Genomic DNA, 115,343 nt, shown 5'->3' on the forward strand with positions numbered 1-115,343 from the left:
CCGCCGCCATGCATCGCGAGGGCGCTGAGCTTGCCTTCACTTATCAGAACGACAAACTCAAGGGTCGTGTCGAAGAGTTCGCGCAAGGCTGGGGTTCGAGCCCTGAGCTGTGCTTCCCGTGCGACGTGGCCAGCGATGAAGAAATCGCCAAGGTCTTCGAGCAACTGAGCCAGAAATGGGACGGCCTGGACTGCATCGTGCACTCCGTCGGCTTCGCACCGGGCGACCAACTGGACGGCGACTTCACCGAAGCCACCACCCGCGAAGGCTTCCGCATTGCCCACGACATCAGCGCCTACAGCTTCGTGGCCCTGGCCAAGGCCGGTCGCGAAATGATGAAAGGCCGCAACGGCAGCCTGCTGACCCTGTCGTACCTGGGCGCCGAGCGCACCATGCCGAACTACAACGTCATGGGCATGGCCAAGGCCTCCCTGGAAGCCGGCGTGCGTTACCTGGCCGGCTCCCTGGGCCCGGACGGCACCCGCGTCAACTGCGTCTCGGCCGGTCCGATCCGCACCCTCGCTGCCTCCGGCATCAAGAACTTCCGCAAGATGCTGGCCGCCAACGAAGCGCAAACCCCGCTGCGTCGCAACGTCACCATCGAAGAAGTCGGCAACGCCGGCGCCTTCCTGTGCTCCGACCTGGCGTCGGGCATCAGCGGTGAAATCATGTACGTGGACGGCGGCTTCAACACCACCGCCATGGGCAACATCGAAGAGTAATCTTCACCGCCCATGAAAACGCCGCGGCGCCTGCAAAGGCCCCGCGGCGTTTTTCATTGCGGCCCCAATGCAGCATGAACAAGTATCAAGGCTTTTCAGACAGAGCCTAGCGCCGATTCGCCTGTTTCTGGGTGTACATGGCAGCGTCCGCATCAGCCATCAGGCCCTCGATGCTGTGGTGGCGCTGCGGGTCGTATTCGATCTGGCCGACGCTGAAGCGAATGTCATAGCCCCGCCGCAACATCGCGTTGCGTTCATCGAGGATTTCCCTGAGGCGCGCCATGATCGCGGTAGTCTCGACATGGGACGAGCCGGTGAGCAAGGCCACGAACTCATCGCCGCCCAGGCGGCCGACCACATCACTTTCGCGAAACGCAATGCGCAGCACGTCGGCGAAGGTCTTCAACGCGGCGTCGCCCTCGGCGTGGCCGAATCGATCATTGATGGGTTTGAAGTCATTGAGGTCGAAAAACAGCAGCGTCGCCGGTCGGGACAAGCGCTCACACACGCCCAAGGCATGTTGGGCCAGGGTCATGAACCCGCGCCGATTGGACAGCAGCGTCAGTTCATCCATGCTCGCCATCTGCACGGCGATCATTTCCTGCTCGGCCATGCTCGCCAGGTCACGCAGCAGTTCACGCTCTTCTTCGTTGAGGGTGCGCGGGCGGGTGTCGATCAGGCACAACGTCCCCAGTTTGCTGCCATCTTCCAGCCCCAGCGGGTGCCCAGCGTAGAAACGGATACCCGGCAGGCCCGTGACCAGGGGATTGTCGCGAAACCGCTCGTCCAGCTCCGCATCACTGATTTCCATGATGTGGTCCTGCAGGATCGCATGGCCACAGAACGACACCGACCGCGGCGTTTCCGTGGCGTCCAGGCCGGCGTTGGACTTGAACCACTGCCGGTTGGCATCCACCAGCGACACCAGCGCAATGGGCACATCGAACAGTCGCCGGGCAAGCCGGGTCAGGCGATCGAAGCGCTCCTCGGGCGCTGTATCAAGCAGTTTGAGCGACTGTAGATTCTTCACACGAACAGCTTCGTTGTCAGGTTTGCCTGGCTCGAGCATCGGGAACTCCATTGACGGAACTCCTCGAAGTCTAGACCAGACCCACAGTGCTTCCACCGTTGATCCCGTGCGAGGTCGAATCGAGTGGGCATTTGCCTGCCAGCGCTTATACACTGCGACCCAGGTTCAACCAGAGCACATCGACCGATGAAGCACGCCACCCCTGACGCCGCCCCCCGCTTCTGGCGCGACGCGGCCCTGCCCTTCATCGAGGCCCGAGCCATCGCCGACGGGCGCAAGGTCTGCTATTCGCGCCACGCCCACGACCATTTCTCCATCGGCGCGATCACTGCCGGACGCAGCACTTACATTCACGAGCACTCGCACTTGCAGGTGGCAAGCGGCACGGTGGTGTTGATGAACCCCGGCGCCGTTCATGCCTGCAACCCGATCGACGACCAGCCTTGGTCATACCTCATGTTGTACGTGGACAGCCAATGGCTGCGGGACCTGCAACGGCGTATCGGCTTTGACCAGGGCCTGGAGTTCCAAGGCTTCGCCACCACCCACAGTCGCGACGTCGAGTTGTTTGCAGCGTTGCAGCGCCTGTATGGGCAACTGGTGGATGAACGGCTCGCCGCCCATCACAAGCACGCCGCCGCCGAAGCGTTCTTCACGGACCTGCAACAGCGCCTCAACCCGGCCGGTCGCCCGGACCGGGGCAGCCATCCGGGCTTGATGCGGGCGGCGCAATTCATTCATGACCACTGCACCGAAGCCCTGAAGCTGGAAGACATCTGCGCCGCCGCTCAGCTCTCGCCGTCCTACCTGAGCCGGGCGTTCAAGCGCCATTACGGGATGACGCCTCACGCGTTCCTGGTCAATCGACGGATCCAGTTCGCCCGCCGCCAGTTGCGCGAAGGCCGGCTGATCGCCGATGTGGCGCTGGACAGCGGGTTTGCCGACCAGGCGCATTTCCAACGGGCCTTCAAGCAACACCTGGCGGCCACGCCGGGCCAGTATCGCGGTTGATACTGCCCCACCACCTTGTTTGGACCAAAAACAGGTGGACCTCTGTGGCGAGGGAGCTTGCTCCCTCGCCACAACAGCATCCCGCCTCGAAAACACTTGTGCTCAAGGCAACAATAAATACACCGCACTGGCCACCAATAACACCGCCATCGCCCGGTTGAACAGGCGCAGGGTCGCCGGATTACCCAGCCAGGTGCGCAGAAAGCTCCCGGCATAGGCCCAACAGCCCACCGAGACGTAGCAGATTACCAGGTAGATCGCCGCGAACTGCCACACCAGCCGCGCCTCGCCGTCAGCCACGAACGCACCCATCCCCGCGACGCAGGCCAGCCAGGCCTTGGGGTTGAGCCATTGCATCAGCGCGCCGTATAACATTGAAGGCGCCCGACCCTCATCCGCCCCAGCCAGCTGCCCGTCGTCCATCGCCAGTTTCCAGGCCATGAACAATAGAAACCCGACGCCACCCAGTTGCACCACCCGGGTCAGTGCCGGCCAGCGTTGCAGCACTTCATGCAACCCCAGCCCCATCAACACCAGCAGCAGGACAAACCCCAGGGTCGCGCCGCCCACATGGCGCAAGGTGGCTCGAAAGCCATATCGGGCGCCGGAGCTGAGGGCCACGATATTCACCGGTCCCGGCGTGATGGAGGCCACCAAGGCAAACGCCGCCATGGATAGAATCAGAGTCATCGCATACCTTCTTCATGTCTGTGAGGTGGCGATCAGGGTAAAAGGCCCATGGCGGGGTGTATTGAAGAAAACTGCCTTGATCCGGCACAAAGAATTCACTGTCGATTTTGCGGTGGAGTCGTAGCGGGCACGGTTCTATGCTCAACCCCATGAACCTACATGACTCGCTGCTCCCGCCCCACGCCGAAATGGTCCGCGCCATGCTCGAACGAGACACCGCCTACGAGGGGGTGTTCTTCACGGCGGTCAAGACCACTGGCATTTTCTGTCGCCCCAGTTGCACGGCGCGCAAGCCGAAGCCGGAAAACGTGGAGTTCTTCGCCCACGCCGACGAAGCCCTGTCCGCTGGCTACCGCGCCTGCCTGCGCTGCAAGCCGCTGGACGCCGCGGCCATCGCGCCGGACTGGATCCAGGCCCTGCTCAAGGCCGTGGACGCCGAACCAGACCTGCGCTGGACCGACGCCCTGCTGCTGGAGCAAGGCATCGAGCCGCTGAAACTGCGGCGCTGGTTCAAGCAGCATTTCGGCATGACCTTCCACGCCTACCTGCGCACCCGCCGCCTGGGGATCGCCCTGGGCGGGATCAAGGCCGGGGCGTCCATCGACCACGCGGCGTTCGATTCCGGCTACGAATCCTTGAGCGGCTTTCGCGATGCCTTCGTGAAATCCTTCCACATCACCCCAGGACGCGCCGCCCTCAGCGAACCCTTGCTGTTCACGCGCCTGACCACGCCGTTGGGACCGATGCTGGCCATGGCCGAACGGCGCGGCCTGGTGCTGCTGGAGTTCCTCGACCGCCCTGCCCTGACCAAGGAACTGGAAGAGCTGCAGCAGCGCTACGGCTACACGCTCGCACCGGGGCACAACGCCCACTTGCAGCAGATCGAAGGCGAACTGGCGGACTACTTCGCCGGCAAGCTCACGGCGTTCACCGTCCCGTTGCACATGCCCGGCAGCGCCTTCGCCGCCCGGGTATGGGCCGAACTGCTCAAGATCCCTTATGGCGAAACCCGCAGCTATGGCAGCATCGCCGCGGTGTTGGGCAGCCCCGGTGCCAGCCGGGCCGTGGGCCTGGCCAACGGGCAGAACCGCTTGGCCATCGTCGTCCCTTGCCATCGGGTGATCGGTGCGGACGGCGCGTTGACCGGCTATGGTGGTGGACAGCCGCGCAAAGCCTTTCTATTGCGGCTGGAACACGCCGCAACGCAGGTTTCATTGCCCCTGGCGTTTTGATCGACTTCACAAGAGCTGCCGATGCCCGTTCCCTACCATGACGCCAGCGTCTTCCTGGCCCAGCTCGATGAAGACTGGCAACGACACGTCGAAGCGACCGGCCCCTGCCTGTTGCAGCCCAGGCCGACCCGCGACCCCTACGAAGCGCTGGTGCGGGCGATTGCCTATCAGCAACTGCATGCCAAGGCCGGCGATGCGATTCACGGCCGCTTGCTGGCGTTGTTCCCGGGCCAGGCCTTCCCGACGCCCGAGCAATTGCTGGCCACAGACGTCGCGCAGATGCGCGGTTGCGGCTTTTCCGCCAGCAAGATTGCCACCATTCACGGCATCGCCCAGGCGGCGCTGGACGGAATCGTGCCGGATTACCCCACCGCGCTGGCCATGGACAACGAAGCGCTGATCGAACGCCTGGTCACCCTGCGTGGCGTCGGACGCTGGACCGTCGAGATGCTGTTGATCTACAGCCTGGAGCGCCCCGATATCCTACCGGTCGATGACTTTGGGGTTCGAGAGGGCTACCGACGGCTGAAAAGACTGGAACAACAACCCAGTCGCCGGCAGATGCTGGACATCGGCCAGGCCTGGAGCCCTTATCGGACGGTGGCGGCGTGGTACCTGTGGCGAATGCCGAAATAATGTTGGCTGCACCGACGTCTTCGCGAGCAAGCCCGCTCCCACACTGACCGAGAGCGGGCAGAAGACCCGACACAGATCCCCTGTGGGAGCGGGCTTGCTCGCGAAGGCGGTCTCATGGCCAGCCTCAACTCAACTGCCATGACACAGATTGTCTAGGCTGTACTGAGTCATTTCCAATCCCACTGGAGGCTCCCCATGCAGCTAGAAGGATCCTGCCACTGCGGCGCGGTGTCGTTCACCCTCGACAGTGCTCACCCCTACCCTTACCAACGCTGTTACTGCTCAATCTGCCGCAAGACCCAGGGCGGTGGTGGTTTTGCGATCAACCTGGGTGGCGATGCGCGGACCTTGAAAGTGCGCGGACGCAAGCACATCTCGGTCTACCACGCGCGGCTCAAGGACGAAGGCGATAAACGCGCCCACCGCAGCAGTGCCGAACGACATTTCTGTTCCTTGTGCGGTTCGGGGCTATGGCTGTTCAGCCCCGAATGGCCGGAGCTGATTCACCCCTTTGCCTCGGCCATCGACACACCGCTGCCGGTACCGCCGGAGCACACCCATCTGATGCTGGGTTCCAGGGCGCCGTGGGTGGAAGTCGAGGCGCATCCGGATGACCAGTTGTTCGAGGTTTATCCCGAGGAGTCCATTGCTCGGTGGCATGAGCGCCTGGGGCTGGTCACTTAGAAATGCAGTGCTGCATAAGGCCCCTTCGCGAGCAAGCTCGCTCCCACAGGGATTTGTGAACTTCCCAAGTCCAATGTGGGAGCGAGCTTGCTCGCGATGGCGTCAAGGCAAACAGCCCTATGCCACAGGCACACCACTGTGGAAACGAAACTCCACATCCGGCGATTCGATCAGTTCCCGCTCGGCCTCGCGGACCTTGTCGATCACCTGGGCAATGTCCTTGGCGTCCCCGTACTGGTAGGCCAGTTTCAGATACCCCTGGAAATGCCGGGCCTCGCTTTTCAACAGGCCGAAATAGAACTTGCCCAGCTCTTCGTCCAGATGCGGCACCAACGCCTCGAAACGCTCGCAACTGCGCGCTTCGATGAAGGCGCCCACCACCAGGGTGTCCACCAGCTTGACCGGTTCATGGCTGCGCACCACCTTGCGCAACCCCGAGGCATAGCGCCCGGCCGAGAGTTGGCGCAAACCGATCTTGCGTTTTTTCATCAGGCGCATGACCTGCTCGTGATGCACCAACTCTTCCCGGGCCAGGCGCGACATCAGGTTGATCAGGTCGACGTGGGAATGGTACTTGGCGATCAGGCTCAGGGCGGTACTGGCGGCCTTGAACTCGCAGTTCTTGTGGTCGATCAGCAAGGTTTCCTGGTCGGCCAATGCCGCCTGGACCCAACCGTCGGGTGTACGGCAGCCAAGGAACTCGTGGATTTCGGGAAGGATCATGGGGCTCACGGACAAAGGTAATCGAGCGAAGGGCGCCGATTATACCGGCCCGCCTCAAGACCACCAGCCACGACTGTTGATATGCATCAAGTCGACGGTTGACCCACAGCAACTATAGTTGAGCAACGCCATGCCTTTTCATTGCAGGAGACGCCGATCATGCAAGCCATTCGCAGCATCCTGGTGGTCATCGAACCCGAACATGCGGAAAGCCTGGCGCTCAAGCGCGCCAAGTTGATCGCCGGCGTGACCCAGGCCCACCTGCATCTGTTGGTCTGCGACAAGCGGCATGACCATGCCGGCCTGCTGAGTGTGCTCAAAGCCGGGTTGGCGGCGGACGGCTACAGCGTGACGACCGAACAGGCCTGGAACGAAAGCCTTCATGAAACCATCATCGACGTGCAACAGGCCGAAGGTTGCGGCCTGGTGATCAAGCAGCACTTCCCCGACAGCCCGCTGAAAAAAGCCCTGCTCACCCCCGCCGACTGGAAGCTGTTGCGCCATTGCCCGACCCCGGTGCTGCTGGTGAAAACCGCCGGTTCATGGAAGGACAAGGTGATCCTGGCCGCCGTTGACGTGGGCAATGCCGACGGCGAGCACCGCCACCTGCACACCACCATCATTGACCACGGCTATGACATCGCCGGCCTGGCCAAGGGGCACCTGCACGTCATCAGTGCCCACCCTTCGCCAATGCTCTCGGCGGCCGACCCGACCTTCCAGCTCAAGGAAACCATCGAGGCCCGTTATCGCGAACAATGCCGGGCGTTCCAGGCAGAATTCGACATCGACGACCAGCACCTGCACGTCTCCGAAGGCCCGGCGGACGTATTGATCCCGTTCATGGCCCACAAGCTGCAGGCGGCGGTGACGGTGATCGGCACCGTGGCCCGCTCCGGGCTGTCCGGGGCCCTGATTGGCAACACCGCCGAAGCGGTGCTCGATACGCTGGAAAGCGACGTGCTGGTGCTCAAGCCGCAGGAGGTGGAGGACCATCTGGTGGAGCTGGCGGTCAAGGATTGAAGCGAACCGATCTTGTGGCGAGGGGATTTATCCCCGCTGGGCCGCGAAGCGGCCCCAAATCAGGCAACCGAGCATGTCAGGTCGATCGTATCGACCACACTAGGGCTGCTTCGCAGCCCAACGGGGATAAATCCCCTCGCCACAGGTGTTTCTGCAGTTCCCAGGCGGCACATCACTGTCTCAACCGCCAAACGCATCCTTGAGAAACCCTGGCGCAATGTAGCGCTGGTAATGGGCTTCGGACAAAAGGAAAAACTCTCGATCGATGGCGTCCCGCAGGTCCGGCAGCTCCCAATCGCGGAACTCCGGCAGCAATACCATGCCGTAGGCTTCCAGATTATTGATGACCCGCGCGCCGCGGGCGATCAACTGATAGGCCCAGCAATACTCCGACTGGTGCGGCACGAAGCGGATCTTTCGATCTTCGAGCTGCCGGCGCAGCAGGCCGGGGTCGAACACCTCCAGCTTGGCCACCATCACCTGCACCAGCAACTGCTCCAGGCGCATCCACACCGCGCGCTTCTCGTCCTCGTTGTAGCCGTTCCAGTGGATCACTTCATGGTGGAACCGCTTGCAGCCCCGGCACACCAGGTCACCGTAGACAGTGGAGCAAAGGCCGACACAAGGGGTCTTGATGAGCTGGTTGGGCATAAGGAAAAACACACGCAAAAGCAGGACAGGCCGGCATGTTAGCCCTTTGTCTAAGATTGATCACCCCTCAAACTTCCCGCTCGAACTTACCTTTAATTTTTTTTTGCCGTAGAATCAGCCAGCCTTTTAAGGCGCCAATGTCCGTTAGAAGCTGTTTTCAAAGCGTCACGAGCACAGTCGTTCCTTCAGAGCGGTGTTGGCGGAGGGTCTTTCCAGCGGGGAAAGCCCAACGCCAACCCTCATCAGCTCCCCGTTCTGCAGGCGTAAAACTTTGAAAGCAGCTTCTGTGAGGAACCCCGGAAACTCTGGCGTGGTGGCCCAAAAAGCCCCCGACGCGCATGAGTACCGCGGGTTTCTGGATGAGCGTCCCGGACACCCATTTGGGACCACTGATGAGGGTAATAACTGTGCTTGAAGCCTACCGCAAACATATCGAAGAGCGCGCCGCACTGGGTATCGTTCCCCAGCCGCTTAACGCCGAACAAACCGCAGGCCTGATCGAGCTGCTGAAAAATCCTCCGGCGGGCGAAGAAGCTTTCCTCGTTGACCTGATCACCAATCGCGTTCCGCCTGGAGTCGACGAAGCCGCCTACGTCAAGGCCGGTTTCCTCTCCGCACTGGCCAAGGGCCAGGCCCAATCCCCCCTGCTGGACAAGAAGCGTGCCGTCGAGCTGCTCGGCACCATGCAGGGCGGCTACAACATCGTGACCCTGGTCGAGCTGCTGGACGACGCCGAACTGGCGCCAGTGGCCGCCGAAGAACTCAAGCACACCCTGCTGATGTTCGACGCCTTCCACGACGTGGCTGAAAAAGCCAAGAACGGCAACGTTCACGCCAAGGCCGTGCTGCAATCCTGGGCCGAAGGCGAGTGGTTCAAGAAGCGCCCGGTGCTGGCCGACAAGATCAGCCTGCGCGTGTTCAAGGTTCCTGGCGAAACCAACACCGACGACCTGTCCCCTGCCCCGGACGCCTGGTCGCGCCCTGATATCCCGCTGCACGCCCTGGCCATGCTGAAAATGGCCCGTGACGGCATCGTTCCGGACGAGCAAGGCAAGACCGGCCCGATGAAGCAGATCGAAGAAATGCGCGGCCAGGGCTTCCCGATCGCCTACGTCGGCGACGTGGTCGGCACCGGTTCCTCGCGTAAATCCGCCACCAACTCGGTGCTGTGGTTCTTCGGCGACGACATCCCGTACGTACCGAACAAGCGTGCCGGTGGTTTCTGCTTCGGCAGCAAGATCGCCCCGATCTTCTACAACACCATGGAAGACGCCGGCGCCCTGCCGATCGAATTCGACGTGTCGAACATGAACATGGGCGACGTGATCGACCTGTACCCGCATGCCGGCAAGGTCTGCAAGCACGGTACCGACGAAGTCATCACCACGTTCGAAATGAAGACCCCGGTCCTGCTCGACGAAGTGCGTGCCGGCGGCCGTATCCCGCTGATCATCGGCCGTGGCCTGACCGAGAAGGCGCGCGCCGAGCTGGGCCTGCCACCGTTCGACCTGTTCAAGAAGCCTGAAGCACCTGCCGAAAGCACCAAGGGCTTCACCCTGGCGCAGAAGATGGTCGGCAAGGCTTGCGGCGTAGCCGGTGTGCGTCCTGGCACCTACTGCGAACCGAAGATGACCACCGTGGGCTCCCAGGACACCACCGGTCCGATGACCCGTGACGAGCTGAAAGACCTGGCCTGCCTGGGCTTCTCCGCTGACCTGGTGATGCAGTCCTTCTGCCACACCGCGGCGTATCCGAAGCCGATCGACGTGACCACCCACCACACCCTGCCTGACTTCATCATGACCCGCGGCGGCGTTTCCCTGCGTCCGGGCGACGGCATCATCCACTCGTGGCTGAACCGCATGCTGCTGCCAGACACCGTGGGCACCGGTGGTGACTCGCACACCCGCTTCCCGATGGGCATCTCGTTCCCGGCCGGTTCTGGCCTGGTGGCGTTTGCCGCAGCCACCGGCGTCATGCCGCTGGACATGCCGGAATCGATCCTGGTGCGCTTCAAAGGCAAGATGAAGCCTGGCATCACCCTGCGTGACCTGGTTCATGCCATTCCTTACTTCGCCATCCAGAAAGGCCTGCTGACAGTCGAGAAGAAAGGCAAGAAAAACGCCTTCTCCGGCCGCATCCTGGAAATCGAAGGCCTGGAAAACCTGACCCTGGAACAGGCTTTCGAGCTGTCCGACGCCTCGGCCGAACGTTCCGCCGCCGGTTGCACCATCAAGCTGTCGAAAGAGTCGATCACCGAGTACCTGCAGTCCAACATCACCCTGCTGCGCTGGATGATCGGCGAAGGCTACGGCGATGCCCGGACCCTGGAGCGTCGTGCACAAGCGATGGAAGCCTGGATCGCCAACCCAGAGCTGATGGAAGCCGATGCCGACGCCGAATACGCCGAAGTCATCGAAATCGACCTGGCCGACATCAGCGAGCCTGTGCTCTGCGCGCCGAACGACCCGGACGACGCCCGTCTGCTCTCCAGCGTTGCTGGCGAGAAGATCGACGAAGTGTTCATCGGTTCGTGCATGACCAACATCGGTCACTTCCGCGCCGCCGGCAAGCTGCTGGATCAGGTCAAGGGCCAGCTGCCAACCCGCCTGTGGTTGTCGCCGCCGACCAAGATGGACGCTCACCAGCTGACCGAAGAAGGCTACTACGGCATCTACGGCAAGGCCGGTGCACGGATGGAAATGCCAGGTTGCTCGCTGTGCATGGGTAACCAGGCACGCGTGGAGCCGAACTCCACCGTGGTGTCGACGTCGACCCGTAACTTCCCGAACCGTCTGGGCGACGGCGCGAACGTCTACCTGGCTTCGGCCGAGCTGGCGTCCGTGGCTTCGATCCTGGGTCGCCTGCCGACCGTCGAGGAGTACCTGGAATACGCCGGCAAGATCGACAGCATGGCAGCGGACGTGTACCGCTACCTGAGCTTCGACCAGATCGCCGAGTTCCGTGAAGCGGCTGCAAACGCCAACATCCCGGTCGTTCAAGCCTAAGGCTTAGACGCTCGACTGAAACGCCGCCCTTCTTGTGAGGGGCGGCGTTTTTTTATGCCTGTAGATTGGTGCCAGCCGAACCATCGCCTTCGCGGGCAAGCCCGCTCCCACAGGGATGGAGGTGAACCTGACTCCCATCAACACCACAGAACCACTGTGGGAGCGGGCTTGCCCGCGAAGGCGTCAGCTCAGCCAACATCTTCGTGCCTGATCCAACGCTTTCGCGAGCAAGCTCGCTCCCACAAGGTGAGGGTTGCAGGTCAGGCGGCGAGGGAGTAGACCAGCGCGGTGATCGCCACCAGGCCTACCAGCACCACAAAGACATTCGACGCCTGGCCACGATAACGGGCCATGGCCGGGACTTTGCGGATGGCGTACATCGGCATCAGGAACAGGATGGCCGCGATCACCGGGCCGCCCAGGGTCTCGATCATGCCCAGGATGCTCGGGTTGAGCGTGGCGACGATCCAGCACACCACCAGCATGAACGCGGCCGTGAGGCGGTCCAGGGTCTTGGGAGCGGGACGACGGCCGCTCTTGACGATCAGCCCCTTGAGGCCTTCGCTCGCACCGATGTAGTGCCCGAGGAACGACTTGGAGATGGCCACGAACGCAATCAACGGCGCCGCAAAGGCAATGGTCGGATTACTGAAGTGGTTGGCCAGGTACGACAGGATCGACAGGTTCTGCGCCTTGGCCTCGGCCAGTTGCGCCGGGGACAGGGTCAACACGCAACTGAACACGAAGAACAGCACCATCACCACCATCAACACATGGGCACGCGACAGGATCTGCGCGCTGCGCGCTTGGGCATTGGCGCCGTAACGGCGCTTCTGGTCCACCGCAAACGCCGAGATGATCGGCGAATGGTTGAACGAAAACACCATCACCGGGATCGCCAGCCACAAGGTGTGCAGCAGCGCGGAAGGCTCAGGCACCGTCGACGCGGTACTCAGGATGCCACCATTCCAGTGCGGGACCAGGAACACCGCCAGGAACAGCAGCGCCACGATGAACGGGTAGACCATCAGGCTCATCGCCTTGACGATCACCTGCTCGCCGCAACGCACCACCGCCAGCAGGCCGAGGATCAGCACCAGCGAGAGTACCGCCCGGGGAGGCGGCTGAATGTGCAGTTGATGCTCCAGGAAGCTGCCCACGGTATTGGTCAGCGCCACGCTGTAGATCAGCAGGATCGGGAAAATCGCGAAGAAGTACAGCAGCGTGATCAGCGCACCGGCCTTGATGCCGAAATGCTCTTCCACCACCTCGGTGATGTCGGCGCCATCACGACCGGACAGCACGAAGCGGGTCAACCCACGGTGGGCATAGAACGTCATGGGGAATGCCAGCAGGGCCAGGATCAGCAGCGGCCAGAAACCGCCGAGGCCCGCATTGATCGGTAAAAACAGCGTGCCCGCACCGATGGCGGTGCCAAACAGCCCGAGCATCCAGGTCGTGTCCTGGCGACTCCATTGATCGAGAGTGGCTGGGGCTATCGTTTCAAAGCGCTCTTCGACGCTATTGGCCTGATCATTCATCCGGTCGGATCTCCGCGTTCCGGTCACATGCACCCGGCCAAGACGAGTCGGAAAACCCCGACAGGCAGCGCCCTGGCCGAAACAGGGGCGCGATTGTCCGGGATTAGCGAGCAGAAGCAAAGGCTTAGCTGAGGAGTGGTTGCCCATCACAACAAAAATGCCGGGGCACGCGCTGGCCAGGCTATCGCCGCTTTACACCAGCTCCTACACTCAGGACAAAATGCAACCTGTGGGAGCGAGCCTGCTCGCTCCCACGCTGATTGAGCCCGCCCGATCGCGCCAAAGCCCAAAGGAGCACAGCATGCCCGTCACCGTCCTGGTACTGGTTGAAACCGTCAATGAATACCTGCCGATCCTCGAGCGCCAGGGCTATCACCTGGAACTGGCGCCGACGCCGGCCGAGCGCAAGGCCGCGATTTTCGAACATGGCGAACGGTTCAACGCGGTGCTGACCCGTGGTCCCCTGGGCTTGACGGCGGAGGAAATGGCCGCCCTGCCCAACCTGCAGATCATCTGCGTGATCGGCGCCGGCTACGAGCAGGTCGACCTGCAGGCAGCGCGCAGCCGCGGCATCGTGGTGACCAACGGCGCCGGGGTCAACGCCTCCTCGGTGGCCGACCATGCCATGGCACTGCTGCTGGCGTTGGTGCGCGACATCCCCCGGGCCGACGCCAGCGTGCGCCGGGGCGAGTGGTCCAAGGTCATGCGCCCGTCCCTGGCCGGCAAGCGACTGGGCGTGCTCGGGCTGGGCGCCGTGGGCATGGCGATTGCCAAACGGGCCGCCCTCGGCTTCGACATGAGCGTCAGCTACCACAATCGCCGGATGCGCAACGACGTGCCCTATACCTTCTGCGCCACGCCGACGGAACTGGCACGGGCTTCGGATTTCCTGGTCGTCGCCACGCCCGGCGGCCTGGATACGCGCCAGTTGATCAACAAGCAGGCCCTCGATGCCCTGGGCCCGAACGGTTTTCTGGTGAACATCGCCCGGGCCAGCGTGGTTGCCACCGCCGAACTGATCAGCGCGCTTGAACACCGGCGGATTGCCGGGGCGGCCCTGGATGTGTTCGATCACGAGCCCGAAGTGCCGGATGCGCTGAAAAGCCTGCCCAATGTGGTCCTGACTCCCCATGTGGCCGGCCTGTCACCGGAAGCGACCCGTGGCACGGTCGAGTTGGTCGGCCAGAACCTGGACGCATTCTTTTCAGGCAAACCGGTGTTGACCCCGGTCCCGCTGCCCGAGTCCTACAGCTGATCGTGGCAGGGGCGCTCGCGCCCTCGCCACAGGACAGGGCTTACAGCACCCCCAGCAACGTCCACAGCCGTCGGGATTCGGCGTCGGCGCTGATCAACTCGCCCAGCAGCTCGCTCAACGGTTTGTTGCCCCACTCCACGCCCCGCCGGATCAAATAGGGCACCGGGCTGTGGGGCTCGGTGCGGGCCAGGTAACCGGCAATGACCAGCAGTTGGCGATAGGCTTCTTCGCGGTTGGCCGGTTCCTGGAAGACCTGGGCCGGCGCCACCTGTGACGGCTCGGCCGACGTCGCAGCCGTCGGCGCAGCGGGTGCCGGCGCGACGCTGGGTTGTTGTGGGTGCATCGCAATGAACTCCTCTACCAAGGCCAGCCAGGCCTGCATCACATCCTGCAGGGGTTTGTAGCTCGGGGCCAGTTGGTCCAGGCAGGCATCGCTCCAGGCTTGGAGCCGTTGCAGGTGTTGCAGGCTCAACATCAGGCTGCCCTGGCGATGCAACCAGAACGACAACGGCGTGCCGCGAATCAGTTCGTCGAGTTTCTTTTGATCGGTCCGCGCCGTCTCGACCGCGACCTTGGCGCTCTTGCTGTCATTGCCCAGCACCAGCCGGCGTTGCAGGCGTTGCCAGTCATGCAGGCAGAAATTGGCGTAGGTCGGGTCATCTCCATTGAGCAACGGCACCCGGGTCAGCAGCACCTCACTGTAGCGTCGCACCAACCACTCCAACGGCATCACCCGCCAGGAGCAGTCGCCGTCCTCGGCCTGGGGGTGCAAGTGCTCCGGGTAGCGTTCGCACAGGCCCGCCACCAGCGCCAAGCTGCCCGGCAAGCCCTCCAGGCCCGACAGGTGCAGCCAGGCCTCCCCCAGCCAGGCGCTGATCATCAGGTCCTTGCTGCGCTCAAGCAGCAGCAGGGTGGCGAGCCGTTCCAGCTCCGGCCATTGGGCGCGCTTGATCGGCGACTCCCAGACACCAGCAGGCAGACTGGTGTCGTCCTCGCGACGCATCTCGCGCAATCGGTCGTACACCGGTTCGTAGCGCAAATCCTGGCCACAGGGCGCCTGGGCGTCGAGCGGTTCCAGCAGTTGCGTGACCAATTCGGGCAATGGGCTGATCGGCAAGCTCATGGGGTCTCCTCACGGGTGGCGATGGTCGACGTCGACGAGGTCGCCATGAACGGCGAACGGGGCGCCCGGGTCGGCAGCGGCGGCATCGACAGCGGCAGCTTCGAGCCCTGGCTCATCAACGACACGCGCACGAACATCAGGGTTTGCTGGGCGACGCGATCCTGGGCCAGGCCCTGAGGCTGCGGGGCCTGCGTCGGATTGCGGGCGATCACCGGCAACTGCAAGGTCAACGGGAAATCGGTGTAGTCGACGTTGGGTTGGCGCTGGGCCGACACCAGCGAACGCATCAGGCGCAGCAATGACCACGGCCCCTGGTACTGCCAACCCGCCTCCAGGTCGCGCACCACCAGGTTCGGCTGCAGGGGGTCGTTGGCCGGACGCTGGTAGCCGTTGCGCGCCCAGCGCAGCGTCAGACTGACGGGTTGCCCGACCATCCAGCGCAGATTCTGCTGGGCCTCGCCCGGGTAGTTGATCTGTTGGTTGCCGGCGCTCAAATCCCAGGCGATCACCTGGTCGGCGCCACGTTCCTGCTCGCGATCGGTGCGCCAGCGCACGTCCATCTCCACGCCGAGAAGGCCACTCTTGTCCCGCACGAATAGAGGCCCGAGCCAGGTACCGGCCTGTTTCAAGCCCTTGAGAAAATCTTCGGCGGCCAGGCGGTCCGGGGTCTGGCTCAGGGTCAGCCCCGCCTGGGCCAGAGGCAAGCGGGTGTCGATCAACTCCAGCAGCCGCTGCACCCGCGCCGGGTCAGCGTCGCTGGCGCGCACATCCTGGGAAAACGGAAAGCGCCCGGCCAGGTACTGATTGAAGTAGTCGGCCAGGTCATTCCAGGCGGTCGCCGCCTGGTTCTGCTGCAGGTACAGGCAGCGTTGCAGGGCACTCTGTTGCAGTGCGACCGCACGCTGGGCCACGTCGCCGCGCCCGCCGGACAGGTTGGAGGTCTGCAGGATCTGCGCGCAGGAGGCCGTGTCCATCTCGATGAAGTCGCGGCTCACCAACTGTTCGAACTGCGCCGCCGAACTTGCCGGGTTCTGGCTCTTGTACTTGAGCAACTCGTCATTGAGGGCCATGAACCGAGCCACCTGGTCATGTTCCAGGGCCGACAGGTTGTCCTGCTGGACGATCAGCCATTCCAGCGCCGGCATACGCTGCTCGGCGATCTGCAACATGGCGGCGAACTGCTGGTTGAGGTTCAGCTTCAGGTCCTGGGGATCGGTGGCGCCATACAGTTGCAGGCCAAAGTTCTTCGACCCGTTCCAGCGCTGGACATCCGCCCGCTGGCTGAACAGCGGCTGGGCTTCGATCTCCTGCTGAGCGCTCCTGATCTGCGCCAGGGCGCGGCGATTGAGCAAGCGCTGCAAGCGCGTCGCCAGATCGCTGCGGTGCACGTCCATGAAGGCTTTTTGCAAGGCCACTGCCTGGGTGGTTTGCACGTTGAAGGGCATGCCCGGCAACTGTTCGTCGCTCTCATCCAGGCTCAGCCACATCGCCCGGGCCGCGGCGCCTTCAGCCGCCTGGATCAGGGCCTCCCGGTAAACCGGCGGGATGCGCGACAGTTCCTCGTTGGTGTAACTCTTGTAGCTGGCGAAGTAATTCAGGGCCACGCTGAAGTCATCGCTGCCGCTGCCCTGCCCTGTTGGATCGGTGTCGCTGTCCGACGGGGCCTTCTGCAACGCCAACGCGACGAAATCACGTTTGAACAAGGCTTGGACCGCGCCGTTCAGCGCCGTGACGTGATCCTGCAACACCAACAGCCCACTGCCCTGTTGCACCAGCAAGTTGTCCCGGGAACCGGCCTGGACAATCCACTGGTCGCGAAAACTCTGCTGCAGCTTCGCCGCCTGGCTCTCCAGGTCCTGCTCGATGTCGGGACCAAGCAGCGTGCTGTGGCCGACCTTGTCCATCAGTTGTGTGTAACCGGGCACCAGGTCCTGACCCTTGCCGCGCCCCCAGGCCGCATTGGTCAGGCTCACCAGTGTTTGCAAATCGTCGATCAGCGCCATCAGGTCTTCGAGCTCGCTCAAGGAGTTGCCGCCACCGGCCTCCAGCCGTTGCAGGTGCAGCTTGAGGTAGCCGGCCTGGCGCACGAAGTTGTCCGCCAGGAAGTAATGATCGAGCCAGCGCTGCATCAGGCCGGTGAAATTGTCCGAGACCACCGGTCGCGCGGCGTTCAGGTCCAGCCCCTTCAAATCATCGTTGTGGGCGTCAAACAGCACCCGGTTGTAGAAGCGTGCGCGGCTCAAGGTGCCGGTGTTGAGGTTCAGCGACAACGCGTTGTCACTCAGTTGCACCAGTTCATCCAGGGGCGCCTTGGGGTTGTTCACCGCCTGGTTGAAGAGTTGGTTGTGCTGCTCCAGGCGTACCGCCCGCTCCACCAGGTCCTTGGCCTTCACGTAGCTCTGCCATTGCGCCGGGTCTTCACTTTGCACGTTGCCACGTCGCTCGGTGTTGCGGATCGCCTTGAGCTGCTCCAGGTCCGCCGCCAGCAGGTCGCGCAACGGCAGTATCCAATGGTGCCGGGCCGTCAGGCGCAAGCCCTCCTCCAATTGCGTGTCCACCGAGGAAAACCACGACGTCGGGAACACCACCGAGACGAAGCGCCAGCGCGGTGCCTTCTCCAGCATGCTCCAATAGTTCTGCACATTGTGTCGGGTCGGTTCCAGACGGGGCTTGTCCGGGTCGAGCACCCAATGGTTCTTGTGGGTGCTGAGGATCAGTTGCGAGAGCTCCTCGGCCTGTTCGATCGAGTCCTGCCAGACCCAGACCATGCCCCCCATCCAGGCCAACCCAACCACCAGCGCCACCGCACCGGCCAACCGATGCCAACGCTGGCGCAAGCGCAACAGTCGGGGCACCGGCTGCGCCAGGCCGCGCTCGGCCACCAGCCGCCGTGCCCACAACTGCCGGGCGAACACCGTCTGACGCAAGGCGCTGTCACTGGCGATCACGGCGTCGGCGCCAGTGGCCGACGCCTGGCTGGCGGTGAAATACACACCGCGAAAACGCGGCGCCTCGCCTTGGGCATTGCCTTGGAACACCGGCTCCAGAAGGATCTGCAAGGCTCGGCGCAAACCTTCGAAGCGCTCCGGCAGCCCATAGAGATCACTGCTCAATTGGCCCGACAGCGCCCCGATTTCGATGATCGATTGCGACAACGCGGCATTGACCTGATCCAGCGCCTGATCGCTCCATTGCGACTGCCACGCCGCCTCCGGCAGGTAGGGTGACGACCAGCCCAGCGTCGATTCCCGTGCCTCGGCGGGCAGTGCGCTGATCAATTCCTGGAAGCCGGGCAGTTCTTGCATCCCGGTAATCACCACGTACACCGGCAGACTCAGGCCGAAGCGTTGCAGCAGGTCGATGAAACTGCGCCGGACCTTAAGGCTAAAGTCGGCGGTGTGCTCGATGTCGCCGAGCCGGTCGAACGGCACGGTCCAGATCACCGCATCCAGTGGCCGCTTGCTGCGCAAGCGCAGGAGCAGTCCCAACAGGCGCCACCAATTGCCCCGCTGCCGGTTCATGCCTTCCTCGGGCAGGAACAACGCCTGGGGCACCACCAGCACCGCGCCCTCGGCATCCGACCACCAGCGGCCAAACCACGCCGCCTTGTCCGTCGGTTGCAGGCGCCATTGGGCGCACAGCTGGGCCCCGTCAGTGTCGTTGCCGAGCATCAGCAGCCAGGGCATCTGGTAGCGGTCCCGCACGCCTTGCTCTTGCTCCATGTGGCGCACGGCCCCATAGAAACTGCGGATCGCCGCCCCGCCCTGGGTGCGCAGCCACCAGAGCGCCGCCACCACCAACAGCACCAGAAGAATGGCGAGCACCACCAGCGCGACGATGCTCAAAGAGCTCATGAGTCCTGCTCCTGGACCACCGATTCGTTCAGTTGCAGCACCGGTTCGAGTGCCCCACGGATGTCGCGCCAGAACACCTGCCCCAACCCCGTCAGCAACACCACCATCGCCAGGATCGCCAGCCCCAGACGCAACCCGTCCGGCAGCGATTGCTGCGCCGGCAACCGCAGCGGCGGTGCCGCCGCCGACAGCGCCAGGCGTTCGCTGACATCGACAAAGTCCGGTTCGTGCTGCCAGGCGAAGGTGAACAGCGCCACCCGCCATTTTTCATGCAGGACCTGGCCAGGCTCGCCCCGCAGGCGGCCCTGGAAACCGAGGATCAAACATTGCAGGTAGACATTGGCCAGGTCGCGGGTGCCGGGCATCTGCTCATCCAGCAGTTTCTTGATCGCCGCGGGCAAGCGCTCGCCGGCCTGGCGACTGGAATACATTCGCGATTCGAGCGGATGCTGCTGCCAGGCCAGTTGCCCTGGCCACGGGGTGAACAGCAGGGTTTCGTCCACCAGGGCGACGAAGGCATAGACCACCGACTTGACCTGCTCGCTCGCGGCGTCGCCAACGGTGGCGAACGCCATTCGCCACAGGCGCTGGGCGCAGCGCCCGGAAAACTCCACCACGCGGCTGACCACGACGGCGGGGTCGCTTTCCTTGGGCAGGTCCTGCCATTCCTGGGACCACTTCAGCCAGGCCTGGCGAAAAGCGCTGCTCAGCGGCGCCTCGTGCAGACCCCGAACCGCCCCGCCACTTCCGTCTGGCATACGACTCCCCTTTTGCGATCAGGCACTTTCACCGGCTTGCGCCACGAACAACACCACTTGCCACGGGCTGCTGGCCTGGGCCGACGCCGGCGCCACGATGTGCAGCGGCAATTGCCCGTCGAACCATTGCCCGCTGGCGGCCACCACAAACAGACGGGTGTCGTCGCCGACGCTGTAGGCGACCTGCTCATTGCGGCTCATGGCCTGGTGGGGCAACCCGCTCATGCGCTGTCGACTCAGCAGCGGTACATGGGGCGCGGAGGCGATGATCGCGCCACGCAGCCATTCACCCGCCGCCTGCTCGCTGGCGCCGTTGGGCATGCGCAGGCCGATCACCAGGCGTTGGGTCGGTTGGTCGTCGGGTAACTGGATCGAGAAGACCTGGTCGTTACGTTCGAAGGCCAGGCTGCGATAACCGGCGCGGATCAACTCCAGGGTGGTTTCCAGCCAGTCGAGCAACGGCTCGTAGCCGCGTTGCAATTCGAGGAAATCCAGCGGCGCGAAAGCCGGCACGCCCGCCAGCGGATCGAGGGCCGACCACGCGCCAGCCAACCCCAGCAGCGCGCCGTAAAGCGATTGCGGCGTCGCCACCCGGGTGTTCAGCGCCCCTTCGACTTCCGGCAGCCGCGCCCACAGCGCCGTCAATTGTCGACGGATCTCCAGGGCGTCGTCCTGGTTGCCGGCGGCCTGGGCCTGGCGCAACCGGCCGGCGAGGAACATGCATTTTTCCCGCGCCCGGGCGCACAGCCCGACGATGCGCCGGCCCAACAGCGATTCCGGCAACAGGACCGGCGTCGGTGGCGTGTAGGGCACGCGCCAGAAGCCGCCGCCCTCCTTGCGAATGCGCAGCAGCGGCAGGCAGATCGAGTCGGCCCGGCTCAACTGCGTGCACAGCCTGGGGTTGGGTCGCCAGACCGTGATCGACTCGGGAAACTCGCCGCTGGTCAGGTCTGGCAATGCCTCGCCGACCACCGATTGCAGGCGCCCCTTGAGCGGCAGCAGTTGCCCGGCACGCCAGAGCGGACTGACGGCCAGGTACACGGTCACGGTGGCGTCGTCGGTCTTGTTGACCGCCTCGTTGATGTCCAGCTCCAGGGTCGGCCCGACCCCGGCCTGCAGGTTGACCGCCAACCCGTCCGGCAAGGTGCCTTGCAGTTGCAGCAGTCGCACCTGGCCGGCGCTCAGGGCCGAGGGGTCGACGTCCAGTTGACTGACGCCCCAGAACCAGGGGTTGCAGGCACCGGCGAAATGCGCGGCCAGGGCCTCGGCGCGCAGCCCTTGCAATTGAAAATGCTGGGGCAGCAATTGCATGCCCTCATGCCAGCACACCGCGTCAGGTAACAGACTCATACGACTCCCTTCGACATCTCAATGTCGCCGCCCCCAGGGCGGCCCGCGGTCACTCGGGCTGGCCGTCATTGACCAGTGTCATCTCACGACTTTCGAACTTCAGCCAGGCCGTGCGCTGGTCGTCCAGCCGAAGCCGGTGGGCTCCGGGAGTGTTATAGCTGGCGAAGACCAAAAGTCCAGCGGCACGCCGCCCCTCCAAGGGGAAGGGCTGATGGTCGATGAATTGCCCCGGCACCAGCTCCAGTCCCCAGACCGCCATGCGTTGACGATAATCGCGCTGGAACTGTTCGCGTTCGGCAAACCATTGGCGGGCGGTGATCCCCGACAACTGCTTGAGCAGGTCCGGGTCTTCGACGGCGATGAAATCCACCGCGATCGGCGTGTTGTCATTGGCCCCGGAAGCGACGTCCAGGGTCAGGCTGTCCAGGTCGACGCTGGGAGCAAAGAGCGAGCAACCGGTGAGCACCAGGCTCAAAAAAAATCCGGAAAAAAACACACGCAAAATGAATCTTCCTTTTCTCAGCGGTCAAAAATTGTTTTTGCTTGCATTTTTATAGACCTGTTCTAGCGTCTTGGATAGTTCGGCCAGCACGGTCGAATGCGCCAGGTTCGTCAAGGGAATGACAGGTTTTCTGCCCTTCATTTGCAACCTGTGGATCAGCAAGGGATTGCGATGAGCGGGCCTCCCGATGCATTGCGCCCCACATGCATCGGAGACGGCCACCATGGCAGAAAGTACCCAGCACAAGCTCGACCGAGTTCGCCCTCCCCGCGTCCAGATCACCTATGACGTGGAAATCGGCAACGCCATCGAGAAAAAGGAATTGCCACTGGTGGTCGGCATCCTGGCCGACCTCTCGGGCAAGCCATTGGACCCGTTGCCCAAGCTCAATGAGCGGCGATTCACGGAGATCGACCGGGACAATTTCAACGAGGTGCTCGCCTCCATCTCCCCACGTGCCACGCTCCAGGTGAACAACACCCTCAGTGGCGACGACAGCAAGCTCAACATCGAACTCAACTTCCGCCACATCGACGACTTCGACCCGGTCAAGGTCGTGGAGCAGGTCACCCCGCTGCGGCGCTTGTTCGAAGCCCGCCAACGCCTGCGCGACCTGCTGACCAAGCTCGATGGCAACGACGACCTGGACAAGCTGCTGCGCGACGTGATCGCCAACACCGAGGGCCTGCAGGAGATCAAGTCGGCGCGGCCCCAGGACGCCTCGCCGGAACTGCCCGCCGTAGCCGCCAACGATGACCCGGCCCCCGCCGAACCAAAGGCCTGATCGCGCTCATCATTCAAGGGAGATAAAGCCATGCCTGCTTCATCCAGCGCTCAAACCAGCGAGAGCACGACCCAGACCCTGTCCCTGCTGGACAAGATCATCGCCGAGGGCCGCATGGCCCACGACGACAGCCAGCAGGACTACGCCCGCGACATGCTGGCCGAATTCGCCACCCAGGTTCTCGACGAAGGCATGGCCATCGACAAGGACACCGTGGCGATGATCAACGACCGCATCAGCCAGATCGACGAATTGATCAGCGCCCAGCTCAACGAAGTGCTGCACCATCCCGAGCTGCAGAAACTCGAAGCCTCCTGGCGCGGCCTGCACCTGTTGGTGCAGAACACCGAAACCAGCACCCGGCTCAAGTTGCGCCTGCTCAACGTGACCCAGAAGGAGCTGCAGAACGACCTGGAGAAGGCCGTCGAATTCGACCAGAGCGCGCTGTTCAAGAAGATCTACGAAGAAGAATACGGCACCTTCGGCGGGCACCCGTTCAGCCTGCTGGTGGGCGACTACACCTTCGGCCGGCACCCGCAGGACATCGGCCTGCTGGAAAAACTCTCGAACGTGGCGGCAGCGGCGCATGCGCCGTTCATTGCCGCCGCCAGCCCCCGGTTGTTCGACATGACCAGTTTCACCGAACTGGCGGTTCCCCGTGACCTGTCGAAGATTTTCGAGAGCCAGGAACTGATCAAGTGGCGCTCGTTCCGCGAAAGCGAAGACTCGCGCTATGTGTCCCTGGTGCTGCCGCACTTCCTGTTGCGCCTGCCCTATGGGCCGGACACTCTGCCGGTGGAAGGCATCAACTACGTCGAGGACGTCAACGGCACCGACCACAGCAAGTACCTGTGGGGCAACGCCGCCTGGGCGCTGTCGCAACGCATCACCGAGGCCTTCGCCAAGTACGGCTGGTGCGCGGCGATCCGCGGCGCCGAGGGCGGTGGCGCGGTGGAAGGCCTGCCGGCCCATACCTTCCGCACCAGCTCCGGGGACCTTTCGCTCAAGTGCCCGACCGAAGTGGCGATCACCGACCGCCGCGAAAAAGAACTCAACGACCTCGGTTTCATTTCCCTGTGCCACAAGAAAAACAGCGACGTGGCGGTGTTCTTCGGCGGCCAGACCACCAACAAGGCCAAGCTCTACAACACCAATGAAGCCAACGCCAACGCGCGCATCTCGGCGATGCTGCCGTACGTGCTGGCGGCCTCGCGCTTCGCCCACTATCTGAAGGTGATCATGCGCGACAAGGTCGGCAGCTTCATGACCCGCGACAACGTGCAGACCTACCTCAACAACTGGATCGCCGACTACGTCCTGATCAACGACAACGCGCCGCAGGAGATCAAGGCGCAGTACCCGTTGCGCGAGGCGCGGGTGGACGTGACGGAAGTGGCCGGCAAGCCGGGCGCCTACAAGGCCACGGTGTTCCTGCGGCCGCACTTCCAGCTCGAGGAACTGACCGCGTCGATCCGCCTGGTGGCGACCCTGCCGCCACCGGTTGCGGCCTGACGACCGAAGCCTGCGGCGAGGGAGTTTTGTGGCGAGGGGATTTATCCCCGATGGGGCGCGAAGCGGCCCCGATTCCCGGCGACTCGGTGCTTGCGACAGATTGAGTCATCGGCACAAGGGGCTGCTGCGCAGCCCATCGGGGATAAATCCCCTCGCCACAAGGTTTGGCGTTCGTTCTTACGGTATTGGCACCACCTATTCGTTTTCTTCAGGAGTCCCACACCATGGATGCAATCATTCTCGACCTCGGCGGCGACATCAAGGGCGACAGCCTGCTGGAGGGCTTCACGGACAAGATCGAGGTCATGTCCTACAGCCACAACGTGGCCATGCAGGTCACCAATGACGTCAGCAACTCGGAGCGCACCTCCGGCCGGCCGCACATCGGTGAGTTCACCCTGACCAAGTTCATCGACAGCTCCACGCCCTCGCTCAACGAGTATTGCTGCGCCGGCAAGCCGATCCCACAGGCCGTCATCACCATCGGCCGCAACGCCGCCGAGGGCAGCGGCAAGATCATGCCGTTCATCGTCTACACCCTCACCAACGTCGTGCTGTCCAACGTCAGCGTCAGCGGCGGCACGGGCGGCAAGCCGGTGGAAACCCTGTCGCTGAACTTCACCAAGATCAAATGGGAGCTCACCGCCCAGAAAGACGACGGCACCAAGGAAGGTACGGCGGGCACGACCTGGGACCTGGCGGCCAACAAAATGACCAAGTAAGGAGGCTGCGCCATGGCCGGCTTCGGGTTTCGTCCGCCGCTGTTCGAACGCCTGGCCAGCCCGGCGGACGACACCGGTCGGGCGTTCGATCGCCAGGCGTTGCAGGACTCGGTCCACACCGAACTGTCGCGGCTGTTCAACACCCGGCGCGGGCCACGGGCACTGACCGAGCCACCGAGCATCCTCGACTACGGCATTGCCGACTGGACCGCGCTGCAACAGCAACGCAGCGATGATCGGCGCCAACTGACCCGGGAGATCCGCCAGGCGGTCAGCCACTTCGAACCTCGCCTGCGCCTGGGCGAGGTACAGGTCTGCCCGGTGCCCGGTCAGCCACAACAGTTGTGCATCCGGCTGCTGGGCGAACTGCGCGGCGACCCCCACGCCTGGCCGGTGGCCTTTGTGATCGAGCCCGCCGACGACGGCCTTGAGGTGCGCCATGAGCGACTCGATTGACCCGCAACTGCTGGACTATTATCAGCGCGAACTGACCTGGCTGCGTCACGCCGGGAGCCTGTTCGCCGAACGCTACCCCAAGGTCGCCCGGCGCCTGGAGTTGTCCCCTGGCGAATGCCCGGACCCCCACGTCGAGCGCCTGCTGGAGGGTTTCGCGTTATTGGCGGCGCGCCTGCAACGTCGGCTGGACGACGATTACGCCGAGTTCAGCGACGCCCTGCTCGAACAGCTCTACCCGTTGGCCATGCGCCCGTTGCCATCGTGTGCCATCGTCCAGTTCGAACCCGACCCGAGCAAGGGCAACCTCGACGAGGGCTACCCCCTGCCCCGCGACACGCCGTTGTTCGTCACCACTGACAAGGGCCAGAGCATTCACTTTCGCACCACCGCCGCCGTGCATCTGTGGCCGCTGGAAATCAGCGAGGCGCTGCTACTGGGCAGCGACGAGGCCCAAGGGCTGACCGGGGTGGTCCAGGCCCGTTCGGCCTTGCGCCTGAACCTGCGTTGCCTGGGTGAAAGCCAGTGGTCGACACTGGGGATCGAGCACCTGCGGGTGCACCTAGCCGCCTCGCCGATCATCAATGCCTGGCTCTATGACCTGTTGGGCGCCCACGCCATCAAGGTCCTCGCCGGGCCACCCGGCAGCGTGCCGGAGCCACTGGCCGGCCTGCCGCAAATAGTCGGTTTCGGCAGCGACCAGGCCTTGCTGCCGGACGAGGACGGCGTGCACCCGGGTATGCGTCTGCTGGCTGAGTACTTTGCCTTCCCCGACAAATTCGGTTTCTTCGACCTGCCACTGGCCGGCGCGAACAGCGACAACGCCTCCCTGTACCTCTACATCGTGTTCGACCGCGCTCCGGCCAGCCGCCTGCCGCTCCAGGCCAGCGACATCGCGCTGGGCTGCACCCCGGTGATCAACCTGTTCCCCAGAACTTCGGAACCGCTGCGCCCGGACGGCACTCGCAGTGAATACCGCCTGGTGGCCGACAGTCATCGGGAAAACAGCGTCGAGATCCACAGCATCCGTGGCATGCGCGCCAGTTCCAGCCAGGGCGTGCGCAAGGTGCCGGCCTACTACGGCAGCCAGCATGGCAACGACCCGTCGTGCTACTGGCATGCACGGCGGGTCAGCGGCATGAGCCCGAACCGGCTGGGCACCGACCTGATGGTCAGTCTGGTGGACACCCGGTTCGACCCACTGGCCGAGACCCGCGACTACAGCCTCACCGCCGAACTGCTCTGCACCAACCGACACCTGGCCCAGAGCCTGCCCGCCGGCACCCCGCTGGGCTTCGAGCGCCCGGGGCCGGTGGCCTGGGCCCGCCTGCGCAACCCACCCAGCCCCCAGAGCCTGCCGCGACTGGACGGCGAATCGCGCTGGCGACTGGTGTCGCAATTGACCCTCAACCATTTGTCCCTGGTGGAAGGCCCCCAGGCGCTCGATGCCCTGCGCGAGATCCTGGAATTGCATAACCTGCGCGACGAGGCCAGCGCCCGGCGCCAGATCGACGGCGTGTTGGGGCTGGGCTGCGAACGGGTCATCGCCCATGTTGGCGAGGACGCCTGGCGCGGTTGGCGCAACGGCCTGGAAGTGCGCCTGCAACTGGACCCGCAGCATTTCGTCGGCAGCAGCGCCGTGCTGTTCTCCGGGGTGCTGGCGCAGTTCTTTTCCCTCTACGCCACCGCCAACCGCTTCGTGCGCACGGTGCTGGTCCAGTCCGACAAGGAGGTGAAGACATGGCAACCCCAAGCCGGCAAGCCCCTGACGCTCTGAACCTGAGCCAACGCCTGCGACGCGACCCGCAACGCTTCGAATGGCTCCAGGCGTTGCAGGTGCTGGAGCGCGAGCATCCCCAGGCCGAAACCCTCGGCAGCGGCACCGCCCCGCACGCCGAGGCGCTGCGCTTGCGTGGGCCGCTGACGCCCGTGTTCGCCGCCAGCGAAGTCGAGCGCCTGGAGCAGGACACCGGCTCACCACCGACCCTGACCACACCGATCTTCGGCCTCGGCGGCCCGGACGGTCCGCTGCCCTACGCCTACCAGGAATGGCTGCAACAACGGGCACGGGCGCGGGACCACGCCCCAGCGGAATTTCTCGACCTGTTCCAGCATCGTCTGCTCAGCCTGCTGTACAAGGTGATGCGCAAGCACCGCATTGCCTTGGGCTTCACCGCCCCCGGGGCTTCGGCCGTACAGGCGCAGTTGCGGGCGCTGACCGGCCTGCTGCCCAAGGCCCTGCAAGAGCGCCAGGCCGCTCCCGATTGCGCCGTGCTCGCCTGCACCGCGCTGTACGCCGACGGCCGTCGTTCCCTGGCCGGCTTCGCGGCCATTGTCCGTGAGCAATTCGGCCTGCCCGTGGAACTGACCGGCTATGCCGGGGGCTGGCGGGAAATCCCGCCGGCCAGCCGCAGCCGCTTGCAGGTCGGGGGACGCAACCTGTGCCTGGGCCGCACGGCGGTGGCCGGGACCCGGGTCTGGGACGAGCATGCCGGCGTGCGCCTGACCCTGGGCCCACTGAGCACCGTCCAGGCCAACGGCCTGCTGCCTGACGGCGACGTCCATCCGCTGCTCGCCAGTCTCTATGCCTTGTATTTCGGCCCGGACCTGGACTGCACGCTGGTGCTGCTGGTCCGTGGCGCCGGGCCGTTGCAACTCGGCCACTCGACGGCGCCGCGCTTGAGCTGGAACGGCGGCCTGCAACGCCAGCCGAGCCTGGCCGTGCAACGCATCGAAACCCGCCTTCGTCAGCCGGAGATCGCCTGAAATGGAACTGGCCAGCCTGATCGGACGCCTCAACCCGGACAACCGCCGCGCCTTGGAACGGGCCGCGCAACGCTGCCTGCAACGCGGCCATCATTACGTCGAGATCGAACACCTGTTGCTGGAACTGCTGGACATCGAAGGGGGTGACTTCGCCTGCCTGCTGCCGCGCTTCGGCCTGGAACGCGACGCCGTGGCGACTGAAACCAATCGGGCCCTGGAGCTGTTCAAGTCCGGCAGCACTCGCACCCCTGCCCTGTCGGCGCAGACCATCGGCCTGCTGGAGGATGCCGTGGTGCAGGCCAGCGTACTGGGCCTGGACAGCATCCGTTCCGGGCTGTTGTTGCTGGCCCTGCTCGATCGCGACGAGCGCCGCGGCTTGCTGCTCAACAGTGCTTCATCGCTGCTGCGCATCCCCCGGGACGCCCTGCGCACCCACCTGCTGGAGTGGACCGAAAGCTCCCACGAACATACCGGCGGCGTACGCGCTGCCAAGCCTGGCGAGGCGCCGCAAAAGCAGGACCCGGTACTCGACCAGTACACCCAGGACCTGACCGCCGACGCCCGGGAAGGTCGCATCGACCCGATCGTCGGACGCGACGGCGAGATCCGCCAATGCATCGACATTCTGCTCAGGCGTCGGCAGAACAACCCGATCCTGGTGGGCGCCCCGGGCGTCGGCAAGACCGCCGTGGTGGAAGGCCTGGCCCTGCGCATCGCCGCCGCAGATGTGCCGCCGTCATTGCAAGAGGTGACGCTGCGGGTGCTCGACCTGGGCCTGTTGCAGGCCGGCGCGGGCGTCAAGGGTGAATTCGAGCAACGCCTCAAGGGTGTGATCGACGCGGTACGCAGCGCCGAAAAACCCATCATCCTGTTCATCGACGAAGCCCACACGTTGATCGGTGCCGGCGGTGCCGAAGGTGGCAGCGATGCCGCCAACCTGCTCAAGCCGGCCCTGGCCCGAGGCGAACTGCGCACCCTGGCCGCCACCACCTGGCTGGAGTACAAGAAATACTTCGAGAAAGACCCGGCCCTGACCCGCCGCTTCCAACTTGTGCAGGTCGAAGAACCAGACGAACTCACCGCCGTGGAAATGCTCCGTGGCGTCGCCACTAAATTGGAGCAGCACCACGGCGTGCAGGTGTTGGACGCGGCCATCCACGAAGCAGTGAAGCTGTCCCATCGCTACATTTCAGGACGCCAGTTGCCGGACAAGGCCATCAGCGTGCTCGACACCGCCTGCGCCCGGGTCGCCCTCGGCCAGCACGACGTACCGCCGCCGCTGGAAAGCCTGCGGCACCGTCAGAACAGCCTCAAGGATGAAGTCGAGCGCCTGCGACGCGAGCAAGCCACCGGCCTGGATCACCGCGAACGCATCACCCTGCTGGAAAGCGAATCGGCCAGCAACGTGCAGGCCATCCGCGAGCTGGAAACCCGCTGGGGCGAAGAACGCGAAGCAGTGCGCGAGCTGCTCGACACCCGGCGCGAACTGCTGGCCCTGAGCGAACGGGCCGATGCTGAAAAACCCGACACCGAGGTCGATAACCGCATCGATCACCTGGCCGCCGAATTGCTGCGCCTGGAAGCCGGCCTCGATGCCATTCGCCAGGACGATCCCCTGGTGCCCGAACAGGTGGACAGCAAGACCGTCGCCGCCGTGATCGCCGGCTGGACCGGCATCCCGGTGGGCAAGATGCTCGCCGACGAGGCCCACGCCGTGCGCACCCTGGGCCAGCGCATGGGGCAACGGGTGATGGGCCAGGGCCCGGCGCTCGACACCATCGCCCAACGCCTGCAAGCCTACCGCGCCGGCCTCACCGACCCGCAGAAACCGGTCGGGGTGTTCCTGCTGGTGGGCCCCACCGGCGTGGGCAAGACCGAAACCGCCTACGCCCTGGCCGATGCCTTGTACGGCGGCGAGCGCAACCTGATCAGCATCAACCTTTCGGAATACCAGGAAGCCCACACCGTCAGCCAGCTCAAAGGCGCCCCGCCCGGCTACGTCGGCTACGGCAGCGGTGGCGTGCTCACCGAAGCGGTGCGGCGCAAACCCTATTCGGTGGTGCTGCTGGACGAAATCGAGAAGGCTCACCCCGATGTGCTCGAAGCGTTCTACAACGTCTTCGACAAGGGGCTGATGGAGGACGGCACCGGCCTGGTGGTGGACTTCAAGAACACCGTGATGCTCGCCACCAGCAACGTCGGTGCCGAATTGCTGCTGGACACCCCGGCTGCGCAACTGGGCAGCGATGCCTTCAACGAAGCCTTGCGCAAGGTGTTGTTGCAAGCGTTTCGTCCGGCCTTCCTGGCGCGCATGACGGTGGTGGCGTACCGGCCGCTGGATGAGGCAACGCTGGAGGGGATCGTGTTGGCGAAGTTGGAAAAACTGCGTGCACGCTACAAGGCCGCGACGGGCAAGCCGTTCGAGTTCGACCCCGGGATCGTCAAGGCCGTGCTCGCCAAATGCAGCGCGGCCGGCGCGCGAGATATCGAAAATGTGCTGATGACGCAGGTGACGGGGAAGTTGGCGCAGTGGGCCCTGGAATAAACGCAACGCCGATGCAGCGCAGGGGGGTGGCCTTATGAGAATTGGCAGTTTCAACGTGGAAAAAAACGGCAAGTCCTCCACGCTGGAAAAGCAGACGCAGGTGGATATCTTTCTCCACAACTGCTGCTCCAGCAATTATTGGGACGCGGACCTCGTTTTCCTGTGTGAAATACATTCGGCGCAGATCGATAACTACCGTTCGAACCTGGCTGCCATTTACAAAAACTACAGCGTCTATTCCTTCACCGGCGGTCATTCGAATGCCTACATCGTCCTGGTCAAAAGCTTCGAGAGGTTGCAGGTGGTCAGCCAGGGCAGCCTCTTCACCTTGAACAGGGACCTGATTGCCGTCGAAGCCCACGGCGTGAAGGGCTACACCGGCTACGTATTTCTTGCCCATTTCAAGTCGGGACAGAACGGTGTGACCAAAAGCCAGCTTAAGTCCTGCACGGCCTTGGGCGGCAAGTGGGTGGCGACCGGCGATCTGAACCTGGATTACCAGAAGGTGGGAGAACTCGACACCGCCGGGCTGGCTTATGAGTGCTGGGGCGGCCAACAAACCCAAAGCAAGGGCGGCATCCTCGACTGGGTGCTGGCCTCCGTGGATGTCGCTGTCACGCCGGTCGACATCACGGGGCTCGCCCACGTGTTCGATATGTCCGGCCCCGATCACCGCCCCATCCTGTTCGATGTCAGAGGCTGAGCGCATGCCCCGCTCCACCGACAGCAACACCACCCTTTCCCTCACTGCCGCGACGCTGGCCGCGCTGTACCCGGACTCGCTGTCCGGCGAAGAGCGTCTCAACGCACTGGGTTCGCACGTCCTCAACGGCCTCAACGACGGCGCCCCATTGACCCTCACCACGGCCATCGGTAGCCACGTCACCACGACCCTGCACAAGGACGCGCTGCTGCGCCCGCTGGACCTGCTGGTGGCCGAAATCCGCCAGTTGCCCGCCGACGCCACCGCCGAGCGCTATCAACTGCTGCTCAGGCCCTGGCTCTGGTGGTTGGGGCTGGCCAGCAACAATCGGGTGTTCCAGAACCTCGCGACATCGGACATCGTCACGACGATTTTCAAGGCCCACGGCTTTACCGACTTCAAGCTCGAGCTCACCGGCAGCTACAGCCCCCGCGAGTATTGCGTGCAGTACGGCGAAACCGACCTGGCCTTTGTCTCGCGCCTGCTGGAAGAGGACGGGATCTTCTGGTTCTTCACCCACGCGCAAGGCACGCACACGCTGGTACTGGCCGACAACAACGACGCCTTCGCGCCGATCCCTAACGGACCGACGGTGAACTACCTCGGGCAGAAAATTGGCGACCGCGAACTGCATGGCGTCCGGACCGGGCACGTGTCCCTGCAAGCGGTGGCCGGGGTCTACCAGGCGACCGACTACGAATTCACCACCCCCACCACATCGCTCTACAGCCAGGCCGAAGCCGTGGCCGGGCCGAGTTCGATGTACGAGCATCCGGGCGGCTACACCGCCAAGGCCCAGGGCGACGCACTGACCAAGCAGCGAATCGACGGCCTGCGCAGCCAGGCGCAGCGGTTTGTCGGCGAAAGCGACTGCCGCTGGCTGGTGCCGGGGTACTGGTTCACCCTGGCCGGGCATGAAGACCCGGCGCTGAACATCGACTGGGTGGTGACCTCGGTCAGCCACGAGGCCAGCCACGACAGCTACTACAACCGGTTCGAGGCGATTCCCAAGGCCACGGCCTACCGACCGGCCCGCCTCACGCCAAAACCGCGCATGCACCCCCAGACCGCGGTGGTGGTGGGCAAGGCCGGCGAGGAAATCTGGACCGATGAATACGGGCGGATCAAGTTGCAGTTTCCCTGGGATCGCACCGAGAAGAACGATGAAACCTCCTCCTGCTGGGTACGCGTGGTCCTGCCCTGGAGCGGCAAGGGGTTCGGCATGCAGTTCGTACCCCGGATCGGCCAGGAGGTCATCGTCACGTTCATCGACGGCGACCCGGACCGTCCGCTGGTGACCGGCTGCGTCTATAACGGCGACAACGCCTTGCCCTATGCGCTGCCGGCGAACCAGACCCAATCCGGGATCAAGACCCAATCGTCCAAGGGCGGCGGCGGTTTCAACGAGTTGCGCTTCGAGGACAAGAAGGACGCCGAAGAAGTGTTCCTCCAGGCCCAGAAGGACCTCAACATCAACGTGCTCAACGACACCACCGCCACCGTCGGCCACGATGAAACCCTCACGGTGCAGAACGCCCGTACCCGCACGGTCAAGGACGGCGACGAGACCGTCACCCTGGAGAAAGGCAAGCGCAGCGTGACGATCCAGACCGGCAGCGACAGCCTCGACGTCAAGGACACCCGCAGCGTGACCGTGGGTTCGGACCAGACCCACAGCACCGGCGGCAACTACGCGCACAAGGTCACCGGCAACTACGACCTCACGGTGGACGGAAATCTGACGATCAAGGTCAGCGGCACCCTGACCCTGCAAAGCGGCGGCAGCTTCGCGATCAAGAGTGGCGCCGACCTGGCGGCCCAGGCCAGCACGTCCATCAGCCAGAAGGCCGGCACGGCTCTGAGCAACCAGGCCGGCACTTCACTGGAAAACAAGGCCGGCACCACCCTGACCAACGACGCCGGCATCAGCCTGGTGAACAAGGCCGCCGCCGAACAGACCGTGGACGGCGGTGGCATGCTGACCATCAAAGGTGGCCTGGTGAAGGTCAACTGAGGGGAGCGCATCGATGGCCTCGAAAACACTCGACGTGGAACGTGGCGACAGTCAACTGAACGGCCAGTTGATCGAGGGCCGGCTCGACGGCCCACTGCACATCGAAGAAGCCCGCCGCCCCCAGGCGAAACTCAACTACCACCGCGGTGAACTACAAGGCACCAGTACGTTGTATCACCCCAACGGCAAGGTTTCGGCGGTGCTGCCCTTCGTCAACGGCAAGCTGCAGGGGGTGGCGAGTTTTTATGCGGCCGAAGGCGGTTTGCAGCGCCAGGCCACCTACCGCGCCGGCTTGCTCCACGGCGAAGCCAATAACTACTTCCCCGACGGGCAACTGGCCGAGGCCGAGTTCTATCGCGACGGCGTACGCGACGGCCGTTACCGCCGCCTGCACGCCAACGGCAACCCCGCGGTCGAGGCCCGTTACCTCAATGGCCAACTGCTGGAACCGGCCCACGCCTACGCCGAAGACGGCCGCCCGCTGGACGCCGAAGGCAAACCGATCTCCCGGCTGCGCTGGTGGCTGCGGCGCTGGAACGACCCGGCGCAGGCCTGAACTCCTTACTTTTGTAGAGGGTGTACACCGCCTCTGCAGACACCACTGCCCTTGTGGGAGCCGGGCTTGCCCGCGAAGACGGCGGCACATTCAACATATTCATGACAGACACTCCGCTTTCGCGGGCAAGCCCGCTCCCACAAGGGATTTGGGGTGTACGCAGCTTTTGCTCGCACCTGCGCAGGAGACCACCAATAGCTGCACACCCAGCCAGTCAGGGAATCAACATCTGCACCTGCCCCGGCACGACAATCTTGATGACCCCGGCCCAGGAGCACATCAAGGTGCTGTTGGCATCGATGGCCGGCATGTTGCCCAGCAGCAGGGTCGGTGGGCCGCCCGGGATCCAGGGGGTGGCGGTGGCGGGGATGCAGGGCATGGGGGTGAGCACGCCCAGGGCGGCGGCCGTGGCGGCGGCGACGGTCGGGTTGGCCAGGCTCATGCACATGCCGAACGTGGTGACGTTCACCAACGGAATGTGATCCATGATGTTCGCTGCCGGCATCCCGCCAGTCAGCATTCGGTTGACCGGCAATACGTTGAGCACCGCTGGCGCGGCGCCGAAGCTGCATTGCAAGGTGGCGGTGCTGCAGACCTGCGGGCATCCCATCGCGGCGACTCCTTGAAGCGACCCCGAAACCATAGCTCACCTGGACGCATCAGGCCCGCTGATTATCCAGCAACACGCTAACCTATAAGACCCTGGCGTGCTTGTGACGCCTCCCGCGCGCCATTAGATTAGCCAATGATCGATGGCCTCCAAAATAAGCAGAAGGGATAAGCATGGCGTTTACTGATCAGTCCACCCGCGTGCGCGACGGTGAAGAACTCGATGCCAGTCTGATCGACCCGTACCTCAAGGCCCACATTCCGGGCCTCACCGGTTTGCCACGGATCAGCCAGTTCCCCGGTGGCGCGTCGAACCTGACCTACCTGCTGGAGTACCCCGAACAGGAGTTCGTCCTGCGGCGCCCGCCGTTCGGCCACAAGGCCAAGTCCGCCCACGACATGGGCCGCGAATTCCGCATCCTCAATCAGTTGCGCGAGGGGTTCCCGTACTGCCCGAAAGCCTACGTGCACTGCACCGACGAGTCGGTGATCGGTGCCGAGTTCTATGTGATGGAACGGGTCAAGGGCATCATCCTGCGCTCCGACCTACCGCCGGAACTGGGTTTCGACGCTGCCCGCACCGAAGCGCTGTGCAAGAGTTTCATCGACCGGCTGGTGGAACTGCACCGGGTCGACTACAACGCCTGCGGCCTGGCGGACCTGGGCAAGCCCCAAGGCTACGTGGCCCGGCAGATCCGTGGCTGGAGCGAGCGCTACGAAAAAGCCCTGACCCCCGACGCGCCGCAATGGCAGGCCGTCAAGGACTGGCTCAACGACAAGATGCCCGCCGACCACCCGACGTCCAGCATCGTGCACAACGACTACCGCTTCGACAACGTCATCCTGGACCCCGAGAACCCGATGCAGATCATCGGCGTGCTCGACTGGGAATTGACCACCCTGGGTGATCCGCTGATGGACCTGGGCAACAGCCTCGCCTACTGGATCGAGGCCGACGACCCGGCGCCGGTGCAACTGATGCGGCGCCAGCCCAGCCACGCGCCCGGCATGCTGACCCGCCGCGAGTTCGTCGACTACTACGCCGAACGCGCCGGCATTCGCATCGACAACTTCGATTTCTACTACACCTACGGCCTGTTCCGCCTGGCCGGTATCGTCCAACAGATCTACTACCGCTTCTACCACGGCCAGACCCAGGACAAACGCTTCGCGCAGTTCGTTCAGATGAACAAGCTGCTGGAGCAGATGAGCCTGCAGGTCATCCGCAAATCCACGCTCTGAGCGCACCTATAACAAGGGAAACCGCATGTCCAAGACTCAGTTGTTCGACCTCGACGGTAAAATCGCTTTCGTTTCCGGTGCCAGTCGCGGCATCGGCGAGGCCATCGCCAAGTTGCTGGCCCAGCAAGGCGCCCACGTGATCGTGTCCAGCCGCAAGCTCGACGGCTGCCAGCAGGTGGCCGACGCCATCGTCGCCGCGGGCGGCAAGGCCACCGCCATCGCTTGCCACATCGGTGAAATGGAACAGATCAGCCAGGTCTTCGCGGGCATCCGCGAGCAGTTCGGGCGCCTGGACATCCTGGTCAACAACGCCGCCACCAACCCGCAGTTCTGCAACGTCCTGGACACGGACCTGGGCGCCTTCCAGAAAACCGTGGACGTGAACATCCGCGGCTACTTCTTCATGTCGGTGGAAGCCGGCAAGTTGATGCGCGAGAACGGCGGCGGCAGCATCATCAACGTGGCGTCGATCAACGGCATCTCGCCGGGGATCTTCCAGGGCATCTATTCGGTGACCAAGGCGGCGGTGATCAACATGACCAAGGTCTTCGCCAAGGAATGCGCGCAGTTCGGCATCCGCTGCAACGCCCTGCTGCCGGGCCTGACCGACACCAAGTTCGCCTCGGCGCTGGTCAAGAACGACAGCATCCTCAAGACCGCCCTGGCCCAGATCCCGCTCAAGCGCGTGGCCGACCCGAGCGAAATGGCTGGCACGGTGTTGTACCTGGCCAGCGACGCGTCGAGCTACACCACGGGCGTGGCGCTGAATGTGGATGGCGGGTTTCTTTCCTGAGACCCGCATATCCCAGATGTGGGAGCGGGCTTGCCCGCGAAAGCGGTGTGTCAGTCGATGGAGATGCTGGATAGCCCGGGCCTCTTCGCGGGCAAGCCCGCTCCCACAGAGATTTTCCATTGCATCAATGAATATTTATTCCAATATTTGCAATTAGGGAATTTTTATTCCATAAAGAGCCCTCTGACAATAACAACTCAAAGGGCTCTTCTCATGCGCGAACTCGGCATCGGTCTGATTGGCACCGGCTTCATGGGCCGTGCCCATGCCTTGGCGTTCCACCAGGCCAAGGCGGTCTTTGACCTTCCCCACCCCCTGACATTGGCGGCCCTGGCCGACGCCGACCCGCAGCGCGCCCGGCAATGCGCACAGAGCTGGGGCTTCGAGACGGCCCACAGTGACTGGCAACGGTTGATCGAAGACCCCAAGGTCAATCTGGTCGCCATCACCACTCCCAACCATTTGCACTTCCCCATGGCCATGGCGGCGCTGGCGGCGGGCAAACCGGTGTATTGCGAGAAGCCCCTGGCCGTGTCCCTCGACCAGGCCGACCAGATGCGCCAGGCGGCCAAGGCGGCGGGCGTGGTCACCCGGGTCGGCTACAACTACCAGCACAACCCGATCATCCAGTTGGCGCGGGAGATCATCCAGCGCGGGGAACTGGGCTCGATCGTCAGTTTCCAGGGCGAGTTCAGCGAAGACTTCATGGCCAACCCGGCCTCGCCCTGGTCATGGCGCTGCGAAGCGGCCCACGCCGGCGGTGCCCTGGCGGACCTGGGCAGCCATTTGCTGGCGATGGCCCGGCATCTGCTGGGCGATGTCGAGGCGGTGTGTGCCGTCAGCCAGACCGTGCACACCCAGCGCCCCGCCAGCGCCGGCAATCGCGAACAGCGCACCATCGCGGTGGACGACCATGTGCACGCGCTGCTGCGCTTCGCCAATGGCGCCTGTGGCACGGTGAGCAGCAGTTGGCTCAAGCACGGCTACAAGAACCACCTGGCCTTCGAGATCAGCGGCACCCTCGGCACCTTGGCGTTCGATCAGGAACGGCTCAATGAACTGCGCCTGTGCCGCGCCGGCGAAACCGGGTTCCAGCGCCTGCTGGCCGGCCCGGACCTCCCCGGCTACGCCGCCTTCAGCCCGGCCGCCGGGCACCAGTTGGGCTACAACGAACTGAAAACGCTGGAGGTGCAGGAACTGCTCATGGCCCTGGCCGGCGAAGCGGGCCACGGCACGGACTTCGAAGAGGCCTGGGCGGTGGAACGCCTGGCGGCGGCGATTCGCCTGGCGGCGCGGGAGCAGCGTTGGGTGAACATCAGCGAGTTATAACCGCAACCGCTCACTTCAGTGAACGCCCTGTGGCGAGGGAGCTTGCTCCCGCTGGGTTGCGCAGCAACCCCAAAGAGACTGAATGCTGCATACGACCAACCTGACACACCCAGGTGAATGGTTTCAGGGCTACTTCGTAGCCCAGCGGGAGCAAGCTCCCTCGCCACAGGGGCTCGAATCAGTTTGAGCCCTGGCCTTGCAACTCGACCAACCGCCCCGCCAACACCTTCGCCTGACTCGCCACATCAGTCACGGCGGTACTTTCCCACCACATCCCCCGCAGCGGCGGGCCCATGGCGAACAGGCGGTCGGCGGGTTCGCCTCGGGCATTGATTACCGCGCCGTCGGCACGGGCGGCGATGCCCAGGGCCAGCGGGCCGGGCTGGATCAGGCCGCGGGCCAGCAGTTGCTGCGGTAATGGCCGGGCCACCCGGCGCCAGTCGTATTCGATGCCACTGGAGTTGATCAACGCAGCGCCCTGCACCACGGTCGTCCCGGCCTCGCCGCGCCGACGGAGGCGAATTGCGACGGTGCCCTCGGCCGACTCGACCAGCCCCTTGAACGACGCCGCCTGAATCCGCAACCGCCCTTCTTCGTGCAGACGCGCCACCAGTTCCGCACTCAACGGCGGCGAACGGTGGTGATGGCTCTCCCACCAGGGCCGGACATGTCGCACGAACTGCCGGCGCAGTACATCGCTGGCCTGGCTCCACAAGCGCCCGATATGCGCGCGTACCGTGTCCAGCGGCGCCTGCCAATCGATGCCTTGGGCCTGGGCCTGGCGGCACTGGTGACGCAACGCGCGCATCAGTTGGCGCGGCGAACGCAGGCTGTGGTCTTCGGCAAGAAAATCTGCCCACGCCGGCGGTTGGCGGCGCACATGCGGCAACAGCCCATGGCGGGAAAACACTTCGATGGGCCCACGGTGCCCGGCCTGTTCCAACGACACCACCGCATCGACCATGGTCAGCCCCGAGCCGATGATCAACACCGTGGCCTGGGGATCGAGCTGGCGCATCGCGGCCACGTCCCAGGGATCCAGGGCTGCGGCGTTCAAGCCGCTGGATTCGGTCTGCGGCGTTCGCGCCGCCGGGAACATGCCGGTGGCCAGCACGGCGAAACGCCCGCGCAGGACCTGGCCGTCATTCAGCGTCAGCAACACCGCACCCTCGACAAGCTGCAGATCCACCACCTCCCCGCGCACGTGCTCGGCCACGGAGCCGTGCTGAGCGCCGACCGCCCGGGCCTCGTCCAGGCGTTGTTGCACGTACAGGCCAAAGATTCCCCGCGGTGGAAACAACTCGCTGATCGGCACGTGCTGCTGGTCCGACTCGGGCCAGCCACCGGCCTCGATGAACGCGGTGAGCCATTGGGTCAGGTCATCGGCGTTGTCGGGATCGACGCTCATCCGCGCTGCGTTACCGTTCAGGGTATGCCCCAGTTCCACGGCGCTGTAGGCCTCGCCTCGGCCCAGCTCGCTGCGTGGCTCGACCACCAGGACCTCACGGCGGCCCGGCAGGCGCAGCAATTGCGCCGCCAGCAAGGCACCGCTCAGGCCGCCGCCGACAATGATCACATCGGCTTCACGGGCGATGTCCTTCGCCTGTTGCTCCGGCGCTGTCTGCATACCGCTCTCCCCCAGGCTTCAAATCACCACATTGCGTACAAATCGCACCGCCACCGGCCCCTCATTGCGATAGGCGTGGGGCTGGTTGCTGGCGAACATGAAAAACTCACCGGCGCCGATCTGCCGCGCTTCGTCGCCCAGCAGCAGCGTCAGGCAACCCTCGAACACATAGAGCTGCTCGCTCCAGCCGTCGGCGTCGGGTTCAGAAGGATAATGCTCTCCGGGCTCCAGGCGCCATTCCCAGAGTTCGACCTCGCGGCTGGCAGTGGCCTTGGCCAGCAACACCGCCTTGCTGCCGGGGAAAGTACCGGCCCAGGCCAGTTCATTGATGCGGCTGGGGTCACGGGCATCGGGGGCCTGGATCAGGTCGCTGAAAGCCACGTCGAGGGCTTCGGCGACGCGGTCCAGGGTGGTCAGGCTGACATTCTTCTCGCCGGCTTCGATCGCCACCAGCATTCGCCGGCTGACCCCGGACCGCTCCGCCAATGCACTCTGGCTGAGCTGCGCGGCATGCCGCAGGCGGCGGACATTCTGGCTGACGTGTTGCAGGACGGACGCCCGCTGGCCGGATTCTTTGTGCACTATATTGCTCACATGCTGGGGCTGCGCATTATACTGCCCAACTTCGGACGCATTGTGCGTCTGCCTCATGTGGCGCGCAAGGTCATGGCATCGGTGAATACCCCTCAAGCTTCCCCTCGTTTCTCTCGATTCAGCAAGGCCGAATGCGTGCTGGTGCTGATCACCATGATCTGGGGCGGGACATTCCTGCTGGTGCAGCACGCCATGACAGTCAGCGGGCCGATGTTTTTCGTCGGCTTGCGCTTCGCCGCGGCGGCGGCGTTCGTGGCGCTGTTCTCGTGGCGTCACCTGCGAAACCTGACCCTGTTCGAACTCAAGGCCGGAGGTTTCATCGGTGTGGCGATCATGCTCGGCTATGGCTTGCAAACCGTTGGCTTGCAGACGATCCCCAGCAGCCAGTCGGCGTTCATCACCGCGCTCTACGTGCCTTTCGTACCGCTGTTGCAGTGGCTGGTGCTGGGCCGTCGGCCAGGCTTGATGCCCAGCATCGGCATCATGCTGGCGTTCACCGGGCTGATGCTGGTATCGGGCCCGGCCGGGGCCTCGCTGAATTTCAGCGCCGGTGAAATCGCCACGCTGATCAGCGCCATCGCAATTGCCGCCGAGATCATCCTGATCAGCGCCTACGCCGGCCAGGTCGACGTTCGCCGGGTCACCGTGGTGCAACTGGCAAGCACCGCCGTGCTGGCGTTCCTGATGGTGGTGCCCACCCAGGAAAGGCTTCCGGAATTTTCCTGGCTGCTGCTGTTCAGCGCCGTCGGCCTGGGGGCAGCGAGCGCAGCAATCCAAGTGGCGATGAACTGGGCGCAGAAAAGTGTCTCGCCGACCCGCGCCACGCTGATCTACGCCGGCGAGCCGGTCTGGGCCGGTATCGCCGGGCGCCTGGCGGGCGAGCGGTTGCCGGCGATTGCCTTGTTCGGCGCGGCCCTGATCGTGGCGGCGGTGATTGTCAGTGAGTTGAAAACCCGAGGCAAAGGCGTGATCGAGGCGGATGAAGTTCTGGAGCGCGAGGGCTGAGACAGCCCTCTGAACCGGCAAAGTCGGAAAACTCCACCTATCTTGTAGGATTCTGCGACACCCTCGCGGTTGGTGATCCGGGTCAGGGCACGTATGATCCTTGAGAACCTACCGCCGAATAGAAGCCTATGTCACTGATAGTTCTATTGCTTTTGCCCTTCATCGGCAGCTGTGTCGCGGCACTGCTGCCGCATAACGCCCGTAACGCCGAATCGCTGCTGGCAGGCCTCGTGGCCCTGGTCGGCACTGTGCAGGTGGCCTTGTTGTACCCGCAGATCGCCGACGGCGGTGTGATCCGCGAAACCTATTCGTGGCTGCCGAGCCTGGGCCTGGACTTCGTCCTGCGTCTGGACGGCTTCGCCTGGCTGTTTTCATTGTTGGTGCTGGGCATCGGTACGCTGGTGTCGTTGTACGCGCGCTACTACATGTCGCCGGACGATCCGGTGCCGCGCTTCTTCGCGTTTTTCCTGGCGTTCATGGGCGCCATGCTCGGCCTGGTGATCTCTGGCAACCTGATCCAGATGGTGTTTTTCTGGGAACTGACCAGCCTCTTTTCCTTCCTGCTGATCGGCTACTGGCACCATCGCGCCGATGCCCGCCGTGGCGCCTACATGGCCTTGATGGTGACCGGGGCCGGCGGCCTCTGTCTGTTGGCCGGGGTGATGCTGCTCGGCCATGTCGTCGGCAGCTATGACTTGGACAAGGTCCTGGCCGCCGGCGAACTGATTCGGGCCCATGCCCTCTACCCCATCCTGCTGGCGCTGATCCTGATCGGCGCCTTGAGCAAAAGCGCACAATTCCCCTTCCACTTCTGGCTTCCCCACGCCATGGCCGCGCCCACGCCGGTGTCGGCGTATCTGCACTCGGCCACCATGGTCAAGGCCGGGGTGTTCCTGCTGGCGCGGCTATGGCCGTCGCTGTCGGGCAGTGAAGAATGGTTCTACATCGTCGGCGGCGCCGGTGCCTGTACGTTGCTGCTGGGCGCCTATTGCGCGATGTTCCAGAATGACCTCAAGGGCCTGCTGGCCTACTCCACCATCAGCCACCTCGGGCTGATCACCCTGCTGTTGGGCCTCAACAGCCCGCTGGCGGCCGTGGCGGCGGTGTTCCATATCCTCAACCACGCCACGTTCAAGGCCTCGCTGTTCATGGCGGCCGGGATCATCGACCACGAAAGCGGCACCCGCGACATCCGCAAGCTCAGCGGCCTGGTCCGGTTGATCCCGTTCACCGCGACGCTGGCCATGGTCGCCAGCGCGGCAATGGCCGGGGTCCCGTTGCTCAACGGCTTTCTGTCCAAGGAAATGTTCTTCGCCGAGACGGTGTTCATTTCCGCCACGGCCTGGGTCGAACTGGCGCTGCCGATCATCGCCACCATCGCCGGGACCTTCAGCGTCGCCTATTCCCTGCGTTTCACCGTGGACGTGTTCTTCGGCCCCGCCGCCACCGACCTTCCCCACACCCCCCACGAGCCGCCGCGCTGGATGCGCGCACCGGTGGAACTGCTGGTGTTCACCTGCCTGCTGGTGGGGATTTTCCCGGCCCAGGTGGTCGGTTCCCTGTTGGCGGCGGCGGCATTGCCCGTGGTGGGCGGCACGCTGCCCGAGTACAGCCTGGCGATCTGGCACGGCCTCAATGCGCCGATGATCATGAGCCTGGTGGCGATGTCCGGCGGCATCGTGCTGTACCTGCTGCTGCGCAATCAGTTCAGGCTGGGGCACATCAAGCACCCGCCATTCATTGGCAGACTCAGCGGCAAGCGCCTGTTCGAGCGCTGCCTGGTGTTGATGATGCGCCAGGGCCGGCGCCTGGAGCGGCGGATCAGCACCCGTCGCCTGCAAGCCCAATTGTTCTGGCTGGTCCTGGCCGCGCTGCTGGCGGGGCTGATCCCGATGCTGCACAGCTCGCTGGTCTGGGGCGATCGGCCAAAGATCCCCGGCTCCATCGTGTTCGTCACCCTGTGGGTGCTGGCGATCGCCTGTGCCGTGGGCGCGGCCTGGCAAGCCAAGTACCACCGGTTGGCGGCCCTGACCATGGTCAGTGTCTGCGGGCTGATGACCTGCGTGACCTTCGTCTGGTTCTCCGCCCCCGACCTGGCCCTGACCCAACTGGTGGTGGAAGTGGTGACCACGGTGTTGATCCTGCTCGGGCTGCGCTGGCTGCCGCGACGGATCGAAGACGCCTCGCCGTTGCCCAACAGCGAACGCCGCGCACGCATTCGCCGCCTGCGGGACTTGTTGCTGTCCATCGCGGTGGGCGGCGGCATGGCGTTGCTGTCCTACGCGATGCTGACGCGCCAGACGCCCAACGACATTTCCTCGTTCTACCTGAGCCGGGCCCTGCCCGAAGGCGGCGGCAGCAACGTGGTGAACGTGATGCTGGTGGACTTCCGCGGCTTCGACACCCTGGGGGAAATCACCGTGCTGGTGGCGGTGGCGCTGGCGGTGTTCGCCTTGCTACGACGTTTCCGCCCGCCGAAGGAAAGCATGCAGTTGCCGGCGCAACAACGCCTGCTGGCGCCGGACGTGGTCACCGACCTGGTCAACCCGCGCCAAGCCAGCGACACCGCATTGGGCTTCATGATGGTGCCGTCGGTGCTGGTGCGCCTGCTGCTGCCGATTGCCCTGGTGGTTTCGTTCTATCTGTTCATGCGTGGCCACAACCAGCCGGGCGGCGGTTTCGTCGCCGGATTGGTGATGTCGGTGGCGTTCATTCTCCAGTACATGGTGGCCGGCACCCAGTGGGTCGAGGCCCAGATGAGCCTGCGGCCGTTGCGTTGGATGGGCACCGGCTTGCTGTTCGCCACCGTCACGGGCCTGGGGGCGATGGCCGTCGGCTACCCGTTCCTGACCACGCACACCTGGCACTTCAACCTGCCGCTGCTGGGTGACATTCACCTGGCCAGCGCCCTGTTCTTCGACATTGGCGTATACGCCGTGGTGGTCGGCTCGACCCTGTTGATCCTCACCGCCCTGGCCCACCAATCGGTGCGCGCGCACAAACCGGGCCTGCAGGCCAAAGCAGCCCCTCTCAAAGGAGCCACTGCCTGATGGAAGAAGTCATCGCAATCGCAATCGGCGTGCTCGCCGCCTCCGGTGTCTGGCTGGTACTGCGCCCCCGGACCTTCCAGGTGGTCATGGGCCTGTGCCTGCTGTCCTATGGCGTCAACCTGTTCATTTTCAGCATGGGCAGCCTGTTCATCGGCAAGGAGCCGATCATCAAGGATGGCGTCCCCCAGGACCTGTTGCACTACACCGACCCGCTGCCCCAGGCCCTGGTGCTGACCGCCATCGTGATCAGCTTCGCCATGACCGCGCTGTTCCTGGTGGTGCTGCTGGCGTCCCGGGGCCTGACCGGCACCGACCATGTGGACGGCCGGGAGCCCCGGGAATGACGTTGACGCCCCATCTGATCGCCGCCCCGATCCTGTTGCCGCTGCTGACGGCCGCGTTGATGCTGATGCTCGGCGAGAAACACCGACCGCTGAAGGCGCGGATCAACCTGTTTTCCAGCCTGCTCGGCCTGGGCATCGCCGTGTTGTTGCTGGCCTGGACCCAGGGCCAGGACCTGCCCGCCTCCATTGGCGTGTACCTGCCCGGCAACTGGCAGGCACCGTTCGGCATCGTCCTGGTGGTCGATCGTCTGTCGGCGCTGATGCTGGTGCTGACCGGGATCATCGGCGTCAGCGCCCTGCTGTTCGCCACGGCGCGTTGGGACCGCGCCGGCGCCAGTTTCCACGCCCTTTTCCAGATCCAGCTGATGGGCCTCTACGGTGCCTTCCTCACAGCCGACCTGTTCAACCTGTTCGTGTTCTTCGAAGTGCTGCTGGCGGCGTCCTACGGCTTGATGCTCCACGGCTCAGGACGGGCGCGGGTGTCGTCGGGCCTGCATTACATCTCCATCAACCTGCTGGCTTCGTCGCTGTTCCTGATCGGCGCGGCGCTGATCTACGGTGTCACCGGCACCCTGAACATGGCCGACCTGGCGTTGAAGGTGCCTTTGGTGCCGGAAGCCGACCGCGGCCTGCTGCACGCCGGGGCCGGCATCCTCGCGGTGGCGTTCCTGGCCAAGGCCGGCATGTGGCCGCTGAACTTCTGGCTGGTGCCGGCCTACAGCGCGGCCAGTGCGCCGGTGGCCGCGCTGTTCGCGATCATGACCAAGGTCGGCGTCTACACCATCCTGCGTCTGTGGACCCTGCTGTTCTCCGGCCAGGCCGGCGCCTCGGCGTACTTCGGCGCCGACTGGCTGATCTACGGCGGCATGGCGACCATCGTCTGCGCGGCCATCGCCATCCTGGCGGCCCAGCGACTGGAGCGCATGGCCAGCCTGAGCATCCTGGTTTCGGCCGGGATCCTGTTGGCGGCCATCGGTTTCGCCCAACCGAACCTGGTGGCCGCGGCGCTGTTTTACCTGGTGAGCTCGACCCTGGCGCTCTGCGCGTTGTTCCTGCTGGCCGAACTGATCGAACGCTCGCGCTCGGCCAATGAACTGGCCCTGGAAGACGATTTCGACAGCTTGCCGCGCCCGCTGGAATCCTTGCAGCCGCCCAAGGGCATCAACCTCGATGACGAGCAGAAAGCCGTGGTCGGGCAAGTGATCCCCTGGACCATGGCGTTCCTCGGCCTGAGCTTCATTTTCTGTGCACTGTTGATCATCGGCATGCCGCCGCTGTCCGGCTTCATCGGCAAGCTGGGCCTGCTGAGCGCGCTGCTCAATCCCCAGGGGCTGGGGGCCAGCGCCGAGACGCCGGTGTCGAACCAGGCGTGGGGCCTGCTGGCGCTGCTGATCCTGTCCGGGCTGGCCTCGCTGATCGCGTTCTCGCGCCTGGGCGTGCAACGCTTCTGGACGCCACAGGAACGACCGTCGCCGTTGCTGCGGCCCTTCGAATGCCTGCCGATCATCGTGCTGCTGGGCCTGGGCATCGCCCTGACCTTCAAGGCCGAGCCGCTGCTGCGCTATACCCAGTCCGCCGCCCAGGCGCTGAACAACCCGGAACATTACGTGATGTCAGTGCTGGCCACCCGTGCCATCCCCAGCCCCGAGGCGCGCGCCGCGACGCTGGAGGTGCAGCCATGAAGCGCCTGTTCCCTGCCCCGTGGCTGTCCCTGGCACTCTGGTTGTTGTGGCTGGTGATGAACCTGTCCCTGAGCCCCGGCCACCTGTTGCTGGGGGCCGCGCTGGGCTTCCTGGCCCCGCTGATGATGCGCCCGTTGCGCCCGCGGCCGATCCGCATCCGCCGACCGTGGGTGATGCTGCGGCTGTTCCTGCTGGTGGGCCGTGACGTGCTGGTGTCCAACCTCGCGGTGGCCTGGGGCGTGCTGAACGCCGGTCGGCGTCCGCCGCGCTCGCGCTTCGTCAAGGTGCCGCTGGACCTGAACGATGCCAACGGCCTGGCCGCGCTGTCGATGATCACCACGGTGGTGCCAGGCACGGTCTGGTCGGAACTGGCCCTGGACCGCAGCATCCTGCTGCTGCATGTGTTCGACCTGGACGACGAGGCGGCCTTCATCGCGCACTTCAAGGCCACCTACGAGCGCCCATTGATGGAGATTTTCGAATGAGCCCGTTGCTGTCCAACGCGATTCTCCTGAGCCTGTTCCTGTTTTCCCTGGCGATGGTGCTGACCCTGCTGCGGCTGTTCAAGGGGCCGTCGGCGCAGGACCGGGTCCTGGCCCTGGACTACCTGTACATTGTGGCGATGCTGATGATGCTGGTGCTGGGCATCCGCTACGCCAGTGACACCTATTTCGAGGCGGCGCTGCTGATCGCCCTGTTCGGCTTTGTCGGCTCGTTTGCCCTGGCCAAGTTCCTGCTGCGTGGCGAGGTGATCGAATGAACGTGGAGTTATCGATGTGGATCGAAATCCCGGTGGCGATCCTGCTGGTGCTCGGCAGCCTGTTCGCCCTGGCCGGCGCCATCGGCCTGGTGCGGCTGAAGGATTACTTCCAGCGCATGCATCCGCCGGCCCTGGCGTCCACCCTGGGGGCCTGGTGCGTGGCGTTGGCCTCGATCCTGTACTTTTCGGGGCTCAAGTCCGGGCCGGTGTTGCACGCCTGGCTGATCCCGATCCTGCTGTCGATCACCGTGCCGGTGACCACCCTGCTGCTGGCCCGGGCGGCGCTGTTTCGCAAGCGCATGGCGGGGGATGATGTGCCGGCGGAGGTGAGCAGTCGCCGTGAGGGCTAACGGGTATTTCGAGCGAACGCCTTTGTGGCGAGGGGATTTATCCCCGCTGGGTTGCGGAGCAACCCCAAAGCCTGCCACCTGTGTACATCCGATTGACCACGTTCAGCCGTTATAAGGGCCGCTTCGCGCCCCAACGGGGATAAATCCCCTCGCCACGGTGATGCCTTCAGTCGCCCTCCAGCGGGAGCAAGCTCCCTCGCCACAACAGTGTTGCAGCCTTGTCCTCAGACCCACGCCACCGCCAGCAACCCGGCCCCGAGCACCACGCACAACGGCGAATAGATCCAGGTATCAAGCCTGGCAAACGTCGACTCCTTGAACTCCTTGAAGAAGCCCACCAGCTCCGACTCGCCGATGGCGCGGGCGAACATCAGCAAGGCGATCGCGCTGATCAGCCATTGCAGCGCCCGGTGCGTGACCGGCGGTGCCAACAGCCCGCCCCGCAGGCTCACCAGAACCGCGATCAACAGCAGCGCCAAGGCCACCAGCAACGTCAACCAGCCCGACGGATCGAACGCCGGTCGCAGCGCTTCGCCGTGCTTGGCCGGCACCTGGGGCACCACCGCCAAAACCGCCCAACGCCCACCCAGGGCCCAATACAAGTGAATCAAGCTGATGGTCGCAAACACTGCGACCAGCGACCGAGCCAAGAAAAGCGTCATTCGCCAGCCTCCTGAAAAAGGTTGAACAATCATCCTAGCTCGAATTTGGCAATTCGCCGGACGGGCGCAGACTGCCCGTTTGCGGCGAAAGACGCATTGCCCAGGATCAAGAGTTCTAACGGCTGGCCATTCTTTAGAGACTGGCCGCGACTTTGTCCGCCACCTCCTTGGGCAGCCAGGCCTGCCAGACCTGCGGATGCGCCTTGAGGAACGCTTCGGCGGCCTCGCGCGGCGGTGTGCGTTTCTCGCTCATGTCGGCCAGGGCCTTGTTCAATGGATCGATGGGCAAATCGACCTTGGCGAAGAACTCGGCGATGTCCGGGTGTTGCTGCTGGAACGGCGTGGAGACGCCAATCGACAGTTTCGAGGCCAGGGATCGGGTCGGCTTCGGATTGGGGTTGTCGGCATCGGTGAGGGTTTTCCAGGCCTCGGCATCGAACGGCGGCTCCTGCAACTGCACCAGCTTGAACTTTCCAAGCAAGGGCGTGGGTGACCAGTAATAAAACAGGATCGGCTTGCCCCGGCGGATCGACGAGGTGATTTCAGCGTCCAGCGCCGCCCCCGAGCCACTGCGGAAATTCACATAGCTGTCCGTCAGGCCGTAGGCCTTGAGCTTCTGCTTGTTGACCACCTCGGACGTCCAGCCGATGGGGCTGTTGAGGAAACGGCCCTTGTCCGGGCTCTCCGGGTCCTTGAACACGTGCTTGTAGCGCGCCAGGTCCTGGACACTGCGCAAATCTGGCGCCACGGGCTTGATGCCTTTGGCCGGGTCGCCCTTGATGACGTACTCGGGCACCCACCAACCCTCGGTCGCGCCCTTGACCGTATCGCCTAGGGCGACCACCTTGCCCTCGGCCTCGGCCTTGACCCACACCGGACTGCGGCCGGCCCACTCTTCACCGATGACCTGGATGTCGTTGTTGGCCAGGGCAGTTTCCAGGGTGATGGTGGTACCCGGCAAGGTGTCGGTCGGCAGGTCGTAGCCTTTTTCGACGATGATCCGCAGGATATCGGTGATCAGGCTGCCGCTTTCCCAGTTCAGGTCGGCGAAGTGGATCGGTGCCGAAGCCGCCGACGCCGGAAACGGCGCCCCCAACACAGCCAAGGTGGCCCAGGCAGCCAGCCACTGTCGAACTCGTTTCATGCTTTGCACCTCGTGCCAGATACAGACATAACCGAACGGCCCTGCGTCAGCGAACGCAAGCCTCTGAATAGTTCAGTCAATTGACTGTAGCCGAGGTTCCAGCGGCCCCCTGAGAAACTGCGAGCGAGCCAGGCACAATGGCCACCGCGCACACGGTTTTCGAGGCATTTTCAGCGGTGAAGCCGTATCACTCGCTGGCCTTGAAGGTCACGAGCTCGCCCTTGCGCCATTTGGCGGCCTTGGCGGTGACGGCTTTCAGGGTCTTGGTCAGGCCTTCCTGCAATTGTTCGTGGGCGGCGAACACCGTCACCACGCTATGGCCTTCCTTGAACAGGATCGCATGGCCCGCGGGCGTCGTGACGAAGGCATAGTCACCCAGGCCATAGACCGTCAACTTGATTTCGCGAAAGCGGATTTCAAACTTGCCGCCCTCACGACTGGGCAACACCGCCGCGCGAAAATGATCACCGACCTTGAGTTCCAGCCTGGGCTTGTCATCGACCACCAGGGCCGACTCGGTGTCGATTTCGGCGACATAGATCCCTTCCGGGGTCTGCTCGGTGATGTAGACGAAACGCGACTGGAACAGTTTGACCAGTTTTGCCCGCAGGTCACCGAGTACAAACAACGCATGCATGTCCAGATTACTTACTGCCAAGGAAACATCCCCATCTTTGAAAACGGCCCACCCGCTAAAAGGACGGACCACGAGAACCCGTGCCGACTGTAGTGTCGCAATGGACCTGTCTTTGAAATTCGAAATGAACGGCGCACCCCATCCCCGGCCGAGAGCAGACTAAAGGTTGCCGCGCTCGCCGTCTTTCCCGAGGGGGCGTCAGAGGCTGAAGGAAAACGCCACGCTGAGCATCGGAAAAGTGGGACGACTAACTTTAGGGAAATTTCTCACTTAGAAAAGCATTTTTCTGACATCGAGCCCAAAAAAAATTGCTTTAGATAGGCGCAGCCGTCTACACGACACTGCCGATTCTAGAGCAGCCGAAGGCGTGGAGACTACTCGCAGCACTCGACAATTCGTCGGTAAACCCTAGAAAAGGAATTCGCATGGCTATTTTCATCCCGCTCCGGCCCCCTATCGTCCCTTGTGTCGTCGACACAGCCGATACCTTCGACGGTGTCGATTACCTGCCCATTTCGTTGATTCAACCGCGTTATCGAGTTGTCCTGGCCGGAAAGTGTTTCTTTCACATTGAAGAAACATCAACTGGGCGTGTAAGAGGTTTCCGCACCGACCATAACGAGGCCTGCTACCTGGCCAGGCGTCTCGAACAGAGTGCTTGAAGGCCTGATGTCGATCGAACTCCTGGCGCTCGCTTGTCTCTGATAGAAAGAAGCAACCCAGGCGTCATGACGGCGCCCGCCAAAGGAGAACCCCATGGAACAGCCTTCCCACGAGCTCAGTACCCTGTTCGACCAACTCGGCCTGCCCTCGGACGGCAAAGCCATCGACGATTTCATCGTGGCCCACCCGCTGGCACCGGAGATCAAGCTGGTGGAGGCCGACTTCTGGTCGGATCAGCAGAAAGCCCTGCTGCGTGAATGGCTGCTGGCCGACGGTGAAGAAGCGGTCCTGGTGGACCAACTGAACGTGCGTTTGCACGACGGTAAATAACCTAGAGGCCATCGGTTGAGCCCCCTGTGGCGAGGGGATTTATCCCCGTTGGGCTGCGTAGCAGCCCCTAGGTCACACATTGCGGCGTATCAGGTCGGCTGCAACCAGCCTTTTTGGGGCTGCCTCGCAGCCCAACGGGGATAAATCCCCTCGCCACGGGGTTTTGCGTTTATTCAATAGAGTGAACGTCAACGCGCCTTCTCAGGCTTGTAACCCAACCGCAACCCACCCCAATGACGGCCCTTGACCATGATCGGTACGGAGAGGTCGTGCATCAGTTCGCCCGTGTCGCGGGTGTAGGTCTGCAACAGCACCGGTTGCTGGTGACTGCCGCAGCGGATGCCGGTGCGGTCGGAGAACTTGCGCTTGGTGCGGTTGTTCAGGGTGTCCACCTGGGGATCGCCGGTCAACGGCTGGCTGAACACCTTGTTGTGGGTTGGCACATAGCCTTGCTGGGTGCAGGCGATCGCGAAGACCAGGCCTTCGTGCCGGGCGAGCAACGGTTCCTGGATCGGCGGCAGCACTTGGTCGGTGTAGCGGTCGAAGCGGGTCTGGAACTTGGCGGGCTGGGTATTGGGTATGGCCTGGTAGTTGCGGTCGAACAGGTCATCCAGACTGACGCGGCCCTGGTCGATATCGGCCTCGAACTGCGCGGCAATCTGGCTCGCCCCTTCCCGTGCCAGGTCATAGACGCGCTGGTGATAGTCATCGAGGCCCACCTCGGCCAGGCGTTCGCTGATGGATTCGGCCTGGCCTTCCATCTGCACCGCTGCCTCGGCCAGGCGCTGGGTCTGCTGGTCGCTGACGGACAGGTCGCCGCGCATTTGCTCGATGGCATGAAACAGGCTGTCGAGCTGCTCGCGGTTGGCGTCGGTGCCCTGGGCAATGGCGCCCACCTGGGTTTCCACGCCTTCGGCGAGCCGGGCAATGTTCTCCAGGTGCTGGCCGGTGTGCTCGACCTGCTGCACGCCGCTGTCCAGGTCATCGGCCAGTTGACGGATCTGCTCCACCACCTGGGCCGTGCGCTGCTGGATGTCCGCGACCATCACCCCAACCTCGCCGGTCGCCGCCGCGGTACGTCCGGCCAAGCCGCGGACTTCATCGGCCACCACCGCAAATCCGCGGCCGTGCTCGCCGGCCCGAGCCGCTTCGATGGCCGCGTTCAGAGCCAGCAGGTTGGTCTGGCTGGCAATCGACTGGATCACCAGGCTGACCCGCTGGATTTCATCGCTGCGCACGCTCAAGGCTTCGATCAACTCGCGACTGTCGTTGGCCCGCTGGCTGAGCTGGTGCATGCGACTGATGGACTCCACCAGCTCGCTGCGCCCGGCCACGCTGCTGCGATGAGCCTCGCTGGCGGCACCCAGGGCCTGCTGGCTGAGGTGTGAAGTCGCCTGTTCGGTGGCAATCATCGATTCGGCGTTGCTGACGATCCGCGCCGCCGCATCGAGTTGCGACTGGACCTTGCCGGCCAGTTGCTTGACCGAATAGGCGACACCGGCGGCTGACAACGCGTTATGACTGGTGGTGTAGGACAAGTCGCGAGTCAGCTCGGACAGCCGGTCGGTCGCCGGCGCCTGGACCGTGGCCACCCGCGAGCGCAGGCGCGGCAACCAGACGATGAGCATCACCAACGGCAGGCCCAGGTACAGCGACCAACTGCCCAGGGTCATGCCACACAACAGCAAGGTCAGGGCAAGGCTCTGCAAGGTCGGCGTCAGCCAGCGTGCCAGGCCTTTCGTCACCGGTACCGAGGCCGGCACCGCACCCGCCAGAGATCCTTCTGTCGCCATGTTCGTCACCCACGCTTATCGTTGTTATGAGCGCATTAAACGCCACTATGGGGCCATTATCCATGGTCCATTAGTCGCGGTTCTTGCATCAGGTCAACGGCAGGGAGGGTGAGATATTGAGCGAAGATCGCAACCTGCGGTGCGCGGTTGCGATCTTTCAAGAGGCGGGATCAGGCCTGGCGCTGGTGCTTGTCGATCTGCTCGTGGCGTTCCTGGGCTTCGATGCAGTACTTGGTGGTCGGGCTGATCAGCAGGCGCTTGAGGCCGATAGGCTCGCCGCTGTCGTCGCACCAGCCGAAGCTGTCATCGTTGATGCGGTCCAGGGCCTGCTCCAGTTGCGGCAGCATGCGCTGGTCACGGTCAATGGCGTTGACCAGCCAGGTGCGCTCTTCTTCTACGGAAGCAGCGTCGGCCGGGTCGGCCGGGGTGTCCAGGCTCTCAATGGCGATTCGGTTCTGTTCGATGCGCTCGTGGGTTTCGACTTTCATGTTCTGCAACAGCTTGGTGAAGAAAGCCAGCTGCTCGGCGTTCATGTAGTCATCCGCCGGCATGGCCAGCAACTTTTCCTTTGTCATTGATATCTCTATAAAAAAACGTGCATTAAGGCGAATTATGGAGCGTCCCGCAGCGCAGCTGCCACGCTCGTCAGGAAGGCGCCGTCTATTCCAAGCGCCACCCGGCACTCAATTTACGAGGGGCGGCAGTCTAAGGCCGAGTGGAGGCCCCAGCAACCGAAAACATAGGGAAAATGTCCGACAACCCCTAGAAATGTTCTCTGACACGCTTTCGGCGGTCATCGGAGTGCGTTTATAACAAGAAATTCGCTGCAATGGCTGTATTAAGAAGACAAATGGCAACGCCACGCGGGTCAGGCGTGGCGCTTTGTCGCATTACAAGGCTGTTTAACGCTTGAGTTTGCGTTTGTTGCGGTATTGGTCGATGACCACGGCCACCACAATGATCAGCCCCTTGATGATGTCCTGGATGTAGGCGTCGACCCCGACAAAGGTGAACCCACTGGCCATCACCCCGAGAATCAGCGCCCCGATCACCGTCCCGGTGATGCGCCCTACCCCACCCGCCAGGCTGGTGCCACCGATCACTGCCGCCGCGATCGCGTCCAGTTCATAGGACATGCCCATGCCCGCCTGCCCGGTCGCCGCCCGCGCCGAGGCCACCACCCCGGCCAACCCTGCCAGCAGCCCGGCGATGCTGTAGACGATCACCAGGTGGCGCTTGACGTTGATGCCCGAGGTGCGCGCCGCCTGCATGTTGCCGCCGATGGCGTAGGTGTACTTGCCGTACTTGGTGTAACGCAGGGCGATGTGGAAGATCACCGCCACCACCAGGAAAATGATCACCGGCATCGCGCCATGGCCGATGGCCGTGTAGGAGTCCGACAACATGCTCACCGGCTGGCCTTCGGTGTAGTAGCGCGCCAGGCCACGGGCCGAGACCATCATACCGAGGGTGGCAATGAACGGCGGGATGCCGGTGATGGCGATGATGCTGCCGTTGATTGCCCCGGCCAACAGCCCGACACCGAGCCCGGCCACCACCGGGATCCACGCCGGCAGGTCGGTCAGCGAGGGGAACACCGCCCGGGCGAAGTCCGACGTCTGGGCCAGGCTGGCGGCAATCATTGCCGACAGCGCCAGCACCGAGCCGGACGACAGGTCGATACCGGTGGTGATGATCACCTGGGTCACACCGATGGCCAGCAGGCCGATGATCGACACCTGCAGGATCATCAGCACCAGGCGCTGGGAGTTCATCAAAAAGCTCTGGTCACGCATGATCCAGCCGAACAGCTCGAACACCAGGCCGATGCCGATCAGCACCAGGAAGATGCTCAGTTCCGTCGGCAGGCGTCGGCGCGTCCTGGCCGGTGCGGCGGCGGGTTTGTTTTCCAGTATTGCGTTCATAGCCATTCACCTTTTTTTGTTCTTTGGCGAGGGGGTATTGCTTTTGGGTGTAGCCCCCTGAAAACGGGACCGCTTCGCGGCCCAGCGGGAGCAAGCTCCCTCGCCACAATTGCGCTCGACTTTATGTTTTGAACAGGCTGCATCAGGACAGGCCCGACGCCAGTTGCATGACCCGTTCCTGACTCGCCTCGCTGCGGTCGAGGGTGCCCATCAGATCGCCTTCGTGCATCACCATGACCCGGTCGCTCATGCCCAGCACTTCCGGCAGCTCGGACGAAATCATGATCACCGCCATGCCTTCGCTGGCCAGGTAGGCGATAAGCCGGTAGATCTCTGCCTTGGCGCCGACGTCGATGCCACGAGTCGGCTCGTCGAGAATCAGGATGCGTGGGTTGGTCATCAGCCAGCGGGCCAAGAGCGCCTTTTGCTGGTTGCCACCGGACAAGGTGTCGATGCACTGTTCCAGCGACGGCGTCTTGACCCGCAGCTTCTTGCACATGTCTTCGCACAGGGCGCGCAGGGCCTTCTGCTGGATGAAACCGTTGCCGACGTAATGGGGCAGCACGGCCATCTCCATGTTTTCCAGCACCGACAGGCACGGGAACAGGCCACTGAGCTTGCGATCCTCGGTCAACAGGGCGAAGCCTTTCTCGATGGCCATGTGCGGGTCGCTGATGCGCACCGGCTGGTCGTCCAGCAGGATTTCACCGCCCGTCGCCGGCGTGATGCCGAAAATCGCCTCGGCTACGTTGGTTCTGCCCGACCCCATCAACCCGGCAATGCCGAGGATCTCGCCGGCGTGCAGGTCGAAGGACACGCCCTTGAAAATACCGTCCAGGCTCAGGTCGCGCACCGACAGTACCCGCTCGCCGATGGGCTTTTCCCGCACCGGGAACAACTGGCTCAGCTCACGCCCGACCATCATCGAGATCAGGCTGTCGCCGTCCATGCTGTCGGCCCGTTGCAGGCCGATGTAGGCGCCGTCGCGAAACACCGCCACTTCATCGGCGATGGCGAACACTTCATTCATTTTATGGGTGATGTAGATGATGCCCTTACCCTCGGCCTTGAGGTCGGCAATGATCGAGAACAGGTGGGCCACTTCCGTTTCGGTGATGGCCGACGTCGGCTCGTCCATGATCAGGACGTCCGAGTCATAGGACACGGCCTTGGCGATCTCGACCATCTGTCGCTCGGCGATGCTCAGGTTGCCCACTTGCTCCTCGGGATCGAGGTTGATACGCAGGCGCTCCAGCAACCGGGCGGTGCAGCGATGCATCTCGCCATGGTCGATCATGTGCAGGCCGTTGAGTTGCTCGCGGCCGATCCAGATGTTCTCGGCGATGCTCATGTGCGGCATCAGGTTGAGTTCCTGGTGGATCATCGCGATCCCGGCCTGCAAGGCCGCCAGGGGTGTGTCGAACGTCACCGGCCTGCCCCGCAGGCGCAGTTCACCCGCGTCGGGCTGGTAAATGCCGGCGATGATTTTCATCAGGGTGGATTTGCCGGCGCCGTTCTCGCCCATCAGGGCCAACACGGAGCCTGGACGTACCCGCAGTTGCACATCGGACAGGGCCACCACGCCGGGAAAGCCTTTGCTGACATTGACGACTTCCAGCAGGTACGGTTCGTCAGGTATTACGCCCGGCTGGACACTCATCGCCGGGGTGCTCGAAGCAGTCGCTGAAGCGAACATGATCAGGTACTCCCTCGGCAAGGTCGATGACGCGACCCTGCCTGCTTATTATTGTGGTGGAACCGCGGGGACGGCAGGCCTCACTTGAACTGGTCGACGTTTTCCGGGGTGATCAGGCGATAAGGCACCCACACGGCGGGTTCAACCGGCTGCTTCTTGACCATCTTCACCGCCGTGTCGATCGAGCCGTCGGCCTGCCCTTTGGCGTCCTGGAACACCGAGACGGCCATCTCGCCTTTCTTCACCGCGTTCAGGCCGTCCGGCGTGCCGTCGACCCCGGCGATCAGTACGCTGCCCTTCTCCTTGCCGGCGCCCTTGAGGGCCATGGCGGCGCCAATGGCCATTTCGTCGTTGTTGGCGACCACCGCCTGGAATTCGCGGCCCTGGGTCAGCCAGTCATTGACCAGCGTCATGCCCTTGTCCCGCAGCCAGGTGCCCGTCTGCTCCTGCTCGATCTTGATGCCGGGGTACTTGGCCAGCACTTCCTTGACGCCCTTGGTGCGGTTGGTGGTGGAGTTGTTGGCGAGGTCACCGAGCAGGATCACGATGTTGCCCTTGCCACCCATTTTTTCCGCCAGGTACTGCATCTGCATCCGCCCGGCCTCCAGGTCATCCGAAGCGACGGTGACCACGCCCGCCGGCAGCTTCAGATCGTCGGGGCGCCGGTTGACGTAGACCAGCGGAATGCCGGCGGCCACGGCGGCCTTGGTGATGCGCTGGGTCGCGGCGGTGTCCACCGGGTTGACGATGATGGCGTCGACCTTCTGGCTGATGAAGCTTTCCACCTGGCTCAGCTGCTTGACCACGTCACTGCGCGCGTCTTCGAACTGCAGGCTGACGCCGTCCGGCAGGGATTTGGCTTTCTTGTCCATGGATTCACGCAGGTAGGTCAGCCAGGTGTCATCGAACTGGGACATGCTGACGCCGATCTTCAGGTCCGCCAGGGCTGCGCCGCTGGTGAGCATCAATGACAGGGCCAGCGAGGCGATACGGGTCTTGGTCTTCATGAACGGTCTTTCTCCACTTTTTTGTTGGTTTTATGGATAAGGCGTAGCGGATCAGGAGCGCGGCAAGCGCACGATGGGCGCGCCGGGGATGCAACAGACCACGGCGCCCTTGCGCTGGATGCACAGGGACCCGAAGAGGGATACGACAGAGGACAGGCTTGGCAAGTGAAACGCAGAGCGGCTGAAGGTTTTCATCGACGGTACCTGGCTGTGCTTCTTGTTTTTGTGAAGTCCCCTACCCGTTTAAGACTTGCTTGCTCGGATGGGAACCGGATGTCGGCAACCTGGAAATGACTTTATTGGAAAATATTTTCCATATCAACTTGTTTTAGAATTTTATTCGTTTTTTATTCCATGGCCTACGGGCGGGGACATCACCACCACCTGCCCCTGCTCGGCACTCTGCCGCGCAGCGTCCAGAATGCGCGTGGTCGCCAGGGCATCGCGGGCCTGCACCGGTAACGGCCCGCCCCCTTGCAGGGCACTTTGCAGGCGCTGGTAGAACGTCATCCAGCAACCGCGTTCCGAGGTCACCCGCTCCCGCTCGTTGCCGTGCTCGAACCAGCCCCAGCGCCGATGTTCCTCGGCGCCCCAGCGTTCGCCCGCGCTGGCCGGGCTCAATCCGGCCAGCGCCTGGGCCTCCTGGCCATCCAGGCCGTCGACGGTGTAGCAGCCGTGGGTGCCGCTGACCCGAAAGCGTGGGCGCGGGGCGTTTTGCAGGCAATGGCCGCTCAGGTGTGAAACGACCCCACCGACATGGGTCAGGGACATAAAGAAGCCATTGTCGAAAACCTGGCCGGGCGTTCGGTAATCCAGCTCGGCGTAGACTCGCGCCACCGGCCCGAACAGTTGCAGTGCCTGGTCCACCAGATGGCTGCCGAGGTCGCGCAGGAATCCGCCGCCGCTGCCTTTACCCACCGACGAAGGCGAGTAACGCTCGACACTGGACTCGAAGCGCATGACCTGGCCCAGGGCACCGGAGGCCAGCAATTTGCGCAAGGTCAGGAAGTCCGAATCCCAGCGACGGTTCTGGTACACGCTCAACGGCACCTTGCCCCGCTCGGCCGCCACTACCAGCGCCTCGGCCTCGGCCGCGTCACGGGCAAATGGCTTGTCGCTGACCACCGCCACGCCGTGCTCGATGGCTTGCATCACCACCGCCGGACGACTGTCCAACGGCGTAGACACCACCACCGCGTCGACCCCCGCCGCCACCAATTGCTCAAGCGTGTCAAACGCGCGGGCGTTCGGGTAGTCGCCTGCCAGTTGCGCACGCCGCTCAGCCGAGCGCGTGACCACGCCGACAAACGTCGCCCCCGGCAAACTGCTGATCAACGGCGCATGAAAAAACCGCCCTCCCTTGCCGTAGCCGACCAGTCCGATTCGCATGAAACCCCCTTGAAAGTCATTGGATAAACATCGACCCTGTGGGAGCGGGCTTGCTCGCGAAGGCGTAGTGTCAGTCGACATCAATGTTGAATGTGCCGCCGTCTTCGCGAGCAAGCCCGCTCCCACAAGGATTGGGGTTAGCCGTAGAAACGCGGGCGCTCAGGCAATTCGATGGGAACGATCTGCCCGCTCTGCTGCGCCTGGATGCAGGCATCGGCCGCCACCGCCGCCGCGAAGCCGTCCCAGGCCGATGGCCCGCCCACCTGGCCGGCGCGCACGCCGTCGATGAAGGCTTGCAGTTCGACGTCGTAAGCGGCGATGAAGCGGTCCTTCCAGTCCATCAGGATCGCGTTGGACAGCTTGGCCTCGCTGCGCAGTTGCACCTGGGACGGTTCCGGCAGCTTGGCGATGCCCGTCTCCCCCACCACTTCGCACTGGATGTCGTAGCCGTACTGGCAGTTGACGAACACTTCCACGTCGATGCGGGTGCCCTTGACGGTTTCCAGCAACACGACCTGCGGGTCACGCAGGTGGGCCAGGGCCTTGCTGGTCTTGCGCGGGAACACCACTTGCACCGAAACGTAGTCATCGGCCAACAGCCAGCGCAGCACATCCAGCTCGTGAATCAGCGTGTCGGTGATTGCCATGTCGGTCTTGTAGTTCTCGCCGACCCTGGGGTTGCGGTGGGCACAGTGGAGCATCAGCGGTTCGCCGATCTGACCGTTGTCGATCACCGCCTTGAGGGCCCGGTAGCCTTCGTCGTACGGCCGCATGAAGCCGACCTGTACCAGGCGTGTGCCGTGGGCCACCTCCGCGTCGACGATCCGGCGGCACCCTTGGGCGGTGACCGCCAGGGGCTTTTCGCAAAACACCGGCTTGCCGGCCGCAATCGCCGCCAGCACGTATTCCTCATGGCTCGGGCCCCAGGAAGTGACCAGGATCGCCTCGACATCCGGCGCCTTGATCAGGGCGTGCCCGTCCGGGTAGACCTCGGCGGTCAGGTTCAAATCCGCCACCACCTTCGCCGCCTGGGCAAGGTTGATGTCGGTCACCGCCACCACCTGGCTATTGAGCAACGTCTGGCTGCACCGCCGGATATGGTCCTGGCCAATGGCCCCAGTGCCAATGACGCCCAGTTTCAAAGACATGTGGAACTCCTTATTCGGTTGAGGCAGTTAATATTGGCGAGCTTCGGCCAATCGTTCATTGAGGGCTTTGGCGGCGGCGTCGGTGCGGGCGCTGGTGGACACTTGCGCCACGCCGACCCGCCACCAGGACAGGTAGCTGTGGATCATGGTCTTGGGCAGGACCTTGATGTCGATCAGGGTGGACACAGTCTGCAACCGTGCATCGGCCAGGGCCGCGTGCAGTTCGTCAAGGGTGCGGACCTTGTAGGTCTTGCAGCCGTAGGCCGCCGCGCTCATGGCGAAGTCCACCGGGACGAAACCGCCATTGAGCTTGCCGGTGTCCGGGTTACGGAAACGGAACTCGGTGGCGAAGCTGTCCATGCCGTTGCCCATCTGCAGGTTGTTGATGCAACCGAAGGTCATGTTGTCCAGCAACACCACGTTGATCTTGCGCCGCTCCTGGATCGAGGTGGCCAGCTCCGAATGCAGCATCATGTAGGAGCCATCGCCCACCAGCGCGTACACCTCTTTATCCGGCTCGGCGAGTTTCACCCCCAGCGCCGCATTCACCTCATAGCCCATGCACGAATAACCGTATTCGAGGTGATAGGTGTTCACCCCCTTGCTGCGCCAACTGCGCTGCAAGTCACCGGGCAAGCTGCCGGCGGCGGCGACGATGATCGCGTCATCGGCGAGGCTTTCGTTGAGGGTACCCAGCACGCGACTCTGGGTCAGGCAGGAGCCGGTAAGTTCGATGAATTCGCGAAACACCGCCGGGTCCAGGTGATCGCGCACCTCCGGGACGAAATCCTCGACCTGGTAATCGGCCTGGTAGACCCGATCCACCTCGGCGTCCAACCGGGCCTTGGCGTCGGCGACTTGGCCGCCCCATTCGGCGCGATAGTCGCCGAGCACGCCGGCCAACGCCTCCAGGCCCACGCGCGCGTCGGCCAGCAACTGCACGCCGTCGAGCTTCACCGCATCGCACGGGCTGACGTTGAGGTTAAGGAATCGCACGCCCGGCTGGCGGAACAGCCATTTGGAGCCGGTGGTGAAATCGCTGTAGCGCGTGCCGATACCGATGATCAGGTCCGCCTCCGCGGCCAGCAGGTTCGCCGCCAGGCAACCGGTTTCGCCCACACCTCCGACGTTCAGCGGATGGCTGGAGACCACCGCGCTCTTGCCGGCCTGGGTTTCGGCGAACGGAATCTGGAAGCGTTCGGCAAACGCCTGCAAGGCGGCATTGGCCCCGGAATAGCGCACGCCACCGCCGCAGATGATCAGCGGCCGACGCTTGCCCTTGAACAGCGCCAGGGCGTCGTCGAGCATCGCCTCGGTGGCCGGGCGACGGTCGATCCGGTGTACGCGCTTTTGCAGGAAGTAGTCTGGATAATCGTAGGCCTCGGCCTGCACGTCCTGGGGCAGCGCCAGGGTCACCGCGCCGGTCTCGGCCGGGTCGGTGAGCACGCGCATGGCCTGGATCGCGGCGCTCATCAGCTGCTCGGGGCGGTTGATGCGGTCCCAATATTTGCTCACGGCCTTGAACGCATCGTTGGTGCTGATGCTCAGGTCGTGGAACTGCTCGATCTGTTGCAGCACCGGGTCCGGCTGGCGGCTGGCATAGACGTCACCGGGCAACAGCAGCAATGGAATGCGATTGGCCGTGGCCGTGGCGGCAGCGGTCAGCATGTTCGCCGCGCCGGGGCCGACCGACGAGGTGCAGGCGTAGATCCTGCGCCGCAGGTGCTGCTTGGCGAACCCGATGGCGGCATGGGCCATGCCTTGCTCGTTGCGGCCCTGGTGCACCACCAGATCGCCGGCGTCCTGCTCCAGCGCCTGGCCCAGCCCCAGCACATTGCCGTGGCCGAAAATGGTAAACACCCCGGCGACGAATTTGCTCTGAACACCATCGACCTCGACGTACTGGTTATCGAGGAATTTCACCAGGGCCTGGGCCATGGTCAGTCGTGTTGTGGTCATGCTTGCACCTATCCTGGAATGCAAAAATCTGGCGGCTGGCGCAGAACCTTGTGGGAGCGAGCTTGCTCGCGAAAGCGGTGTACCAGGCGAACTCGAAGTTGAATGTGCCATTGCTTTCGCGAGCAAGCCCGCTCCCACATTTGGATCTGCGTCAGGCCAACAATCGTGTCAGGCCTGCGGGTTTTGCAAATGGCTCATGCTCGCCCCCAGCGCCTGGCGGATGTCGGCCAATTCATGGATGCTCTCGGCGAAGGGCTCGAAGGACAGGTAGCCGTCATAGCCTCCGGCCCGCAACGCCTGGATCTGCGCGGCGTTGCCGAGAATGTCGGCCTCACCCACCAGCACCCGGTGGCCGTCGCGGATCGTCGCCAGCGGGGCCTGGGCATCCTCGACACCGGAGATGTGCACCAGGCCGGTCAGTTCGGGAAAGAACGCCTGCTCGCCCGCCAGGTGATGGTGGAAGGTGTCGTGCACCAGGCGGAACACATCCAGTCCGCCCACCGCCTCGATCGCCGCCACCGCCGTGCCCTTGCGCCGCAACGAACATTCTTCGAAACCCAGCGGCTCAATGAAACCGTAGATGCCGAAGGCCCGCAGGATCGGCGCCAGTTCACCCAACGCGGTGCGCAGGCCGGCCGCGCGTTGCGCTTCGCTGCGCGGATCGGCGCGATCGTTGAGCGGGCACATCACCAGCCCCTCGGCGCCGCACTCGCGGGCGTAGTCGGCCAGCCGCACGGCTTGGGCACGGCGTTCGTCGTTCCACACATCGAAGGGGTACAGGGCATTGATCGACAACACCTTGATGCCGCGTGCCTCGCACAGCGCACGCACCTGGGCCGGCGGCATGCCGTCTTCGATCTCGACGCCCTTGAGGTCGTTGCGGATCTCGATGGCATCGGTCTTCAACGCCAGCGCCAGGTCGATGAAGGCCGGCAGCGACAGGCGCGGGGCGACCATTCGGTTCAGGGCAAAACGCAGGGGTTTGTTCATTGTTGTTATCCCTCCGGCATTCGTACGAGCAGGTTATTGGGCAGTCGGCATGCTGAACTCCGGGCCCTTGGCGATGCTGTCGGGCCAGCGTTGCATCACGCTCTTGTAGCGGCTGTAGAAGCGCAGCCCTTCTTCGCCATAGGCGTGGTGGTCGCCGAACAGCGAGCGCTTCCAGCCGCCAAACGAATGCCAGGCCATGGGCACCGGGATCGGCACGTTGATGCCGACCATGCCAACCTTGATGCTGCGGGCAAACGCCCGGGCGATGCCGCCGTCACGGGTGAAGCAGGACACGCCATTGCCGAACTCGTGGGCGTTGATCAGGGCGACCGCCGTGGCGAAATCCGGCACGCGCACGATGCCCAGCACCGGGCCAAAGATCTCCTGCCGATAGATGCTCATCTCGGGGGTGACCTGGTCGAACAACGTCGCCCCGACAAAGAACCCCTGCTCGGCGCCGGGCACCTTGAAGCCTCGCCCGTCGACGATCAGGCGCGCGCCTTCGGCCACGCCCGAATCGATGAACCCCTCCACCTTGGCCTTGTGTTCGGCGGTGACCAGCGGCCCCATGTCGGTGCCCGGCTGCTGGCCGTTGCCGACCTTCAGTTGATCGATGCGCGGCAACAGGCGGGCGATCAGTTCATCGCCCACGTCACCCACCGCCACGGCAATGGAAATGGCCATGCAGCGCTCGCCGGCCGAGCCGTAGGCGGCGCCGATCAATGCATCGGCCGCCTGGTCGAGGTCAGCGTCGGGCATGACGATCATGTGGTTCTTCGCACCGCCCAGGGCCTGCACGCGCTTGCCATTCGCCGTGCCCTGCTGGTGGATGTATTCGGCGATGGGCGTGGAGCCGACGAAGGAAACCGCTTCGATGTCCGGGTGCTGCAACAGCGCATCCACCGCCACCTTGTCGCCCTGGACGACGTTGAACACGCCGTCCGGCAAGCCGGCTTGTGTCAACAACCGGGCCATCAGCAGGCTGGCGGATGGGTCGCGTTCCGAGGGTTTGAGGATGAAGCAGTTACCGGCCACCAGCGCCAGCGGGATCATCCACAAGGGCACCATCACCGGGAAGTTGAACGGCGTGATGCCAGCGCAAACGCCCAGGGGCTGGCGCAGGTTCCAGTTATCGATGCCGCCGCCGATGTTGTCGCTGAAATCGGTCTTGAGCAGGTTGGGCGCACCACAGGCGTACTCGACGATCTCGATGCCCCGGGTGACTTCGCCGTGGGCGTCGGACAGCACCTTGCCGTGTTCCCGGCTGATGATCGCGGCCAACTCGTCATGGTGGCGGTCGAGCAGTTCCTTGAACTTGAACATCACCCGCGAACGGCGCAGCGATGACTGTTCGGACCAGGCCGGGAACGCCGCCAGTGCCGAGGCGACCGCAGCCTCGACAGTGGCGGGTTCGGCCAGCGCGACCCGTGCCTGGACCGCACCGGTGGCCGGGTTGAAGACCGGGCTGAAGCGCGTGGCGTCGCGTTCCTGCACCTGTCCGTTGAGGTAATGGCCTACTACCGGGGCGTCGCTCATTGTTCCTGTTCTCCGTGGGGATGGTGCAATTCAGAGGTCCAGCAGCCAACTGTGCTGCGGGTCGTTGTGAAACTGCCAGACGCGCTTGGGCCCGGCCATGACGTTCAGGTAGTACGACTCGTACCCGTAGGGCACACTGACCGGGTGATAGCCCTTGGGCACCACCACCAGGTCGCTGTTCTCCACGGCCATGGCCTGGTCGATGCTGCGGTCATCGGTGTAGACCCGCTGGAACACAAAGCCCTGGGCCGGGTTGACCTGGTGGTAATAGGTTTCCTCCAGGAAGCTCTGGTGCGGCAGGTCGTCGGTGTCGTGCTTGTGGGGCGGGTAGCTCGACGAGTGTCCCGATGGCGTGCGCACTTCCACCACCAGCAGCGAATGGGCCGGCTCGCTGTCCGGCAGGATGTCGCAGACGTAGCGGGTGTTGGCACCCTTGCCGCGCACGCTGCGCTTCATGCTGTCGGGGCGGATCAGCCGTGGAGCGTAGCGATCCCCGGCTGCCCCCGGCGCCGCACACACGGCGAGTTGCACGTCACTCAGGGCGGTGACCTGAGCCTGGCTGCCGGGCGGCAGGTACGCGGCGTAGGGTGACTTGTCCTCGAACACCGATTGGCGGTCGCCCAGGTTGTCCCAGTCGAACGCGCCCTGCCCTGGCGCCTCGCCCTTGAGGCTGATGCGACCGCTGAGCAGCACCAGGCACAGTTCCTTGTCATCGGCCGCCACCGCGAGGGTTTCGCCCAGGCTCAGGCGATAGGCGGCGAAGCCGACGTATTCCAGCTCGCCGGCGGGCAGCTCGACCATGGTCCGGCCGCTGGCGTGGCTCTTGATCAACAGGCTCATGACGCACTCCTTTCCTGCAACAAGGCGCGCAGGGTCTCGTAGCCTTTTTTGGCGTAGGCGTAACTCGGCGCGACGGCCGGATCCTGCTCGGCTTCCACCACCAGCCAGCCCTCGTAACGGGCAGCCAGCAACACGTCCAGCAACGCGGCAAAATCGATGTCGCCATCGCCCGGCACGGTGAAGGTGCCGTTGATGATGCAGTCGGGAAAGCTCCAGAGGTGGTTGCGCGCCAACTGCACCACCGGTTTGCGCACGTCCTTGAAATGCACGTGGCAAATACGCTCGATGTGTTTGCGCAGCACCTGCAAGGGTTCGCCGCCGCCCATGTAGCAGTGGCCGGAATCGAACAACAGGCCCACCTCGCTGCCGGTCAGGGCCATCAGCTTGTCGATGTCCGAGGGCGACTCGACGTAGGCGCCCATGTGGTGGTGATAGCCCAGGCGCACGCCCCTGGACAGGGTGAAGCGCGCCAGCTCGGTGAGTTTGTCGGCGTAGCCTTGCCAGGCGTCGTCGGTGTGAAAACGCGGCCGTTCGACCAGGGGAATCCGCTGGCCCTGGATCGAATCGGCCACTTCGCCGTACACCAGCACCGTGGCGCCGTTGTGCGCCAGCAACTCGACATGGCTGGCAATGGCGTCGATTTCCTCGGCTGCCGAACGCTGGGCCAGGCGACCGGAATACCAGCCGGAAACCAGGGCCAGGTCATAGGGCCGCAATACATCGCCAACGCCCTTGGCGTCCTTGGGAAACTTGCCGTTGAGCTCGAAGCCTTCGTAGCCGATGGCTTTGCCTTCGCTCAGCGCGGTGCTCAACGGCGTCTCACCGCCCAGGGAAGGCAGGTCGTCGTTGCTCCAGGAAATCGGGTTGATGCCAATTCGAATAGCGGGCATGGCTGCACCTTTTTATTGTTTTCAAACTGAATGTCGAAAGCCATTTGTGAATACATAACTGTGGCGAGGGGATTTATCCCCGCTGGGCTGCGAAGCGGCCCCTCGAACGGCTGAATGTGGGCTGCCTGACACACCGAGTTGTAGGGTTTTGGGGCTGCTTCGCAGCCCAGCGGGGATAAATCCCCTCGCCACAAAAAAGCTCTTGCGCCGCTGTCACGCCCGCGCCGCCCGCCACGCCTCGATCAATTCCACGAACCGGTCTTGCACCTGCCGGATCAGCGTTTCATCGTCGATTTCCCCGGCCATCCACGCTCGGCTCGGTTCCTGGAAGATCGTGCGGCCTACGGCGAACCCTCGGCAGGTGGTGCTCTGGCTGGCCTGGCGAAAACCATCGGCCAGCGCCGTGGCTGGGGCGTTGAGGCCCAGCAAAACCACGCCGCGGCAATACGGGTCGCGTTGCTGAATCAACTCGTCGAGCTGCTCCCATTCCTGCTCGCTCTGGGCCTCGATCTTCCACCACGCCGGGTAGATGCCCAGGTTGTAGAGGCGCTTGAGGGCGCGATACAGCACGTCCGGGTGCGGCGACGGATGATCCTTGGGCGGAATGACTTCCAACAGCAATTCATGGCCGCTGACCTGGGAGGCCTTGTACAACCCCATCAACTGCGCTTCCTGTTCGAGGCGCAACAGCGGCTCGTCATCGGGGTGGAATTGCACCAGGCACTTGATGATCTGTTCCTGCGGCCAGGCGATCAGGTTGCTGCCGATGGAACGCCCATGTTCGAACGCCAGCGGGCGCGAACCCTGGACTTCCACCGGCCGCGCGACCCACCAACCGCGCCCGGTGGCCGCATTGAGCGAATCCTGGCCAAATCGCTGGTCAGCCAACAGGCCGACATCGGCCTCGACGCCCTGGCGTTGCAAATCGGCTTCGACCCGCTCCACCGCCTGGATGAACAGTTGCTTGAGCTGGCCGATGCTACTCAGGTCGCGGCCGCCCTTTTGCGCCAGTTCCACTAACTGTCCACGGTGGTCGAACGCGAAAATGAACAGTTGCTTCCAGGCTTTGCGCGGCACGCTGACCTGATGCAGGCGTTGCAGCACGGCGTCCTGGTCCGGCCGGGTGATCGGCACCGGGCTGCTGAACAGGTAGTCGAGCTCCGCCCGGGTCGGCATGGCCGGGGCACAGGCATGGCGCGACACCACCAGGCCGCCGCAGGCATTGGCCAACTGGCAGCAACGCTCGTCACTGGCGTCCTCCAGCCAACCGGCGAGAAACCCCGACATGAAGGCGTCGCCGGCGCCCAGCACATTCAGGACTTCGACTCGAACGCCCGGGTAAATCGCGCCGTCTTCGAGCCGCGCCGGGATCGCCCCATGGATCACCGTGCAGCCCTGCGGGCCGAGCTTGACCACCAGGGTCGCCGCCGTCAGCGAACGCACGGTGCGCAGGGCCGTGAGCAAGTCTTCGCTGCCGCCAGCGATCAGAAACTCTTCCTCGGTGCCGACGATCAGGTCGAAACGCGGCAGGATGCCTTGCACGTGCCGGCTGACGTTCTGGTCGGCGACAAAACGGGTCTGCCCGTCGGCCTTGCCTGTCAGGCCCCAGAGCACCGGCCGATAGTCGATATCGAGGATGCGCTTGACCTGGTGCTTTTGCGCATAGTCCAGGGCCTGGATGCTGGCCTTATAGACGCCGTCGGTGGAGAAATGCGTGCCGGTGATCAGCAGGGCCTTGCTGGAGGCAATGTAAGACTCGTCGATGTCTTCGGCCCGCAGCGCCATGTCGGCGCAGTTTTCGCGGTAGAACACCAGGGGAAAGGTCTCACGATCCTTGATCCCCAGCAGGACCATTGCTGTCAGGCGTTGCGGATCGGCCTTGATGCCGCTGACATCGCAGCCTTCGCGCGCCAGCGATTGCACCAGGAAACGGCCCATGTGGTCGTCGCCCACTCGGCTCAGCATCGCCGACTTGAGCCCCAGGCGCGCCGTGCCGAACGCGATGTTGGCCGACGAGCCTCCCAGGTACTTGGCGAAACTGCTGACATCTTCCAGGCGTGCGCCGACTTGCTGCGCATAAAGGTCCACGCCCAGGCGTCCCAGGCAGATCACATCCAATTGACGCCCACTGGCAAAACGAGTCTGGCCCATGCTGGCTCCTGTTATTTTTATCAGCCTGCGCATGCCGCCGAAACCGGCGCCAACGCTCTTGGTGGGTGCAGACTAAAACGAGCCGCGGGCAATAATCAATAATTATTCTATATATTTTTTACGTGGAATATTTTTTCCAATACGCTATAGCCGAAGCGGACCAGACGCAGTGCATCGTTTCAGCAGCGGCGCCAACGTTGCCCTACCCATGATTTTCCCAGCGCCTACGCTGTAGACTGCGATCAGCCAACCTATTGTCGAGGGCCGTGTGTGACAGCCGCCCTATAAGAACAAAGCCAGAAGGATTTTCTATGACCCGCCCCGATGATCTGCCGGCACCGTCCGAGCGCGCGTCCGACGCCACGCTCCCGAGCCCTCCGATCAATGCCGAGCGCCTGCTGCAACTGATTACCGAGGAGTACGAAAGCCTGCCCCGCCAGCTCAAGCGCATTGCCAGCTACATGAGCCAGCAGAGCGACCGGATCATGGTCGACCGGATCAGCGACATCGCCCGCGAATGCGAAGTGCACCCCTCGGCCATCGTGCGTTTCTCCCAGCGCTTTGGCTTCAGTGGGTTCAGCGAAATGCAGGCGCTGTTTCGCGAGGCGTACACCCACAAGACCACGCCGGTGCAGAACTACCAGCAACGCATCCGCAGCATGATCGCCAACAAGTCGCAGAAAGCCAGTGGCGGCGACCTGGCCCGCGAATGCGTCAACGCGACCCTGTCGGGCATCGAACGCCTGGGGCTGGAGCTCGACGACCAAGCCTTCGAAAAAGCCGTGGACCTGGTGGTCAACGCCGACAACATCTATGTGGTGGGCGTACGCCGTTCGTTTGCGGTGGCCGACTACCTGGTCTACAACCTGCAACACACCAACAAGCGTATTCACCTGGTGTCCGGCCTGGGCGGCAGCTACCGCGAGCAGATGCGCAGCGTGCGGGCCAACGACCTGGTCATCGCCATCAGCTTCACGCCCTACGGCAAGGAAACCCAGCACTGCCTGCGCATCGCCCAGCACCACCAGGCCAAGACGCTGATCATCACCGACAGCAACCTGTCGCCCCTAGCCAAGCGGGCCAACGCGGTGTTGTTGGTGAACGAAGGCAGTTCGTTCGCCTTCCGCTCGTTGAGCGCCACGCTGTGCCTGTGCCAGGCGTTGTTCATTGCCGTGGCCTACCGGCTGGAGCTCAAGGTCGATGAGATCCATGAACAAGTCGGGTTCGAGGACTGATGTATCACCCACCGCTGAAGGAGAAGCCATGAAACTGATCGGCATGCTGGATTCGCCCTATGTACGCCGCACCGCCCTGTCCGCCAAATGCCTGGGCATCGCCCTGGAGCATGAGTCGGTTTCGGTGTTCCGGCATTTCGAGCAGTTCCAGCGAATCAACCCGGTGGTCAAGGCACCGACCCTGGTGCTGGACGATGGCAGCGTACTGATGGATTCGACGTTGATCATCGATTACCTGCAAACCCTGGCAGCACCAGGAAAGCGCCTGATGCCAGACGATGCCGGGCAGCGGTTGCGGTCACTGCGCCTGATCGGGTTGGCGCTGGCGGCGTGTGAGAAATCGGTGCAGATCTACTACGAACGCAACCTGCGGCCCACAGACATCCAGCACGCGCCCTGGGTAGAGCGAGTGGAAGGCCAGCTCGCGGCTGCCTATGGGATGCTGGAACAGGAACTGCAGCGAGCGCCGCTGCCCACTGATGGCACGCTGGATCAGGCCGGTATCACGCTGGCAGTGGCCTGGAGCTTCTCCAACCTGGTGGTGCCGGACCAGGTGGAGGGCCGGTCATTTCCATTGATCAGCGCCTATACCGCCTATGCCGAAGGGCTGGAAGTGTTCATCGACACCCCGATGCAGTAGGCATCGACGCCAACATACCCGCGGTCATCGCGAGCAAGCTCGCTCCCACAGGGGATGCTTGGTACGCCGCAAATTAAGCGTTCACCGCTGTCACCTGTGTGGGAGCGAGCTTGGTCGCGAAGACGGTGGCACAGCCGGCAGCATCATCCACTGGTACACCGCTTTCGCGGGCAAGCCCGCTCCCACAGGAGATAGTGGATTTCACGCAAATGCTGGACATCCCCCGACGCTTTTGTGGGAGCGAGCTTGCTCGCGAAGACGGTGGCACAGCCGGCAGCATCACCCACTGGTACACCGCTTTCGCGGGCAAGCCCGCTCCCACAGGAGATAGTGGATTTCACGCAAATGCTGGACATCCCCCGACGCTTTTGTGGGAGCGAGCTTGCTCGCGAAGACGGTGGCACAGCGAGCAGCATCGCCCACTGGTACACCGCTTTCGCGGGCAAGCCCGCTCTCACAGGAGATAGTGGATTTCACGCAAATGCTGGACATCCCCCGACGCTTTTGTGGGAGCGAGCTTGCTCGCGAAGACGGTGGCACAGCCGGCAGCATCACCCACTGGTACACCGCCTTCGCGAGCAAGCCCGCTCCCACAGCGGGGCTTCACGCTGGTTCCATTGCCTTCGCTTGTTTGACCGGGGCGACCTCGAAGCGGTCTGCCAGGAACGGCGTGATGTCCAGCGGCAACGGTTCGTGGTTCACCAGTTTATCCAGCAGCACGCCGGTGATGGCCGAGGTGAGGATGCCGGTGCGGAAGTGGCCGCAGGCGTTGAGGTAGCCCTCTACCCCGCGCATCGGCCCCAGGATCGGCAGCTCATCGGGCGAACCTGGGCGCAGGCCGGCCCAGGTTCGCTTCAGGTTGATGTCGGCCAGTTGCGGAATGCAGCGCATCGCGCCTTGCACCAGCCCTTCGATTTCCGGGTAGGTGGTGGTCACGTCGAAGCCTTTGTCTTCGGTGGTGCTGCCGATGAGGATTTCGCCGTTGTCCTTCTGCGCCACATAACAGTCGCTGGTGGTCAGGCAGCCGTTGAGGATCTTCGGCATGCGCTCGGTCAGCAGGATCTGCCCCTTGACCGGCTTGACCGGAATGCGCACGCCCGTGGCCTGCTCGCTCAGGTCCGCCGCCCAGGCACCGGCCGCGTTGATCAAGGTTCGGCAGTGGAAAGTACCCGCCTCGGCGGTGTTCACCCCGATGACCCGCGTGCCGCTGCGCAGCACCTCGATCACATTGGTATTGAAGAACAGGTCGACACCGTTCTGCCGCGCGCCTTCGGTGTAGGCGTCAGCCAGGCGGAACGGGCTGACCTGGTGATCGCACAGAAACTCCAGAGCGCCCTGGGCTTCATGGCTGACACTCGGTTCGGCCTCTCGCAGGGCCGCCTGGTCGAGCCAGCGCACCTGGTCCGCCAGGTGCGGGATGCAGGCGACGATGTGCTCGGCGTACGAGCGGTCTTCGTCGTCATAGATCACGAACTTGAGCCCGGTCTCCTCGAACTTGAAGTCCATGCCATGGTTCTCCATCAGCTCGCGGTGCAACTGGGGGTACAGCGCGTTGGATTGCAAGGCGAAATCGAAGAACGACTGCGGCAGGATGTGCGGCATGCTGGCGTCCACCGCCACCGCGGCGCCCTGGGTCTGGCGCTTGCGATTGGCCGACATCATCCGAAAGAAAATCACCCCGCAGCCCAGGCCCACCGACTCACCGATGGCCCACAGGCCGCCCGCCGAGGCACGGGTGGCATTGCCGGGACGCTTGGCGTCGATCAGGGCGATCTTCAGGTGCTTGCGCTTGGACAGTTGATAGGCGCAGGAGGCCCCGATCACACCGCCGCCGGCGATGACCACGTCATAGTCCTTGAGGTCTGGTTGCTTAGTCATGGTGGCTCTCCGTGCCAACGTCCTTGAACGCGGAAAAGGGAATCGGGTCGATCGGGAATCGCGGTCGCAGCCAACCCACATCGGCCCGCCCGGTGGCTTGACGCAAACGGTCGCTGCAATAGCCCACGCACATGCGCCCCTGGCAATCGCCCATGCTGACGCGGGTACGCATCTTAAGTCCGGCCATGTCCTGCACACCCTGCTCCAGGGCGCGATCGATGTCGGCGCGGGTGGCGTGTTCACAGCGGCAGATCACCGTGTCGGCCGCCGGCAAGGTAATCTGCCCGGCACCCCGCTGGGTGTAGCGATCCACGGCGGCGCGGAAGCGAATGATGCGATCGAGCTGTGCCTGGTAGCGCTCGCGCTGATCGAGGGCCGTGGCCGAATCCAGCTCGTTGCGTTGCAGCAGGATCGACAGCGCAGCGATGCGAGCGCTGAGCATGGCCGCTTCACCGCCGCGAATCCCGCCCATGTCGCCGGCCAGATGGATGTGAGCCTCGCTGCTTTGTTGCCAGGCGTCCGCCACCGCCCGCAGGTAACCGTCTTCGCTGAAGCCGTGCTCCAGGCCCATCTGCTGGCTCAGTTGGGTGCGCGGGATGAACCCGTAGCCGACCGCCAGCGTCTGGGCCGGCACCTGTTCGGCGCGCGTCAGGTCCGGTGCCCAGTTGTCGGCATATGGCGCGACGGTCACGCTGCCCAGCTCACCTTCGCCATGGGCCTCCACCACGCCCCAGCCATAGTGCATGGGAATGCGCTTGAGCTTGAGGTAGGCCAGCATGCCCAGGCCATCGAGGAACAGTTGCGGCTTGTTCAACAAGGCCAGGCTTTCTTTGGCAATCCGGCCGAATGCACAGGCCTCATAGACCCCGGCCACCGCCACCCCCGCCGCGTGCAACTGGCAGGCCACCAGCGGCAGCAACGGCCCCGTCCCGGCGATCACCACCGGGCTCGGCGGCTTGACCACCCCGCTCTTGATCTGCAATTGCAGGCCACCCAACAGCATCACCCCCGGCAGGGTCCAGCCCGGGAACGGCACGCTGCGCTCATGGCAACCGGCCGCCAGGACCAGATGCGAATAGGCCACTTCCCGCAGGCGCTCCTCGGCATCGAGGACCATCAGCGCTCGAAAGCCTTCGGCGCCGATGACCCGGCTGTTTACGTGCACCTCAATCAGTTGCGCGTAACGTTGGAATTCCCCATGGAGTTTTTCCAGGGCTTCACTGTAGCGTGCCCCCAGGTAATCCAGCTGCACACCCTCGCGCAGCGGCCCGCGATAGACCACGCCACCGAGGCGCGGCGCCTCTTCGAGCAAGGTGCAGCGCACCCCGTGGCGGGCGAGCTCGATGGCCGCCGCCATACCCGCCGGCCCACCGCCGACAATCACTGGCCCCAGGCTCATGGCGCCTCCGATTCGGTGATGCGGTTGGCCCGGGTTTCGATCTGCATGCCCGGGCGCACCAGGGTCTGGCAGGCGCGCCGCTTGTGGCGCCCGTCGATCTTGACCAGGCAGCACTGGCACACGCCCATGCCACAATAGGCGCCGCTGAGTTGGTCGTGATCGTTGCGGGCCACCTGGCGCTGGCCCAGGGACTGGATGACGGTGAGGACGGTTTCGCCCTCGGCAGCGTTGACGGCCCGACCGTCCAGGCGCACCGTCATGTCGGCCCGGGCCAATGGCTGGATATCAAATTTTCGGCGTAGAAAGTCTTGAGGTTGCATCATGCAGCTCTTCCTTGAAGGTTCAGTGAGGACTAGGCTCCTTGCGGTACATCATCCAACGATTCATGTCCGTCCCCTGCTCGCGACAACGCGCCAAAACAGGGCAACGGACGCATCAGGATAATGCGCGCGAAATTTATGTTAGGGATTATTTGTGACCAAGTGTTGATCCAGGCCAGGGAATCCGGCCGCCGGGCTCATGAACTTTTTTTCAGAAAGCCGACAGGTTTTCTTTGGCAGAATGCTGCGCAATAGCGCGAATTTCTCAACACGGTACCGCCCATGAATCGCATCCTGACCATTGAAGACGACGCCGTGACCGCCCGTGAAATCGTTGCCGAACTGACCCGCAACGGCCTGGACGTCGACTGGGTCGACAATGGCCGCGAAGGCCTGGAACGCGCGGTGAGCGGCGACTATGACCTGATCACCCTCGATCGCATGTTGCCCGAGCTCGACGGCCTGGTGATCGTCACCACCCTGCGCACCATGGGCGTGGCCACGCCAATCCTGATGATCAGCGCCCTCTCCGACGTCGATGAACGCGTGCGCGGCCTGCGGGCCGGTGGCGACGACTACCTGACCAAGCCCTTCGCCACCGATGAGATGGCCGCCCGGGTCGAGGTGCTGCTGCGACGCAACAATGGTGCCCGGGAACCGGAAACCGTGCTGCGGGTGGCGGACCTGGAGCTGAACCTGATCAGCCGCGAAGCCAGCCGCAACGGGCAATTGCTCAGCCTGCTGCCCACCGAATACAAGTTGCTGGAGTTCCTGATGCGCAACTGCGGGCAGATCCTGTCGCGCATGATGATTTTCGAGGAAGTGTGGGGCTACCACTTCGACCCTGGCACCAACCTGATCGACGTCCACATCGGGCGCCTGCGCAAGAAAATCGACCCGCCGGGCCTGGAACCGCTGATTCGCACGGTGCGGGGTTCCGGCTATGTCATTGCTGAACCCCGCTAAGGGCTGGCGCTCCTCCAGCAGTCGCCTGCTGGCGCTGTACAGTGCGCTGTTCGTGCTGTGGAGCGCGATCCTGATGGGCGTGATGTATTACGAAGTGTTTGGCTACCTCGACAACCTGGCCAAGCACTCCTTGATGCAGCGCCAGCACCTGTTCGCCCGGATCCACGGCGATCAACTGGAAGACGCGCTGATGGCCAGCCTGACGCTGGACGAGCGTGGCGTCGACGCCTACGGCCTGTTCGACCCGCAACTGCGGCATTTGAGCGGGCCGATCATGCGCGTCCCCGCCGACCTGCCGCTGGACGGCAAAATCCACATGCTCGGCGGCTGCGTCGACTCCGACGATCCCAGCCTTCCTTCCGACAGTTGCGACGCGGTGGCGACCCGCGTGCAGGACGGCCGCTGGCTGATCCTGGCGCGGGACAACGGTTCGCTGTTCGCCGTGACGCGGATCATCCTGCATGCATTGTTCTGGGGCGTCTCGCTGACCATCCTGCCGGGCATTGCCGGCTGGCATTTGCTGCGGCGCCGGCCGCTGCAACGCATCCGCAAGCTGCAAGCCAGCGCCGAGGCCATCGTCGCCGGGGACCTGAAGCATCGCCTGCCGCTGTCGAGCCGGCGCGATGAACTGGACATGCTGGCGGCGATCGTCAACGCCATGCTCGATCGCATCGAACGCTTGATGAACGAGGTCAAGGGCGTGTGCGACAACATCGCCCACGACCTGCGCACACCGCTGACCCGCCTGCGGGCGCAGTTGTATCGCATCCAGCAGCAAGCCCCGGACGGCTCGCCCGAAGCGTTGCAGATGGACCAGGTGATCGCCGAGACCGACACCCTGATGGCGCGGTTTCGCGGCTTGTTGCGGATTTCCGAACTGGAAGACCAACAGCGTCGTTCAGGCTTCGTGCGCCTCGATCCGTTGCAATTGTTGCAGGAATTGCACGACTTCTACCTGCCACTGGCCGAGGAAGGCGAGTTGACGTTCACCTTGGAGGTCCCCGACACCCTGCCCCTGCTCACCGGCGACCGGGCCTTGTTGTTCGAGGCGGTGTCGAACCTGCTGAGCAATTCGATCAAGTTCACCCCGGCGGGCGGCACGGTGATCCTGCGTGGGGTCGATCAGGGCGACAGTACCCGCATCGAAGTGCTCGACTCCGGCCCCGGCATCCCTGAAGCCGAGCGCAAGGCGGTGTTCCGGCGCTTCTACCGCGCCGAAGGCAGCAGCCAGCACGGCGGTTTTGGCCTGGGTTTGTCGATTGTCGCGGCGATTGTCAACCTGCACGGGTTCACGCTGGACGTGGGCAGGAGCGAATATGGCGGGGCGCGGTTGCTACTCGATTGTCGGGCGACGTTGTTGTAGCTGTAGCCGCCTATTACCTGCAAACCGTGGCGAGGGCGCTTGCTCCCTCGCCACGGTGGGTGCAGTCAGAGTTTGTCGTCTCGATGCAACGGCGTGTTCTGCAGCTCATAGCGCAGCTCGTCGATCAGCTTAGCCAGGCTTTCTTCGGAACGAACACTGTCCAGGCTCATGCCGCTGACCACGAGGTCTACCTCGCCACTGTCGCGGTGATAGAGGCGTACCGTGAGGGTGCCGTCGCCATTGAGGCTGCATTCGCAAGCGAGCGGCGAGAAGCTTTGTTCGAGGCGGGCGCGCAAAGGGGCCAATTGGGTCATGGGTTGCACCTCGGCATCAAGGTCGCAAGAGCGCGGTGGGAAAGTTCGGGTGGAGGACTTTTGCAGACATCCTGTCGATGGTACGGCTGTATCGTTTACTGCGCATTTAGGCGGTATTCCTTGATTGTTACGTAGGGGACGCGGCTTCACAAACATTGCCGCACTCTCCCAGCCTAGGGAGCCGGCATCCGCAGCAGAACCCGAATTTGCACCAACGCAGCCAGTGCATATGCACTGGCCATCAATGTGCCTTGTTGCGCCATTCGTTGGCGAACAAACCCCGCTCACGCGCCCAGACGATCGCCTCGCTGCGGCTATGGACATCCAGTTTGGAGTACAACGTCGCCACGTGATTGCGCACGGTATTGGGGGCCAGTTTCAGGCGCGCAGCGATTTCCTTGTCCGCCAGCCCCTGGCAGATCAGCCCCAGCACGTCACGCTCGCGAGCCGTTAGCTCGGTGAACGACGCCGAGGACAATGGCGCGTTGATGCTCTTCACGTTGGCCAGTTTTTCGATCAGGGTGCGGCTGAACCACGAAGCGTCTTTCATCACTTCCTCGATCGCCGCCACCAGTTCCAGCTCCGAGCGCTTGCGTTCGGTGATATTCATCAGCACCAGCAAGTAGCACGGCTTGTCCTGGATGACCACGGTGTCGGCCGCCACTTCACAGTCGATGCGCTCTCCCCCCTTCTTGTGCACCTTGACGTCGACACCGGAGACACTCGCGCTTTTTTCCAGCACGGCGAACAACGACGCACTGGCGTCCTTGTCGAGAAAGCCGATCTCTTCAACGGTCTTGCCCATCAACTCTTCGCTGGCATAACCGGTGGTGTTGACGAAAGCCTCGTTGACCTCCAGCAACAACTGCTCGGCCGTGCACACGAAGGTGGGCACCGGCGACAGGCGGAACGACTTGGCAAAGCGCTCCTCGCTCTGGCGCAGGGCGGTTTCGGCCTTGCGCCGGGGCTCCATGTCCATGAACGAAAACAATATGCAATCTTCGTCGTGCAGGTCCAGGGGTTGGCCGGCGACGATCACTTGCTTGCTGGTGCCATCGGGCAATTTCAACTCTGCCGCCATTTGCGGAATGGTCGCGCCCTGCCCCAGTCGCTCGACGGCCAGCTCACGCCGCTCGGCGGCTTCAAGCACGTCCAGCTCATACACCGAGCGCCCGATCACCTGCTCGCGGCTGTAGCCGGTCATTTCCAGGAAGCCCTGGTTGACCTTGATGTAGCGCAGGTCGCTGAGACGGCAGATCACCGCCGGTGCCGGATTGGCCCCGAAGGTTCTTTCAAAACGCTGCTCGGCGCTGGCCCAGTCGGTGGCGTCGCTGAGGATCAGCACCAGATACTCCGGCTCACCGCTGCGATCGGTCAGCACCATGCTGCGGATCCGGTGCACCCAGGTACGGTCTGGGTCAGCCTCGGGCGTGACTTCCACCAACACGTCGCTGAACTCATCGCCACGGGCCACTCGGGCGATGGGGTAATTGTCCTCGGTCAGCGGATGATTGTTGCGGTAGCGCAAATTGAAACGCCGGGCGTACTCGTCGGCATTAGTGCCCAACTCACTGATGGTCTTCACCCCGTGCATGGCCAGTGCCGCGTCATTGGCCCAGGCAATGGTCTGGTCGACTTCGACCAGCATCACCCCGTCCGACAGGCCGGCGATGATCTGCAGCAATTGGCGACGATTGGTATCGGTGTTCGGGACGTCTTGGTTCATCGGGTCTCCGTGTGATCAGCTCGCATGAAAAATACGACCACTCGTCGCGCTGGCACGTTCCCTATCGGCATGGCTGAAATCCACGCCCATTGCCTGCGCGGGGTCGCCAACCGGCAGTGCCTGGCCTGCTCGCGAAGAAGCCACCAACCCCACCCAAATCCCGCAAAACCTAACAGTTCTGCTAGTAGACGCCACCCCGCAAATCCCCGAGCCTGAGAGCATCGCCTGCCCCAGGAAGATCGCGCCATGCCCCCGTCATCGATGAAGGTCCTGTGCCGCTACCACTATGACCCCCTGGACCGCCTCACCGGCCTGATACCGCTGCAAAGCCCCGGCGTGCAGCGCTTCTATCAGAACGACGAACTGGTCAACGAAATTGACAGCGAGGCCCAACTGACGATTGTGCGCCATGGGGAACAGCCGCTGGCACAGCGGCTGAGTGTCATGGGTGTTAGCGAGACGGCGCTGTTAGCGACGGACCAACAGCGTTCGCCGTTGGTGGCTTTGACAGACACGGATTCGCAGCGGATGGCTTATACCGCCTATGGACATCGTTCAGGGGAAAGTGGGTTGAGTTGTTTGTTGGGGTTCAATGGTGAACGGAGTGACTCGGTCACAGGGCATTATTTGTTGGGACAGGGGAATCGGGCTTTTAATCCGGTGTTGATGCGGTTTAACAGTCCAGATGAGTTGAGTCCGTTTGGGGAGGGTGGGATCAATGCGTATGCTTATTGTGGTGGGGATCCGGTTAATCGGTATGATCCGAGTGGGAACGGTGCTTTGTTCTTTCTAAAAAACAGAACTACTTTTACACCTCCACCTACACCTACACCTACACCTACACCTGTTCCTGTTCCTGTTCCTGTTCCTGTTCCTGTTCCTGTTCCTAAAAGATTACACCGGCCGTGGGAGGATACCCCTAATAGTACGCACAGCCGACCAAACACCGTTTCTCTCTTGCTTCAGCACTCGTCACATCAGTCTTCCGTTACAGCCATGCCCGCCACTGTTCCAAATAATCTGCCTCCGACAGTTTCTGCGGGCGAAGCATATCGAAAAATCAAATTACCTCGAGAAGGAGCAGCTCGAAATACACTACCAAGAAAGTCAACGCGGACCCCGACACAGCAAGCTAATTATGAGAATAAAAGAACCCTTGCAGAGCAGGCACGCTATTACGATGACTATATGCCGCCGCATAGCCCAACAATGGGACTCGAGGTAGACAGGGAGCGTTACATATTACACAGTCAAGAACTACAACAACTCGAACTTATACAAGCGTCGAAAGAGGAAATCCATCGCGCAGACCACAATCGGAGACACGCGCTAAAGCGCCTTAAGCAAGGTATTTTGGAACAACATATTAAGAGGATTCGTAGGTAGGTACCGAATAATCTGGGCTCACCTCCATAGTCAAGAAAGGTCAGACACATCGGCTACATCCTTCTAGACTTTCAGCAGCGGGGCTCGTCCGCAACAGGACAAAGAGCGGCTCACTACCATGACTAACAGTTCTGCTAGTAGACGCACGTTCAGAAATCCCAGAGCCTGACAGCATCGCCTTCTCTAGGAAGAACCACCCATGCCACCGTCATCAATGAAGATCCTGTGCCGCTACCACTATGACCCTCTGGACCGCCTCAGCGGCCTGACACCGCTGCAAAGCCCAGGCGTGCAGCGCTTCTATCAGAACGACGAACTGGTCAATGAAATCGACAGCGAGGCCCAGCTGACGATTGTGCGCCATGGGGAACAGCCGCTGGCGCAGCGGTTGAGTGTCATGGGTGTTAGCGAGACGGCGCTGTTAGCGACGGACCAACAGCGTTCGCCGTTGGTGGCTTTGACAGACACGGATTCGCAGCGGATGGCTTATACCGCCTATGGACATCGTTCAGGAGAAAGTGGGTTGAGTTGTTTGTTGGGATTCAATGGTGAGCGGAGTGACTCGGTCACAGGGCACTATTTGTTAGGACAGGGGAATCGGGCTTTTAATCCGGTGTTGATGCGGTTTAACAGCCCGGATGAGTTGAGCCCGTTTGGGGAGGGTGGGATCAATGCGTATGCTTATTGTGGTGGGGATCCGGTTAATCGGTATGATCCTTCAGGAAACATCCCGTTTCATGTAATACAACGACTTAGATCCGCACTTCCACCAGCACAACAAGTCCCCTTGGACCTATCTATGCCTAGCGCGGCACTTGATTTAACTGTTTCTCGACATAATATCGCGCCATTATCCGCCTCGACTGATATTCTCAATCCTTCAGTTGCCCCAAGGACACGTAGTGTGGCGGCAAATCTAGAGCCCGAAAAGCTGGGTAGACAACCTCTTTACCGAAATCCAAATCCAACTCCAGCTCAGCGACGACAACAGCGTTTTTACGATAGACGCGTACAAGGTGCGCGGATGTGGGATCAATTTGTAAGAAACAATCCAGACACAACCATAGACGCTAAACCAAAATATCTAAGACGACTTGAATTCACTAACAAAAACCTGGAAGTTTTCCGAAAAGGTGGAACTGTACGAGGTTCAAGAGGCCAAAAAATGACGGACTCAAACCTTACATCAGCAGTTGCGAAAGCTAAACTTGCAGTTAAGAGCGATGCTTTTCGAACAGCCAAACCAGAACTGTTTAGAAAGACTGAGCGGGCCAACAGGACAAACAGGAAAATTCGTCAGCGAACATGAACCGGTACGTTCCTCTATAGGCACTCAGAATTGAGTTCAAGACAGCCCTACAGTAAGTGACCAGGCCAGCGGACGCAGACGCTCTTTTGTGGCGAGGGAGCTTGCTCCCGCTCGGCTGCGCAGCAGTCGTAAAACGGACTGGCACAGCGTTTCAGGTACACCGTGTCAACTCATGTTGGGGCGGCTGCGCCGCCCAGCGGGAGCAAGCTCCCTCGCCACAAGGGGCTGCCAGAGCCCCTTGAAGGGTTTATTCGACTAATGTCTTAGACCAGTCATCGCATGACCACGCCATCTTCGAAGCTCCGCGATAGAGCCGTCGCCAGGGCCCATCTCTGCACACCCTTGTGCTGAAACCATTGACCCAGCCTATTTTGAAGAAACCAGCCATTGGATAATTCCGATCATGGCCAGTTGACAACGCTTAGCGCCGACCAATAATCTTCCACATGTTGTACGACGACGTATGACAAATAAAAACAACAAAAAAGTAGGGAGCCGTCATAGTGAGCACACGTGTCCGTTTTTCCCCCGACCACCGTTCGACCCGCCGTACCCTCCGCACTACCAGTCCCACCCTGATTCTGCTCGGTTGCAGCAGCCTGGCCGCATTCCTTCCCACCATGGCCAATGCCGAAGGTTTCGTCGACGACGCCAAGGCCACGCTGACGCTGCGCAACGCCTATTTCAACCGCAACTTCACCAACCCGAACAACGCCCAGGGCAAAGCCGAGGAATGGACCCAGAACTTCATCCTCGACGCCAAGTCCGGTTTCACCCAGGGCGTGGTGGGATTCGGCGTGGACGTGCTGGGCCTGTACTCGGTCAAGCTCGACGGCGGTCGCGGCACGGCGGGTACGCAGTTGCTACCGGTGCATGACGACGGTCGTCCGGCCGATGATTTCGGTCGTCTGGGCGTGGCCCTGAAGGCCAAGGTGTCGAAGACCGAACTGAAGGTCGGTGAATGGATCCCGGTGCTGCCGATCCTGCGTTCCGACGACGGCCGATCCCTGCCGCAGACCTTCCGTGGCGGCCAGGTGACCTCCACCGAGATCAACGGCCTGAGCCTCTACGGCGGTCAGTTCCGCGGCAACAGCCCGCGCAACGACGCGAGCATGGAAGACATGTCGATGAACGGCCGGGGCGCCTTCACCTCCGACCGTTTCAACTTCGGCGGCGGCGAATACGCCTTCAATGAAAAGCGCACCCAGGTCGGGGTTTGGTACGCCGAGCTGTCCGACATCTACCAGCAGCAGTATTTCAACCTGACCCACAGCCAGCCCATCGGCGACTGGACCCTGGGCGCCAACCTTGGCTACTTCATCGGCAAGGAAGACGGCAGCGCACTGGCCGGTGACCTGGACAACAAAACCGCGTTCGCCATGCTCTCGGCCAAGTACGGCGGCAACACCTTTTACGTCGGCCTGCAGAAAGTCGGCGGCGATGACGCGTGGATGCGCGTCAACGGCACCAGCGGCGGCACCCTGGCCAACGACAGCTACAACTCCAGCTATGACAATGCCAAGGAAAAATCCTGGCAACTGCGCCACGACTTCAACTTCGCCGCCGTCGGCGTGCCGGGCCTGACCCTGATGAACCGCTACATCAGCGGCGACAATGTGCACACCGCTACCGTCGACGATGGCAAGGAATGGGGCCGCGAAACCGAACTGGCCTACACCGTGCAGAGCGGCGCGCTGAAAAGCCTCAACGTGAAATGGCGCAACTCGACGATGCGGCGGGATTTCAGCACCAACGAGTTCGATGAAAACCGCATTTTCATCAGCTACCCGATCAGCTTGTTGTAAGGCGGTTGCGGTGGGTCTGCTGACTCAGGTGGTGACGGTGCCACCGTCTTCGCGGGCAAGCCCGCTCCCACAGGGGATTTGTGCTGTACGCAAATCCCTGTGGCCGCTGAAGATCAGTGTGGGAGCGGGCTTGCTCGCGAAGGCATCGTCACATTCAACATCGATGCGGGCTGACCCAACGCTTTCGCGGGCAAGCCCGCTCCCACAGGGGATTTGTGCTGTACGTAAATTCCTGTGGCCGCTGAAGATCAGTGTGGGAGCGAGCTTGCTCGCGAAGGCATCGTCAAATTCAACATCGATGCAAGCTGACCCAACGCTTTCGCGGGCAAGCCCGCTCCCACAGGGGATTTGTGCTGTACGTAAATTCCTGTGGCCGCTGAAGATCAATGTGGGAGCGGGCTTGCTCGCGAAGGCATCGTCACATTCAACATCGATGCGGGCTGACCCAACGCTTTCGCGGGCAAGTTCGCTCCCACAGGGAAATGGCGGCGTAGATGGGTTCGGTCGTTACCACGGCAAGGACTTTTTCCAGCGGTCAAAACGGCAACCTATAACTGATACCTCTCACTGTTCGCTCAGGTAACTCCATGACTACCACACACATTCGTCATCCTTTCAATCGCCTGCTGTTGACCGGGGCCGCCGGCGGCCTGGGCAAGGTTCTGCGCGAACGCCTCAAGCCATTCGCCCGACACATTCGCCTGTCGGATATTGCCAACATGGCCCCGGCCATCGATGAAAGTGAAGAGGTGATGCTGTGCGACCTGTCCGACAAACAGGCCGTGCACCAGTTGGTGGAAGGCGTCGATGCGATCCTGCACTTTGGCGGCGTGTCGGTTGAACGGCCATTCGAAGAAATCCTCGGGGCCAACATCAGCGGTGTGTTCCATCTTTATGAAGCGGCCCGCAAGCACGGGGTCAAGCGGGTGATTTTCGCCAGCTCCAACCACGTGATCGGCTTCTACAAGCAGGACGAAGCCCTCGACGCCCTCTCCCCGCGTCGCCCGGACGGCTACTACGGTCTGTCCAAATCCTACGGCGAGGACATGGCCAGTTTCTACTTCGATCGCTACGGCATCGAGACCGTGAGCATCCGCATCGGCTCATCGTTCAGCGAACCGCAGAACCGCCGGATGATGAGCACCTGGCTGAGCTTCGACGACCTGACCCAACTGATCGAATGCTCGCTCTACACCCCCGACGTCGGCCACACCGTGGTCTATGGCGTGTCGGCCAACCGCGACGTGTGGTGGGACAACAGCCACGCCGCGCACCTGGGCTACCAGCCCAAGGACAGTTCGGAAATCTTCCGCGCCAAGATCGAGGCACAGCCCATGCCGGCCGCCGATGACCCGGCCATGGTCTACCAGGGTGGGGCCTTCGTCGCGGCCGGCCCGTTCGACGACTGATCCGACTGTTTTCATGGGATACGAATGCACAAGGGAAGCACCATGCAAGCCGAATTGATTGTCGATGCACGCAACGCCGTCGGGGAAAGCCCGGTGTGGGTGGCCGAGGAAAACGCCCTGTACTGGGTCGATATTCCCAGCGGCGGCCTGCAGTGCTGGAACGCCGAGACCGGCCAGTTCAAGGGCTGGCAGGCCCCGGAAATGCTCGCCTGCCTCGCCCGGCATCAGGACGGTGGTTGGGTCGCGGGCATGGAAAGCGGATTCTTCCGCCTGCATCCCCATGACGACGGCAGCCTGGACAGCGAACTGTGCGCCAGCGTCGAGCACAGCCGCCCCGACATGCGCCTGAACGACGGTCGCTGCGATCGCCAGGGACGCTTCTGGGCCGGCAGCATGGTGCTCAACATGGGCGCCAACGCCGAACAGGGCCGGCTGTACCGCTATGAGCGTGGGCAGCGCAGCCCGGTGGAGGCGCAGTTGAGCGGTTTCATCGTGCCCAACGGCCTGGGGTTCAGCCCGGACGGCCGCACGATGTACCTCTCGGATTCACACCCCCTGGTCCAGCGCATCTGGGCCTTCGACTATGACATCGACAGCGGCACCCCCTCGAACCGACGGCTGTTCGTCGACATGCAACCGTTGCCCGGCCGCCCGGATGGCGCGGCAGTGGATGCAGACGGTTGCTACTGGATCTGCGCCAACGATGCCGGCCTGATCCATCGCTTCACTCCGGACGGCCGGCTCGACCGCTCGCTGTCCGTGCCGGTGAAGAAACCGACGATGTGCGCCTTTGGCGGCAGTCGCCTGGACACCTTGTTCGTCACCTCGATCCGCCCCGGTGACGACACCGACCCACAGTCCCTGGCCGGGGGCGTGTTCGCCCTCAACCCCGGCGTCAAGGGCCTGGCTGAACCGGCTTTCGGAGGGTTGAACCACTCCGCGAGCTGACCTGCAGTGCCGCTTCACTGGATGAGCCCCATAAAAAAAACAAGACTGGAGATTGACCATGAATTTCAAACGCACGCTTCTGATCGCAGCATTGCCCCTGGCCTTTCTGGCGCAGGCGGCTCACGCCCTCGATATCAAGATCGCCGACATCCACCCCAAGGGCTACCCGACCGTGGTCGCCGAGGAATCCATGGGTAAAACTCTGGAGAAAGAGAGCAACGGCGAGCTGAAGTTCAAGTATTTCCCAGGTGGCGTCCTGGGCTCTGAGAAAGAAGTCATCGAGCAGATGCAAGCCGGCGCGATCCAGATGTCTCGCGTCAGCCTGGGGATCGTCGGCCCTGTGGTCCCGGACGTGAACGTCTTCAACATGCCATTCATCTTCCGTGACCAGGCGCACATGCGTGCTGTCATCGACGGTGAAGTGGGCGATGCGATCCTCGACCGGATCACCAACTCCGAGTTCGGCCTGGTGGCCCTGGCCTGGATGGATGGCGGCACGCGCAACCTCTACACCAAGAAGCCAGTGCGCAAGCTCGAAGACCTCAAAGGCATGAAGATTCGCGTGCAAGGCAACCCGATGTTCATCGAGACCATCAACGCCATGGGCGGCAACGGCATCGCCATGGACACCGGCGAAATCTTCAGCGCCTTGCAGACCGGCGTGATCGACGGCGCGGAAAACAACCCACCGACCATGCTTGAACACAACCACTACCAGAACGCGAAGTTCTACAGCCTCACCGGCCACCTGATCCTGCCCGAGCCGATCGTGATGTCGAAGATCACCTGGAACAAGCTCACCCCAGAGCAGCAGGACATGGTGAAAAAGGCGGCCAAGGCAGCCCAGGCAGAAGAGCGCGTGCTGTGGGACAAGAAGTCCGCCGCCAGTGAAGAAAAACTCAAGGCCGCCGGCGTCGAGTTCATCACCGTCGACAAGAAACCTTTCTACGACGCCACCGCACCGATCCGGGCCAAATACGGCGCGCCGTATGCCGATCTGATCAAGCGTATCGAAGCGGTCCAGTAACCCCCTCTGGATCTGAACTCATGACAAGGCTGGGCGTGCCGTGGTTAAAGGGCGCGCCCGGTTACGGTGGAACCCGATGAAGAATTTACTGCTGCGTATCAACGACACGATTTACATGACGTGCATCTGGGTGGCCGGCCTTTCTGTCCTCGCCGTTGCGCTGATGATTCCGTGGGGGGTGTTTGCCCGCTACGTACTCGGTACCGGCTCAAGCTGGCCGGAGCCCACCGCCATCTTGCTGATGATCGTATTTACGTTCATCGGTGCAGCCGCCAGCTACCGCTCCGGCTCGCACATGGCCGTGGACATGGTCACCAGCCGCCTGCCCCCGCACTGGCAAACCCTGGCTTCGGTTTTCACCCAGCTCCTGATGGCGGCGGTGTGCATTTTCATGACTATCTGGGGCACCAAGCTGTGCATGACCACCTGGAATCAATTCATGAGCGCAATCCCCACCTTGCGCGTCGGCATCACCTACATGCCGATCCCGATCGGGGGTTTCCTGACACTGATTTTTGTCCTGGAAAAACTCTTGCTGGGTGATCAAAGCAAGCGTCGGGTCGTGCAGTTCGACCTGGTCGAAGAAAACGAAGGTGCCGCTTAATGGACGCTCTGATTCTGCTGGGCAGTTTTTTGTTGTTGATCATGATCGGCATGCCGGTCGCCTATGCGCTGGGCGCCGCCGCCCTGATCGGGGCGTGGTGGATCGATATTCCGTTCCAGGCCATGATGATTCAGATAACCGGCGGCGTGAACAAGTTCTCGTTGTTGGCTATTCCCTTCTTCGTCCTGGCGGGCGCGATCATGGCCGAGGGCGGCATGTCCCGCCGACTGGTGGCATTTGCCAGCGTGTTGGTAGGCTTCGTGCGCGGTGGCCTGTCATTGGTCAACCTGGTGGCTTCAAGTTTTTTTGGCGCGATCTCCGGCTCCTCCGTAGCCGATACCGCCTCGGTCGGTTCGGTGCTGATTCCGGAAATGGAACGCCGCGGCTATCCGCGTGAGTTCGCCACCGCCGTCACCGTCAGTGGTTCGGTGCAAGCGTTGCTGACACCTCCCAGCCACAACGCGGTGCTGTACTCCCTCGCCGCTGGCGGCACCGTTTCCATCGGCTCGCTGTTCATGGCCGGCATCGTCCCCGGCATCATGATGAACCTCTGCCTGATGGCGCTGTGCCTGGTCTTTGCGAGAAAGCGCAACTACCCCAAGGGCGAGGTCATTCCGCTCAAACAAGCGTTGAAGATCTGCAAGGAAGCCATGTGGGGCATGATGACGCTGTTCATCATCCTTGGCGGCATCCTCTCGGGTGTTTTCACGGCCACCGAATCGGCCGCCATTGCCGTGGTGTGGGCTTTCTTCGTGACCATGTGCATCTATCGCGACTACAAGTGGAGCGAGCTGCCGAAACTGATGCACCGTACGGTACGCACCATCTCCATCGTGATGATCCTGATCGGCTTCGCCGCCAGCTTCGGCTACATCATGACGCTGATGGAAATTCCGGCGAAGATCACCACCGCATTCCTGACGCTATCGGACAACCGCTACGTGATCCTGATGTGCATCAACGTGATGTTGCTGCTGCTGGGCACCGTGATGGACATGGCGCCGCTGATCCTGATCCTGACGCCGATCCTGATGCCGGTGATCATGGGTATCGGCGTGGATCCGGTGCAGTTCGGCATGATCATGCTGGTGAACCTGGGTATCGGCCTGATCACGCCACCGGTGGGCGCGGTGTTGTTCGTGGGTTCCGCCATCGGCAAGGTCAGCATCGAAAGCACGGTCAAGGCCCTGCTGCCGTTCTACGCCATGCTGTTCCTGGTGCTGATGCTGGTGACTTATGTCCCCGCCATTTCACTCTGGTTGCCGCATTTGGTGTTGTAACCACAGTCAACAAAAAATCCCCTTGTGGCGAGGGGATTCATCCCCGTAGGGCTGCGCAGCAGCCCCATCACAGCAGACTCAATCTGCCTGACACAGCGAGTCGGCAGGTCTTGGGGCTGCTGCGCAGCCCTACGGGGATAAATCCCCTCGCCACAACAGCGTTCGCATCAGAATTTCTGCTCAGTAGGCAAGATCATCATGACGCCCCCCCTATTGCACCTCAAAGACGAACTCACCCACCTCACCCTGGCCCCGCACCTGGGCGCCAGCCTCGTGGACTGGACCCTGCTCGGCAACGGCGCCCCGCTGCTACGCCCGAGTGTCCCCGACGCCGTGGACAACGGCCTGCCCGGCAAGCTCGGCGGCTTTCCGCTGATCCCGTGGTCGAACCGTATCGCCCAAGGCGGTTTCGACTGCCCGTCCGGCTGGCTGGCCCTGGACGCCAACAGTGCCAACGACCCGTTTCCGATCCATGGCAGTGCCTGGCAGCAACCCTGGCAAGTGACCGAACACAGCGAACAGGAAGCGTTGCTGCAACTGGACAGCCGCACCCCGTTCGCCTACTGCGCCAGCCTGCGGATTCGCTTGGACGGCGGCCAGTTGCAAATCGCTTTGCACGTCACTCACCTGGCCGAACAGGCGGCGTGGCATGGGTTGGGCCTGCACCCGTACTTTCCGCGCACGGCCGGTACACGCCTGCAAACCCGCGCCAGCGAAGTGTGGTTGTGCGACAGCACGAAAATGCCGACCGAACGCACGGACGTGCCGGCCGACTGGAACTTCCAGCAACCCCGCCCGCTGCCGGACACCCTGGTCGACAATGGCTTCGGAGGTTGGAACGGGCACTGCCTGATCCAGCAACCGGACTTGGGCTATGAACTGGAGTGCCGGGCCAGCGGCAGCGATTATTTCCTGCTCTACTGCCCGGTGGACCTGGGGTTCTTTTGCATCGAACCGGTCAGCCACCCGGTCAACGCCCACCACCTGCCAGGACGGCCGGGGTTGCGCTTGCTGGAGCAAGGGCAGTCGGTGGCGCTGGGGTTTTCGATGCAGTGCAGGCCGCTATAACCCCTCCTCGCCTGGACTGGGTTCTCACAAAAAAGCGCATGCAGTTACGCCCGAACCCACATGTACACCGCCACTCCCAGGCAGATCGCGGCAAACCCCACTTGCAGCACCCGGGCCGGGACGCGAGCCGCCAGGCGCCGGCCCAGCACCATGCCAACGATGCTGGCCACGATGAACACCGCGCCGACCTGGTCGATACGCACCCCGGCATGAAAGGCCCCCACCACGCTGATCAGCGAAATCAGGCTGATGACCATCAGCGAGGTGGCGACGATCCCGCGCATCTGCACGTCGGTCAGTTGCTTGAACGCCGGCACGATCAGGAAACCGCCGCCCACGCCCAGCAGGCCGGACACCACGCCGGTCACCGCGCCGAGCGTTGCCAGCGTGGCGGTGCAGCGCGGGGTCCAGGCCAGGCGCCCGGTCTGGCGGTCGAGCATGCAATTCTTCTGGCCCCAACTGGCCGCGCCGTGGTCGCTTGGCCCGGACTGCGGGGTTTCCCGGCGCAACATGCGCGCCGCTACCAGCACCATCAGCAGGCTGAACAGGATCATCAGAATCTTTTCCGAGAGCTGATGGGCCAGGAAGATGCCCAGCGGCGAAAACACCGCCCCCAGCAGCGCGATCAGCAACGCCGCGCGATAGCGCACCAGGCCATGGCGCAGGCCATCGATGGCGCCCACCGCCGCCGCGCTGCCCACGGCGAACAACGCCACGGGGGCGGCTTGGGTCATGGTCAAGCCCAGCCCCAGCACCAACGCCGGAACCGCGAGGATCCCACCACCCGCTCCCGTCAAACCCAGGACCAGGCCCATGGCCACGCCGAAAAAACTCGCCAGTAACATAAGTCTCTCTCACGCCGCGCACACCTGTTGGCAGGTGCGATCGCATTTGCAGGACGCCGTGGCCCTCACTAAGCTGCGGACCATATGTTGTAAACCTTACGGGTTGCAACCGGTTCTTCCCCTACAGGTTCGCTGTCATGCCCGCGCAGATCCAAGGCTTTCTCGACCCCGCATCCAAGACCTACACCTATGTCGTGTATGAGCACGACGGCGGGCAATGCGCAGTGGTCGATCCGGTACTCGACTACGATCCGGCTTCGGGGCGCAGCGCAACGACACAGGCCGACCGTATCGTCGCGTTCGTGACCGAACACCGCTTGACCGTGCAATGGCTGCTGGAAACCCACGCCCATGCCGACCATCTGTCCGCCGCACCCTACCTGCGCCGCGTATTGGGTGGCCGGATCGCCATCGGCCAGGCCATCGACCGGGTCCAGCGGGTGTTCAAGACGCTGTTCAACCTTGAACCGCAATTTGCCGTGGACGGCTCGCAGTTCGACCACCTGTTCGCCGCCGACGAATCCTTCGCCATCGGCAACCTCAAGGCCACCGCCCTGCATGTGCCCGGCCATACTCCGGCGGACATGGCCTACCTGATCGATGGGGACGTGATTCTGGTGGGGGACACGCTGTTTATGCCCGACGTCGGCACCGCTCGCTGCGACTTCCCCGGCGGCGACGCCCACCAGCTCTACGCGTCGATCCGCAAGCTGCTGGCATTCCCCGCCGGCGTGCGGCTCTACGTGTGCCACGACTACCCGCCAGAGCACCGCGAACCCCAGTGCATGAGCACCGTGGGCGAACAACGCCAACACAACATCCACATTCACGACGGCATCGACGAAGCCACGTTCGTGGCCATGCGTACCCAGCGCGACGGCACGCTGGGCATGCCCACGCTGTTGTTGCCTGCGGTGCAGGTGAACGTGCGGGCCGGGCATCTGCCGCCGGCCGAAGACAATGGCGTGACGTACCTGAAGATTCCGATCAATCAGCTTTAAGGGCAAAACCCTGCTCGAATTTTGTTCAGCCGGGATCTCACCGTCATTGCACAGTCCCTTGTGGGAGCGGGCTTGCTCGCGAAGGCGGCTAGCCAGCTTGCAACGTTGCTGGATGTGCTGACGCCTTCGCGGGCAAGCCCGCTCCCACAGGGAATCGGGGGCGATCGCTTGGTCAGGTACCCAACGTCAACCCATTGGCCGGCAACGGCAACGCCGTCTTGTAGCGCACCTGCTTGAGGGCGAAGCTGGAGCGGATGTTCGCCACGCCCGGGACCTTGGTCAAAAAGTCCATCATGAAACGCTCCAGCGACTGGATCGTCGGCACCAGCACGCGGATCAGGTAGTCCGGGTCGCCCGCCATCAGGTAGCACTCCATCACCTCAGGCCGGTCGGAGATCGCCTCCTCGAAGTGCTGCAGCGCCTCTTCCACCTGTTTCTCCAGGCTGACGTGGATGAACACGTTCACGTGCAGCCCCAGCAGGTCGGCGTCCAGCAACGTGACCTGCTCGCGGATTACCCCCAGCTCTTCCATGGCCCGCACCCGGTTGAAGCACGGCGTGGGCGAAAGGTTCACCGAGCGGGCGAGGTCGGCGTTGGTGATGCGGGCGTTCTCCTGAAGGCTGTTCAGAATGCCGATGTCGGTGCGATCCAATTTACGCATGAGACAAATAATCCTGTTTTTTATCGTTGTGCAGATTTTTTATCTGCAAATGATCTGAACAGCAAGCCAACAGAGAAAAATATTCTTCCTCGTCGAGCCTATGATTGTTGTAGGACAATTTCCCCGTACCACGGGGAATTCGTCAGCTAGCGCGCCCACTACAAGAAATTCACAAGATCGAGCGTAGAAAGCCATGAACCCAGCGTACGAACCGCTACGCCTGCACGTTCCCGAACCCTCGGGCCGTCCCGGCTGCAAGACCGACTTCTCCTACCTGCATCTGAGCGACGCCGGCACGGTGCGCAAGCCGCCCATCGACGTGGAGCCGGCCGACACCATCGACCTGGCCCGCAGCCTGATCCGCGTGCTCGACGACCAGGGCAACGCCTTGGGTGAATGGGCCAAGGACATCCCCGTCGACATCCTGCGCAAAGGCATGCGTGCCATGCTCAAGACGCGGATCTACGACAACCGCATGGTGGTCGCCCAGCGCCAGAAAAAGATGTCGTTCTACATGCAGAGCCTTGGCGAGGAAGCCATCGGCAGCGCCCAGGCCCTGGCGTTGAACATCGACGACATGTGCTTCCCCACGTACCGCCAGCAAAGCATCCTGATGGCCCGCGACGTGCCGCTGGTCGACCTGATCTGCCAACTGCTGTCCAACGAGCGCGATCCGCTCAAGGGCCGGCAGTTGCCGATCATGTACTCGGTCAAGGACGCTGGTTTCTTCACCATTTCCGGTAACCTGGCCACGCAATTCATCCAAGGCGTGGGCTGGGGCATGGCCTCGGCGATCAAGGGCGACACCAAGATCGCCTCGGCCTGGATCGGTGACGGCGCCACCGCCGAATCGGACTTCCACACCGCCCTCACCTTCGCCCACGTCTACCGCGCACCGGTGATCCTCAACGTGGTCAACAACCAGTGGGCGATCTCCACCTTCCAGGCCATCGCCGGCGGTGAAGCCACGACCTTCGCCGGACGCGGCGTCGGTTGCGGCATCGCTTCGCTGCGGGTCGATGGCAACGACTTCATGGCCGTCTACGCCGCCTCGCGCTGGGCCGCCGAACGCGCCCGTCGCAACCTCGGCCCGGCGCTGATCGAATGGGTCACCTACCGCGCCGGCCCGCACTCCACCTCCGACGATCCTTCCAAGTACCGCCCCGCCGACGACTGGAGCCACTTCCCGCTGGGCGACCCGATTGCCCGCCTCAAGCAACACATGATCCGCGAGGGCGTCTGGTCGGAAGAGGAACACGCCGCCGTCAGCGCCGAGCTGGAAGCGCAGATCATCGCCGCCCAGAAAGAAGCCGAGCAGTACGGCACGCTCGCCGGCGGCCAGGTGCCGAGCGCCGCGACGATGTTCGAAGACGTCTACAAAGAGATGCCGGAGCACTTGAAGCGCCAGCGTCAGCAGTTGGGGATCTGACATGAACGATCACAACAACACTATTGCGCTGGATACCGCCATGACCACTACCACCATGACCATGATCCAGGCTTTGCGCTCGGCCATGGACGTGATGCTCGAACGCGACGACAACGTCGTGGTGTTCGGCCAGGACGTGGGCTACTTCGGCGGCGTGTTCCGCTGCACCGAAGGCCTGCAGAACAAGTACGGCACCTCGCGGGTGTTCGACGCGCCGATTTCCGAAAGCGGCATCGTCGGCGTGGCGGTGGGCATGGGCGCCTACGGCTTGCGGCCCGTGGCTGAAATCCAGTTCGCCGACTACGTCTACCCGGCCTCGGACCAGATCATTTCCGAAGCGGCGCGCCTGCGCTATCGCTCGGCCGGCGAGTTCACCGCGCCGATGACCCTGCGCATGCCTTGCGGCGGTGGCATCTACGGCGGCCAGACCCACAGCCAGAGCATCGAGGCGATGTTCACCCAGGTCTGCGGGTTGCGCACGGTGATGCCATCGAACCCCTACGACGCCAAGGGCCTGCTGATCGCCTCCATCGAAAACGATGACCCGGTGATTTTCCTCGAACCCAAGCGCCTGTATAACGGCCCGTTCGACGGGCACCACGACCGCCCGGTAACGCCGTGGTCGAAACACCCCAGCGCGCAAGTCCCGGACGGTTACTACACCGTGCCGCTGGACGTGGCCGCCATCACCCGCCCCGGCAATGAGGTGACCATCCTCACCTACGGCACCACCGTGTACGTGTCCCAGGTGGCCGCCGAGGAAAGCGGCGTCGACGCCGAGGTCATCGACCTGCGCAGCCTGTGGCCGCTGGACCTGGAAACCATCGTCAAGTCGGTGAAAAAGACCGGCCGCTGCGTGATCGTCCACGAAGCCACCCGCACCTGCGGCTTCGGCGCCGAGCTGGTGTCGTTGGTCCAGGAACATTGCTTCCACTACCTGGAAGCGCCCATCGAGCGCGTCACCGGTTGGGATACGCCCTACCCGCATGCGCAGGAGTGGGCGTATTTCCCAGGGCCGTCCCGTGTGGGTGCGGCGTTGAAACGGGTCATGGAGGTCTGAATGGGCACGCACGTTATCAAGATGCCGGACATTGGCGAAGGCATCGCCGAAGTGGAACTGTCGGTGTGGCACGTCAAGGTCGGCGACCTGGTGGTCGAGGACCAGGTGCTGGCCGATGTCATGACCGACAAGGCCATGGTGGACATCCCCTCGCCGGTACACGGCCGGGTCATTGCCCTGGGCGGCGAGCCGGGCGAGGTCATGGCGGTGGGCAGCGAACTGATCCGCATTGAAGTGGAAGGCGCCGGTAACCTCAAGGAATCGGCACAGCCGGCCGCCGAGGTGCAGGCCGCGAAACCGGCGTCGGCGCCGACGCCCGAGCCGGTGGCAGCCGCGCAACCCGCGGCACCAAAACCTGCCACCCCACCCCCGGCCGCCCAGGCACCGGTGGCCCGTGAACCCAATGAACGTCCGTTGGCATCCCCTGCGGTGCGCAAGCACGCCTTGGACCTGGGCATCCAGTTGCGCCTGGTCCAGGGCAGCGGCCCCGCCGGGCGGGTGCTGCACGAAGACCTGGAAGCGTACCTGGCCCAAGGTCCTTCGACGCAGGCCAAGGGCGGTTCCGGCTACGCCGAACACCACGACGAGCAGCAGATCCCGGTGATCGGCATGCGTCGCAAGATCGCCCAGCGCATGCAGGAAGCGACCCAGCGCGCCGCCCATTTCAGCTACGTCGAGGAAGTCGACGTCACCGCCCTGGAAGAGCTGCGGGTGCACTTGAATGAAAAACACGGCGCCAGTCGCGGCAAGCTGACCCTGCTGCCATTCCTGTTACGGGCTCTGGTGATGGCCCTGCGGGACTTCCCGCAGATGAACGCGCGCTACGACGACGAAGCCCAAGTCATCCATCGTTCTGGCGCGGTGCACGTTGGCGTGGCCACCCAGAGCGACGTCGGCCTGATGGTGCCGGTGGTGCGCCATGCCGAGGCCCGCAGCCTGTGGGACAGCGCGGCCGAGATCAGCCGCCTCGCCACGGCCGCCCGCAACGGCAAGGCCAGCCGCGATGAACTGTCCGGCTCGACCATCACCCTGACCAGCCTGGGCGCCCTCGGCGGCATCGTCAGCACGCCGGTGCTGAACCTGCCGGAAGTGGCCATCGTCGGCGTGAACAAGATCGTCGAGCGACCCATGGTCATCAAGGGCCAGATCGTCGTCCGCAAAATGATGAACCTCTCCAGTTCCTTCGATCACCGAGTGGTCGATGGCATGGACGCGGCGCAATTCATTCAGGCCCTGCGCGGCTTGCTCGAACAACCCGCCACCTTGTTCGTCGATTAATCATGGGAGCTGGCATGCAACAGACTTTGAACACCACCTTGCTGATCATCGGCGGCGGCCCTGGCGGTTATGTGGCGGCGATCCGTGCCGGGCAACTGGGCATCCCGACCATCCTGGTGGAAGGCCAGGCGCTGGGCGGAACCTGCCTGAACATCGGCTGCATCCCGTCCAAGGCGCTCATCCATGTGGCCGAGCAGTTTCACCAGACGCGGCACCACAGCCAGGGTTCGGCCTTGGGCATCACGGTGTCGACGCCGAGCCTGGACATCGGCAAGAGCGTCGAATGGAAAGACGGCATCGTCGATCGCCTGACCACCGGCGTCGCAGCGCTGCTCAAGAAGCACAAGGTCCAGGTCATCCAGGGCTGGGCCAAGGTTGTCGACGGCAAGACCGTCGAAGTCGGCGACACCCGCATCCAGTGCGAACACCTGCTGCTGGCCACCGGTTCGACCAGCGTCAACCTGCCGATGTTGCCGCTGGGCGGGCCGATCGTGTCCTCCACTGAAGCCCTCGCGCCGACCTCGGTGCCCAGGCACCTGGTGGTGGTCGGGGGCGGCTACATCGGCCTGGAGCTGGGCATCGCCTACCGCAAGCTCGGCGCCGAGGTCAGTGTGGTCGAAGCCCAGGAACGGATCCTGCCGGCCTACGACGGCGAACTGACCCAGCCGGTGCACGAGGCGCTCAAGCAACTGGGTGTGAAGCTGTACCTCAAGCACAGTGTCGAAGGGTTCGATGCACAGGCCAGCACATTGCAAGTCCGTGACCCGGCTGGCGACAGCCTGAACCTTGAGACCGACCGGGTTCTGGTGGCCGTGGGGCGCAGGCCTAACACCCAGGGCTGGAACCTCGAAGCGCTGGATCTGGCGATGAACGGCGCGGCGGTAAAAATCGACCAGCGTTGCCAGACCAGCATGCGCAATGTCTGGGCCATCGGGGACCTGAGCGGCGAACCGATGCTCGCCCACCGGGCCATGGCCCAGGGCGAAATGGTCGCCGAACTGATCGCCGGTCGGCAGCGGGAATTCAACCCGGCGGCCATCGCCGCGGTGTGCTTCACCGACCCGGAGCTGGTGGTGGTGGGCAAGACACCGGACGAGGCCAAGGCGGCCGGGCTGGACTGCATCGTGTCCAGCTTCCCGTTCGCCGCCAACGGCCGCGCCATGACCCTGGAATCGAAAAGCGGTTTCGTGCGGGTCGTGGCGCGCCGGGACAACCACCTGATCGTCGGCTGGCAAGCCGTCGGCGTGGGCGTCTCGGAACTGGCCACCGCGTTCGGCCAGTCGCTGGAAATGGGCGCGCGCCTGGAAGACATCGCCGGCACCATCCACGCCCACCCGACGCTGGGTGAGGCGGTTCAGGAAGCGGCGCTGCGGGCGTTGGGGCATGCGTTGCATGTGTGACCCCCCGAGGTTGATGAGCACCTGTGGCGAGGGGATTCATCCCCTCGCCACAGGGTTTGCGGAGCGCCAAACAGTCGGGTTTTCGCCCTTACAGGCTGCGAAACAACACCGGAATGAAGTATTGTTGTCCCCATCCAAAAAACGTCAGAAGCCTTGAACCGTTTCGACGGTTGTTAAGCAATAGAGGGTGTCATGGGTAACGAGAGCATCAATTGGGACAAACTGGGCTTTGACTACATCAAGACCGACAAGCGCTACCTGTCGCACTGGCGCGATGGCGCCTGGGACGCCGGCACCCTGACCGACGACAATGTGCTGCACATCAGCGAAGGCTCCACCGCCCTGCACTACGGCCAGCAATGCTTCGAGGGCCTGAAGGCCTATCGCTGCAAGGACGGCTCGATCAACCTGTTCCGCCCGGACCAGAACGCCGCCCGCATGCAGCGCAGTTGCGCCCGCCTGCTGATGCCGCACGTCGACACCGAACAGTTCGTCGAAGCCTGCAAGCAAGTGGTCCGCGCCAACGAACGCTTCATCCCGCCCTACGGCACCGGCGGCGCGCTGTACCTGCGCCCGTTCGTGATCGGCGTGGGTGACAACATCGGCGTGCGCACCGCGCCCGAGTTCATCTTCTCGATCTTCTGCATCCCGGTCGGCGCCTACTTCAAGGGCGGCCTGACCCCGCACAACTTCCTGATCTCCACCTTCGACCGCGCCGCCCCACAAGGCACCGGCGCGGCCAAGGTCGGTGGCAACTACGCCGCCAGCCTGATGCCGGGTTCCCAGGCCAAGAAGGCCAGCTTCGCCGACTGCATCTATCTCGATCCGCTGACCCACACCAAGATCGAGGAAGTCGGTTCGGCCAACTTCTTCGGCATCACCCACGACGGCAAATTCGTCACCCCCAACTCCCCATCGGTCCTGCCAGGCATCACTCGCCTGTCGCTGATCGAACTGGCCAAATCGCGCCTGGGGCTGGAAGTGGTCGAAGGCGACGTGCTGATCGACAAGCTGTCGGACTTCAAGGAAGCCGGTGCTTGCGGTACCGCGGCGGTGATCACGCCGATCGGCGGCATCCACTACAAGGACAAGCTGCACGTGTTCCACAGCGAAACCGAAGTCGGCCCGATCACCCAGAAGCTCTACAAAGAGCTGACCGGCGTGCAGACCGGTGACGTCGAAGCGCCAGCGGGTTGGATCGTCAAGGTCTGATCCACTTGTGGCGAGGGAGCAAGCTCCCTCGCCACATGCACAAGCCTTGCTTCAGCGCAGTTCCACGGTGGGCGTGAGCCTGCTCGCGACGGCATCGGCCGGTGCAACCGCTTGCTCGACATCCACGCCAAACCGCGCGGCCATTTCCTTGCGCCCGCTGGCGGTCAGCCCCAGTGCCCGGCTGTCCAGGTCCTGGAGCACCCATTTGCGCTTGATCGCCACTTGCAACAACGCCGCTCCCAAGGCGCCGCCCAGGTGCGGACGGCGCATGCTCCAGTCCAGGCAGGGGCAGGCGAACCGACGTCGTTGCGCGGCGAGCACCTGAACATCAATGCCCAACTCCGCGAATATTTGCTCGCCCGACTCGCTCAGCCCATAGCCCTGCCCTGCCTCCACCAGCCACCCGGCCTCAAGCAGGCGATCATGCAGCCGCACCGCCAGGGTGCCGGCCATGTGGTCGTAGCAGGTGCGGGCAAATTGCAGGCGATCCGGGGTGCGCGGGATGAAAGTCGGCGCGGCGCTCTGGCCGATCACCATCAACGCTTCAAGGGCCTGGGCGACGCGCTTGTCCGCCAGGCTGTAGTAACGATGACGCCCCTGCACATGCACGCGCACCAAGACCAGGTCCTTGAGCTTCGCCAAATGGGCACTGGCGGTGGAAGCACTGACGTCGGCAATGCTGGCCAGCTCGGTGCTGGTCCGGGCGTGGCCGTCCATCAACGCGCACAACATGCGGGTCCGGGCCGGCTCGGCAATGGCCGCAGCCACCTGGGAGACTCCCAGGTCATGCAGTTCCGCTTCCATATTTCGCTCCCTGACGAATAAAGCCATGCATCATCTGCAAAGAGTAGCAACACTTTCAACTGGAGGTTGCCGGCCCGCAGTCGACGCCGCTCAATCGTCCCGGGTCAGCACTTCCAGCAGCTCGATCTCGAAAACGAGGTTGGCGTTGGGCTTGATGTGCGCGCCCATGGAGCGCTCACCGTAGGCCAGGTGGGCTGGTACCCACAGCTTGCGCTTGCCGCCCACCTTCATGCCCATCAGCCCCACGTCCCAGCCCTTGATGACGCGACCGGTGCCGATCACGCACTGGAACGGCTTGCCACGGCTGTAGGACGAATCGAATTCAGTGCCGTCTTCGAGCGTACCGCGGTATTGAGTGGTGATCAGCGCGCCTTTGACTACGCTTTTGCCGTCGCCCTGTTGCAGGTCGGTGATGTGCAGTTCTTCGTTCATGGAGTCTGTCCGTGCTGTGTTTTTGTGGCGAAGGGATTATCCCCTGGCCACAGGTCCGTGTCCGTATCCATATGCAACTGTGGCGCATCGAGCGGGTCAGCAGTAGGGAACCGCTCAAGCCACTTCGGTTCACATGGGTATCGCCCTGCATTTCAGATAAGGATTTTCTGATGTTCGACTCTCGCCCGCTCTACGGTTTTATTCCTCCGTACATCCTCAATCGCATCATTGCCCACGGCTCCGAACAGCAACGTTCCAGCGCCCTTGGCACCCTGACCCACGTGCGCAGCCTGCGGCACAACCCCGGCCCGCCGGACCAGCCGCCCGCTGCGGCGAAACTGCCCAGGCCGGGCAAGGCCGGCCACCCGCAGCGCAGCGTGCACGACGCACAGAACACCATGGAACTGCCCGGCCAGCCGGTACGCCTGGAAGGCCAGCCGGCCAGCGGCGACCCGGCCGTGGACGAAGCCTACGATGCCCTCGGCGCCACCTACGATTTTTTCTGGAAAATCCTCGGCCGCGACTCCATCGACAACAAGGGCTTCGCCCTGGTGGGCAGCGTGCATTATGGACAAGGCTACGAAAACGCCTTCTGGAACGGCGCGCAAATGGTGTTCGGCGACGGTGACGGGGAAATTTTCCAGCGCTTCACCCGCTCCCTCGACGTGGTCGCCCACGAGCTGGCCCACGGCGTCACCGAAAGCGAAGCCGGGCTGGTCTACGCCAACCAGTCCGGTGCACTGAACGAGTCCATCTCCGATGTGTTCGGCGTGCTGGTCAAGCAGTACGTGCTGGAACAGACCGCCGACCAGGCCGACTGGTTGATCGGTGCCGACCTGCTCACCGATAAGATCAACGGCGATGGCCTGCGCAGCATGTCCAACCCCGGCACCGCCTACAACGACCCGCTGCTGGGCAAGGACCCACAACCGTCGCACATGCGTGAATTCGTCATTACCCGCGAGGACAACGGCGGCGTGCACATCAACTCCGGCATCCCCAACCGCGCCTTTTATCTGGTGGCGACCACGCTGGGCGGATTTGCCTGGGAAAAAGCCGGCCGGATCTGGTATGACACCTTGTGCGACAGAAAACTGGCCAACGACGCGTCCTTCAGCGACTTCGCCCGCCTGACCGTCGAGCATGCCCGCCAGCGCTTCGGTGCGCGGGAAGTGCAAGCGGTGCAAGACGGCTGGCGCCAGGTCGGCGTCGACCTGACACAGGAGCGTTGATGAAAACCCTTCCAGAGCTCGACGACAACGCCGTGGTACGGCTGTCACGCCAGGGTGGCGTGGCGGCCATCCATGCCCTGACCCGGCCACGGGAAATCGAATTCGCCCAATGCGACATCGACCAGCGCAGCCGCATCTGTTCGGTACTGGAGGGCTGCCTGCCGCTGGCCTCGCCCGCACCCGGGCGCGGCGACCAGCGCTTCTTCCAGATCGAGGTGCGTTACCGCACCAACGACCAGGACGATGAAATGGTGCTCAAGGTGCCCGAGGATCAGGCACCCGGCGAGCTGGTTCATCTGTGGGACAAAGGCGAATTGCTCTGATGGCCTAGCGCGTGGCGGGGGTGATCTTGAGGATCCGGCCAGACGCGATCACCACCATCACGTACTTGTCATTGATCTGCACCCATTGCGAACCCTCGTCGGGGGCTTCGAGGCCCTTCTCTTTCCAGTTCTTGATGGCTTTTTCCGGGCGCTGATACTCCGCCGGCGTCCGGTCGGCCTCCACCAGCCGGCGACCATTGTTGGGCGAGTGCTCCACCGCATCTCCGGTGGCTTGCGCCGCTTGCGCCACGGGGCCGAGGGCTCCGAGACCGGCGATCAGGACCAGGCTGGCGATCAGGGGGGATTTGCGCATAGAAAAGCTCCAGTTATTCGGGGTACTGGAACTGGGACTTCAACGGCGGCGAATCATTCCTTTTACTGTGAAGACAGGTGCCTGCCGCGCGCCCATTGTGCAAGCGGGCAACTGTGGGAGCGGGCTTGCCCGCGAAAGCGGTGGGCCAGCCAACATGATTGTCGTTTGACACGCCGCCTTCGCGAGCAAGCCGCTCCCACAGGATGACGACCGTGTGTCAGGCCATGGCGGCGCGTTTGACCTGGCGCAGGTCGTGCAAAAAGCGCTCGGCCGGGAGTGGATGGCCCAGCAGGTAACCTTGCAGGGAATCGCAACCCAACCGGGTCAGGAAGTCTTGCTGCAGGTCGGTCTCGACCCCTTCGGCAACGATCCGCAGCCCCAGGGCCTGGCCAAGGGCGACGATGGCGGAGACGATGGCCGCGTCATCGCTGTCGTGCTCCAGGTCGCGCACGAAGCCGCGGTCGATCTTCAGTTCATTGGCCGGCAGGCGCTTGAGGTACATCAGGCTCGAATAGCCGGTGCCGAAGTCATCGATGGACAAGTCCACGCCCATGTCGGACAGCTGCTGCAGCACCGTCATGCTCGCATCCGCATCGCTCATGGCAGTGGTTTCAGTGATTTCCAGCGTCAGGCTGTTGGCCGCCAGGCAATGGGTTTCCAAGGCCTTGGCGACGCTCTGTACCAACCCGGTGTGGCAGAACTGCAAGGCCGAGAGGTTCACCGCGATGCGCCAGTCGGTGTAGCCGAGCACGTACCATTCGCGCATCTGGCGGCAGGCTTCGTTGAGCACCCATTCGCCGATGGGGATGATCAGCCCGGTCTTTTCCGCCAGGTCGATGAACGTGGCGGGCATCAACAGGCCCTGGGTCGGATGGGTCCAGCGCAACAACGCCTCGGCCCCCACCGGACGCCCATTGGCGGCGTCGAACTTGGGTTGGTAATGCAGGCTGAACTGGCGCTGTTCGACGGCGATGCGCAAATCCTGCAGCAACTGCAATTGCTTGCGGGCGTTGCTGTTCATCGACGCGTCGAAAAAGCTGTAGCCGTTCTTCCCCGCCCCCTTGGCGTGGTACATCGCCGCGTCGGCATTCATCAACAGCTCTTCGGCGCTGCTGCCGTTGCCGGGGTACACGGAAATGCCGACGCTGGCGGAGATCTGCAAATCGTGCTCGGCCACCCGAAACGTCTGGCCCACCAACCCGACCTGGCGGGCAGCCAGGCGCAAGGCGTCGTCCGGCTCGGCCAGTTGCACCAGCAGCACGAACTCATCGCCGCCGATCCGCGCCAGGGTGTCCTGGCTGCGCAAATCCTCGCGCAGGCGCAGGGCCACGTCGCGCAGCAACAGATCGCCCATGTGGTGCCCGAAGGCATCGTTGACCGGCTTGAAGCCATCGAGGTCGATGAACATCAGGGCAAAGCAGCCGCCCTGCTCTTGCACCCGGTGCATGGCCTGGCCGATACGGTCGGCCAGCAACACCCGGTTGGGCAACCCGGTGAGCGGGTCGTGCAGGGCCAGTTGCGTCAGTTCGCGATTGGCCACGGTCAAGGATTGGGCCAGTTCGGCGGTGCGGGCCTCCAGGCGCGCATCGAGAATCGAGGTCAGCAACGCGATGGCCAGCACCGCCAGGGTGGTGATCAGCACCACGTTGTCCAGGCCCTTGCCGCTCAGGCCGTCCAGGGCGCCGCAAAAGCTGCCGTCGCGAAACTGCGCCCCGGCCATGCCGGTGTAGTGCATGCCGACAATGGCGACGCCCATGATCACCGCGGCGCCGGCCCGGGCCAGGCGCACGTGAGGGGTGTTCTGGCGCAGGCGGAAGGCGATCCACAGGGCCGCCGCAGAAGCACCGACGGCAATCACCAGTGAGGCGCCGAACAGCGTGGGCTCGTAGTCGATGCCCGGCTGCATCCGCAACGCCGCCATGCCGGTGTAATGCATGGCACTGATGCCGGCCCCCATGACCAGCGCACCGAACGCCAGTTGACACGCCGGCAGGCGCGGCTGGCTGACCAGCCACAAGGCAAAGCCGCAGGACAAAATGGCGATCAGCAACGACAGCGCGGTGATGGAAGTGTCGTAGCCAAGCCGCACCGGCAAGGAGAACGCCAGCATGCCGATGAAGTGCATGGACCAGACGCCCACGCCCATGGCCAGTGCGCCGCCGGCCATCCACAGCTGCGCGGCGCGGCCCTGGGCGGTGGCGATACGCCCGGTCAGGTCGAGTGCGGTGTAGGAAGCCAGGACAGCAACGAACAGGGAAATGGAAACGAGCGCGGGGGAATACGTACCGATCAACATGGAGTGTTCTCGTAACGAAAGAGCCGGACTGCCTCCATGCCCGATTGTACGCCGCGATTGTACTCAATCGCGACGCAAGCAGGTATCAAAAAGCCATCACTCTTGGAGATTTGCGACGAAAGACATTCTGCTGCCAGACAAGCGGCGGTCAATCTAAATCTTGCCCCGCCAACAAAGAAATGCGGGCTCGCTCCTACAGGTTGGCTACCTGGGGTCGCCTGAGCATACTAGGCGTCTCTTTTCCGGACAGTGAGCCCCCATGCCCTTCCTCGCCCGTACCCACCCGCGTCTGTCCAGCGCCATGGCCGTCGGCCTGGCAGTGGGCGTCCTGGCGCCTGCGGACAGCCTCATCAGCAAGGTCCTGATCGGCTGGAATGCCGGGGTCTGGACCTACCTGGTGCTGATGTTGTGGCTGACCGTACGCGCCAAGGCCCCCGACGTCAGGCGCATTGCCGAGATCGAAGACGAAAACGCCGGGCTGGTCTTGCTGATGGTTTGCATCGCCGCCTTGGCCAGCCTGGCCACCATCACCGTCGAACTGGCCGGCAGCCGCGACCTGCACGCCGCAGGCAAGCTGCTGCACTACGGCTTCACGGCCATGACGGTGATCGGCTCATGGTTGCTGATCGGCGTGATCTTCAGCGTCCACTATGCGCGGCTCTATTACACCTGGGAGGGCACCGAGCCGGCGCTGCGCTTTGCCGAAGGCCTGACCACGCCCAATTATTGGGATTTCCTGTATTTCTCCTTCACCATCGGGGTCGCGGTGCAGACGTCGGACGTGGGTGTCGCCACCCGCCAGTTGCGCAAGATCGTACTGGCGCAATCACTGATCGGGTTCGTATTCAACACGGCAATCTTGGGGTTTTCGATCAATATCGCGGCGGGGTTGTTCGGCTGAGGCTGAAGGGCCGCTGCGCACCCCAACAGGAGCACGCTCCCTCGCCCAGGGAACCACCTGGATCAGGACGATGGGGCGGGCAACCACAACCTGAACCGAGCCCCGCCCAGCGGTGAAGTCTCGACGGTCAAGGTGCCGCCCTGGGCTTGCAAGGCACGGCGGCTGATGGCCAGGCCTAGGCCGAACCCGCCGGTGGCGCGGTCGCGGCTGCGGTCCAGGCGGTAGAACGGCTCGAACACACGCTCACGCTCGTCATCCGGGATGCCGATGCCGTCATCGTCGACCCAGATCTCACAACCCTGGTCGCCCACCAACACACCGACCTGGATGTGCTTCTCGCAGTAACGCATCGCATTGCGCAGCAGGTTCTGCAAGGCCCTGGCGGTCAGGCGCGGGTCGAGTTCGAAGCGCTCCAGCGCTCCGTGCAGCAACACGTCGATCACCACGTCCGGGGCCGCCAGGTCTTCGTCGACACTGCCCAGGATGCTGTCGATGAATTCGTCCAGCGGCACTTCGACCCGCTCGGGCAAGCGTTCGGGGTTCTGCAGACGGCTGTAGGACAGCAGTTCGAGCACCAGTTCATCCAGCTCGCGAATGTGCGCCACCAACCCTTGCAGGCGCTCGCGACTGGCGGGCGGCAAATCCTCGGACAGCGCCAGGGCCAGGCCGAAGTCGAGCCGGGTCAGTGGCGTGCGCAATTCGTGGGACACCGCGTTGAGCAGGTCGCGCTGCTGGTTGAGCAGCTTCTCGATGTCACCGGCCATAGTGTCGAACACATGGGCCAGGCTGCCGATGTTCGAACTGGAGGCAATCTGCGTACGCTCACCCAAGTGGCCCTTGCCGAAACGCTCGGCGGTGCGCCTGAGGCGCTCCAGGTCACGCCAGTGCGGCCGCAGCCAGAGCAACAGGCACGCGAGCATGGTCGCGCCGATCAGCACGTTGATGCTCCAGTACAGCCAGTTGACGTCGGTCGGATCCGGCGGAACGATCATCTTGACCGCCATGCGCTCACCCAGCGGTGCCACCGCCAGGGTGCGCCAGGCCCAGTCACCGAGGCGCACGATGTTTTCGCCACGGCTGAGCTGCGCCCGCTCGGCTTCGCTGAAGCCCGGGTCATCGAGGCTCGCCAGTTCGATGCGCAGCGGCTCGAAGTCCTTGTCCATCTGCGCCGCCAGCGCCGGCCACTGCTCGCGGGGCACGGCGTGGAACTGTTTGACCATCAGGGTCTGCAAGCCTCGGGAATGGTCGAGGTTGTAGCTCACGAAGCGCTCATGGAACAGGCGGACCACCAGTTCCGGCATCAGGTAGATGGCCGCGCTGTAGGAGACGATGGTGACCAGGTACAGGCGAATCAGCAGTTTCCACATCGGCTCAGCATTCCCACTCGGAACGGCTGAACAGGTAGCCTTTGCCCCAGACGGTCTTGATCTTGCGAGCTTCGCCGGCGTTGTCGTCGAATTTACGCCGCAGCTTGGAAATCGCCACGTCCACCGAGCGGTCGGTGCCGTTGAACTCGATGCCGCGCAGGCGTTGCAGGATCTGGTCGCGGCTCAGCACCTCGCCGGAATGCCGGGCCAGCACCACCAGCAGGTTGTACTCGCCGCTGGACAGCTCCACCGGCTGGCCGCGCCAGGTCACGGTGCGTTCGGACAGGTCGATGCACAGGTTGCCCATCAGAATGCGGTCGTTGGCCGTCTGCGGTTCGGCGAGGCTGCTGCGCCGCAGCAAGGTCCGCACCCGCGCCAGCAAGACCCGCGGCTCGCACGGTTTGGTGACGTAGTCGTCGGCGCCCATTTCCAGGCCCAGGACCTGGTCGTGACTGTCGTCCCGGGCGGTGAGCATCAGGATCGGCAAGGTCGCCGAATCGGCCCGCAGCAGGCGACACACCTGCAAGCCGTCCAGGCCCGGCAGCATCAGGTCGAGGATCACCAGGTCCGGCGGATTGACCCGCGCCCGCTCCCGCACGTGGTCGCCGCGGGCCAGCACGTTGACTTGATAGCCGTTGCGTTCCAGGTAACTGGCGATCAGCTCGGACAACGCGCAGTCGTCTTCGACCAGGAGGATGTTGGGCATGGGGTGTTCCAGAAAGTGCTGGGGTGCCTGGCAGGCCTTTATCTATCGCGAGCAAGCTCGCTCCCACAGGCGTTCGCATAATCATTGTGGGAGCGAGCTTGCTCGCGATGAGGCCCGGCAAGACACCGATGATCTCAAGTTGCCAAGGATATACGCCCTCGCCCAACCCGACGCAAAACCCTTACACAATTTCACACACCCCCAACAAAGCTTTACCAACGCCCAGGCTCGCCCGCCGTAGCATGGCACCGCTCATTATTGGGGATGCACCATGCCAAAGAATTCTTTCGCCACGCTGGGTCTGCTGCTCGGTGCGCTGTCGTTGAGCGCCTGCGACAGCGCCGCGCCGCCCACGGACGAAGCGCCGCTGCCCACCGTGGCCGTCGAAACCATCGAAGCCCGGCCACTGTCCATCAGCAGCGAATTGAGCGGACGCATTGCCGCGCCACGCACCGCCGAAGTGCGCGCACGGGTGCCCGGCGTGGTGTTGCAGCGGGTGTATCGCGAAGGCAGCGATGTGAAAAAAGGCGATGTGCTGTTTCGCATCGACCCGGCGCCGTTCAAGGCCGACCTGGACAGCGCCGAAGCGGCATTGCGCAAGGCCCAGGCCAACGCCTTCCAGGCACGCCTGCAAGCGCAACGCTACGCGCGCCTGATCGAGGACAACGCCATCAGCGGCCAGGACTACGACAACGCCCGGGCCGCTGATCGCCAGAGCGCCGCCGATGTCGCCGCCAGTAAGGCCGCCGTGGAACGGGCCCGGCTGAACCTCGGTTATGCCACGGTCACCGCGCCCATCGCCGGACGCATCGGCCGGGCGCTGGTAACCGAGGGTGCGCTGGTCGGCCAGAACGAAACCACGCCGCTGGCCCTCATCCAGCAGTTGGACCCGATCCACGCCGACCTCACCCAATCGACCCGCGAGCTCAACGAACTGCGCCGCGCCCTGCGCGCCGGCCAGTTGCAGCAGGTCGAGCCGGGCCAGGCCAAGGCCACGCTGGTTCAGGACGACGGCAGCCTGTACCCGCTGCCGGGCAAACTGTTGTTCGCCGACATCAGCGTCGACCCGGGCACCGGCCAGATCACCCTGCGCAGCGAATTCCCCAACCCCGACCTGGACCTGTTGCCGGGCAGCTTCGTGCGCGTGCGCCTGGAGCAGGCGGTCGATCGCCAGGGCATCAGCGTGCCGCAGCGGGCCATCCTGCGCGACAGCGCCGGCATCGCCCAGGTATTGCTGGTCGATGCCCAGCAGACCGTCAGCCTGCAACCGGTGACGCTGGGCGCCGTGCAGGATGACCGCTGGATCGTCACCCATGGCTTGAAGCCGGGCGACCGCATTGTCGTCGAAGGCCTGCAACACGCACGCCCCGGTGAAAAAGTCCGGGTCGATGACTCCCCTCTTCCACTTGCCCAGGTCCCTGGCCAGTAAGCAGGACGTTTGCCATGCCGCAGTTCTTTATCGACCGCCCGGTGTTCGCCTGGGTGGTGGCGTTGTTCATTCTGCTGGCCGGTGTGCTGGCAATCCCGCAGTTGCCGGTGGCGCAGTACCCCGACGTCGCGCCGCCGCAAATCGAAATCTACGCGGTGTACCCCGGTGCGTCGGCGCAAACCGTGGACCAGAGCGTGGTCAGCCTGATCGAGGAAGAGCTCAACGGCGCCGATCACCTGCTGTACTTCGGTTCCCAGAGCAGCCTGGGCAGCGCCACCATCACCGCGACGTTCCAGCCGGGCACCAACCCGGAGCTGGCCCAGGTCGATGTGCAGAACCGGCTCAAGGCCGTGGAATCACGCCTGCCCCAGGCCGTCACCCAGCAGGGCTTGCAGGTGGACAAGGTGTCGGCCGGTTTCCTGCTGCTGATCACGCTCACCTCCAGCGACGGCAAGCTCGACGATGTGGCGCTCAGCGACTACCTGGCGCGCAACGTGATGAACGAGATCAAGCGCCTGGACGGCGTCGGCAAGGCGCAACTGTACGGCGCCGAGCGGGCGATGCGGATCTGGATCGACCCGCAGAAACTGCTCGCCTTCAACCTGACGCCGGCCGACGTCAATGCCGCCATCGTGGCGCAGAACGCCCAGGTGTCGGCGGGCAGCATCGGCGACCTGCCGGCACGCACCACCCAGGAGATGACCGCGACGGTACTGGTCAAGGGGCAGTTGTCGACGCCCGAAGAGTTCGCCGACATCGTACTCAAGGCCAACCCCGACGGCTCCACCGTGCGCATTGGCGATGTGGCGCGGGTGGAAGTCGGCAGCCAGGAATACCAGTTTTCCACGCGGCTCAATGGCAAGCCTTCCACCGCCGTTGGCGTACAACTGTCGCCGGGGGCCAATGCCCTCAACACCGCGACGCTGGTGCGCACGAAGATGGATGAGCTGTCGCGCTACTTCCCCGCGGGCGTCGAGTACAAGATCCCCTACGACACCTCGCCGTTCGTCAAGGTCTCGATCACCAAGGTGGTGTACACCCTGGGCGAGGCCATGCTGCTGGTGTTCGCCGTGATGTTCCTGTTCCTGCAGAACATCCGCTACACCCTGATCCCGACGCTGGTGGTGCCCGTGGCGCTGATGGGCACGTTCGCGACCATGCTCGCCCTGGGTTTTTCCATCAACGTGTTGACCATGTTCGGTATGGTCCTGGCGATCGGCATCCTGGTGGACGACGCCATCGTCGTGGTGGAGAACGTCGAGCGGATCATGGCCAGCGAAGGGCTGTCGCCCAAGGAAGCGACGCGCAAGGCGATGCGGCAGATCACCGGCGCGATCATCGGCATCACCCTGGTGCTGGTGGCGGTGTTCATTCCCATGGCGTTCATGCCCGGATCGGTGGGCGTGATCTACCGGCAATTCTCGCTGTCCATGGCGACCTCGATCCTGTTCTCGGCGTTCCTGGCCCTGAGCCTCACGCCGGCGCTGTGCGCGACCTTGCTCAAGCCCATCGACCAGGGCGAGCATCACGCCAAGGGCGGTTTCTTCGGCTGGTTCAATCGCCGCTTCGACCAATTGGGCGATCGCTACCAGGGCTGGGTCGCCTACGCACTCAAGCGCACCGGCCGCTACCTGCTGATCTACGGGGTGCTGCTGGTGGGCATGGGCCTGCTGTTCACGCGCCTGCCCTCCTCGTTCCTGCCGGTGGAGGACCAGGGCTACACCATCACCGACATCCAGTTGCCGCCCGGCGCGAGCAAGAACCGCACGGTGCAGGTGGTGGAGCAGATCGAAGCTCACAACGCCGGCGAGCCGGGCGTGAGCGACAGCACGGTGATCCTCGGTTTCAGTTTTTCCGGCAGCGGGCAGAATGCGGCCCTGGCGTTCACCACCCTGAAGGACTGGTCGCAGCGGGCACGCGACGATTCGGCCAGCTCGATTGCCGACCGAGCCAACCAGGCGTTCGGCGCGATCAAGGACGCTATGGCCTTTGCGGTGCTGCCGCCACCAGTGGATGGCCTGGGCACCTCCAGTGGCTTCGAGTTCCGCCTGCAGGATCGCGGCGGCCTTGGCCACGCCACGCTGATGCAGGCCCGCGACGAATTGCTCGCCGCGGCCGGAAAAAGCCCGGTGTTGATGAACGTGCGTGAAAGCGCCCTGGCCGAAGCGCCGCAGGTCCAACTGGAGGTCGACCGCAAGCAGGCCAATGCCCTGGGCGTTTCCTTCGCCGACGTGGGTAACGTGCTGTCCACGGCGGTGGGCTCGGCCTACGTCAATGACTTCCCCAACCAGGGGCGGATGCAGCGGGTGGTGGTCCAGGCACAAGGCGACCAGCGCGGCCAGGTGGCCGACCTGCTGAAGATCCATGTGCGCAACAACGCCGGGAAGATGGTGCCGCTGTCGGCGTTCGTCCAGGCCAGATGGACCCAGGGCCCGACACAATTGACCCGCTACAACGGCTACCCGGCCATCAGCATTTCCGGCGAACCGGCGCCCGGCCACAGCACCGGCGAAGCCATGGCCGAGATCGAGCGGCTGGTGGCCCAGGGGCCGGCCGGCCTGGGGCAGGAATGGACCGGGCTGTCCCTGCAGGAACGCTTGTCCGGCAGCCAGGCGCCGCTGTTGCTCGGGCTGTCGTTGCTGGTGGTGTTCCTGTGCCTGGCGGCGCTGTACGAGAGTTGGTCGATCCCGACGTCGGTGCTGCTGGTGGTGCCACTGGGGGTGCTCGGCGCGGTGCTCGCGGTGTCGATGCGCGGCCTGCCCAACGATGTGTTCTTCAAGGTCGGGCTGGTGACCATCATCGGGTTGTCGGCGAAGAATGCGATCCTGATCATCGAGTTCGCCAAGAGCCTGTACGACCAGGGCCATGATCTGATCGACGCCACGCTCCAGGCGGCGCGCCTGCGCCTGCGACCGATCATCATGACCTCCCTGGCCTTCATCCTCGGCGTCGTGCCTCTGGCCATCGCCACCGGCGCCAGTTCGGCGAGCCAGCAGGCCATCGGGACCGGGGTGATCGGCGGGATGATCACCGCGACCCTGGCGGTGGTGTTTGTCCCGGTGTTCTTTGTCGGGGTGATGAATCTGGTGCGCAAGCGTCCTGACAGCCACTGATCGGCCGGGGGGGCGGCTTGCCTGGGATGGCGAGGCTGGATGGGCGGCCGCCTTCGCGAGCAAGCTCGCTCTCACAAAGGGCCCCTCGGACACTTGGGAAACCTGTGGGAGCGAGCTTGCTCGCGAAAGCGGTCGCGACGCACGGCGAGTCTCAGGCCCGCCGTGCTAGCAGCAGCCCCGCCGCACAGGCCGCGATGCGCTCGCAGGCCTGGGCCAGTTTCAGCCGGTCGACCACCAGCCCGATGCGGATATGCCCCGCCGCGCTCGGGCCGAAGGCCTCGCCGGCGAGCACCGAGACGCCATAGCCGTCCAGCAGGTGTTCGGCAAAGCCTTGGGCGTCGAGACCGGTCTGGCGGATGTCGACCATGACGAACATGCCGCCATCGGGTCGCACCGGCTTGAGGCCCGGACAGTTGCCAAGCATGGCGCACACCAGGTCGCGGCGCTGGCGATACTCTTCGCGCATGTGCGCCACTTCAGGCAAATCTTCTTCGAGGGCCACCTGGGCCGCCCGCTGCACGAAATCCGGCAGGCCGAAGAGCATGCACAACGACAGGTTCGCCAAGTGTTCGGCCAGGGGCTCGGGCCCAAGTACCCAGCCAATGCGCCAACCGGTCATGGCATGGGATTTGGACAGGCTGTTGATGGTCGCCGTGCGTTCGGCCATGCCTGGCAGACTGGCCGGGCTGATGTGCTCACCTTCGTACAACAGGTCGCTGTAGACCTCGTCACTGATCAGCCACAGGTCATGCTCGATGCACAACTGCGCCAGTCCTCGCCAGGTCGCGAGCGGCAGGCTGGCGCCTGATGGGTTGTTGGGGCTGTTGAGCAGCATCGCCCGGGTCCGCCCGGTGATCAGGCCGGCCACATCGGCCGGTTCGACCCTGAACCCGTTCTCCGGACGCACTGGCACCGGCACCACTGTCGCCCCGCAGGCACCGAACACCGCCTCGTAGGTGACATACATCGGCTCGGCGACGATCACCTCGTCGCCCGGGTCGAGCAGGCACTGCGCGACTGCATACACCGCGCACTGCGCACCGGGCAACACGGTGACATGCCCGGCGTCGACCGGCTGGCCGCAGCGCCGCTGGTGACGCCGGGCAATGCGGCTGCGCAAGGTGTACAGGCCACGGATGTCCGAGTAATGCGTATCCCCGGCCCGCAGGCTGCCCACCGCGGCATCGACGATGGCGCGCGGTGTGTCGAAATCCGGATCGCCCACCGACAACAGCAGCACGTCCATGCCCTGTTCGCGCATGGCCAGCGCCCGATCGTGAATGTGCCAGGCGGCGGCGCCATCGCCGGTGATGCGTTGGGTCAAGGCTGAAAAGCGCATGCATATCTCCTGATTGCGCGGTGTCCAGCCTCAACCCTATCTCAAATCACAAACCGCGCCACCATCGCGTTCAACGTCACCGCCAGGCGCGACAGTTCGTGGGACGCGTCGCTGGTCTGTTTCGCACCGCTGGCCGACTGGGTGGCGAGGTCGCGAATGTTGACCAGGTTGCGGTCCACTTCGCGGGACACCTGGGCCTGTTCCTCCGAAGCGCTGGCGATGACCAGGTTGCGCTCGTTGATCTGGTGGATCGATTGGGTGATCTGTTCCAGGGCCACGCCGGCGGCGCGGGCCATTTCCAGGGTGCTCTGGGTACGCTGGTTGCTTTGCTGCATCGACTGCACGGCCTCACCGGTGCCGTTCTGGATACCGGCGACCATTTTCTCGATTTCCTGGGTTGATTGCGCAGTGCGGTGGGCCAAGGCCCGGACCTCGTCGGCCACCACCGCGAAACCGCGTCCGGCCTCCCCGGCGCGGGCGGCTTCGATGGCGGCGTTGAGGGCCAGCAGGTTGGTCTGTTCGGCGATGGCGCGGATCACGTCCAGGACCTTGCCGATATCGCGCCCCTGCACCGCCAGGCCTTCGATCATCGCCGCGGTGCTTTGCACGTCGTGGGTCATGGTCTGGATCGCCTCGACGGTTTCCACCACCCGCGAGCGACCTTCCCGGGCCGCCTGGGTCGATTGGTTCGACGCCTCGGACGTGGACACCGCATTACGCGCGACCTCTTCCACTGCGGTGGTCATTTCGTTGACCGCCGTGGCGGCCTGTTCGATTTCATTGTGTTGCTGTTGCAGGCCACGGGAAGATTCCTGGGTCACCGCGCTCAACTCTTCGGCGGCGGCGCCCAACTGGGTGGCGGAGCCGGCGATCTGCTCGATGGTCTTGCGCAGGCTGGCTTGCATGTCGGCCAGGGCCTTGAGCAACCGAGCGGGTTCGTCCTTGCCGTCGTCCGTGATCACCTGCACCAGGTTCCCGCCAGCAATGACTCGCGCCGCCTCCAGCGCTCGGTTGAGCGGCAACACAATGCTGCGAGTCAACGCCAGCGCGAGCAGCACGGTGGCCAACGCAGCGACGAGCGACACGATGATGATGCCCGCCAGCGCGTTGTCAAAGTGCGCGCCCGCCTCGGCCGACGCCTCTACAGAGCCGGACACGTTGATCGCGATAAGCTTGTTGAGCTGCTCGCCCATCAGGTCGGTGCCTTCCTTGATTCGGCTATTGATCAGGGCGCGCAGCTCATCGACCTTGTTCTGTCGCGACAGGTCGAGCATCTCTTTCTGGGCTTGCAGGTAGTTGCCAAGGGTCACGGAAAAAGTCTTGTATAGCTCTTTTTCCTCGGCTTCGGCTGGCAACGCCGCGTAACTGGTGTCGGCCTTGTGCAGTTTCTCCACCAGCACACCGATGCGGGTTTCGGCCTCTGCCAGGCTGGCCGGCTCGCGGTTGACCAGGATGCGGAACGACAGGATGCGCATGCGCAGCACGTTCTCCAGCACGTTGGCCAGGTACGCGACGCTGGGCACCTGGTTTTGCTCCATGTCCACCGAGGCCTGGCGGATCACCGACATGCGATTGGCAGCGAATAAGCCCAGGCCAATGACAAGCAGAGCAATGAAAGCGAAGCCAAGGAAGGCTCGGGGCGCGATGTTCAGGCTACGAAGGGACATGTAAAGACCTCGGGGCAATGGGGTCGAGCATCCATGCCAGTCAGTGTAGGGTGGGGTGCTGATGGGTACGCTTAACCCCTTTATCGGCTGGGCTGTAGGCTTTTTACAGGGGGATGTAAAAAAATATTTCAGGAGCACTTATCGGCTGGCGACCTGCCACAGCCGGGCAATATCCCGGGCCCGCTCGCCCAGCAGGCGCGCCGCATCGGCACAGGCCTCTTGCAGCGTCATCGGGCCGCTGGCCAGGGCGAAGGCGGCATCGACACCGTGCTCATACAGCGCCGGGTAGCCCTCCCCCAACGTACCGGCGATAACCAGCACCGGCACGCCGTGCTGGCGGGCGATGCGGGCCACGCCGAAGGGCGTCTTGCCGCGCAGGGTCTGCGCGTCGAAACGGCCTTCGCCAGTGATCACCAAGTCAGCGCCCTGTACCGCAGCGGCCAGCCCCACCAGTTGGGCGACCACCTCCACGCCCGTGCGAAACCGCGCGCCGAGGAACGCCTTGGCGGCGAACCCGAGGCCGCCGGCGGCACCGCTGCCCGGTTCGTCGCGCACATCCTTGTGCAGGGCCTGGGCACAGTGTTCGGCGAAGTGTCCCAGGGCTGCGTCCAGCCACCGCACTTGCTGGGCGGAAGCACCTTTTTGCGGGCCGAAAATGGCGGAAGCCCCCTGGGGGCCGCACAGTGGGTTGTCGACGTCGGCGGCAATCTCGAAATCGACCTGGGCCAGGCGCGGGTCCAGTCCGCTGAGGTCGATGCGCGACAGGTTCTTCAGGGCCAGGCCGCCCGGAGCAAGCACCTGGCCGTGTTCATCCAGCAACGCCACGCCCAGGGCTTGCATCGCACCGGCACCGCCGTCATTGGTGGCACTGCCGCCGATGGCCAGGATCACCCGCCCGGCCCCTTCATCCAGGGCGGCGCGAATCAGTTCGCCAGTGCCATAGGTGCTGCTGGAGCAGGCATCGCGCTGCCCCGGCGCGACCAATTGCAGGCCGCTGGCCTCGGCCATTTCGATGATCGCGGTGCGGCTCTCGGGCAACCAGCCCCAGCTTGCCTCGACCGCGCTACCCAACGGCCCTCGAACCCGGTTGCGACGCCATTGTCCGTTGCACGCCGCCAGCACCGACGCCACCGTCCCCTCCCCGCCATCGGCCATCGGACACTTGATCAACTGTGCAGCCGGCCAGACCTGGGCCAGCCCGGCGGCGATGGCGTCGGCGACGCCCTGGGCACTGAGGCTGTCCTTGAACGAGTCGGGGGCGATGACTATTTTCATATTATTCTCCGGTTCCGATGCCCAGCATGCTGCCAGCTGACCGCAACCGTGACGCCGGTCTGCCGCACAAAAGACAGGGGGGATTATTGTTCAATTTTACAAAGGGTGGGGTTGGTAGGGGGATGGTTGTTGGATGGAAGGGCCTCTTCGCGGGCAAGCCCGCTCCCACAGTTAATCAGCGTGAATACCGAATCCATGTACACCACAAATCATTTGTGGGAGCGGGCTTGCCCGCGAAGATGGCGGCACAGGCGACATAATTTCCCCAGTACAACCACCCTCGCGAGCACAGGGTTACAGCGGTGGGCTTTCGGTCTGCGGCAACAACTGCACCCCCAGGTACAACGCCAACATGCCATCCAGCCGCAACGGATCGACCCCACTGAGCTCGGCGATGCGTTCCATGCGGTAGCGCAAGCTGTTGCGGTGGATCCCCAGGGCCTCGGCGCAAGCCTGGCTCTGGCCGTCGTGTTCGCACCAGCTGCGCAAGGTCGTGAGCAACTGGCCGTTGCTGTCCTTGGCGATCACCTTGCGCAGCGGTGCCAGCAATTCGTCGAGGGCATCGTCGCTGCGATGACGCCAGAGCATCA

At 63.6% G+C, this 115,343-nt stretch carries 100 protein-coding genes (2 of these 100 cut by a window edge); 54 read left to right on the forward strand and 46 right to left on the reverse strand.

Going from position 1 to position 115,343, the window contains the following annotated elements; translation table 11 throughout:
- Nucleotides 1-722, forward strand: partial view of an enoyl-ACP reductase FabI gene (gene fabI / locus V5F23_RS15490; protein WP_042729172.1) — the 3' portion only. It extends 73 nt beyond the left edge of the window; only the last 722 of its 795 coding nucleotides appear in the window; the start codon falls outside the window, past its left edge; the stop codon is at nt 720-722.
- 106 nt (nt 723-828) lie between these two features.
- Here the strand turns inward: fabI and V5F23_RS15495 are convergent, their stop codons facing one another.
- Nucleotides 829-1,791, reverse strand: a complete 963-nt coding sequence (locus V5F23_RS15495; RefSeq protein ID WP_042729186.1) for a sensor domain-containing diguanylate cyclase — start codon at nt 1,789-1,791, stop codon at nt 829-831.
- Nucleotides 1,792-1,938: 147 nt separating this feature from the next.
- Between V5F23_RS15495 and V5F23_RS15500 the strand changes: the two genes are divergently transcribed.
- The gene (locus V5F23_RS15500; RefSeq protein WP_042729173.1) at nt 1,939-2,763 is read left to right on the forward strand and encodes an AraC family transcriptional regulator; all 825 of its coding nucleotides are present in this window, start codon (nt 1,939-1,941) and stop codon (nt 2,761-2,763) included.
- A gap of 102 nt (nt 2,764-2,865) precedes the next feature.
- Here the strand turns inward: V5F23_RS15500 and V5F23_RS15505 are convergent, their stop codons facing one another.
- Nucleotides 2,866-3,453 carry a LysE family translocator gene (locus tag V5F23_RS15505; RefSeq protein WP_042729174.1) on the reverse strand — a complete coding sequence of 196 codons (588 nt, stop codon included), beginning with the start codon at nt 3,451-3,453 and terminating at the stop codon, nt 2,866-2,868.
- Between the two features lie 149 nt (nt 3,454-3,602).
- Here V5F23_RS15505 and V5F23_RS15510 point away from each other — a divergent pair, with 149 nt between their 5' ends.
- The 3 genes from V5F23_RS15510 (at nt 3,603) to V5F23_RS15520 (ending at nt 6,005) form a co-directional block, all read left to right on the forward strand.
- A complete protein-coding gene (locus V5F23_RS15510; protein ID WP_042729175.1) occupies nt 3,603-4,685 on the forward strand; it encodes a trifunctional transcriptional activator/DNA repair protein Ada/methylated-DNA--[protein]-cysteine S-methyltransferase in 1,083 nt (360 codons plus the stop codon).
- 21 nt (nt 4,686-4,706) lie between these two features.
- Nucleotides 4,707-5,321, forward strand: a complete 615-nt coding sequence (locus V5F23_RS15515; protein ID WP_042729176.1) for a DNA-3-methyladenine glycosylase — start codon at nt 4,707-4,709, stop codon at nt 5,319-5,321.
- Between the two features lie 195 nt (nt 5,322-5,516).
- On the forward strand, nt 5,517-6,005 hold the full coding sequence (locus V5F23_RS15520) for a GFA family protein (RefSeq protein ID WP_042729177.1): 489 nt from the start codon (nt 5,517-5,519) through the stop codon (nt 6,003-6,005).
- A gap of 117 nt (nt 6,006-6,122) precedes the next feature.
- Here V5F23_RS15520 and miaE read toward each other — a convergent pair whose 3' ends face one another.
- Nucleotides 6,123-6,728, reverse strand: a complete 606-nt coding sequence (gene miaE / locus V5F23_RS15525) for a tRNA isopentenyl-2-thiomethyl-A-37 hydroxylase MiaE (protein ID WP_042729178.1) — start codon at nt 6,726-6,728, stop codon at nt 6,123-6,125.
- A 159-nt stretch (nt 6,729-6,887) separates the two neighbouring features.
- Here miaE and V5F23_RS15530 point away from each other — a divergent pair, with 159 nt between their 5' ends.
- Nucleotides 6,888-7,751 (forward strand): universal stress protein, encoded by an 864-nt coding sequence (locus tag V5F23_RS15530; protein WP_042729179.1) that lies wholly within the window; start codon nt 6,888-6,890, stop codon nt 7,749-7,751.
- A 180-nt stretch (nt 7,752-7,931) separates the two neighbouring features.
- On the opposite strand, the gene V5F23_RS15535 is transcribed toward V5F23_RS15530, so the two are convergent.
- On the reverse strand, nt 7,932-8,402 hold the full coding sequence (locus V5F23_RS15535; protein ID WP_042729180.1) for a DUF1289 domain-containing protein: 471 nt from the start codon (nt 8,400-8,402) through the stop codon (nt 7,932-7,934).
- 407 nt (nt 8,403-8,809) lie between these two features.
- Here V5F23_RS15535 and acnB point away from each other — a divergent pair, with 407 nt between their 5' ends.
- Entirely contained in the window at nt 8,810-11,410 is a 2,601-nt protein-coding gene (gene acnB / locus V5F23_RS15540) for a bifunctional aconitate hydratase 2/2-methylisocitrate dehydratase (protein ID WP_042729181.1), read from the forward strand.
- Nucleotides 11,411-11,670: 260 nt separating this feature from the next.
- Here the strand turns inward: acnB and V5F23_RS15545 are convergent, their stop codons facing one another.
- Nucleotides 11,671-12,951: a serine/threonine transporter gene (locus V5F23_RS15545; RefSeq protein WP_042729182.1), complete on the reverse strand. Its 1,281-nt coding sequence runs from the start codon at nt 12,949-12,951 to the stop codon at nt 11,671-11,673.
- A 301-nt stretch (nt 12,952-13,252) separates the two neighbouring features.
- On the opposite strand from V5F23_RS15545, the gene V5F23_RS15550 reads away from it, so the two are divergent.
- The gene (locus tag V5F23_RS15550) at nt 13,253-14,206 is read left to right on the forward strand and encodes a 2-hydroxyacid dehydrogenase (protein ID WP_042729183.1); all 954 of its coding nucleotides are present in this window, start codon (nt 13,253-13,255) and stop codon (nt 14,204-14,206) included.
- Between the two features lie 40 nt (nt 14,207-14,246).
- On the opposite strand, the gene tssA is transcribed toward V5F23_RS15550, so the two are convergent.
- The 5 genes from tssA to V5F23_RS15575 are packed head-to-tail and all read right to left on the reverse strand — an operon-like array spanning nt 14,247 to nt 21,793.
- On the reverse strand, nt 14,247-15,329 hold the full coding sequence (gene tssA / locus V5F23_RS15555) for a type VI secretion system protein TssA (protein WP_338495532.1): 1,083 nt from the start codon (nt 15,327-15,329) through the stop codon (nt 14,247-14,249).
- On the reverse strand, nt 15,326-19,183 hold the full coding sequence (locus V5F23_RS15560) for a type VI secretion protein IcmF/TssM N-terminal domain-containing protein (protein ID WP_042729185.1): 3,858 nt from the start codon (nt 19,181-19,183) through the stop codon (nt 15,326-15,328). Before V5F23_RS15560 ends, tssA begins: the two co-directional genes overlap by 4 nt.
- On the reverse strand, nt 19,180-19,941 hold the full coding sequence (locus tag V5F23_RS15565) for a DotU/TssL family secretion system protein (protein WP_047738836.1): 762 nt from the start codon (nt 19,939-19,941) through the stop codon (nt 19,180-19,182). The genes V5F23_RS15560 and V5F23_RS15565 overlap by 4 nt, the downstream gene beginning before the upstream one ends.
- Before the next feature lie 18 nt (nt 19,942-19,959).
- Nucleotides 19,960-21,291 carry a type VI secretion system baseplate subunit TssK gene (gene tssK / locus V5F23_RS15570; RefSeq protein WP_042732184.1) on the reverse strand — a complete coding sequence of 444 codons (1,332 nt, stop codon included), beginning with the start codon at nt 21,289-21,291 and terminating at the stop codon, nt 19,960-19,962.
- A 49-nt stretch (nt 21,292-21,340) separates the two neighbouring features.
- Nucleotides 21,341-21,793, reverse strand: coding sequence for a hypothetical protein (locus V5F23_RS15575; protein ID WP_042732185.1), 453 nt, complete (start codon nt 21,791-21,793; stop codon nt 21,341-21,343).
- A 223-nt stretch (nt 21,794-22,016) separates the two neighbouring features.
- Here V5F23_RS15575 and tssB point away from each other — a divergent pair, with 223 nt between their 5' ends.
- The 10 genes from tssB (at nt 22,017) to V5F23_RS15625 (ending at nt 33,848) form a co-directional block, all read left to right on the forward strand.
- Entirely contained in the window at nt 22,017-22,577 is a 561-nt protein-coding gene (tssB, locus tag V5F23_RS15580; protein WP_042732186.1) for a type VI secretion system contractile sheath small subunit, read from the forward strand.
- A 30-nt stretch (nt 22,578-22,607) separates the two neighbouring features.
- A complete protein-coding gene (tssC, locus tag V5F23_RS15585) occupies nt 22,608-24,089 on the forward strand; it encodes a type VI secretion system contractile sheath large subunit (protein ID WP_042732187.1) in 1,482 nt (493 codons plus the stop codon).
- Nucleotides 24,090-24,313: 224 nt separating this feature from the next.
- Complete coding sequence (locus V5F23_RS15590; RefSeq protein ID WP_024776584.1) at nt 24,314-24,811, forward strand: Hcp family type VI secretion system effector; 498 nt, start codon at nt 24,314-24,316, stop codon at nt 24,809-24,811.
- Nucleotides 24,812-24,823: 12 nt separating this feature from the next.
- Nucleotides 24,824-25,267, forward strand: coding sequence for a type VI secretion system baseplate subunit TssE (gene tssE / locus V5F23_RS15595; protein WP_042732188.1), 444 nt, complete (start codon nt 24,824-24,826; stop codon nt 25,265-25,267).
- Complete coding sequence (gene tssF, locus V5F23_RS15600) at nt 25,251-27,041, forward strand: type VI secretion system baseplate subunit TssF (protein ID WP_212802660.1); 1,791 nt, start codon at nt 25,251-25,253, stop codon at nt 27,039-27,041. Before tssE ends, tssF begins: the two co-directional genes overlap by 17 nt.
- The gene (gene tssG / locus V5F23_RS15605; protein WP_042732956.1) at nt 27,005-28,030 is read left to right on the forward strand and encodes a type VI secretion system baseplate subunit TssG; all 1,026 of its coding nucleotides are present in this window, start codon (nt 27,005-27,007) and stop codon (nt 28,028-28,030) included. Before tssF ends, tssG begins: the two co-directional genes overlap by 37 nt.
- 1 nt (nt 28,031) lies before the next feature.
- Nucleotides 28,032-30,575: a type VI secretion system ATPase TssH gene (tssH, locus tag V5F23_RS15610; protein WP_212802661.1), complete on the forward strand. Its 2,544-nt coding sequence runs from the start codon at nt 28,032-28,034 to the stop codon at nt 30,573-30,575.
- Nucleotides 30,576-30,609: 34 nt separating this feature from the next.
- On the forward strand, nt 30,610-31,278 hold the full coding sequence (locus V5F23_RS15615; protein WP_042732225.1) for an endonuclease/exonuclease/phosphatase family protein: 669 nt from the start codon (nt 30,610-30,612) through the stop codon (nt 31,276-31,278).
- Between the two features lie 4 nt (nt 31,279-31,282).
- Nucleotides 31,283-33,292 (forward strand): type VI secretion system tip protein VgrG, encoded by a 2,010-nt coding sequence (gene tssI / locus V5F23_RS15620; RefSeq protein WP_212802663.1) that lies wholly within the window; start codon nt 31,283-31,285, stop codon nt 33,290-33,292.
- 13 nt (nt 33,293-33,305) lie between these two features.
- Complete coding sequence (locus tag V5F23_RS15625; protein WP_042732223.1) at nt 33,306-33,848, forward strand: toxin-antitoxin system YwqK family antitoxin; 543 nt, start codon at nt 33,306-33,308, stop codon at nt 33,846-33,848.
- Between the two features lie 214 nt (nt 33,849-34,062).
- Here the strand turns inward: V5F23_RS15625 and V5F23_RS15630 are convergent, their stop codons facing one another.
- The gene (locus V5F23_RS15630) at nt 34,063-34,458 is read right to left on the reverse strand and encodes a DUF4280 domain-containing protein (RefSeq protein WP_042732222.1); all 396 of its coding nucleotides are present in this window, start codon (nt 34,456-34,458) and stop codon (nt 34,063-34,065) included.
- 173 nt (nt 34,459-34,631) lie between these two features.
- Between V5F23_RS15630 and V5F23_RS15635 the strand changes: the two genes are divergently transcribed.
- The 3 genes from V5F23_RS15635 to V5F23_RS15645 all read left to right on the forward strand — a co-directional run bounded on the left by V5F23_RS15635 (nt 34,632) and on the right by V5F23_RS15645 (nt 37,821).
- Nucleotides 34,632-35,699: a phosphotransferase family protein gene (locus V5F23_RS15635; protein ID WP_047738853.1), complete on the forward strand. Its 1,068-nt coding sequence runs from the start codon at nt 34,632-34,634 to the stop codon at nt 35,697-35,699.
- A gap of 25 nt (nt 35,700-35,724) precedes the next feature.
- The gene (locus V5F23_RS15640) at nt 35,725-36,492 is read left to right on the forward strand and encodes an SDR family oxidoreductase (protein WP_042730564.1); all 768 of its coding nucleotides are present in this window, start codon (nt 35,725-35,727) and stop codon (nt 36,490-36,492) included.
- Nucleotides 36,493-36,705: 213 nt separating this feature from the next.
- Nucleotides 36,706-37,821 (forward strand): Gfo/Idh/MocA family oxidoreductase, encoded by a 1,116-nt coding sequence (locus tag V5F23_RS15645; protein WP_042730565.1) that lies wholly within the window; start codon nt 36,706-36,708, stop codon nt 37,819-37,821.
- A gap of 178 nt (nt 37,822-37,999) precedes the next feature.
- Here V5F23_RS15645 and V5F23_RS15650 read toward each other — a convergent pair whose 3' ends face one another.
- Both V5F23_RS15650 and V5F23_RS15655 read right to left on the reverse strand, forming a co-directional pair.
- Entirely contained in the window at nt 38,000-39,448 is a 1,449-nt protein-coding gene (locus tag V5F23_RS15650; RefSeq protein ID WP_212802664.1) for an FAD/NAD(P)-binding protein, read from the reverse strand.
- Nucleotides 39,449-39,466: 18 nt separating this feature from the next.
- Nucleotides 39,467-40,030, reverse strand: coding sequence for an XRE family transcriptional regulator (locus tag V5F23_RS15655; protein ID WP_042730567.1), 564 nt, complete (start codon nt 40,028-40,030; stop codon nt 39,467-39,469).
- A 12-nt stretch (nt 40,031-40,042) separates the two neighbouring features.
- Between V5F23_RS15655 and V5F23_RS15660 the strand changes: the two genes are divergently transcribed.
- The 7 genes from V5F23_RS15660 (at nt 40,043) to V5F23_RS15690 (ending at nt 47,233) form a co-directional block, all read left to right on the forward strand.
- Nucleotides 40,043-41,047, forward strand: a complete 1,005-nt coding sequence (locus V5F23_RS15660; RefSeq protein WP_338498926.1) for a DMT family transporter — start codon at nt 40,043-40,045, stop codon at nt 41,045-41,047.
- Nucleotides 41,048-41,175: 128 nt separating this feature from the next.
- Nucleotides 41,176-44,097 (forward strand): monovalent cation/H+ antiporter subunit A, encoded by a 2,922-nt coding sequence (locus V5F23_RS15665; protein WP_042730569.1) that lies wholly within the window; start codon nt 41,176-41,178, stop codon nt 44,095-44,097.
- Complete coding sequence (locus V5F23_RS15670) at nt 44,097-44,441, forward strand: Na+/H+ antiporter subunit C (protein ID WP_003180540.1); 345 nt, start codon at nt 44,097-44,099, stop codon at nt 44,439-44,441. Before V5F23_RS15665 ends, V5F23_RS15670 begins: the two co-directional genes overlap by 1 nt.
- A complete protein-coding gene (locus V5F23_RS15675) occupies nt 44,438-46,123 on the forward strand; it encodes a monovalent cation/H+ antiporter subunit D (protein WP_047738861.1) in 1,686 nt (561 codons plus the stop codon). Before V5F23_RS15670 ends, V5F23_RS15675 begins: the two co-directional genes overlap by 4 nt.
- Entirely contained in the window at nt 46,120-46,608 is a 489-nt protein-coding gene (locus V5F23_RS15680) for a Na+/H+ antiporter subunit E (RefSeq protein ID WP_047738863.1), read from the forward strand. The genes V5F23_RS15675 and V5F23_RS15680 overlap by 4 nt, the downstream gene beginning before the upstream one ends.
- Nucleotides 46,605-46,883 (forward strand): K+/H+ antiporter subunit F, encoded by a 279-nt coding sequence (locus tag V5F23_RS15685; RefSeq protein WP_024780040.1) that lies wholly within the window; start codon nt 46,605-46,607, stop codon nt 46,881-46,883. Before V5F23_RS15680 ends, V5F23_RS15685 begins: the two co-directional genes overlap by 4 nt.
- A complete protein-coding gene (locus V5F23_RS15690) occupies nt 46,880-47,233 on the forward strand; it encodes a Na+/H+ antiporter subunit G (protein ID WP_042730572.1) in 354 nt (117 codons plus the stop codon). Before V5F23_RS15685 ends, V5F23_RS15690 begins: the two co-directional genes overlap by 4 nt.
- 224 nt (nt 47,234-47,457) lie before the next feature.
- On the opposite strand, the gene V5F23_RS15695 is transcribed toward V5F23_RS15690, so the two are convergent.
- The 3 genes from V5F23_RS15695 to V5F23_RS15705 form a co-directional block, all read right to left on the reverse strand.
- Nucleotides 47,458-47,895, reverse strand: coding sequence for a DUF3995 domain-containing protein (locus V5F23_RS15695; protein ID WP_042730573.1), 438 nt, complete (start codon nt 47,893-47,895; stop codon nt 47,458-47,460).
- Nucleotides 47,896-48,028: 133 nt separating this feature from the next.
- Nucleotides 48,029-49,039, reverse strand: a complete 1,011-nt coding sequence (locus V5F23_RS15700; RefSeq protein WP_047738866.1) for an ABC transporter substrate-binding protein — start codon at nt 49,037-49,039, stop codon at nt 48,029-48,031.
- Between the two features lie 187 nt (nt 49,040-49,226).
- On the reverse strand, nt 49,227-49,676 hold the full coding sequence (locus V5F23_RS15705) for a hypothetical protein (protein ID WP_042730575.1): 450 nt from the start codon (nt 49,674-49,676) through the stop codon (nt 49,227-49,229).
- Between the two features lie 425 nt (nt 49,677-50,101).
- On the opposite strand from V5F23_RS15705, the gene V5F23_RS15710 reads away from it, so the two are divergent.
- Together V5F23_RS15710 and V5F23_RS15715 are read left to right on the forward strand one after the other, a co-directional pair.
- Nucleotides 50,102-50,338 (forward strand): hypothetical protein, encoded by a 237-nt coding sequence (locus V5F23_RS15710; protein WP_152622935.1) that lies wholly within the window; start codon nt 50,102-50,104, stop codon nt 50,336-50,338.
- Nucleotides 50,339-50,432: 94 nt separating this feature from the next.
- Nucleotides 50,433-50,669 carry a DUF2789 family protein gene (locus V5F23_RS15715; protein ID WP_042730576.1) on the forward strand — a complete coding sequence of 79 codons (237 nt, stop codon included), beginning with the start codon at nt 50,433-50,435 and terminating at the stop codon, nt 50,667-50,669.
- 188 nt (nt 50,670-50,857) lie between these two features.
- Here V5F23_RS15715 and V5F23_RS15720 read toward each other — a convergent pair whose 3' ends face one another.
- From V5F23_RS15720 to iolC, 13 genes are all read right to left on the reverse strand, one after another.
- Nucleotides 50,858-52,462 (reverse strand): methyl-accepting chemotaxis protein, encoded by a 1,605-nt coding sequence (locus tag V5F23_RS15720; protein WP_338495541.1) that lies wholly within the window; start codon nt 52,460-52,462, stop codon nt 50,858-50,860.
- Nucleotides 52,463-52,632: 170 nt separating this feature from the next.
- The gene (locus V5F23_RS15725; RefSeq protein WP_003202859.1) at nt 52,633-53,037 is read right to left on the reverse strand and encodes a TraR/DksA C4-type zinc finger protein; all 405 of its coding nucleotides are present in this window, start codon (nt 53,035-53,037) and stop codon (nt 52,633-52,635) included.
- Nucleotides 53,038-53,364: 327 nt separating this feature from the next.
- Nucleotides 53,365-54,387, reverse strand: a complete 1,023-nt coding sequence (locus tag V5F23_RS15730) for an ABC transporter permease (protein WP_042731369.1) — start codon at nt 54,385-54,387, stop codon at nt 53,365-53,367.
- Between the two features lie 142 nt (nt 54,388-54,529).
- On the reverse strand, nt 54,530-56,083 hold the full coding sequence (locus V5F23_RS15735) for a sugar ABC transporter ATP-binding protein (RefSeq protein WP_042731370.1): 1,554 nt from the start codon (nt 56,081-56,083) through the stop codon (nt 54,530-54,532).
- An 80-nt stretch (nt 56,084-56,163) separates the two neighbouring features.
- On the reverse strand, nt 56,164-57,090 hold the full coding sequence (locus V5F23_RS15740) for a sugar ABC transporter substrate-binding protein (protein WP_042731371.1): 927 nt from the start codon (nt 57,088-57,090) through the stop codon (nt 56,164-56,166).
- 336 nt (nt 57,091-57,426) lie between these two features.
- Complete coding sequence (locus tag V5F23_RS15745) at nt 57,427-58,479, reverse strand: Gfo/Idh/MocA family oxidoreductase (protein WP_212802669.1); 1,053 nt, start codon at nt 58,477-58,479, stop codon at nt 57,427-57,429.
- A 137-nt stretch (nt 58,480-58,616) separates the two neighbouring features.
- On the reverse strand, nt 58,617-59,627 hold the full coding sequence (locus V5F23_RS15750; protein WP_212802670.1) for a Gfo/Idh/MocA family oxidoreductase: 1,011 nt from the start codon (nt 59,625-59,627) through the stop codon (nt 58,617-58,619).
- A gap of 27 nt (nt 59,628-59,654) precedes the next feature.
- The gene (iolD, locus tag V5F23_RS15755; RefSeq protein ID WP_212802671.1) at nt 59,655-61,586 is read right to left on the reverse strand and encodes a 3D-(3,5/4)-trihydroxycyclohexane-1,2-dione acylhydrolase (decyclizing); all 1,932 of its coding nucleotides are present in this window, start codon (nt 61,584-61,586) and stop codon (nt 59,655-59,657) included.
- A gap of 168 nt (nt 61,587-61,754) precedes the next feature.
- The gene (locus V5F23_RS15760; protein WP_047738878.1) at nt 61,755-62,576 is read right to left on the reverse strand and encodes a TIM barrel protein; all 822 of its coding nucleotides are present in this window, start codon (nt 62,574-62,576) and stop codon (nt 61,755-61,757) included.
- A 33-nt stretch (nt 62,577-62,609) separates the two neighbouring features.
- Complete coding sequence (locus V5F23_RS15765) at nt 62,610-64,112, reverse strand: CoA-acylating methylmalonate-semialdehyde dehydrogenase (RefSeq protein ID WP_047738879.1); 1,503 nt, start codon at nt 64,110-64,112, stop codon at nt 62,610-62,612.
- 30 nt (nt 64,113-64,142) lie between these two features.
- The gene (iolB, locus tag V5F23_RS15770) at nt 64,143-64,952 is read right to left on the reverse strand and encodes a 5-deoxy-glucuronate isomerase (RefSeq protein ID WP_042732354.1); all 810 of its coding nucleotides are present in this window, start codon (nt 64,950-64,952) and stop codon (nt 64,143-64,145) included.
- Nucleotides 64,949-65,842 carry a myo-inosose-2 dehydratase gene (iolE, locus tag V5F23_RS15775; protein ID WP_123578961.1) on the reverse strand — a complete coding sequence of 298 codons (894 nt, stop codon included), beginning with the start codon at nt 65,840-65,842 and terminating at the stop codon, nt 64,949-64,951. Before iolE ends, iolB begins: the two co-directional genes overlap by 4 nt.
- A gap of 213 nt (nt 65,843-66,055) precedes the next feature.
- Nucleotides 66,056-67,993: a 5-dehydro-2-deoxygluconokinase gene (gene iolC / locus V5F23_RS15780; RefSeq protein WP_123578960.1), complete on the reverse strand. Its 1,938-nt coding sequence runs from the start codon at nt 67,991-67,993 to the stop codon at nt 66,056-66,058.
- A 311-nt stretch (nt 67,994-68,304) separates the two neighbouring features.
- On the opposite strand from iolC, the gene V5F23_RS15785 reads away from it, so the two are divergent.
- The gene (locus V5F23_RS15785) at nt 68,305-69,228 is read left to right on the forward strand and encodes a MurR/RpiR family transcriptional regulator (protein ID WP_042732351.1); all 924 of its coding nucleotides are present in this window, start codon (nt 68,305-68,307) and stop codon (nt 69,226-69,228) included.
- A 28-nt stretch (nt 69,229-69,256) separates the two neighbouring features.
- Nucleotides 69,257-69,868 (forward strand): glutathione S-transferase, encoded by a 612-nt coding sequence (locus V5F23_RS15790; protein WP_212802672.1) that lies wholly within the window; start codon nt 69,257-69,259, stop codon nt 69,866-69,868.
- 603 nt (nt 69,869-70,471) lie between these two features.
- Here the strand turns inward: V5F23_RS15790 and hcnC are convergent.
- The 3 genes from hcnC to hcnA are packed head-to-tail and all read right to left on the reverse strand — an operon-like array spanning nt 70,472 to nt 73,465.
- Entirely contained in the window at nt 70,472-71,746 is a 1,275-nt protein-coding gene (gene hcnC, locus V5F23_RS15795) for a cyanide-forming glycine dehydrogenase subunit HcnC (protein WP_338495547.1), read from the reverse strand.
- Nucleotides 71,739-73,145, reverse strand: coding sequence for a cyanide-forming glycine dehydrogenase subunit HcnB (gene hcnB / locus V5F23_RS15800; RefSeq protein WP_212802673.1), 1,407 nt, complete (start codon nt 73,143-73,145; stop codon nt 71,739-71,741). The genes hcnC and hcnB overlap by 8 nt, the downstream gene beginning before the upstream one ends.
- On the reverse strand, nt 73,142-73,465 hold the full coding sequence (gene hcnA, locus V5F23_RS15805; RefSeq protein WP_042732931.1) for a cyanide-forming glycine dehydrogenase subunit HcnA: 324 nt from the start codon (nt 73,463-73,465) through the stop codon (nt 73,142-73,144). The genes hcnB and hcnA overlap by 4 nt, the downstream gene beginning before the upstream one ends.
- 282 nt (nt 73,466-73,747) lie before the next feature.
- Here hcnA and V5F23_RS15810 point away from each other — a divergent pair, with 282 nt between their 5' ends.
- Both V5F23_RS15810 and V5F23_RS15815 read left to right on the forward strand, forming a co-directional pair.
- Complete coding sequence (locus V5F23_RS15810) at nt 73,748-74,431, forward strand: response regulator transcription factor (protein ID WP_042732930.1); 684 nt, start codon at nt 73,748-73,750, stop codon at nt 74,429-74,431.
- A complete protein-coding gene (locus tag V5F23_RS15815; RefSeq protein WP_123578957.1) occupies nt 74,409-75,794 on the forward strand; it encodes a HAMP domain-containing sensor histidine kinase in 1,386 nt (461 codons plus the stop codon). The genes V5F23_RS15810 and V5F23_RS15815 overlap by 23 nt, the downstream gene beginning before the upstream one ends.
- Before the next feature lie 65 nt (nt 75,795-75,859).
- On the opposite strand, the gene V5F23_RS15820 is transcribed toward V5F23_RS15815, so the two are convergent.
- The gene (locus V5F23_RS15820) at nt 75,860-76,108 is read right to left on the reverse strand and encodes a DUF1652 domain-containing protein (RefSeq protein ID WP_042732515.1); all 249 of its coding nucleotides are present in this window, start codon (nt 76,106-76,108) and stop codon (nt 75,860-75,862) included.
- 241 nt (nt 76,109-76,349) lie between these two features.
- Entirely contained in the window at nt 76,350-77,834 is a 1,485-nt protein-coding gene (locus V5F23_RS15825) for a helix-turn-helix transcriptional regulator (protein WP_042732516.1), read from the reverse strand.
- A 246-nt stretch (nt 77,835-78,080) separates the two neighbouring features.
- On the opposite strand from V5F23_RS15825, the gene V5F23_RS15830 reads away from it, so the two are divergent.
- The 9 genes from V5F23_RS15830 (at nt 78,081) to V5F23_RS15870 (ending at nt 88,670) form a co-directional block, all read left to right on the forward strand.
- Nucleotides 78,081-79,220: an RHS repeat-associated core domain-containing protein gene (locus V5F23_RS15830; protein ID WP_338495550.1), complete on the forward strand. Its 1,140-nt coding sequence runs from the start codon at nt 78,081-78,083 to the stop codon at nt 79,218-79,220.
- A 199-nt stretch (nt 79,221-79,419) separates the two neighbouring features.
- Nucleotides 79,420-80,529, forward strand: a complete 1,110-nt coding sequence (locus V5F23_RS15835; RefSeq protein WP_212802675.1) for an RHS repeat-associated core domain-containing protein — start codon at nt 79,420-79,422, stop codon at nt 80,527-80,529.
- Between the two features lie 503 nt (nt 80,530-81,032).
- A complete protein-coding gene (locus V5F23_RS15840) occupies nt 81,033-82,334 on the forward strand; it encodes an OprD family porin (protein WP_338495552.1) in 1,302 nt (433 codons plus the stop codon).
- 587 nt (nt 82,335-82,921) lie between these two features.
- The gene (locus V5F23_RS15845; protein ID WP_047738886.1) at nt 82,922-83,743 is read left to right on the forward strand and encodes an NAD(P)-dependent oxidoreductase; all 822 of its coding nucleotides are present in this window, start codon (nt 82,922-82,924) and stop codon (nt 83,741-83,743) included.
- Nucleotides 83,744-83,785: 42 nt separating this feature from the next.
- On the forward strand, nt 83,786-84,691 hold the full coding sequence (locus tag V5F23_RS15850; protein ID WP_123578952.1) for an SMP-30/gluconolactonase/LRE family protein: 906 nt from the start codon (nt 83,786-83,788) through the stop codon (nt 84,689-84,691).
- A 58-nt stretch (nt 84,692-84,749) separates the two neighbouring features.
- Entirely contained in the window at nt 84,750-85,718 is a 969-nt protein-coding gene (locus V5F23_RS15855; RefSeq protein ID WP_042730807.1) for a TRAP transporter substrate-binding protein, read from the forward strand.
- Between the two features lie 76 nt (nt 85,719-85,794).
- A complete protein-coding gene (locus tag V5F23_RS15860; RefSeq protein WP_042730808.1) occupies nt 85,795-86,322 on the forward strand; it encodes a TRAP transporter small permease in 528 nt (175 codons plus the stop codon).
- Complete coding sequence (locus tag V5F23_RS15865; RefSeq protein WP_042730809.1) at nt 86,322-87,602, forward strand: TRAP transporter large permease; 1,281 nt, start codon at nt 86,322-86,324, stop codon at nt 87,600-87,602. The genes V5F23_RS15860 and V5F23_RS15865 overlap by 1 nt, the downstream gene beginning before the upstream one ends.
- 198 nt (nt 87,603-87,800) lie before the next feature.
- The gene (locus V5F23_RS15870) at nt 87,801-88,670 is read left to right on the forward strand and encodes an aldose 1-epimerase (protein WP_212802677.1); all 870 of its coding nucleotides are present in this window, start codon (nt 87,801-87,803) and stop codon (nt 88,668-88,670) included.
- 44 nt (nt 88,671-88,714) lie between these two features.
- On the opposite strand, the gene V5F23_RS15875 is transcribed toward V5F23_RS15870, so the two are convergent.
- A complete protein-coding gene (locus tag V5F23_RS15875) occupies nt 88,715-89,515 on the reverse strand; it encodes a sulfite exporter TauE/SafE family protein (RefSeq protein ID WP_212802678.1) in 801 nt (266 codons plus the stop codon).
- Between the two features lie 137 nt (nt 89,516-89,652).
- Here V5F23_RS15875 and V5F23_RS15880 point away from each other — a divergent pair, with 137 nt between their 5' ends.
- Entirely contained in the window at nt 89,653-90,516 is an 864-nt protein-coding gene (locus V5F23_RS15880) for an MBL fold metallo-hydrolase (RefSeq protein WP_212802679.1), read from the forward strand.
- Between the two features lie 172 nt (nt 90,517-90,688).
- On the opposite strand, the gene bkdR is transcribed toward V5F23_RS15880, so the two are convergent.
- Nucleotides 90,689-91,177 (reverse strand): Bkd operon transcriptional regulator BkdR, encoded by a 489-nt coding sequence (gene bkdR / locus V5F23_RS15885; RefSeq protein WP_003202929.1) that lies wholly within the window; start codon nt 91,175-91,177, stop codon nt 90,689-90,691.
- A gap of 193 nt (nt 91,178-91,370) precedes the next feature.
- On the opposite strand from bkdR, the gene V5F23_RS15890 reads away from it, so the two are divergent.
- The 5 genes from V5F23_RS15890 to V5F23_RS15910 all read left to right on the forward strand — a co-directional run bounded on the left by V5F23_RS15890 (nt 91,371) and on the right by V5F23_RS15910 (nt 97,556).
- Nucleotides 91,371-92,606: a 3-methyl-2-oxobutanoate dehydrogenase (2-methylpropanoyl-transferring) subunit alpha gene (locus V5F23_RS15890; protein ID WP_042730814.1), complete on the forward strand. Its 1,236-nt coding sequence runs from the start codon at nt 91,371-91,373 to the stop codon at nt 92,604-92,606.
- Between the two features lies 1 nt (nt 92,607).
- A complete protein-coding gene (locus V5F23_RS15895) occupies nt 92,608-93,666 on the forward strand; it encodes an alpha-ketoacid dehydrogenase subunit beta (protein ID WP_042730815.1) in 1,059 nt (352 codons plus the stop codon).
- Nucleotides 93,667-94,944 (forward strand): dihydrolipoamide acetyltransferase family protein, encoded by a 1,278-nt coding sequence (locus V5F23_RS15900; RefSeq protein ID WP_338495569.1) that lies wholly within the window; start codon nt 93,667-93,669, stop codon nt 94,942-94,944.
- 14 nt (nt 94,945-94,958) lie between these two features.
- Nucleotides 94,959-96,344, forward strand: a complete 1,386-nt coding sequence (gene lpdA, locus V5F23_RS15905; protein ID WP_123578948.1) for a dihydrolipoyl dehydrogenase — start codon at nt 94,959-94,961, stop codon at nt 96,342-96,344.
- A 192-nt stretch (nt 96,345-96,536) separates the two neighbouring features.
- On the forward strand, nt 96,537-97,556 hold the full coding sequence (locus V5F23_RS15910) for a branched-chain amino acid aminotransferase (RefSeq protein WP_042729416.1): 1,020 nt from the start codon (nt 96,537-96,539) through the stop codon (nt 97,554-97,556).
- 51 nt (nt 97,557-97,607) lie between these two features.
- On the opposite strand, the gene V5F23_RS15915 is transcribed toward V5F23_RS15910, so the two are convergent.
- Complete coding sequence (locus V5F23_RS15915) at nt 97,608-98,360, reverse strand: metalloregulator ArsR/SmtB family transcription factor (RefSeq protein WP_042729415.1); 753 nt, start codon at nt 98,358-98,360, stop codon at nt 97,608-97,610.
- A gap of 90 nt (nt 98,361-98,450) precedes the next feature.
- On the reverse strand, nt 98,451-98,792 hold the full coding sequence (locus tag V5F23_RS15920) for an FKBP-type peptidyl-prolyl cis-trans isomerase (protein ID WP_042729414.1): 342 nt from the start codon (nt 98,790-98,792) through the stop codon (nt 98,451-98,453).
- Nucleotides 98,793-98,962: 170 nt separating this feature from the next.
- Here V5F23_RS15920 and V5F23_RS15925 point away from each other — a divergent pair, with 170 nt between their 5' ends.
- Together V5F23_RS15925 and V5F23_RS15930 are read left to right on the forward strand one after the other, a co-directional pair.
- On the forward strand, nt 98,963-100,024 hold the full coding sequence (locus tag V5F23_RS15925; RefSeq protein WP_042729413.1) for a M4 family metallopeptidase: 1,062 nt from the start codon (nt 98,963-98,965) through the stop codon (nt 100,022-100,024).
- Nucleotides 100,024-100,347 carry a protealysin inhibitor emfourin gene (locus tag V5F23_RS15930; RefSeq protein WP_047738894.1) on the forward strand — a complete coding sequence of 108 codons (324 nt, stop codon included), beginning with the start codon at nt 100,024-100,026 and terminating at the stop codon, nt 100,345-100,347. The genes V5F23_RS15925 and V5F23_RS15930 overlap by 1 nt, the downstream gene beginning before the upstream one ends.
- 4 nt (nt 100,348-100,351) lie before the next feature.
- Here the strand turns inward: V5F23_RS15930 and V5F23_RS15935 are convergent, their stop codons facing one another.
- Entirely contained in the window at nt 100,352-100,660 is a 309-nt protein-coding gene (locus V5F23_RS15935; RefSeq protein WP_042729411.1) for an RcnB family protein, read from the reverse strand.
- Nucleotides 100,661-100,877: 217 nt separating this feature from the next.
- Complete coding sequence (locus tag V5F23_RS15940) at nt 100,878-102,956, reverse strand: EAL domain-containing protein (RefSeq protein WP_042729410.1); 2,079 nt, start codon at nt 102,954-102,956, stop codon at nt 100,878-100,880.
- Nucleotides 102,957-103,215: 259 nt separating this feature from the next.
- Here V5F23_RS15940 and V5F23_RS15945 point away from each other — a divergent pair, with 259 nt between their 5' ends.
- On the forward strand, nt 103,216-103,857 hold the full coding sequence (locus V5F23_RS15945) for a DUF1345 domain-containing protein (protein WP_042729409.1): 642 nt from the start codon (nt 103,216-103,218) through the stop codon (nt 103,855-103,857).
- A 62-nt stretch (nt 103,858-103,919) separates the two neighbouring features.
- On the opposite strand, the gene V5F23_RS15950 is transcribed toward V5F23_RS15945, so the two are convergent.
- Nucleotides 103,920-105,224 carry an ATP-binding protein gene (locus V5F23_RS15950; protein WP_042729408.1) on the reverse strand — a complete coding sequence of 435 codons (1,305 nt, stop codon included), beginning with the start codon at nt 105,222-105,224 and terminating at the stop codon, nt 103,920-103,922.
- Between the two features lie 4 nt (nt 105,225-105,228).
- Nucleotides 105,229-105,930, reverse strand: a complete 702-nt coding sequence (locus V5F23_RS15955) for a response regulator transcription factor (protein ID WP_042729407.1) — start codon at nt 105,928-105,930, stop codon at nt 105,229-105,231.
- Nucleotides 105,931-106,201: 271 nt separating this feature from the next.
- Between V5F23_RS15955 and V5F23_RS15960 the strand changes: the two genes are divergently transcribed.
- Nucleotides 106,202-107,359, forward strand: a complete 1,158-nt coding sequence (locus V5F23_RS15960) for an efflux RND transporter periplasmic adaptor subunit (protein ID WP_212802682.1) — start codon at nt 106,202-106,204, stop codon at nt 107,357-107,359.
- A gap of 14 nt (nt 107,360-107,373) precedes the next feature.
- Nucleotides 107,374-110,472 carry an efflux RND transporter permease subunit gene (locus V5F23_RS15965; RefSeq protein ID WP_212802683.1) on the forward strand — a complete coding sequence of 1,033 codons (3,099 nt, stop codon included), beginning with the start codon at nt 107,374-107,376 and terminating at the stop codon, nt 110,470-110,472.
- Nucleotides 110,473-110,623: 151 nt separating this feature from the next.
- On the opposite strand, the gene V5F23_RS15970 is transcribed toward V5F23_RS15965, so the two are convergent.
- The 4 genes from V5F23_RS15970 to V5F23_RS15985 all read right to left on the reverse strand — a co-directional run.
- On the reverse strand, nt 110,624-111,811 hold the full coding sequence (locus tag V5F23_RS15970; RefSeq protein ID WP_212802684.1) for an aminotransferase class I/II-fold pyridoxal phosphate-dependent enzyme: 1,188 nt from the start codon (nt 111,809-111,811) through the stop codon (nt 110,624-110,626).
- 41 nt (nt 111,812-111,852) lie between these two features.
- A complete protein-coding gene (locus V5F23_RS15975) occupies nt 111,853-113,478 on the reverse strand; it encodes a methyl-accepting chemotaxis protein (protein WP_042729403.1) in 1,626 nt (541 codons plus the stop codon).
- Between the two features lie 138 nt (nt 113,479-113,616).
- Entirely contained in the window at nt 113,617-114,753 is a 1,137-nt protein-coding gene (locus tag V5F23_RS15980) for a glycerate kinase (protein WP_212802685.1), read from the reverse strand.
- A 294-nt stretch (nt 114,754-115,047) separates the two neighbouring features.
- Nucleotides 115,048-115,343, reverse strand: the end of a protein-coding gene (locus tag V5F23_RS15985; protein WP_212802686.1) for a sugar diacid recognition domain-containing protein. 829 nt of this gene lie beyond the right edge of the window; 296 of the gene's 1,125 nt are visible here — the last part of the coding sequence; the start codon falls outside the window, past its right edge; it ends in the stop codon at nt 115,048-115,050.

It is taken from the genome of Pseudomonas sp. WP18, assembly GCF_036689585.1.
GTDB classification, from domain to species: Bacteria; Pseudomonadota; Gammaproteobacteria; order Pseudomonadales; family Pseudomonadaceae; genus Aquipseudomonas; species Aquipseudomonas chlororaphis_E.

Bases quoted from the DNA above. Each gene is read 5' to 3' on its own strand.
- V5F23_RS15495 (WP_042729186.1), bottom strand. From the start codon at position 1,791: ATGCTCGAGCCAGGCAAACCTGACAACGAAGCTGTTCGTGTGAAGAAT.
- V5F23_RS15500 (WP_042729173.1), top strand. From the start codon at position 1,939: ATGAAGCACGCCACCCCTGACGCCGCCCCCCGCTTCTGGCGCGACGCG.
- V5F23_RS15505 (WP_042729174.1), bottom strand. From the start codon at position 3,453: ATGACTCTGATTCTATCCATGGCGGCGTTTGCCTTGGTGGCCTCCATC.
- V5F23_RS15510 (WP_042729175.1), top strand. From the start codon at position 3,603: ATGAACCTACATGACTCGCTGCTCCCGCCCCACGCCGAAATGGTCCGC.
- V5F23_RS15515 (WP_042729176.1), top strand. From the start codon at position 4,707: ATGCCCGTTCCCTACCATGACGCCAGCGTCTTCCTGGCCCAGCTCGAT.
- V5F23_RS15520 (WP_042729177.1), top strand. From the start codon at position 5,517: ATGCAGCTAGAAGGATCCTGCCACTGCGGCGCGGTGTCGTTCACCCTC.
- miaE (WP_042729178.1), bottom strand. From the start codon at position 6,728: ATGATCCTTCCCGAAATCCACGAGTTCCTTGGCTGCCGTACACCCGAC.
- V5F23_RS15530 (WP_042729179.1), top strand. From the start codon at position 6,888: ATGCAAGCCATTCGCAGCATCCTGGTGGTCATCGAACCCGAACATGCG.
- V5F23_RS15535 (WP_042729180.1), bottom strand. From the start codon at position 8,402: ATGCCCAACCAGCTCATCAAGACCCCTTGTGTCGGCCTTTGCTCCACT.
- V5F23_RS15545 (WP_042729182.1), bottom strand. From the start codon at position 12,951: ATGAATGATCAGGCCAATAGCGTCGAAGAGCGCTTTGAAACGATAGCC.
- V5F23_RS15550 (WP_042729183.1), top strand. From the start codon at position 13,253: ATGCCCGTCACCGTCCTGGTACTGGTTGAAACCGTCAATGAATACCTG.
- tssA (WP_338495532.1), bottom strand. From the start codon at position 15,329: ATGAGCTTGCCGATCAGCCCATTGCCCGAATTGGTCACGCAACTGCTG.
- V5F23_RS15560 (WP_042729185.1), bottom strand. From the start codon at position 19,183: ATGAGCTCTTTGAGCATCGTCGCGCTGGTGGTGCTCGCCATTCTTCTG.
- V5F23_RS15565 (WP_047738836.1), bottom strand. From the start codon at position 19,941: ATGCCAGACGGAAGTGGCGGGGCGGTTCGGGGTCTGCACGAGGCGCCG.
- tssK (WP_042732184.1), bottom strand. From the start codon at position 21,291: ATGAGTCTGTTACCTGACGCGGTGTGCTGGCATGAGGGCATGCAATTG.
- tssB (WP_042732186.1), top strand. From the start codon at position 22,017: ATGGCAGAAAGTACCCAGCACAAGCTCGACCGAGTTCGCCCTCCCCGC.
- tssC (WP_042732187.1), top strand. From the start codon at position 22,608: ATGCCTGCTTCATCCAGCGCTCAAACCAGCGAGAGCACGACCCAGACC.
- V5F23_RS15590 (WP_024776584.1), top strand. From the start codon at position 24,314: ATGGATGCAATCATTCTCGACCTCGGCGGCGACATCAAGGGCGACAGC.
- tssE (WP_042732188.1), top strand. From the start codon at position 24,824: ATGGCCGGCTTCGGGTTTCGTCCGCCGCTGTTCGAACGCCTGGCCAGC.
- tssF (WP_212802660.1), top strand. From the start codon at position 25,251: ATGAGCGACTCGATTGACCCGCAACTGCTGGACTATTATCAGCGCGAA.
- tssG (WP_042732956.1), top strand. From the start codon at position 27,005: ATGGCAACCCCAAGCCGGCAAGCCCCTGACGCTCTGAACCTGAGCCAA.
- tssH (WP_212802661.1), top strand. From the start codon at position 28,032: ATGGAACTGGCCAGCCTGATCGGACGCCTCAACCCGGACAACCGCCGC.
- V5F23_RS15615 (WP_042732225.1), top strand. From the start codon at position 30,610: ATGAGAATTGGCAGTTTCAACGTGGAAAAAAACGGCAAGTCCTCCACG.
- tssI (WP_212802663.1), top strand. From the start codon at position 31,283: ATGCCCCGCTCCACCGACAGCAACACCACCCTTTCCCTCACTGCCGCG.
- V5F23_RS15625 (WP_042732223.1), top strand. From the start codon at position 33,306: ATGGCCTCGAAAACACTCGACGTGGAACGTGGCGACAGTCAACTGAAC.
- V5F23_RS15630 (WP_042732222.1), bottom strand. From the start codon at position 34,458: ATGGGATGCCCGCAGGTCTGCAGCACCGCCACCTTGCAATGCAGCTTC.
- V5F23_RS15635 (WP_047738853.1), top strand. From the start codon at position 34,632: ATGGCGTTTACTGATCAGTCCACCCGCGTGCGCGACGGTGAAGAACTC.
- V5F23_RS15640 (WP_042730564.1), top strand. From the start codon at position 35,725: ATGTCCAAGACTCAGTTGTTCGACCTCGACGGTAAAATCGCTTTCGTT.
- V5F23_RS15645 (WP_042730565.1), top strand. From the start codon at position 36,706: ATGCGCGAACTCGGCATCGGTCTGATTGGCACCGGCTTCATGGGCCGT.
- V5F23_RS15650 (WP_212802664.1), bottom strand. From the start codon at position 39,448: ATGCAGACAGCGCCGGAGCAACAGGCGAAGGACATCGCCCGTGAAGCC.
- V5F23_RS15660 (WP_338498926.1), top strand. From the start codon at position 40,043: ATGCTGGGGCTGCGCATTATACTGCCCAACTTCGGACGCATTGTGCGT.
- V5F23_RS15665 (WP_042730569.1), top strand. From the start codon at position 41,176: ATGTCACTGATAGTTCTATTGCTTTTGCCCTTCATCGGCAGCTGTGTC.
- V5F23_RS15670 (WP_003180540.1), top strand. From the start codon at position 44,097: ATGGAAGAAGTCATCGCAATCGCAATCGGCGTGCTCGCCGCCTCCGGT.
- V5F23_RS15675 (WP_047738861.1), top strand. From the start codon at position 44,438: ATGACGTTGACGCCCCATCTGATCGCCGCCCCGATCCTGTTGCCGCTG.
- V5F23_RS15680 (WP_047738863.1), top strand. From the start codon at position 46,120: ATGAAGCGCCTGTTCCCTGCCCCGTGGCTGTCCCTGGCACTCTGGTTG.
- V5F23_RS15685 (WP_024780040.1), top strand. From the start codon at position 46,605: ATGAGCCCGTTGCTGTCCAACGCGATTCTCCTGAGCCTGTTCCTGTTT.
- V5F23_RS15690 (WP_042730572.1), top strand. From the start codon at position 46,880: ATGAACGTGGAGTTATCGATGTGGATCGAAATCCCGGTGGCGATCCTG.
- V5F23_RS15695 (WP_042730573.1), bottom strand. From the start codon at position 47,895: ATGACGCTTTTCTTGGCTCGGTCGCTGGTCGCAGTGTTTGCGACCATC.
- V5F23_RS15700 (WP_047738866.1), bottom strand. From the start codon at position 49,039: ATGAAACGAGTTCGACAGTGGCTGGCTGCCTGGGCCACCTTGGCTGTG.
- V5F23_RS15705 (WP_042730575.1), bottom strand. From the start codon at position 49,676: ATGCATGCGTTGTTTGTACTCGGTGACCTGCGGGCAAAACTGGTCAAA.
- V5F23_RS15710 (WP_152622935.1), top strand. From the start codon at position 50,102: ATGGCTATTTTCATCCCGCTCCGGCCCCCTATCGTCCCTTGTGTCGTC.
- V5F23_RS15715 (WP_042730576.1), top strand. From the start codon at position 50,433: ATGGAACAGCCTTCCCACGAGCTCAGTACCCTGTTCGACCAACTCGGC.
- V5F23_RS15720 (WP_338495541.1), bottom strand. From the start codon at position 52,462: ATGGCGACAGAAGGATCTCTGGCGGGTGCGGTGCCGGCCTCGGTACCG.
- V5F23_RS15725 (WP_003202859.1), bottom strand. From the start codon at position 53,037: ATGACAAAGGAAAAGTTGCTGGCCATGCCGGCGGATGACTACATGAAC.
- V5F23_RS15730 (WP_042731369.1), bottom strand. From the start codon at position 54,387: ATGAACGCAATACTGGAAAACAAACCCGCCGCCGCACCGGCCAGGACG.
- V5F23_RS15735 (WP_042731370.1), bottom strand. From the start codon at position 56,083: ATGTTCGCTTCAGCGACTGCTTCGAGCACCCCGGCGATGAGTGTCCAG.
- V5F23_RS15740 (WP_042731371.1), bottom strand. From the start codon at position 57,090: ATGAAGACCAAGACCCGTATCGCCTCGCTGGCCCTGTCATTGATGCTC.
- V5F23_RS15745 (WP_212802669.1), bottom strand. From the start codon at position 58,479: ATGCGAATCGGACTGGTCGGCTACGGCAAGGGAGGGCGGTTTTTTCAT.
- V5F23_RS15750 (WP_212802670.1), bottom strand. From the start codon at position 59,627: ATGTCTTTGAAACTGGGCGTCATTGGCACTGGGGCCATTGGCCAGGAC.
- iolD (WP_212802671.1), bottom strand. From the start codon at position 61,586: ATGACCACAACACGACTGACCATGGCCCAGGCCCTGGTGAAATTCCTC.
- V5F23_RS15760 (WP_047738878.1), bottom strand. From the start codon at position 62,576: ATGAACAAACCCCTGCGTTTTGCCCTGAACCGAATGGTCGCCCCGCGC.
- V5F23_RS15765 (WP_047738879.1), bottom strand. From the start codon at position 64,112: ATGAGCGACGCCCCGGTAGTAGGCCATTACCTCAACGGACAGGTGCAG.
- iolB (WP_042732354.1), bottom strand. From the start codon at position 64,952: ATGAGCCTGTTGATCAAGAGCCACGCCAGCGGCCGGACCATGGTCGAG.
- iolE (WP_123578961.1), bottom strand. From the start codon at position 65,842: ATGCCCGCTATTCGAATTGGCATCAACCCGATTTCCTGGAGCAACGAC.
- iolC (WP_123578960.1), bottom strand. From the start codon at position 67,993: ATGGGCCAGACTCGTTTTGCCAGTGGGCGTCAATTGGATGTGATCTGC.
- V5F23_RS15785 (WP_042732351.1), top strand. From the start codon at position 68,305: ATGACCCGCCCCGATGATCTGCCGGCACCGTCCGAGCGCGCGTCCGAC.
- V5F23_RS15790 (WP_212802672.1), top strand. From the start codon at position 69,257: ATGAAACTGATCGGCATGCTGGATTCGCCCTATGTACGCCGCACCGCC.
- hcnC (WP_338495547.1), bottom strand. From the start codon at position 71,746: ATGACTAAGCAACCAGACCTCAAGGACTATGACGTGGTCATCGCCGGC.
- hcnB (WP_212802673.1), bottom strand. From the start codon at position 73,145: ATGAGCCTGGGGCCAGTGATTGTCGGCGGTGGGCCGGCGGGTATGGCG.
- hcnA (WP_042732931.1), bottom strand. From the start codon at position 73,465: ATGCAACCTCAAGACTTTCTACGCCGAAAATTTGATATCCAGCCATTG.
- V5F23_RS15810 (WP_042732930.1), top strand. From the start codon at position 73,748: ATGAATCGCATCCTGACCATTGAAGACGACGCCGTGACCGCCCGTGAA.
- V5F23_RS15815 (WP_123578957.1), top strand. From the start codon at position 74,409: ATGTCATTGCTGAACCCCGCTAAGGGCTGGCGCTCCTCCAGCAGTCGC.
- V5F23_RS15820 (WP_042732515.1), bottom strand. From the start codon at position 76,108: ATGACCCAATTGGCCCCTTTGCGCGCCCGCCTCGAACAAAGCTTCTCG.
- V5F23_RS15825 (WP_042732516.1), bottom strand. From the start codon at position 77,834: ATGAACCAAGACGTCCCGAACACCGATACCAATCGTCGCCAATTGCTG.
- V5F23_RS15830 (WP_338495550.1), top strand. From the start codon at position 78,081: ATGCCCCCGTCATCGATGAAGGTCCTGTGCCGCTACCACTATGACCCC.
- V5F23_RS15835 (WP_212802675.1), top strand. From the start codon at position 79,420: ATGCCACCGTCATCAATGAAGATCCTGTGCCGCTACCACTATGACCCT.
- V5F23_RS15845 (WP_047738886.1), top strand. From the start codon at position 82,922: ATGACTACCACACACATTCGTCATCCTTTCAATCGCCTGCTGTTGACC.
- V5F23_RS15850 (WP_123578952.1), top strand. From the start codon at position 83,786: ATGCAAGCCGAATTGATTGTCGATGCACGCAACGCCGTCGGGGAAAGC.
- V5F23_RS15855 (WP_042730807.1), top strand. From the start codon at position 84,750: ATGAATTTCAAACGCACGCTTCTGATCGCAGCATTGCCCCTGGCCTTT.
- V5F23_RS15860 (WP_042730808.1), top strand. From the start codon at position 85,795: ATGAAGAATTTACTGCTGCGTATCAACGACACGATTTACATGACGTGC.
- V5F23_RS15865 (WP_042730809.1), top strand. From the start codon at position 86,322: ATGGACGCTCTGATTCTGCTGGGCAGTTTTTTGTTGTTGATCATGATC.
- V5F23_RS15870 (WP_212802677.1), top strand. From the start codon at position 87,801: ATGACGCCCCCCCTATTGCACCTCAAAGACGAACTCACCCACCTCACC.
- V5F23_RS15875 (WP_212802678.1), bottom strand. From the start codon at position 89,515: ATGTTACTGGCGAGTTTTTTCGGCGTGGCCATGGGCCTGGTCCTGGGT.
- V5F23_RS15880 (WP_212802679.1), top strand. From the start codon at position 89,653: ATGCCCGCGCAGATCCAAGGCTTTCTCGACCCCGCATCCAAGACCTAC.
- bkdR (WP_003202929.1), bottom strand. From the start codon at position 91,177: ATGCGTAAATTGGATCGCACCGACATCGGCATTCTGAACAGCCTTCAG.
- V5F23_RS15890 (WP_042730814.1), top strand. From the start codon at position 91,371: ATGAACCCAGCGTACGAACCGCTACGCCTGCACGTTCCCGAACCCTCG.
- V5F23_RS15895 (WP_042730815.1), top strand. From the start codon at position 92,608: ATGAACGATCACAACAACACTATTGCGCTGGATACCGCCATGACCACT.
- V5F23_RS15900 (WP_338495569.1), top strand. From the start codon at position 93,667: ATGGGCACGCACGTTATCAAGATGCCGGACATTGGCGAAGGCATCGCC.
- lpdA (WP_123578948.1), top strand. From the start codon at position 94,959: ATGCAACAGACTTTGAACACCACCTTGCTGATCATCGGCGGCGGCCCT.
- V5F23_RS15910 (WP_042729416.1), top strand. From the start codon at position 96,537: ATGGGTAACGAGAGCATCAATTGGGACAAACTGGGCTTTGACTACATC.
- V5F23_RS15915 (WP_042729415.1), bottom strand. From the start codon at position 98,360: ATGGAAGCGGAACTGCATGACCTGGGAGTCTCCCAGGTGGCTGCGGCC.
- V5F23_RS15920 (WP_042729414.1), bottom strand. From the start codon at position 98,792: ATGAACGAAGAACTGCACATCACCGACCTGCAACAGGGCGACGGCAAA.
- V5F23_RS15925 (WP_042729413.1), top strand. From the start codon at position 98,963: ATGTTCGACTCTCGCCCGCTCTACGGTTTTATTCCTCCGTACATCCTC.
- V5F23_RS15930 (WP_047738894.1), top strand. From the start codon at position 100,024: ATGAAAACCCTTCCAGAGCTCGACGACAACGCCGTGGTACGGCTGTCA.
- V5F23_RS15935 (WP_042729411.1), bottom strand. From the start codon at position 100,660: ATGCGCAAATCCCCCCTGATCGCCAGCCTGGTCCTGATCGCCGGTCTC.
- V5F23_RS15940 (WP_042729410.1), bottom strand. From the start codon at position 102,956: ATGTTGATCGGTACGTATTCCCCCGCGCTCGTTTCCATTTCCCTGTTC.
- V5F23_RS15945 (WP_042729409.1), top strand. From the start codon at position 103,216: ATGCCCTTCCTCGCCCGTACCCACCCGCGTCTGTCCAGCGCCATGGCC.
- V5F23_RS15950 (WP_042729408.1), bottom strand. From the start codon at position 105,224: ATGTGGAAACTGCTGATTCGCCTGTACCTGGTCACCATCGTCTCCTAC.
- V5F23_RS15955 (WP_042729407.1), bottom strand. From the start codon at position 105,930: ATGCCCAACATCCTCCTGGTCGAAGACGACTGCGCGTTGTCCGAGCTG.
- V5F23_RS15960 (WP_212802682.1), top strand. From the start codon at position 106,202: ATGCCAAAGAATTCTTTCGCCACGCTGGGTCTGCTGCTCGGTGCGCTG.
- V5F23_RS15965 (WP_212802683.1), top strand. From the start codon at position 107,374: ATGCCGCAGTTCTTTATCGACCGCCCGGTGTTCGCCTGGGTGGTGGCG.
- V5F23_RS15970 (WP_212802684.1), bottom strand. From the start codon at position 111,811: ATGCGCTTTTCAGCCTTGACCCAACGCATCACCGGCGATGGCGCCGCC.
- V5F23_RS15975 (WP_042729403.1), bottom strand. From the start codon at position 113,478: ATGTCCCTTCGTAGCCTGAACATCGCGCCCCGAGCCTTCCTTGGCTTC.
- V5F23_RS15980 (WP_212802685.1), bottom strand. From the start codon at position 114,753: ATGAAAATAGTCATCGCCCCCGACTCGTTCAAGGACAGCCTCAGTGCC.